This window comes from Pseudomonas sp. BP01, from assembly GCF_022760795.1.
GTDB lineage: Bacteria > Pseudomonadota > Gammaproteobacteria > Pseudomonadales > Pseudomonadaceae > Aquipseudomonas > Aquipseudomonas putida_Q.
This window is the reverse complement of the sequence record NZ_JAFBKA010000016.1, coordinates 56,028-153,218: the sequence shown is the minus strand read 5'-3', so window position 1 is coordinate 153,218 and position 97,191 is coordinate 56,028. Positions and strand designations below refer to the sequence as shown.

The 97,191-nt window shown below is 62.4% G+C and carries 76 protein-coding genes; 51 read left to right on the top strand and 25 right to left on the bottom strand.

Going from position 1 to position 97,191, the window contains the following annotated elements; genetic code table 11:
* Positions 1-42: 42 nt before the first annotated feature.
* The 5 genes from JOY50_RS16360 to minC all read right to left on the bottom strand — a co-directional run bounded on the left by JOY50_RS16360 (position 43) and on the right by minC (position 4,222).
* Entirely contained in the window at positions 43-1,332 is a 1,290-nt protein-coding gene (locus JOY50_RS16360) for a M18 family aminopeptidase (RefSeq protein WP_132844507.1), read from the bottom strand.
* Between the two features lie 169 nt (positions 1,333-1,501).
* The gene (locus tag JOY50_RS16355; RefSeq protein WP_019472567.1) at positions 1,502-2,137 is read right to left on the bottom strand and encodes an RluA family pseudouridine synthase; all 636 of its coding nucleotides are present in this window, start codon (positions 2,135-2,137) and stop codon (positions 1,502-1,504) included.
* A gap of 151 nt (positions 2,138-2,288) precedes the next feature.
* Positions 2,289-2,543, bottom strand: a complete 255-nt coding sequence (gene minE / locus JOY50_RS16350) for a cell division topological specificity factor MinE (protein ID WP_003252572.1) — start codon at positions 2,541-2,543, stop codon at positions 2,289-2,291.
* Between the two features lie 3 nt (positions 2,544-2,546).
* Positions 2,547-3,359, bottom strand: a complete 813-nt coding sequence (gene minD / locus JOY50_RS16345) for a septum site-determining protein MinD (RefSeq protein ID WP_016501049.1) — start codon at positions 3,357-3,359, stop codon at positions 2,547-2,549.
* A 101-nt stretch (positions 3,360-3,460) separates the two neighbouring features.
* The gene (gene minC, locus JOY50_RS16340) at positions 3,461-4,222 is read right to left on the bottom strand and encodes a septum site-determining protein MinC (protein ID WP_028614185.1); all 762 of its coding nucleotides are present in this window, start codon (positions 4,220-4,222) and stop codon (positions 3,461-3,463) included.
* Between the two features lie 111 nt (positions 4,223-4,333).
* Here minC and JOY50_RS16335 point away from each other — a divergent pair, with 111 nt between their 5' ends.
* Together JOY50_RS16335 and JOY50_RS16330 are read left to right on the top strand one after the other, a co-directional pair.
* Positions 4,334-5,269: a lipid A biosynthesis lauroyl acyltransferase gene (locus JOY50_RS16335; protein WP_016485325.1), complete on the top strand. Its 936-nt coding sequence runs from the start codon at positions 4,334-4,336 to the stop codon at positions 5,267-5,269.
* 27 nt (positions 5,270-5,296) lie between these two features.
* Positions 5,297-6,445: a patatin-like phospholipase family protein gene (locus JOY50_RS16330; protein WP_132844510.1), complete on the top strand. Its 1,149-nt coding sequence runs from the start codon at positions 5,297-5,299 to the stop codon at positions 6,443-6,445.
* Positions 6,446-6,559: 114 nt separating this feature from the next.
* Here JOY50_RS16330 and JOY50_RS16325 read toward each other — a convergent pair whose 3' ends face one another.
* Both JOY50_RS16325 and JOY50_RS16320 read right to left on the bottom strand, forming a co-directional pair.
* Positions 6,560-7,306, bottom strand: a complete 747-nt coding sequence (locus JOY50_RS16325; RefSeq protein WP_046811378.1) for a VacJ family lipoprotein — start codon at positions 7,304-7,306, stop codon at positions 6,560-6,562.
* A gap of 73 nt (positions 7,307-7,379) precedes the next feature.
* Positions 7,380-8,678, bottom strand: coding sequence for a serine/threonine protein kinase (locus JOY50_RS16320; RefSeq protein WP_132844513.1), 1,299 nt, complete (start codon positions 8,676-8,678; stop codon positions 7,380-7,382).
* Between the two features lie 190 nt (positions 8,679-8,868).
* Between JOY50_RS16320 and JOY50_RS16315 the strand changes: the two genes are divergently transcribed.
* Positions 8,869-9,237, top strand: a complete 369-nt coding sequence (locus JOY50_RS16315) for a hypothetical protein (protein ID WP_132844515.1) — start codon at positions 8,869-8,871, stop codon at positions 9,235-9,237.
* 176 nt (positions 9,238-9,413) lie between these two features.
* Here the strand turns inward: JOY50_RS16315 and JOY50_RS16310 are convergent, their stop codons facing one another.
* Positions 9,414-10,979 (bottom strand): beta (1-6) glucans synthase, encoded by a 1,566-nt coding sequence (locus JOY50_RS16310; RefSeq protein ID WP_243055535.1) that lies wholly within the window; start codon positions 10,977-10,979, stop codon positions 9,414-9,416.
* Positions 10,980-11,176: 197 nt separating this feature from the next.
* Here JOY50_RS16310 and JOY50_RS16305 point away from each other — a divergent pair, with 197 nt between their 5' ends.
* From JOY50_RS16305 to JOY50_RS16265, 9 genes are all read left to right on the top strand, one after another.
* Positions 11,177-12,037, top strand: coding sequence for a glycine betaine ABC transporter substrate-binding protein (locus tag JOY50_RS16305; RefSeq protein WP_132844519.1), 861 nt, complete (start codon positions 11,177-11,179; stop codon positions 12,035-12,037).
* Positions 12,038-12,279: 242 nt separating this feature from the next.
* A complete protein-coding gene (locus JOY50_RS16300) occupies positions 12,280-12,591 on the top strand; it encodes a DUF485 domain-containing protein (protein WP_019473848.1) in 312 nt (103 codons plus the stop codon).
* A complete protein-coding gene (locus JOY50_RS16295) occupies positions 12,588-14,252 on the top strand; it encodes a cation acetate symporter (RefSeq protein ID WP_016485333.1) in 1,665 nt (554 codons plus the stop codon). Before JOY50_RS16300 ends, JOY50_RS16295 begins: the two co-directional genes overlap by 4 nt.
* 195 nt (positions 14,253-14,447) lie before the next feature.
* The gene (locus JOY50_RS16290) at positions 14,448-14,927 is read left to right on the top strand and encodes a CS1 type fimbrial major subunit (RefSeq protein WP_132844525.1); all 480 of its coding nucleotides are present in this window, start codon (positions 14,448-14,450) and stop codon (positions 14,925-14,927) included.
* Positions 14,928-15,063: 136 nt separating this feature from the next.
* Positions 15,064-17,484: a CS1-pili formation C-terminal domain-containing protein gene (locus tag JOY50_RS16285; RefSeq protein ID WP_132844737.1), complete on the top strand. Its 2,421-nt coding sequence runs from the start codon at positions 15,064-15,066 to the stop codon at positions 17,482-17,484.
* 88 nt (positions 17,485-17,572) lie between these two features.
* A complete protein-coding gene (locus JOY50_RS16280; protein ID WP_132844528.1) occupies positions 17,573-18,304 on the top strand; it encodes a molecular chaperone in 732 nt (243 codons plus the stop codon).
* Entirely contained in the window at positions 18,301-19,509 is a 1,209-nt protein-coding gene (locus tag JOY50_RS16275) for a hypothetical protein (protein WP_243055534.1), read from the top strand. The genes JOY50_RS16280 and JOY50_RS16275 overlap by 4 nt, the downstream gene beginning before the upstream one ends.
* 29 nt (positions 19,510-19,538) lie before the next feature.
* Positions 19,539-20,165, top strand: a complete 627-nt coding sequence (locus JOY50_RS16270; protein ID WP_132844534.1) for a response regulator transcription factor — start codon at positions 19,539-19,541, stop codon at positions 20,163-20,165.
* A gap of 20 nt (positions 20,166-20,185) precedes the next feature.
* Positions 20,186-20,557 (top strand): Hpt domain-containing protein, encoded by a 372-nt coding sequence (locus tag JOY50_RS16265; RefSeq protein WP_243055533.1) that lies wholly within the window; start codon positions 20,186-20,188, stop codon positions 20,555-20,557.
* On the opposite strand, the gene JOY50_RS16260 is transcribed toward JOY50_RS16265, so the two are convergent.
* Positions 20,540-20,692, bottom strand: a complete 153-nt coding sequence (locus JOY50_RS16260) for a DUF3309 family protein (RefSeq protein ID WP_003252624.1) — start codon at positions 20,690-20,692, stop codon at positions 20,540-20,542. The two genes, JOY50_RS16265 and JOY50_RS16260, sit on opposite strands and share 18 nt — an antisense overlap.
* Before the next feature lie 250 nt (positions 20,693-20,942).
* Between JOY50_RS16260 and JOY50_RS16255 the strand changes: the two genes are divergently transcribed.
* Together JOY50_RS16255 and csrA are read left to right on the top strand one after the other, a co-directional pair.
* The gene (locus tag JOY50_RS16255; protein ID WP_243055532.1) at positions 20,943-21,752 is read left to right on the top strand and encodes an SDR family oxidoreductase; all 810 of its coding nucleotides are present in this window, start codon (positions 20,943-20,945) and stop codon (positions 21,750-21,752) included.
* A gap of 120 nt (positions 21,753-21,872) precedes the next feature.
* Complete coding sequence (gene csrA, locus JOY50_RS16250; protein ID WP_019473839.1) at positions 21,873-22,061, top strand: carbon storage regulator CsrA; 189 nt, start codon at positions 21,873-21,875, stop codon at positions 22,059-22,061.
* A gap of 31 nt (positions 22,062-22,092) precedes the next feature.
* Here csrA and JOY50_RS16245 read toward each other — a convergent pair whose 3' ends face one another.
* The 5 genes from JOY50_RS16245 to mnmC all read right to left on the bottom strand — a co-directional run bounded on the left by JOY50_RS16245 (position 22,093) and on the right by mnmC (position 29,529).
* Complete coding sequence (locus tag JOY50_RS16245) at positions 22,093-22,320, bottom strand: YheU family protein (protein ID WP_016501031.1); 228 nt, start codon at positions 22,318-22,320, stop codon at positions 22,093-22,095.
* 167 nt (positions 22,321-22,487) lie between these two features.
* Positions 22,488-23,672 (bottom strand): osmoprotectant NAGGN system M42 family peptidase, encoded by a 1,185-nt coding sequence (locus JOY50_RS16240; RefSeq protein WP_049272834.1) that lies wholly within the window; start codon positions 23,670-23,672, stop codon positions 22,488-22,490.
* Positions 23,673-23,799: 127 nt separating this feature from the next.
* On the bottom strand, positions 23,800-25,545 hold the full coding sequence (gene ngg / locus JOY50_RS16235; protein ID WP_243055531.1) for an N-acetylglutaminylglutamine synthetase: 1,746 nt from the start codon (positions 25,543-25,545) through the stop codon (positions 23,800-23,802).
* A 3-nt stretch (positions 25,546-25,548) separates the two neighbouring features.
* Positions 25,549-27,336 (bottom strand): N-acetylglutaminylglutamine amidotransferase, encoded by a 1,788-nt coding sequence (locus tag JOY50_RS16230; RefSeq protein WP_132844545.1) that lies wholly within the window; start codon positions 27,334-27,336, stop codon positions 25,549-25,551.
* Between the two features lie 228 nt (positions 27,337-27,564).
* Complete coding sequence (gene mnmC / locus JOY50_RS16225) at positions 27,565-29,529, bottom strand: bifunctional tRNA (5-methylaminomethyl-2-thiouridine)(34)-methyltransferase MnmD/FAD-dependent 5-carboxymethylaminomethyl-2-thiouridine(34) oxidoreductase MnmC (protein WP_243055530.1); 1,965 nt, start codon at positions 29,527-29,529, stop codon at positions 27,565-27,567.
* Between the two features lie 136 nt (positions 29,530-29,665).
* Here mnmC and pap point away from each other — a divergent pair, with 136 nt between their 5' ends.
* Positions 29,666-31,159, top strand: a complete 1,494-nt coding sequence (gene pap, locus JOY50_RS16220) for a polyphosphate:AMP phosphotransferase (RefSeq protein WP_132844551.1) — start codon at positions 29,666-29,668, stop codon at positions 31,157-31,159.
* Positions 31,160-31,413: 254 nt separating this feature from the next.
* Positions 31,414-32,376 (top strand): DMT family transporter, encoded by a 963-nt coding sequence (locus JOY50_RS16215; protein ID WP_132844554.1) that lies wholly within the window; start codon positions 31,414-31,416, stop codon positions 32,374-32,376.
* Between the two features lie 176 nt (positions 32,377-32,552).
* Here the strand turns inward: JOY50_RS16215 and JOY50_RS16210 are convergent, their stop codons facing one another.
* Positions 32,553-33,947 (bottom strand): class II fumarate hydratase, encoded by a 1,395-nt coding sequence (locus JOY50_RS16210; RefSeq protein ID WP_132844557.1) that lies wholly within the window; start codon positions 33,945-33,947, stop codon positions 32,553-32,555.
* A 154-nt stretch (positions 33,948-34,101) separates the two neighbouring features.
* On the opposite strand from JOY50_RS16210, the gene JOY50_RS16205 reads away from it, so the two are divergent.
* The 7 genes from JOY50_RS16205 (at position 34,102) to JOY50_RS16175 (ending at position 41,977) form a co-directional block, all read left to right on the top strand.
* The gene (locus JOY50_RS16205) at positions 34,102-34,626 is read left to right on the top strand and encodes a DUF2059 domain-containing protein (protein WP_016485344.1); all 525 of its coding nucleotides are present in this window, start codon (positions 34,102-34,104) and stop codon (positions 34,624-34,626) included.
* 10 nt (positions 34,627-34,636) lie between these two features.
* Positions 34,637-34,933, top strand: coding sequence for a BolA family transcriptional regulator (locus JOY50_RS16200; protein WP_132844560.1), 297 nt, complete (start codon positions 34,637-34,639; stop codon positions 34,931-34,933).
* Positions 34,934-35,042: 109 nt separating this feature from the next.
* Entirely contained in the window at positions 35,043-35,975 is a 933-nt protein-coding gene (locus tag JOY50_RS16195; protein WP_016501023.1) for a rhodanese-related sulfurtransferase, read from the top strand.
* A gap of 3 nt (positions 35,976-35,978) precedes the next feature.
* Positions 35,979-36,611 (top strand): DsbA family protein, encoded by a 633-nt coding sequence (locus tag JOY50_RS16190; protein WP_028614189.1) that lies wholly within the window; start codon positions 35,979-35,981, stop codon positions 36,609-36,611.
* On the top strand, positions 36,604-38,436 hold the full coding sequence (locus JOY50_RS16185; RefSeq protein ID WP_132844565.1) for an ABC transporter ATP-binding protein: 1,833 nt from the start codon (positions 36,604-36,606) through the stop codon (positions 38,434-38,436). Before JOY50_RS16190 ends, JOY50_RS16185 begins: the two co-directional genes overlap by 8 nt.
* 268 nt (positions 38,437-38,704) lie before the next feature.
* Positions 38,705-41,161, top strand: coding sequence for an EAL domain-containing protein (locus JOY50_RS16180; RefSeq protein WP_243055529.1), 2,457 nt, complete (start codon positions 38,705-38,707; stop codon positions 41,159-41,161).
* Between the two features lie 30 nt (positions 41,162-41,191).
* Positions 41,192-41,977: a TenA family transcriptional regulator gene (locus JOY50_RS16175; RefSeq protein ID WP_132844569.1), complete on the top strand. Its 786-nt coding sequence runs from the start codon at positions 41,192-41,194 to the stop codon at positions 41,975-41,977.
* Between the two features lie 124 nt (positions 41,978-42,101).
* Here JOY50_RS16175 and JOY50_RS16170 read toward each other — a convergent pair whose 3' ends face one another.
* From JOY50_RS16170 to ubiG, 3 genes are read right to left on the bottom strand one after another with little or no spacing between them, the layout of a single operon-like run.
* Positions 42,102-42,842, bottom strand: a complete 741-nt coding sequence (locus JOY50_RS16170) for a YciK family oxidoreductase (protein WP_012271032.1) — start codon at positions 42,840-42,842, stop codon at positions 42,102-42,104.
* A gap of 47 nt (positions 42,843-42,889) precedes the next feature.
* Positions 42,890-43,561, bottom strand: coding sequence for an N-acetylmuramic acid 6-phosphate phosphatase MupP (mupP, locus tag JOY50_RS16165; RefSeq protein ID WP_132844571.1), 672 nt, complete (start codon positions 43,559-43,561; stop codon positions 42,890-42,892).
* A gap of 2 nt (positions 43,562-43,563) precedes the next feature.
* Positions 43,564-44,262 (bottom strand): bifunctional 2-polyprenyl-6-hydroxyphenol methylase/3-demethylubiquinol 3-O-methyltransferase UbiG, encoded by a 699-nt coding sequence (gene ubiG, locus JOY50_RS16160; RefSeq protein ID WP_012271034.1) that lies wholly within the window; start codon positions 44,260-44,262, stop codon positions 43,564-43,566.
* A gap of 110 nt (positions 44,263-44,372) precedes the next feature.
* On the opposite strand from ubiG, the gene mtnA reads away from it, so the two are divergent.
* The 28 genes from mtnA to JOY50_RS16020 all read left to right on the top strand — a co-directional run bounded on the left by mtnA (position 44,373) and on the right by JOY50_RS16020 (position 87,304).
* Positions 44,373-45,449, top strand: coding sequence for an S-methyl-5-thioribose-1-phosphate isomerase (gene mtnA / locus JOY50_RS16155; RefSeq protein WP_243055528.1), 1,077 nt, complete (start codon positions 44,373-44,375; stop codon positions 45,447-45,449).
* A gap of 366 nt (positions 45,450-45,815) precedes the next feature.
* Positions 45,816-48,581, top strand: a complete 2,766-nt coding sequence (gyrA, locus tag JOY50_RS16150; RefSeq protein ID WP_132844575.1) for a DNA gyrase subunit A — start codon at positions 45,816-45,818, stop codon at positions 48,579-48,581.
* Positions 48,582-48,728: 147 nt separating this feature from the next.
* Positions 48,729-49,814 carry a 3-phosphoserine/phosphohydroxythreonine transaminase gene (serC, locus tag JOY50_RS16145; RefSeq protein WP_026034555.1) on the top strand — a complete coding sequence of 362 codons (1,086 nt, stop codon included), beginning with the start codon at positions 48,729-48,731 and terminating at the stop codon, positions 49,812-49,814.
* A complete protein-coding gene (gene pheA, locus JOY50_RS16140) occupies positions 49,814-50,908 on the top strand; it encodes a prephenate dehydratase (protein WP_016501012.1) in 1,095 nt (364 codons plus the stop codon). The genes serC and pheA overlap by 1 nt, the downstream gene beginning before the upstream one ends.
* A 208-nt stretch (positions 50,909-51,116) precedes the next feature.
* Positions 51,117-53,336 carry a bifunctional prephenate dehydrogenase/3-phosphoshikimate 1-carboxyvinyltransferase gene (locus JOY50_RS16135; RefSeq protein WP_243055537.1) on the top strand — a complete coding sequence of 740 codons (2,220 nt, stop codon included), beginning with the start codon at positions 51,117-51,119 and terminating at the stop codon, positions 53,334-53,336.
* Positions 53,333-54,019 carry a (d)CMP kinase gene (cmk, locus tag JOY50_RS16130; RefSeq protein ID WP_019472262.1) on the top strand — a complete coding sequence of 229 codons (687 nt, stop codon included), beginning with the start codon at positions 53,333-53,335 and terminating at the stop codon, positions 54,017-54,019. The genes JOY50_RS16135 and cmk overlap by 4 nt, the downstream gene beginning before the upstream one ends.
* A gap of 124 nt (positions 54,020-54,143) precedes the next feature.
* Positions 54,144-55,820, top strand: coding sequence for a 30S ribosomal protein S1 (gene rpsA / locus JOY50_RS16125; RefSeq protein ID WP_003252673.1), 1,677 nt, complete (start codon positions 54,144-54,146; stop codon positions 55,818-55,820).
* A gap of 408 nt (positions 55,821-56,228) precedes the next feature.
* Complete coding sequence (ihfB, locus tag JOY50_RS16120; RefSeq protein WP_019472263.1) at positions 56,229-56,525, top strand: integration host factor subunit beta; 297 nt, start codon at positions 56,229-56,231, stop codon at positions 56,523-56,525.
* A gap of 19 nt (positions 56,526-56,544) precedes the next feature.
* Complete coding sequence (locus tag JOY50_RS16115) at positions 56,545-56,808, top strand: lipopolysaccharide assembly protein LapA domain-containing protein (protein ID WP_019472264.1); 264 nt, start codon at positions 56,545-56,547, stop codon at positions 56,806-56,808.
* 102 nt (positions 56,809-56,910) lie between these two features.
* Positions 56,911-58,341: an MBL fold metallo-hydrolase RNA specificity domain-containing protein gene (locus tag JOY50_RS16110; protein WP_243055527.1), complete on the top strand. Its 1,431-nt coding sequence runs from the start codon at positions 56,911-56,913 to the stop codon at positions 58,339-58,341.
* A gap of 247 nt (positions 58,342-58,588) precedes the next feature.
* Positions 58,589-59,650 carry an LPS O-antigen chain length determinant protein WzzB gene (locus tag JOY50_RS16105; RefSeq protein WP_243055526.1) on the top strand — a complete coding sequence of 354 codons (1,062 nt, stop codon included), beginning with the start codon at positions 58,589-58,591 and terminating at the stop codon, positions 59,648-59,650.
* Positions 59,651-59,754: 104 nt separating this feature from the next.
* A complete protein-coding gene (gene tviB / locus JOY50_RS16100) occupies positions 59,755-61,032 on the top strand; it encodes a Vi polysaccharide biosynthesis UDP-N-acetylglucosamine C-6 dehydrogenase TviB (protein WP_243055525.1) in 1,278 nt (425 codons plus the stop codon).
* 47 nt (positions 61,033-61,079) lie between these two features.
* Positions 61,080-62,105, top strand: a complete 1,026-nt coding sequence (locus JOY50_RS16095; protein ID WP_243055524.1) for an NAD-dependent epimerase/dehydratase family protein — start codon at positions 61,080-61,082, stop codon at positions 62,103-62,105.
* Positions 62,106-62,202: 97 nt separating this feature from the next.
* Positions 62,203-63,489, top strand: coding sequence for an oligosaccharide flippase family protein (locus JOY50_RS29110; RefSeq protein ID WP_243055523.1), 1,287 nt, complete (start codon positions 62,203-62,205; stop codon positions 63,487-63,489).
* Positions 63,476-64,708, top strand: coding sequence for a hypothetical protein (locus JOY50_RS16085; RefSeq protein WP_243055522.1), 1,233 nt, complete (start codon positions 63,476-63,478; stop codon positions 64,706-64,708). Before JOY50_RS29110 ends, JOY50_RS16085 begins: the two co-directional genes overlap by 14 nt.
* Complete coding sequence (locus JOY50_RS16080; protein ID WP_243055521.1) at positions 64,698-65,615, top strand: glycosyltransferase family 2 protein; 918 nt, start codon at positions 64,698-64,700, stop codon at positions 65,613-65,615. The genes JOY50_RS16085 and JOY50_RS16080 overlap by 11 nt, the downstream gene beginning before the upstream one ends.
* A gap of 5 nt (positions 65,616-65,620) precedes the next feature.
* Entirely contained in the window at positions 65,621-66,718 is a 1,098-nt protein-coding gene (locus tag JOY50_RS16075; protein WP_243055520.1) for a glycosyltransferase family 4 protein, read from the top strand.
* A gap of 36 nt (positions 66,719-66,754) precedes the next feature.
* Positions 66,755-68,707 carry an asparagine synthase (glutamine-hydrolyzing) gene (gene asnB, locus JOY50_RS16070; RefSeq protein ID WP_243055519.1) on the top strand — a complete coding sequence of 651 codons (1,953 nt, stop codon included), beginning with the start codon at positions 66,755-66,757 and terminating at the stop codon, positions 68,705-68,707.
* Position 68,708: 1 nt separating this feature from the next.
* Positions 68,709-69,854, top strand: a complete 1,146-nt coding sequence (locus JOY50_RS16065) for a glycosyltransferase family 4 protein (RefSeq protein WP_243055518.1) — start codon at positions 68,709-68,711, stop codon at positions 69,852-69,854.
* A 242-nt stretch (positions 69,855-70,096) separates the two neighbouring features.
* Positions 70,097-71,062 (top strand): SDR family oxidoreductase, encoded by a 966-nt coding sequence (locus JOY50_RS16060; RefSeq protein WP_243055517.1) that lies wholly within the window; start codon positions 70,097-70,099, stop codon positions 71,060-71,062.
* A gap of 280 nt (positions 71,063-71,342) precedes the next feature.
* Positions 71,343-72,356 (top strand): glycosyltransferase family 4 protein, encoded by a 1,014-nt coding sequence (locus JOY50_RS16055; protein WP_243055516.1) that lies wholly within the window; start codon positions 71,343-71,345, stop codon positions 72,354-72,356.
* A 61-nt stretch (positions 72,357-72,417) separates the two neighbouring features.
* A complete protein-coding gene (locus JOY50_RS16050; protein ID WP_243055515.1) occupies positions 72,418-74,421 on the top strand; it encodes a nucleoside-diphosphate sugar epimerase/dehydratase in 2,004 nt (667 codons plus the stop codon).
* A gap of 193 nt (positions 74,422-74,614) precedes the next feature.
* Positions 74,615-75,157, top strand: a complete 543-nt coding sequence (rfbC, locus tag JOY50_RS16045) for a dTDP-4-dehydrorhamnose 3,5-epimerase (protein WP_243055514.1) — start codon at positions 74,615-74,617, stop codon at positions 75,155-75,157.
* Between the two features lie 124 nt (positions 75,158-75,281).
* Positions 75,282-76,352, top strand: a complete 1,071-nt coding sequence (gene rfbB, locus JOY50_RS16040; RefSeq protein ID WP_243055513.1) for a dTDP-glucose 4,6-dehydratase — start codon at positions 75,282-75,284, stop codon at positions 76,350-76,352.
* Positions 76,349-77,245: a dTDP-4-dehydrorhamnose reductase gene (rfbD, locus tag JOY50_RS16035; protein ID WP_243055512.1), complete on the top strand. Its 897-nt coding sequence runs from the start codon at positions 76,349-76,351 to the stop codon at positions 77,243-77,245. Before rfbB ends, rfbD begins: the two co-directional genes overlap by 4 nt.
* A gap of 5 nt (positions 77,246-77,250) precedes the next feature.
* Positions 77,251-78,132: a glucose-1-phosphate thymidylyltransferase RfbA gene (rfbA, locus tag JOY50_RS16030; protein ID WP_243055511.1), complete on the top strand. Its 882-nt coding sequence runs from the start codon at positions 77,251-77,253 to the stop codon at positions 78,130-78,132.
* Positions 78,133-78,439: 307 nt separating this feature from the next.
* Complete coding sequence (locus JOY50_RS16025; RefSeq protein WP_243055510.1) at positions 78,440-85,942, top strand: type I polyketide synthase; 7,503 nt, start codon at positions 78,440-78,442, stop codon at positions 85,940-85,942.
* A gap of 9 nt (positions 85,943-85,951) precedes the next feature.
* On the top strand, positions 85,952-87,304 hold the full coding sequence (locus JOY50_RS16020) for an aminotransferase class I/II-fold pyridoxal phosphate-dependent enzyme (RefSeq protein ID WP_019472291.1): 1,353 nt from the start codon (positions 85,952-85,954) through the stop codon (positions 87,302-87,304).
* A gap of 323 nt (positions 87,305-87,627) precedes the next feature.
* Here JOY50_RS16020 and JOY50_RS16015 read toward each other — a convergent pair whose 3' ends face one another.
* Genes JOY50_RS16015 through JOY50_RS15985 form a run of 7 tightly spaced genes read right to left on the bottom strand, consistent with a single transcriptional unit; the run spans position 87,628 to position 97,013 of the window.
* Positions 87,628-88,671 (bottom strand): phytanoyl-CoA dioxygenase family protein, encoded by a 1,044-nt coding sequence (locus tag JOY50_RS16015; protein ID WP_138736969.1) that lies wholly within the window; start codon positions 88,669-88,671, stop codon positions 87,628-87,630.
* 3 nt (positions 88,672-88,674) lie between these two features.
* Positions 88,675-90,819 carry a capsular polysaccharide biosynthesis protein gene (locus tag JOY50_RS16010; RefSeq protein ID WP_243055509.1) on the bottom strand — a complete coding sequence of 715 codons (2,145 nt, stop codon included), beginning with the start codon at positions 90,817-90,819 and terminating at the stop codon, positions 88,675-88,677.
* On the bottom strand, positions 90,819-91,385 hold the full coding sequence (locus JOY50_RS16005) for an N-acetyltransferase (RefSeq protein WP_132844620.1): 567 nt from the start codon (positions 91,383-91,385) through the stop codon (positions 90,819-90,821). Before JOY50_RS16005 ends, JOY50_RS16010 begins: the two co-directional genes overlap by 1 nt.
* Positions 91,386-91,389: 4 nt before the next feature.
* Entirely contained in the window at positions 91,390-92,952 is a 1,563-nt protein-coding gene (locus tag JOY50_RS16000) for a sulfatase-like hydrolase/transferase (RefSeq protein ID WP_243055508.1), read from the bottom strand.
* Between the two features lie 7 nt (positions 92,953-92,959).
* Positions 92,960-93,736 carry an SDR family oxidoreductase gene (locus JOY50_RS15995; RefSeq protein ID WP_019471912.1) on the bottom strand — a complete coding sequence of 259 codons (777 nt, stop codon included), beginning with the start codon at positions 93,734-93,736 and terminating at the stop codon, positions 92,960-92,962.
* Positions 93,733-95,052, bottom strand: a complete 1,320-nt coding sequence (locus tag JOY50_RS15990; protein ID WP_243055507.1) for a capsule biosynthesis protein — start codon at positions 95,050-95,052, stop codon at positions 93,733-93,735. The genes JOY50_RS15995 and JOY50_RS15990 overlap by 4 nt, the downstream gene beginning before the upstream one ends.
* Positions 94,992-97,013 carry a capsular polysaccharide biosynthesis protein gene (locus tag JOY50_RS15985; RefSeq protein ID WP_243055506.1) on the bottom strand — a complete coding sequence of 674 codons (2,022 nt, stop codon included), beginning with the start codon at positions 97,011-97,013 and terminating at the stop codon, positions 94,992-94,994. Before JOY50_RS15985 ends, JOY50_RS15990 begins: the two co-directional genes overlap by 61 nt.
* Positions 97,014-97,191 lie beyond the last annotated feature (178 nt).

The following is a 97,191-nucleotide window of genomic DNA, read 5'->3' as shown; positions in this document are numbered from 1 at the left end:
CTCTTCGCGGGCGAGCCCGCGAAGAGGCCGGGCCTGCTTACATCAAGGCAGCTCGCGGCTACGGTAGAAGGCAGTCAGCACCTTCACCAGGTGTGCCAGGTCATGGCTGCCGCACAGCTCACGAATGGAATGCATGGCAAAGGTCGGCAAACCGATATCCACCGTGCGCACGCCCAGGTGGCTGGCTGTGATCGGCCCGATGGTCGAGCCACAGCCCATGTCGCTGCGCACCACAAAGCTTTGCACCGGCACTTCCTCGGCCATGCACAGGTGGCGGAAGAAACCGGCGGTTTCGCTGTTGGTGGCGTAGCGCTGGTTGTTGTTCACCTTGATCACCGGCCCGGCGTTGAGCTTGGGCCCGTGGTTGCCATCGTGCCTGTCGGCGTAGTTGGGGTGCACGCCGTGGGCGTTGTCGGCCGACACCATCAGCGAGCGCTGGAGGGTGCGCACGTAAGCGTCGCCATCGGGCAGCAGGCGCTGCAGGGTCTGCTCCAGCATCGGGCCGTCGGCGCCGCAGGCTGAACTGCTGCCGACTTCCTCGTGGTCGTTGCACACCAGCACGCTGGTCTCGTCGCTGTCCGCGGCCAGCAGGGCTTGCAGGCCGGCGTAGCACGACAGCAGGTTGTCCAGGCGGGCCCCAGCGATGAAGTCGCCGTTCAGACCGACCAGCGCGGCGTCCTGGGTGTCGTAGAAGCTCAGTTCGTAATCCAGCACTACGTCGGCGATCAGCTCGTGCTCGCGGGCCAGTTGCTCAGTAAGCAGGGCGCGGAAGTCGATGCGTTCGTCACCCGCTACCTGGGCCAGGATGGGCGGCAGCTCGTGCTGCGGGTTGATCGCCCAGCCTTCATTGGCGGTGCGGTTCAGGTGGATGGCCAGGTTGGGGATGATCGCGATCGGCAGCTTGAAATCGATCAGCTGGCTTTCAACCTTGCCGTCACGGCGGTAGGTGACGCGGCCGGCCAGCGAAAGGTCGCGGTCGAACCACGGCGCCAGCAAGGCGCCGCCATACACTTCCACACCCAGTTGCAGGAAGCCCTGGCGCTGCAGCTCGGGCTGCGGCTTGACGCGCAGGCACGGGCTGTCGGTGTGGGCGCCGACCATGCGGATACCGTTCAGCAGCGGTGCCTGCTTGCCCAGTTTGATGGCGATGATCGACGAGTCGTTGCGTGTGACGTAGTAGCGGCCACCAGGCACGGTGGCCCAGCTGTCGCGCTCGTCCAGGCGCTGGTAGCCGGCAGCTTCCAGGCGCTGGGCCAGGCTGGCGGTGGCGTGGAAGGGCGTGGGGGAGGCCTTGAGGAAGTCGATAAGGCCGGTATTCAGTGCGTCGCGCATAGCTCACTCCAGACAGCAGTGGCGCGAGTTTAACGCACAATGTCGACAATTTGTGTCTGCCTCTTCGCGGGCTTGCCCGCTCCCACAGGTACCGCACACATTTCCGGTGCAGTGTCATCCCTGTGGGAGCGGGCGAGCCCGCGAAGAGGCTGGGGCGGCCAGCCGAAAATCAGAAGGGCGCAGGGCACTCGAACTTCAACCGCTCGCCGGACACCGGGTGGGTAAAGCTCAACATGGAGGCATGCAGGCACAGCCGCTCATGGGCTGCCAGCGCTTCGGGGTTGGCATACAGCCGATCACCCAGCAGCGGGTGGCCGATCGACAGCATGTGCACGCGCAACTGGTGCGAGCGCCCGGTAATCGGCGTCAGCTCAACCCGGCAGTGGTCACCGCAGCGCTCGACGATACGCCAGAACGTCAGCGCATGTTTGCCCTGCTCGTGGTCCACCACATGCCGTGGCTTGGTGGGTGGGTCGTAGCGCAGCGGCAGGTCGATGCTGCCGCTGTCCAGTGCCGGTTGGCCCCAGCACAGTGCGGTGTAGGCCTTTTCGGTTTCGCGGTCGTGGAACTGGCGCGACAGCTCGCGGTGGCTGTCGGCATCGCGGGCCAGCAGGATGATGCCGGAGGTTTCCCAGTCCAGGCGGTGCACGATCAGCGCGTCCGGGTAGCCGTTTTCCTGCAGTCGGGTGATCAGGCAGTCCTTGTTGTCCTCGGCGCGGCCAGGCACCGACAGCAGCAGGGTCGGTTTGTTGATCACCAGGATGGCGGCGTCTTCGTGCAGGATCTGGATATTGGACAGCGGCATTGCGTGGTCTCAGTTAAATCGGGAGAAAAAAGCGGGGCCGCTCTGCGGCCCATTCGCGGCACAAGGCCGCTCCTACAGGGGAACGCGATCCCTTGTAGGAGCGGCCTTGTGCCGCGAATGGGCTGCAAAGCAGCCCCAGCTTTCAGCCAGATCAGCGATCCGGCAGGGTAATGTTCAGCTCCAGAATCGAGCAGCTGCCCTGGTTTTCCAGCTCGATATGCACGTCATCGTTGCCGATGTTCACATACTTGCGGATTACTTCCAGCAGTTCTTTCTGCAGCGCCGGCAGGTAGTCCGGCTCGCTGCGTTGGCCGCGCTCGTGCGCCACGATGATCTGTAGACGCTCTTTCGCTACCGACGCGCTGGTCTGTTTCTGTCTGCCACGAAAGAAGTCAAAAAGGTTCATGGTTTACTTGCCTCCAAACAGGCGCGCGAAGAATCCTTGCTTCGGCACTTCAACAAAACGCAGGGGTTTGTCTTTCCCCAGCAGGCGGTCGACGGTGTCGCTGTACGCCTGGCCAGCATCGCTCTGGTCGTCGAGGATGACCGGGATACCTTGGTTGGAGGCCTTGAGCACAGCCTGGGACTCAGGGATTACGCCCTTGAGCTTGATCGCCAGGATGTCGGTGACGTCATCGATGCTCAGCATTTCGCCGTTGACGACGCGCTCTGGGTTGTAGCGAGTGATCAGCAGGTGTTCCTTGATCGGCTCTTCACCGTTTTCGGAGCGGCGCGATTTGCTCGACAGAATGCCCAGCATGCGGTCCGAGTCACGTACCGAAGAAACCTCAGGGTTGGTCACCACGATAGCTTCATCGGCGAAGTACATCGCCAGGTGGGCACCTTTCTCGATACCCGCCGGCGAGTCGCAGATCACGTATTCGAAATCTTCTTTCAACGCCATCAGCACCTTCTCGACGCCTTCCAGGGTCAGCGCGTCTTTATCGCGGGTCTGGCTGGCGGCAAGTACATACAGGTTCTCGAGGCGCTTGTCCTTGATCAGGGCCTGCTGCAGGTTGGCTTCTTCGTTGACTACGTTGACGAAGTCGTACACCACGCGGCGCTCGCAGCCCATGATCAGGTCGAGGTTACGCAGGCCCACGTCGAAGTCGACGATGACGGTCTTGTGGCCACGCAGTGCGAGGCCGGTACCAATGGCGGCGCTGGTGGTGGTCTTGCCCACACCCCCCTTGCCGGAAGTAACCACGAGAATCTTGGCCAAGGTGTTTCACCCCTAAAATAAGTCGGGACACGTGTCCCGGCAAAAAGCAAAAAAACGGCAACAGTTAAAAAAGTTGCTCTGAAAATGACGGCAAGTATCCGTTAAAGACGGGTGATGTTCAACACATCACCGGACAGGCTGACTTGCACACCCGTGCCCCACAGGGGGTCGCGGCGCAGGTCTTCGCAAACCTTGTACTGGCCGGCGATGGAGACCATTTCGGCGGTCATCTGCTGGCAGAAGATCCGCGCCTTGGTATTGCCTTTGATGCCGGCCAGGGCCCGGCCGCGCATGGCGCCGTACACATGGATGTTGCCATCGGCCAGAAGTTCCGCGCCCGGGCTGACCGAGGCGGTAACGATCAGGTCGCCACCTTGAGCATAGATCTGCTGGCCGCCGCGCACCGGCGCGGTAATGATTCGGGTCGGGCGCACCTCGGGCTCGGGGGCGGGTGGTGGCGCGGGGGCCGGCTCGGGCTTTCTGACCACCTCGGGCTCGGGCTCCAGCGGCCGCTCGCGGGCACCGGATGGCGGCAGCACCGGCAGGTCGATGGCGATGGCGGCGGCGATGTCCTCGATGCGGTTGGCGCGGATGGCCAGGGTACGCAGGCCATGGTGACGGCAGATGCGCATCAAGCCTGGCAGGTCGATTGCCCCTTCGCCGGCCGGCAGCTTGTCCAGCGCCAGCACCAGTGGCGTATTGCTGAAGAAGTTCGGTGCCTGGGCGACTTTGGCCGCCAGCTGGCGGTCGAGGGCTTCAAGGTCATTGCGCGCCAGCTCCAGCACTGTGATGGCGAGCATGCTGCCCTTGAGCTGGAACACGGAGGCGGTGTCGGGTGTGTGGTTTGGGCTCATGGTCTGCATAGACGACTTGTTGCGAGAAAAGTGCCCTGATTTATAACGAGAACACCGGTTGCCCGCAACATACGCTGATCCGTTGTAGAATGCGCAGCCTTTGTCTTTCCGGAAGCTTCAATGGAACGCCCGCGTTTTCGTCCCTATTTCCTTCACCCAAAGTTCTGGGGCCTGTGGCTGGGCCTGGGCCTGCTGTGGCTGGTGGTCCAGTTGCCGTACCGGGTCCTGTTGAAAGCCGGTGCCGCGTTGGGGGCCGTGATGTATTGCTTTGCCGGCGAACGTCGGCGCATTGCCGCACGCAACCTTGAGCTGTGCTTCCCGGAGCTGTCGGTCGACGAACGGCGGCGTTTGCTCAAGGCCAACTTCGCCTCTACCGGTATCGCCTTCTTCGAAATGGCCATGAGCTGGTGGTGGCCCAAGGCCAGGCTGGCGCGCCTGGCCCATATCGAGGGGCTGGAGCACCTGCAGGCCGCCCAGCAGGCGGGGCAGGGCGCCATCCTCATGGCGGTGCACTTCACCACCCTGGAAATCGGCGCCGCCCTGCTGGGCCAGCAGCACACCATCGACGGCATGTACCGCGAGCACGGCAATGCGCTGTTCGACTTCATTCAGCGCAGTGGCCGCGAGCGGCATAACCTCGACTCGCTGGCGGTGGAGCGCGAGGACGTGCGCGGTATGCTCAAGCTGCTGCGTTCGGGCCGGGCGATCTGGTACGCACCGGACCAGGACTACGGCGCCAAGCAGAGCATTTTCGTGCCGCTGTTCGGCATCCCGGCGGCAACGGTCACCGCAACCACCAAGTTCGCCCGGCTGGGCAAGGCGCAGGTGATTCCGTTCACCCAGAAGCGCCTGGAGGATGGCAGCGGCTATCGTCTGGTCATTCACCCGCCGCTGGCGGACTTCCCCGGCGAAAGCGAAGAGGCCGACTGCCTGCGCATCAACCAGTGGGTCGAGCGTGTGTTGCGCGAGTGCCCCGAGCAGTACCTGTGGGCGCACCGCCGGTTCAAGTCACGGCCCGAGGGTGCGCCGCGGCTGTATGACAAGAAAAAGCGCTGAAAGCACATCAACCCCAGGAAGGAAGCGATGGCCCCACCCCCGGTAACCGGTCTTATCCTTTCTGGCGGCGGCGCCCGCGCCGCCTATCAGGTCGGCGTATTGGCCGGCATCGCCGAGCTGCTGCCCGCTGGCGCACATAATCCGTTCCCGGTCATCGTCGGCACCTCTGCCGGTGCCATCAATGCCGTCACCCTGGCCAGCGGCGCCACTCACTTCAACGACGCCGTGCAGCGGCTTACCGCCTTCTGGCAGAACTTTCGCAGCCACCTGGTCATCCGCAGTGACTGGCCCGGGGTCGTCCGTCAGGCTAGCCGTTTCGTCGGCCACAGCCTGCTCGGGCTGGGCGGCCAGGCGCCGGTGGCGCTGCTGGACAGCAGCCCGTTGCGCAGCCTGCTGAAGGCACACCTGAATCTGGATGGCATCACCCATTCCCTGGCCGCCGAGCAGTTACACGCGGTGGCAGTCACCGCCTTTGGCTACGAGTCCGGCCAGGCGGTCACCTTCTACCAGGGGCGTGGCACCATCGAAGCCTGGCTGCGCCACCGCCGAATCGGCGTGCCCACGCCATTGACCATTGACCACCTGCTGGCCAGTGCGGCCATTCCGCTGCTGTTTGCGCCGGTACAGCTGGGCGACGAATTTTACGGTGACGGCGCGGTGCGCCAGTCGGCACCGATCAGCCCAGCCTTGCACCTGGGCGCCAGCCGGGTGCTGGTGGTCGGGGTCAGTGGCAACCCGCAGCGGCCAGCGCCGCCCTTGCCCACTCAGCGGGTGTTCAGCGGGCAGCAGCCGAGCCTGGCGCAGATCGGTGGGCACATGCTCAACAGCACGTTCATTGACAGCCTGGAAGACGACATCGAATTGCTGCAGCGGCTGAACCACTTGAGCCGGCTGTTGCCGGCGCACCTGGATGCCCGCCGCCTGGGGCTGGCGCCAGTCGAAGTGCTGGTGGTCGCCCCCAGCCAGCCGTTAGACGAGATCGCCGCGCGGCACCGGCGTGAGCTGCCGGCGGCGTTGCGCCTGTTCCTGCGTGGGCCGGGGGCGACGCGCACCAGCGGGGCGGGGGTGTTGAGCTATCTGCTGTTCGAGGCCAGCTATTGCAGTGAACTGATCGAACTGGGGCGCAAGGATGCCTTGGCCAAGAAGCGGGAGCTGTGCCAGTTCCTGGGCATTTGATGTTGCCTGTACCGGCCTCATCGCCGGCAAGCCAGCTCCCACAGGATTACCACAGCCTTGGGCATTGTGCGGACCTGTGGGAGCTGGCTTGCCGGCGATTGGGCCGAAGCAGGTTTACTCGGCTATCTGCAACTTGCGCGCCTGGGTATACACATACCGCACCTTCTCATACTCAAACGGCGAGTTCAGCTGGCCATAGCGGAAGTTGGTGGTATAGCGCTTGTCCACCACACGCAGGGCAAAGATTTCCGGGTGGTCGGTGCTGGCTTCGGCCACGTTCAGGTAGTTGACCGCCTGCTCGCCCGCATAGTCCACCACCAGCCCGGTGGTGTCGCGCAGGTTCGATGGCCCCAGCACCGGCAGCATCAGGTACGGCCCCTCCGGGACGCCATAGAAGCCCAGGGTCTGGCCAAAGTCCTCGCTCTGGCGCGGCAGGCCCATGCTGGTCGCCGGGTCCCATAGCCCACCCACGCCGATCAGGGTGTTGAACATCAGCCGCGCGGTGATCTCTGCCGAACGCTTGGCCTTGAGCTGCAACACGCTGTTGAACAGGTTTGGCACGTCGCCCAGGTTGTTGAAGAAGTTGCTCACCCCCGTGCGCACGAAGCGCGGGGTGACGTACTGGTAACCACTCACCAGCGGCAACAGCACCCATTGATCCAGCCGGTAGTTGAAGTGATAGACGCGCCGGTTGATCGACTCCAGCGGGTCATACACGTTCAGCGCTTCCAGGGTTGAGCGCTCGAACTCGCGCTGGTCCAGCCCCGGGTTGAATTTCAGCTCGCGCAGTGGGTCGATGAAGCCATCGGATTCAGGCACCAGCGGCGCGGTACCGGTCACCTGCGGATCGGCCTCGACCACGCTGGCCCGGGGGGCGGTTTCGGCGGCCAGGGTGTGGCCGGCAGCAAGCAGGGCAGTGGCGAAGAGGAGTTTGTTAACCACGGAAGAACTCCAGCATGGCGTCACTGTTGACGCGGTAGTTGAGGTTGCCGCAATGGCCGCCATGGGGGTATAGGGTAAGCCGCTCACCGAACACCTTGCGCAGGAAACCGATGTCGCCCGGTCCGAGAATGACGTCGTCGGCGTTGTGCATCACGGCGATTTTGTCACTGCCGCGCAGGTAGTCTTCCAGGGCATACAGGCTGACCTGGTTGACCAGCTGCAGGATGCTGTTGCCGTCGGTGCGGGCGCGCCACATCGGGATCACCTGTTCGGTCATGTAGCAGTCGAAGTCGCACTGCAGGGCGCGCTTGAAGAACGGCGTGAGGCTGCTGCCTTCGGTAATCGGGAACTTCGGCGGAATGATCAGGCCGCGGCGGTTGATCAGGTCTGAAGTGAAGGCAATGTCGGCTGCCGAGAAACGGAACGAAGTGCCGATCAGCATGGCCATCTGTTCGTTGGACAGGTGCTGCTTGGACTGCTGGAAGTCATACAGCAGGGCGTCGTTCAGGTCGATGTAGCCTTTGTCCTGGAAGTAGCGCGTCAACTTGGTCAGCATCAGCTCATAGAAGGTGGTGCTGCGGTCGATGCCCTTGACCTGGGTTTGCACCAGCTTGTCGAGGTTGTTGATCGAGGTGTACAGGTTGACCGGTGGGTTCAGCAGCAGCACACGCTTGAAGTTGAAGCTGCGGCGGGTTTCGTCCAGGTGGCTGACGAAAGCGGCGTCCAGCGCACCCAGGCTGTAGCCGGTGAGGTAGAACTCGCTGACCGGCAGACGTGGGTGTTGGGCGCGCACGGCCTGCATGACCCGGTACATGTCTTCGGCGTCTTCCTGGCTGACGCCGGGGGTGGCAAAGCGCGAGGCGGCACTCATGAAGTCGTAGCTGGTGGGCGATGACAGTTGCACCACGTGGAAGCCGCCCTGGTAGAACAGCTTCTTCAGGTATTCATTGATGCTGCTGCTGTACGGCGCACCAGTGCCGGCGATGATGAATATCAGCGGCGCCTCGTGATCCTGGCGGGCCAGGCGGTACTTGAGCTTTTTCACCGCCCAGAAATTGTCGGGCAAGGTGAATTCACGCTCCGGGCGCAGGTTCAGGCTGTAGTCCGACTGGTTGATGTCATCGTCGCTGGGCAGGGTCGGGCGCTGGTCGGGCGGCGTGGTGGCGATGGTCGCCTCGAACGGGTTGGTCAAGGGGTAGCCGTAGCTGGCAGCGTCGATATCCCGCGCTGAAGCGGCCACCGCCATGAGCAGGCTGCCGAGCAGGGCAGCGAGGCGCAAAGATCGAAGCATGTAATCCCCCAAAAGAACGCAAGGTCGAGCAGTGTGCAGGCTAGGACCACATGCAACCGGGCAAAGTTGCCAGTCGCGGTGGCCTTTGGTGTGCTTGTTATCTGCAACATAGCTGCAGGGTTGGGATTTTGCCTTACAACCGGGCATAAGCGATCATGGATGCTTTCGATTACCGCTATTGGAGAACAGGATGTCTCGTTCGCTGCCGGCTGCGCTGCTGGTGCTGTTTCTGGGGCTGTGGCTCGCTGCCAGCTATGGCGTGCGCTATGGGCTGATGGAGGATGGCCAGTGGGTTGGGCTGTGCACGGTGCCAGCGGCGTACTGGCAGTGCGAGGTGCGCTCGCTGCTGGGGCTGGGCATTCACCACCAGGTGCTGGCCTGGAGCGGGCTGGGCCTGGCGCTGCTGGCGCAGTTCCTGCCCGCGCGGGCCGGCTGGTGGCTGGCGGTGTTGGCATTGGTATTCGCGGTGCCGGCGCTGGTGCTGTATACCGCCAGCATTGCCGTGTTTGCGCTGGTGCTGGCGGGGCTGCGCCTGGTCAGGAGACCGCAGCAAGGCTGACAGGGGCCGCTTCGCGGCCCATCGCCGGCAAGCCAGCTCCCACAGGGACTGCGCAGGTCTCGAAGGCTGCACAACGCCTGTGCCAGCTCCCACAGGGACTGCGCAGGTCCCGAAGGCTGCACAACGCCTGTGGGAGCTGGCTTGCCGGCGATGGGGCGCGAAGCGGCCCCCGGGCATCAAGCCTGGCGCACCCGCAAGCTGCGCCACAGTGCCGCTGTCATCAACACAGTCACCACCGCCCAACCCCAGGCCTGCTGGTTCTCCAGCCCTTCCACGAACAACTGCGGCGCCACCCCGGCCCCGACAATGAACGCCAGCAACGCCACCTCCGCCCGCCGTGCCCGCACCGGCCACAGCACATAGACCAGCGCCGGCAAGGCCAGCGCGGCACTGGGGAAGCTGCGGTAGCGTGGGTCGAACACCATCGCCAGCATGCTCACTGCCGCAGCAAAGCCCGCCGCCAGCAACAGCCAGCCGGCACGCGCCTGCAGCCAGGCAAACCAACGCTCGCGCCAACCGGCCCGCTGCGCCAACGCCAGCAGCCCATGGGCCAGCACCAGCAGGTTCAGCCCGGCCAGCGCAACAGCCCACAGCCACTCCCCGGCAAAGCGTGCATGGGTGCGCATCAGCTCGCCCCACAAGCCCAGGCAACCCGCGCCAAAGGCCGCCAGCAATGGCAGCAACAATGCCGCCTGCGGGCTGGCGGGCCGCCCGGCGAGCAACAACATGGCCGCCATAAACAGTGCACTGGCCAGCAGCCACTGTGGCCAGTACTGCAGGTTGCTCACCGGCCCTTCCAGTACGCCCTTGTCTTGCCGGTCGGCATCGTAGAGCCCCCAGTAACCGCCTACCGCCCCTTCATTGGCGCGCTTCCACGGCTGGTCAAACGCTTCGATCAGGTTGTAGTGCCAACCGTTGCTCTCGGCCATGGCCACAAAGCCACGGATGAACCGCGCCTCGTTGACTCGGCTGGGCACCGCGGTCTCGCGTTGGCGGCCTTCGCTGGGCCAGCCGGTTTCGCCAATCAGGATGTCTTTGGGCGCAAAGCGCGTGCCGAATACCCGGCGCACATCGGCCACGTGGGCCAGTGCATCATCGATGCCGCGCGGGTCGTCTTCCCAGTAGGGCAGCAGGTGAATGGTCAAAAAGTCCACTGCTGGCGCCACCTGCGGGTGCTGCAGCCAGAACTCCCACACATCTGCGTAGGTCACCGGTACCTTCACCTGGCTTTTCACCCGGGCGATCAGCTTGGCCAGGTGCGCGCCGGTGACTTCCTTGCGCAGCAACGTCTCGTTGCCCACTATCACCGCGCTGACCACGTCGGGGTTGGCGTTGGCGGTGGCGATCAGCAGGTCGATTTCCCTGTCGGTGTCGGCCGGGTGAGCGTTGACCCAGGCGCCCAGCATCACTTTCAACCCATGCTTGCGGGCCAGCGCCGGGATTGCCTCAAGGCCGGTCATGGAATAGGTGCGGATGCACTGGAAACGCTCAGCCAGCAAGGCGAGGTCGGCGTCCATGCGTGCCGGGCGCAGGCGAAACGGCTGGTCGTAGGGCGACTGGTCCTTGTCGAACGGCGTGTACGACGCGCATTGCAACTTGTGCGTCGGGCTGGCCGCATCGGGCAGGTGCACCGGTTTGCCAAGCCCGTACCAGAGCCCGGCGAGCCCGAGCAGGGCCAACAGGCAGGCAAGCAGGTAAAGCGGCAGCAACAGGCGGGCAGAACTGGGCATCGGGCGGTCCATCGTCAGGCGCAAAAGGGTAGATAGTAGCCCGGCGCCAAAGCTTTGGCATGCAAGGATCGCGCAGGCGGGTGCAGGCCGATGACGTTAATGGCACAGTGCTGTCGCATATGGGGCGGGTGCAGGTCGCAGCTGGATCAGGTCGACCTGTGTTGCAGGAAGATGATGCAATCTCCAAGACCTGACGAGGGGATGCTTTGATGGCAACTTTGAAAAAAATGCGACGTTTCCTGGGTGTGGGCACCGCCCTGGTAATGGCCATGAGCGCTGCACAGGCAATGGCTAAAGAAGTAAGCATTGGTTACGTGGATGGTTGGGCCGACAGCGTGGCGACCACCAACGTGGCTGCCGAAGTGATCAAGCAAAAGCTCGGCTACGACGTGAAGTTGCAGGCTGTGGCCACGGGGATCATGTGGCAGGGTGTGGCAACCGGCAAGCTCGATGCCATGTTGTCGGCCTGGTTGCCGGTGACGCATGGTGAGTACTGGGCCAAGAACAAGGACAACGTGGTCGACTACGGCGCCAACTTCAAGGACGCCAAGATCGGCCTGATCGTCCCCGATTACGTCAAGGCGGCGAGCATTGCCGACCTCAAGACCGATACCACCTTCAAGCAGAAGATTGTCGGCATCGACGCAGGCTCTGGCGTGATGCTCAAGACCGACCAGGCGATCAAGGACTACGACCTGACCGGCTACAAGTTGCAGGCCAGTTCGGGCGCGGCGATGACGGCGGAGCTGGGCCGTGCCTACGCCAAGCAGCAGTCGATTGCAGTGACCGGCTGGGTCCCGCACTGGATGTTCGCCAAGTGGAAGCTCAAGTTCCTCGAAGACCCGAAAGGGGTGTATGGCGCGGCGGAAACCGTGAACAGCATCGGCAGCAAGGAACTGGCCACCAAGGCACCGGAAGTGGCGGAGTTCCTGAAAAAGTTCAGCTGGCAGTCCAAGGACGAGATTGGCGAGGTGATGCTGGCGATCCAGGAAGGGGCCAAGCCTGAAGCGGCGGCCAAGGATTGGGTAGCCAAGCACCCTGATCGCGTGAAGGAGTGGACTGGCAAGTAATCACTCTCAAGGGCCAGTTCAGCTTGTTCGCGGGCTCGCCCGCTCCCACAGGGATATCACTGCCCTCAGGCCTTGTGATGCCCCTGTGGGAGCGGGCGAGCCCGCGAATGGGCCCTAACTTTGTTACGCAATCGGTAAAACACCGTTGCATCTAAGACTAAGGTCGTCTGGTTGCCGTCCAACAGCCGCATAAAGTAAGGGTGTGGGTTTTATCCCCTACCTGTGCTGCTAGGACAAAAACAATGAACGACAGCATTTACCTCTCGATACAAAACAGCCCCCGTTTCAAGGAGCTGGTCACCAAACGCGAACGGTTCGCCTGGATTCTCTCGGCGATCATGCTCGGCCTGTATTGCGGCTTCATCCTCCTGATCGCCTACGGTCCTCATCTGCTGGGCGCCAAGCTCAGCCCTGAGTCGTCGATTACCTGGGGCATTCCCCTGGGCGTCGGCCTGATCGTTTCGGCATTTGTCCTGACCGCCATCTACGTACGCCGCGCCAACGGCGAATTCGATGAGCTGAACAAGGCCATCCTCAAGGAGGCGCAACAATGATTCGCCACGCCAAAGCCCTGGCCGTACTGGCCTGCGGAGCCTTTGCACCCGCCGTGTGGGCAGCTGATGCCCTGACCGGCGAGGTGCAGAAACAGCCGCTGAACGTTGCCGCGATCGCCATGTTCGTGGCCTTTGTCGCCTTCACCCTCGGAATCACCTACTGGGCCTCCAAACGCAACAAGTCGGCGGCGGACTACTACGCTGCCGGTGGCAAGATCACCGGCTTCCAGAACGGCCTGGCGATTGCCGGCGACTACATGTCGGCTGCCTCGTTCCTGGGTATTTCCGCCCTGGTGTTCACCTCTGGCTACGACGGCCTGATCTACTCGATCGGTTTTTTGGTCGGCTGGCCGATCATCCTCTTCCTGATCGCCGAACGCCTGCGCAACCTGGGCAAGTACACCTTTGCCGACGTGGCCTCGTACCGCCTCGGGCAGAAGGAAATCCGTACCCTGTCGGCCTCCGGTTCGCTGGTGGTGGTGGCGTTCTACCTGATCGCTCAGATGGTCGGTGCCGGTAAGCTGATCGAACTGCTGTTCGGCCTGGACTACCACGTTGCGGTGATCCTGGTGGGTATCCTGATGTGCCTGTATGTGCTGTTCGGCGGCATGCTGGCCACCACCTGGGTACAAATCATCAAGGCCGTGCTGCTGCTGTCTGGTGCCAGCTTCATGGCGCTGATGGTGATGAAGCACGTAGGCTTCGACTTCAATACCCTGTTCTCTGAAGCGATCAAGGTGCACAGCAAGGGTGAGGCGATCATGAGCCCGGGCGGCCTGGTCAAGGACCCGATCTCGGCCTTCTCGCTGGGCCTGGCACTGATGTTCGGTACCGCCGGCCTGCCTCACATCCTGATGCGCTTCTTCACCGTCAGTGACGCCAAGGAAGCGCGCAAGAGCGTGCTGTACGCCACCGGCTTCATCGGCTACTTCTACATCCTCACCTTCATCATCGGCTTTGGCGCGATCCTGTTGGTCAGCACCAACCCGGACTTCAAGGACGCCGCCGGCGCCCTGTTGGGCGGCAACAACATGGCAGCGGTGCACCTGGCCGATGCCGTGGGTGGCAGCATCTTCCTCGGTTTCATTTCGGCAGTGGCATTTGCCACCATCCTGGCGGTGGTTGCCGGCCTGACCCTGGCCGGTGCTTCGGCGGTGTCCCACGACCTGTACGCCAGCGTCTGGCGCAAGGGCAAGGCCAACGACAAGGACGAGATCCGCGTGTCGAAGATCACCACCATCGCCTTGGGCGTGCTGGCGATCGGCCTGGGCATCCTGTTCGAGAAGCAGAACATCGCCTTTATGGTCGGCCTGGCGTTCTCCATCGCCGCCAGCTGCAACTTCCCGGTGCTGCTGCTTTCGATGTACTGGAAGAAACTGACCACCCGCGGCGCCATGATCGGCGGCTGGCTGGGCCTGGTGAGCGCGGTGACGCTGATGATCCTCGGCCCGACCATCTGGGTGCAGATCCTCGGCCACGAGAAGCCGATCTACCCGTACGAGTACCCGGCGCTGTTCTCGATGGCCATTGCCTTCGTCAGCATCTGGTTCTTCTCGGTCACTGACAAGTCCAAGGCTGCCGACGACGAGCGTGCGCTGTTCTACCCGCAGTTCGTGCGCTCGCAGACTGGCCTGGGTGCCAGCGGGGCGGTTTCCCACTAACGCTTTGGCGCAGTAACACAACGCCCCGCCAGCCGGGGCGTTGTGCATTGTGCAGTGTCAATTTGCGTGCGCTCGGAAATTTCCGAAGCTCGCTCGGAAGCATCCTGGTTATCCCGTCGTACACTTCCCCAATACTTCTCCTCACCGGCCGGGCTCACCCCGGCAGGCCTGTTTACCTTCAAGGAGAATCTATTCGTGAAACGCACGTTACTTGCCCTTCCCCTGGCCCTGTTGTTCGTGGGCACCGCCCATGCCGCCGACCCGATCGAGAAACAGGTGCAAATCGTCGCCCAGGTGCCGACCGATGCCTTCTACGTCGAGCCGGTGGGTGGCAACTGGATGAACGATCCGCAGGAAATGGCCTGGAACTCCTTTCAAGGCAAGCTCGACCCGATCCGCAAGCAACTGCAGGTCAAGAGCACCATTGGCCCGATCAGTGCCTACCTGGTTTCTCCTGCAGTGATCGCCAGCGGCACCAACAACATCGACCTGAATGTCACGGTTGGCGACACCGTGCTGCAAACCACCCCGGAGGAGGTGGTCAGCGCCGCGCAGGCCGCACCCGGCGCGATCATCGGCTTCCACGTCGAAGCCCAGCCTGCACCCCCAGCGGGTTACGAGCCTGGCAACTACCAGGGCTTGGTCAGCATGATTTTCGAAACCGCCACCCCTTAATACTTCGTTCATCCACAGTGCCTGCCCCGGCCCTCGCCCGTAGCGAGGGGTGGGCAGGTCATGCCTGCAAGCGACCCCCATGTCCCGACATTCCTCCAACTCCGCCTTGCGCTGCTGGCTACCCTTGGCTGCCAGCATGGCCCTGTGGGCTGGCATGAGCCACGGCGCGGGCAGTGCCTTGGGGCCAGTCAAGGGCCTGCCTCGCGAGTTCGAGGCGCATTTCTTCGATGTACCCCTGGCCGTGCGGGTTGACCTGGACGGCCGCTACCTTGGTGATGCCATGGTTGTGCTCAGCCGCGACCAGCGGGTACAGCTGCTGGAGTTCACCGAGACCTTCGACAGCCGCGAACCCGAGAGCCTGCGCCGGCTCTGGCGCGAGCGCCTGGTCGATGGCCGTCCCCTCGGCGATTGTCAGGCAGACTGCCCGGAGGGCTTGCGGGCCATCCACTACAGCCTGGCGAACTCCCAGCTTTCGTTGCTGACCGACCGTGCCGAATCTGTGGCCACTGCCGAACGTTTTCATCGCCTGCCAGAGCAGGGCAGCCATGGCCTGTTGCTGCGCAACCAGCTCAACCTGGTCAATGATGGCGTGGCTACCAGTGGCCGCTATGCCTTGCAGGGGCAGGGCAGTGTCGGCCAGTGGACGGCGCTGGCGGACGGCCAGCTCGACCGCGGCAGCGACAGCCGCGAGGGTACCCGTTACCGGGTAGACCAGTTGTATGGCGAGCGCCTGGTCGAGGACCATTTCTACCGTCTCGGGTATTTCACCCCCAGTGCCCAAGGCCTTACCCGCCAACCCCGGTTGATGGGCGCCAGCCCCGACACCACCCTGGGCCTCATGTTCGGCAGCAGCGACAGCCTGCTCATCGACAACGCCGCGCCCAGTGCCACGCCCATTCATGTCACCCCCAACCGCCCAGCCGTGGCGGAGATCTACCGTAACGGCGTGCTGATCAACAGCCAGCCGGTGCAACCTGGGCTGCAGACCCTTGATACCAAGGTGCTGCCCGGCGGCATCTACGAGGTCGAGGTGCGTCTGGTCGAGGACGGCCAGGTGAGTTCGCGCAGCCAGGCGTTCGTGTACAAGCCCGGCAACTGGCGCAGCACTGACGCGCCTTGGCGCTACAACCTGTATGCGGGGCGCCAGAGCAGCCAGCTCAGCAACTGGCAAAATACCCACGACGACAGCCTGGCGGCCGGTGTGCTGGCCAACTACCTGTTGCACCCCAGGGCAATTGTCGGCTTGTCCGCCCAGCGTCTCGACGATGCCATGCAATACGGCACGTCACTGGACTGGGATGTGCGCGACCGGTTCAAACTGTATGGCAACCTGTTCCAGGCTCAAGGCCATGGCAGCGGCTATGACCTTCAGCTGATCCATGCCTACGAGCGCGGCTCGCTGGTCGCCAGCCACAGCCGCAGCTGGCTGACGCGCGCCTACCCGGACCGTCGCGACGACGCGTCGACACGGCCGTTCCAGGCGCGCCAGACGCAATCTGCGCTGTCGCTCAGCCACCGTCTCGACCCCCGCAACACCGCCAGCGTGCGCCTGTCCCACAGCAGCGGCAGCGACGCAGGCACCGGCGTCGACCTGGGTTGGGCCTATTACGGGCGCCTGCTTGGCTCCGATGCCAACTGGCGGCTTTCGCTGTTCGACCGGCCGGGCAACAGCGGCACAGGCGACGCGCGCAGCCGCGGCGTCAACCTGAGCCTGAGCATGAGCCTGGGTGGCGGTGGCCGCCGCTTGTCCGCCAGTATCGGCAGCCGCACTTCGCGTGATGGCGGGCGTGACCTCAACACTTCGCTGGGTTATCAACAGGACGTAGAGCTTGGGCCGTTGCGCAGTGTCGGCGCCACCCTCAGTGCCGACCGTTATGGTGCAGGGCTGAGTGGCGACACCCAGTTCGAGAACCAGGTAATGCACGGTGACGCCTATGTACAGCGCTCTTCCTACAACGGTGAGTTCACGGGCGGGCTGAACCTGGAAAGCGTGGTGGCGGTGGGCGCCGGCAAGGCGGCGATGAGCGGCCGGTACATGACGCACCAGGCGGCGCTGATCGTTGATGTGGATACCGACATCGAAGACCTGAAGCTGCGCGCCGACGATGCGCTGGGTGTCGACTTGCACCCGGGGCGCAACATCATCCCGGTCACGGCCTACAAGGCCGGCCACGTGCAGTTCGATTTCGAGGGGCACGCCGCCACTGCCGCGGTGATTCAGCCGTCGAGCCTGGACTACCACCTGAACCGCGGCGGCATCGATTACCGCCAGGTGCGCGTACTGCGCACGGTCACCGTGCTGGGGCGCCTGCTCGATGGCCAGGGCCAGCCGCTGCGCGGTGCCCAGGTGATCAACCATGCCAGCCGCAGTGTCAGCGAAGCCGATGGCTTTTTCGCGGTGGAAATGAGCGAAGGGACGCCGACCCTGGAAATTCGTCAGCGTGGCCAGCCACTGTGCCTGTTGCGGCTGGACCTGGACGGCCTGACGCGTGAGGGCGAGGTGCTGCTGGCCGGCGACCAGGCTTGCCTGCCCGAGGTTGCCGCGCGTTTTGAGTGATTTTCAGAAATTGCCTACTGCTTTAGTCGTGGCCGAATGGTTGCGCACAGCAATACCCTTAACCCAGTCATTCAGGGAGCTTTGCCGCATGAATATGCCCTCTCTTCTGGCCTTCGCCATGCTGTACCTTCCCCTGGCCGCAGTTGCCGCCCCAGAGCTCAACGTTGGCGGGTTGTACGATTACCTGGACGGCGACAAGAGCACGCTGCTCAAGCGCGTGCGCAACAGTGGTGACACTACGGCGTTCGTCAAGGTCAGCGTCGCGGAACTGGTCTATGACGAGGCCGGCGTGGCCCATGAAATCGACACCGATGGCCTGGCGCTGGAGCAGCGCGGCCTGGTCGCCAGCCCTGCGCGGTTGATTGTACCGGCCCAGGGCATGCAGGCCGTGCGCCTGTTGTACCGTGGGGCCCGGGACAAGGAGCGCTACTTCCGCCTGCGCTTCATGCCGGTGTTGCCGGAGCTGGGCGATGGTTTTGCCGTGGACGAACAGGAGGCGGCGCAGTACCGCGACAGCCTTACGGCGGGGGTCAACCTGCTGGCGGGTTATGGCACGCTGCTGTTCGTACGGCCCGCGCAGGCGCAATACCAGACACCCATGCAGCGCGAGGGCGGGCACCTGACGGTGGCCAACGAGGGCAACACCACCGTGGTGCTCGACCACTTCCGCCAGTGTCGCGCGCCAGGCGAAGGGTGTGAACCGGCCACCAAGCATCATCTGCTGCCAGGTCGCAGCCGGCAGTTTGCCGGCGACGCCAGCGGCGTGCATCAGTTCGAACTGCATGAAGGTGAGCAACGTAGCGCCAGGGTGATGCGATGAGGGGTGTGCTGACCCGGCAGTTGGGTGGCCAACTGCGTGGTTGTCTGGGGGCAGCGCTGTTGCTTGTCGCGCCCATGGTCAGTGCCCTTGATGTGACGATCACAGCCGAGTACCGGGGTGGAGGTACAGGGCGTTTTGACAACACCACGCCCCCGGGAGGGCTGTGCCGCAACTGGTCTGTCACCTGCAGGAACCGCACTACCGTGGAGTTGCCGATCACCTACGACAAGAAAACCACCAAGGGCGCTGCCGACCCGCGCGATGAGTTCTATTTCAGGGTGCCGGCCAGGCGCGAAATCGATGTCTACCACGATGGCACCGGCGAGTCGCGACGGCTGACCTTCGAATGGACGGCCATCAGCCAAAGGGTGCAGACAGCCAACAATATCATCTATCACCCGCTTTATCAGATGGACTACCAGGGGGGCTGCCGCCGGCTAGGCGCAGTAGAGCAATTCAGGCCTGCCGTCGTTACTTATCTGTTCGATATCACACAGCCCTCTGCGCCTTCGCCGTGTTGGGCCAAGGGGCGGAACTCGCCGGACGGCCGCGTAGAAATCGCATCAGTGGTCGATACCAGCGTCGCCTATACCATCGATATCACCCCGCCGTTTCGCATGCCCAGCGGCACCTGGCGGGGCAGTGTGACGTACAGCATCGGCCCGGGCGGCGATTTTGACTTCGGTAATGATGTCACCGCGCTCAGTGGCGACAGCCTGACGGTAAACTTTGTGCTTGATGTGGAACACGCTTTCATCTTCGAATTCCCTCCAGGTTCGGACCGGGCGGTACTGGAGCCCCCTGGGGGCTGGCAGGGCTGGTTGGCCGGTGGCAAGCCCCCTCAGCGGCTCGCTCGCGACCTGCCGTTCAGGGTCTGGTCGACGGGGCCATTCAAGGTCTACAAGCTCTGTGAGCACTATGCCGACACCCGCTGCGCGATTCGTAATCCCGCCGCCGACCAAGTGCCCGTCGAAGTCGCCATGAGCCTGCCGGCGGGCATCGAGCACGCTGGGGCGCCAGTACAGCGCCTTGCGCTACCCAGTGGGCGGCTGGCGGCGCTGCAGTTCGACGCGGCCATGGCCACCTTGAACCGGCCCGGTCAGTTGCATTTCCAGGTGGCCCAAGATGACATGGACGGCATGCTGAGGTACCCCGGTACCACCTACACCGGCCAGGTCACCGTAGTCTTCGATGCCGAGTTGTAGTCGGCAACCACAGCAAACGAGGAGGGGGCATGCACACAGCACTGGTGGTGGACGACCACCCTTTCATCCGGGCCACGGTCTGCATGCTGCTGCGCCAACAGCGTATACAGGTGGTCGGCCAGGCGGCGGACGGCATAGACGCCGTGCGCCAGGTACGCGAACTGGTGCCGGACCTGGTGATTCTCGACATTGCGATGCCGGGCCTGGACGGGTTGGAGGTGATCAGCCGGATCAAGGCCTGCGGCCTTTCCAGCAAGGTCGTGGTATTGACCTCGCAGCTGGCCGAAGCGTACTCGCTGCGTTGTCTTCAGGCCGGTGCCGCAGGCTATGTTGCCAAGACCGACGACCTGGGCGAACTGGGCAAGGCCGTTGCCGCCGTGTTGTCGGGCTTCACCTATTACCCCGAAATCGCCACCAGCTCGGTGCGCAGGCAGGATCTGTTCATCAGTGAAGCCCAGTGCATTGCCGGCCTCACCGACCGCGAACTGACGGTGCTGCAGTATCTGGCCCGTGGCCATGGCAATAAAGCCATTGGTGAAGCGATGCTGTTGAGCAACAAGACCATCAGTACCTACAAAACGCGCCTGCTGGAGAAGCTCAGGCTCAACTCAGTCATTGACCTGGCAGAGTTCGCTCGCCGCAATCACCTGATCTGAGTCTGAAATGTCTGCTACCTATGTTGGCGCAGATCAGCCCCGCAGTGTTCGACATTGACCATGTGCAACGCCTGGTAGGCAACGACAAGGCAGCTTTGCACGCATTACTGAGGGAATTGCGCACGAGCAATTTCCACGACCTTCAGCTGCTTCGCAGGCAAGATCAGGATGTTGAAGCCCTGGGGGAACTTGCCCATCGCATCAAAGGGGCCGCGCAAATCGTTCGAGCAGATGAGGTGGTCTACCGGTGCGAGCTTCTGGAGCGCCAGTGTAACGACAAGACGCTCGCACCTGTCGACCTGAAAATGGACGTGGAGGCACTCGTTCAGGCGATGCTGCACCTGGATCGGCAGCTGGCCTCGCACGCCCGGTGTTCAAATCATACCGAGTAGCAACAGCACCAGCAGAATCACCAGTACCACACCGATGATGCCCGATGGGCCATAGCCCCAACTGCGCGAGTGTGGGAAGACCGGTAAGCCACCAATCAGCAGAAGGATCAGGATGATGATGAGAATCGTGGTCATGGCGGAATCCTTGCGTGGTTGAGGGTCAAGGGCCTCGGACTGCCGGCCTCTTGTATGTTCGGACTGTTGCCGCTTGCGAAAGATTCCATTCGTGTGTCGCTTTCACAGACCCCCTGCAGCCTTGTGCTGCGAAGAGACCGGAACTGACCACACAGTCATGCCCGCCCATTCACTACCCTGATGAACCCTGCCTGCCCACTGGGCCTTGATTAGACTCGGTGCACTACCACCATGAACAAGGCCAGCCACCATGCAAAAACGCATCATGATCACTGGCGCCGGGTCCGGCCTCGGTCGCGAGATCGCCTTGCGCTGGGCGCACGAGGGCTGGCGCCTGGCGCTGGCCGATGTCAACGAAGCGGCCCTGCGCGAAACCCTGGAGCTGGCCCGCGCTGCCGGCGGTGACGGCTTCGTGCAGCGCTGCGATGTGCGCGACTACAGCCAGCTTACCGCCCTGGCCCAGGCCTGCACCGAGCAGCTTGGCGGCATCGACGTGATCGTCAACAACGCCGGTGTCGCCTCGGGCGGGTTCTTCGCCGAGCTGTCGCTGGAGGACTGGGACTGGCAGCTGGCGGTCAACCTGATGGGCGTGGTCAAGGGCTGCAAGGCCTTCCTGCCGCTGCTGGAGCGCAGCAAGGGGCGTATCATCAACATCGCGTCGATGGCCGCGCTGATGCAGGGGCCGGGCATGAGCAACTACAACGTGGCGAAGGCCGGTGTGCTGGCCTTGTCAGAGAGCCTGCTGGTGGAGCTGCGCCAGGTGGAGGTGGCGGTGCACGTGGTGTGCCCATCGTTCTTCCAGACCAACCTGCTGGACTCGTTCCGCGGGCCCAACCCGGCAATGAAGGCCCAGGTGGGCAAGCTGCTGGAAGGCTCGCCGATCAGTGCGGCGGACATTGCCGAGTACATGTTTCAGCAGGTGGCCGCTGGCGAGTTCCTCATCCTGCCCCACGAAGCTGGGCGCCAGGCTTGGGCCCTGAAGCGGCAGGCCCCCGAGCGGCTGTATGACGAAATGGCCGAAATGGCAGTAAAAATGCGCTCCAAGGGCCATTCGAAGTGAATGGTCTGTAGGGGAAGTTACCAGGGTATGTAGGGCGCTTCTGATTTGCCGCGGAACTATTGAGTAGGTAAATACCTACGATGCACGCTCCGGTTTTCCTTTTCGCTGGAGGAGCGGAACATGCTGGTAATAGGACGCGAAGTGGGGGAGATCATCGTGATTGGCGATGACATCCGAATCATGGTGGTACAGTCGCGAGACGGGGTGGTGCGCTTCGGGGTCGAGGCCCCGAGGGAGGTGACAGTGCATCGGGCCGAAGTGTACAAGCGCATCAAGGAGGCAGAGCAGGGCAAGGGCCGCAGGGCTTGATGTTGACTGTGCCGACCTCTTCGCGGGCTTGCTAATCGAGCAGCTCACGGGGCACGTCATGCTTGGCGAGCAACTGGCACTGCTGGCTTTCCGGGTCGAACAGGATGAACGCCTGGCCCTTGGCCAATGCCTGGCGCACCCGTAGTACGCGCGTCTCCAGCGGGGTATCGTCGCCATTGTCGGTGCCATCGCGGGTGACGAAGTCCTCGATCAGCAGGGTCAGGGTTTCGGCTTGCAGTTGGTCGTAGGGGATCAGCATGGTGGATAGTGTCTGAAGTAAGTGTGGGCAATGCTACGCGAAATATTCGGGATTTTGGCGCCGCTTTGCGGCCCATCGCGACACAAGGCCGCTCCTACAGGCGATAGGCGTGCCCCTGTAGGAGCGGCCTTGTGTCGCGATGGGCTGCAAAGCAGCCCCCAGGGCCATCAGCCTTTATTACCCACCAGGCTGTCCACCGCCGGCACCCGCGTGTCACTTTCCATCTGTGCATCGTGCTCCAACTGGTGGCTGAACCTTTCCAGCGAGGCATTGGCCGGCTGCGAATCGCTGGCAAACACGGGCGGGCTTAACAGGTACGCCGACAGCAACCGGCTCAACGCTGCAAGGCTGTCGATGTGCGTGCGTTCGTAGCCATGGGTGGCGTCGCAACCGAATGCCACCAGTGCGGTACGAATGTCATGCCCCGCCGTTACCGCCGAATGGGCATCGCTGAAGTAATAGCGGAACAGGTCGCGGCGCACCGGCAGGTCGTGGTCGCCGGCCAGTTTCAGCAAATGCCGGGACAGGTGGTAGTCATAAGGCCCCGATGAGTCCTGCATGGCCACGCTGACCGCATGCTCGCTGGAGGCCTGCCCGGGTGCCACCGGGGCAATGTCGATGCCGACGAATTCGCTGACGTCCCAAGGCAGGGCGCCCGCTGCACCCGAGCCTGTCTCTTCGGTGATGGTGAACAGCGGGTGGCAGTCGATCAGTGGCTGGCGGCCACTTTCCACCACGGCCTTCAGTGCTGCCAGCAGCGCTGCAACGCCGGCCTTGTCGTCCAGGTGGCGGGCGCTGATATGGCCGCTTTCGGTGAACTCGGGCAGTGGGTCGAAGGCGACGAAATCACCAATGCTCACGCCCAGCGCCTCGCAGTCGGCACGGGTGGCGCAGTAGGCGTCCAGGCGCAGCTCCACGTGGTCCCAGCTGACAGGCATCTGGTCGATGGCGGTGTTGAATGCATGCCCGCTGGCCATCAACGGCAGCACGCTGCCCCGCACCACCCCCGTGTCGGTGAACACGCTGACACGGCTGCCCTCGGCGAAACGGCTGGACCAGCAGCCCACCGGCGCCAGGGCCAGGCGGCCGTTGTCCTGCAATTGGCGCACGCTGGCGCCGATGGTGTCCAGGTGGGCCGACACGGCGCGGTCGGGGGATGTCTGGCGGCCCTTGAGGGTGGCGCGAATGGTGCCGCGGCGGGTCAGCTCGAAGGGGATGCCCAGTTCATCCAGGCGTTCGGCCACGTAGCGCACGATGGTGTCGGTGAAACCGGTGGGGCTGGGGATGGCCAGCATCTCCAGCAGCACACGTTTGAGGTAGTCGAGATCGGGCTCGGGGAGTCGTTCGGACATGAGTACTCCTTGGAGTTGCGTTGACTTCTTCTTCGCGGGCACGCCCGCTCCCACAGGGGCCCCACAAGCCTCAGGAACTGTGGCGGACCTGTGGGAGCGGGCGTGCCCGCGAAGAGGCCATCAGCGGTTACGCCAACGGCCGGCTATGCGGAAACAGCAGGTCGATAAAGCGCTCGGCCGTTGGCTGCGGTTCATGGTTGGCCAGGCCAGCACGTTCGTTGGCCTCGATGATCACGTACTCCGGCTGCCCGGCATCACGCACCATGAAGTCCAGCCCCACCACCGGAATCTCCAGCGCCCGCGCAGCGCGCACGGCAGCGTCGGCCAGCACCGGGTGCAGGCGTTCGGTCACGTCTTCCAGGGTGCCACCGGTGTGCAGGTTGGCGGTGCGCCGCACAGCCAGGCGCTGCCCGGCTGGCAATATGTCGTCATAGCCAAAACCCGCCGCGCGCAGGGTGCGCTCGGTTTCGTCGTCCAGCGGTATGCGGCTTTCGCCGCCGGTGGCAGCCTGGCGCCGACGGCTCTGGGCTTCGATCAACTGGCGCACGCTGTGCTTGCCATCGCCCAGCACCTGCGCCGGGTGACGGATGGCAGCGGCCACCACGTCGTAGCCGATCACCACGATGCGCAGGTCGAGCCCGGCATGGAAGCTTTCCAGCAGCACGCGGCTGTCGAACTGGCGAGCGTGCGCCACGGCGCGGGTGATGTCGTCGATACAAGTCAGGTTCACCGCCACGCCCTGGCCTTGCTCGCCATCGACCGGCTTGACCACCACCGCGCCATGCTCGTCGAGAAACGCCAGGTTGTCGTCGGCATTACCCGCCAGCTGCTGCGCCGGCACCTGCAGCCCGGCATTGCCCAGGGCGTGCTGGGTCAGGCGCTTGTCCTGGCACAGGGTCATGGTCACGGCACTGGTCAGGTCGCTGAGCGATTCACGGCAGCGAATGCGCCGCCCGCCCAGGCTTAAGGTGAACAGACCGCCAGCGGCGTCATCCACCTGCACCTCGATGCCGCGGCGCCGGGCCTCATCGACGATGATGCGGGCGTAGGGGTTGAGGTCTGCTTGCGGCCCGGGCCCGAGAAACAGCTGCTCGTTGATGCCGTTCTTGCGCTTGACTGCAAAGGTGGGCAGGTTGCGAAAACCCAGCTTTTCGTACAGGCGCTTGGCCTGGCGGTTGTCGTGCAGCACCGACAGGTCTAGGTAAGCCAGGCCACGGCTCATGAAGTGCTCGATCAGGTGGCGCACCAGCACCTCGCCCACGCCAGGGCGGGTGCAGTGCGGGTCCACTGCCAGGCACCACAGGCTGCTGCCATGCTCGGGGTCATCGAACGCCTTGGCGTGGTTCAGGCCCATGACGCTGCCGATCACCGCGCCGCTGTCTTCGTCCTCGGCTAGCCAGTACACCGGTCCGCCCAAGTGCCGGGGCGTAAGCAGTTCGGCGTCGACCGGCAGCATGCCGCGCGCCTGGTACAGGGTGTTGATCGCCTGCCAGTCGGCACCGTTCTGCGCACGGCGCACGCGGAAGCCGCGGAACACACGCTGCGCCGGGCGGTAGTCGGTGAACCACAGGCGCAAGGTGTCAGAAGGGTCAAGGAACAGCTGCTGCGGGGCCTGGGCCAGCAATTGCTGTGGCGCGGCCACGTACAGGGCGATGTCCCGTTCGCCGGGGCGCTCGTCGAGCAAGTCCTCGGCCAGGGAAGCCGGGTCTGGGTAAGTGTGACCGATCAGCAGCCGGCCCCAACCGCAGTGCACGGCGCGCGGCTGGTCGTGTGGCTGGCTGCCGTCGCCGGCCAGGCGCGCCTGCAGGCGCTCGTAGGACGGCGGCTGGCCGCGCAGCAGGCGCTGACCGTAAGCGATTTCATGGGGTTTCATTGATCAGATTCCTTGTTCGCTCAACCACAGGTTCAGCGCCGCCAGCTGCCACAGTTTGGAGCCGCGAAGTGGGGTGAGCTGGCCGTGCGGGTTGCTCAGCAGGCGGTCAAGCATGGCCGGGTTGAACAGCCCACGGTCCTGGCTGGGGTCGGTCAGCAGCTCACGCACCCAGCCCAGGGTGGCGCCTTCCAGGTGCTTCAGGCCCGGCACCGGGAAGTAGCCCTTCTTGCGGTCGATCACTTCATGCGGGATCACCCGCCGCGCCGCCTGCTTCAGCACCTGCTTGCCGCCGTCGGGCAGCTTGAAGCGTGCCGGGATACGCGCCGACAGCTCTACCAGGCGGTAGTCGAGGAACGGCGTGCGCGCCTCCAGGCCCCAGGCCATGGTCATGTTGTCCACCCGCTTGACCGGGTCGTCCACCAGCATCACCGTGCTGTCCAGGCGCAGGGCCTTGTCCACCGCATCGCGGGCACCGGGGCGGGCGAAGTGCTCGCGCACAAATTCGCCGGCGGCGTCGGTTTCCAGCAGCCAGGGCGCCTGCACGGTGTCGCGGTACTCGGCGTGGCTGCGGTCGAAGAACGCGTCGCGGTAGGCCGCAAAGGCATCTTCGGCGCCGTCCACCTGCGGGTACCAGTGGTACCCGGCGAACAGCTCGTCGGCGCCCTGGCCGCTTTGCACGCCCTTGCAGTGCTTGGCCACTTCGCGCGACAGCAGGTAGAAGGCGATGCAGTCATGGCTGACCATCGGCTCGCTCATGGCGCGGAATGCTGCCGGCAGCTGGTCGATGATTTCGTGTTCGGCGATGCGCAGCTGGTGGTGGCGGGTGCCGTAGTGTTTGGCGATCAGGTCGGAATACTGGAACTCGTCGCCACGTTCGCCACCGGCATCTTCAAAGCCAATGGAGAACGTCGACAGGTCGTCCACGCCCGCTTCGCGCAGCAGGCCGACCAGCAGGCTGGAGTCGACGCCACCGGACAACAACACGCCCACGTCGACGGCGGCACGTTGGCGGATGGCCACGGCGTCGCGGGTGGCGTCGAGCACGCGGGTGGTCCAGCCTTCCAGGTCCAGCTCACGTTCATCCGGGTTGGCACCGTATTTCAGCTGCCACCAGGTCTGGCGTTCTACTTCGCCATGGCGGTCGATGCGCATCCAGGTGCCGGGTTCGAGCTTCTGCACGTTGGCCAGCAGGGTACGTGGCGCCGGCACCACAGCGTGGAAGTTCAGGTAATGGTTGAGCGCCACCGGGTCGAGCATCGGGTCGATGTCGCCGCCCTTGAGCAGCGCTGGCAGGGTGGAGGCAAAACGCAGGCGCTCGCCATTGCGCGACAGGTACAGGGGCTTTACGCCCAGGCGGTCACGGGCCAGGAACAGGCGCTGGTTGTCGCGCTCCCAGATGGCCAGGGCGAACATGCCGTTGAGCTTGGGCAGCATGGCTGCGCCCCAGGCGTGATAGCCCTTGAGCAGCACCTCGGTGTCGCCGTCGGACCAGAAGCTGTAGCCCAGGTCCTGCAGTTCTTGGCGCAGTTCGGGGAAGTTGTAGATGGCACCGTTGAACGCCAGTGACAGGCCCAAGGTGTTGTCGACCATCGGCTGCGCCGAGCCGTCGGACAAGTCCATGATTTTCAGGCGTCGATGGCCAAGGGCGATAGGGCCCTGACTATGGAAGCCCCACGCATCCGGGCCGCGAGGCGCCAGGTGATGCGTGATGCGCTCTACCGCAGCCAGGTCGGCTGGGCGAGGGGCCTGGTCGATGGGGGTGAAACGCAACTCTCCTGCTAATCCGCACATAAGTCCTTACCGGTTTTTCCGTTGGGGAGGGGGTGCCCAGGATTAGGGCACCTTAAGGAACTGACCGGTGTGCTTTTTGAGAGTTTTAGAACGATTTGTTATATGAGGCCGCTGTGCGGCCCAATCGCCGGCAAGCCAGCTCCCACGGGTCACCTCAGGCCTGATGCCTTGCGCGGTCCCTGTGCGAGCTGGCTTGCCGGCGATTGGCTGCGCAGCAGCCCCGGCCGATTACTTCCCCCGAATCAGCTTACGCAACGCAAACCGGTTCGGGTGACACGCCTCTGCCACTGCCCGCGGCAACGGCAGCGGTTCCCCACACACCCAGGCCGCCACCAGCTCGCCACTGAGCGGCGCCGTGATCAACCCGCGCGACCCATGCCCGCTATTAACATACAACCCATCCAGCCAAGGGCAGGCTACATCCGGCACCTGCCGCGCATCCCGGCTTAGCACTGCATAAGCCTCGGCAAACGCCTGTACATCAGCTACCGGCCCCACGATCGGCAGGTAATCCGGGCTGGTGCAACGGAACGCCGCGCGCCCCTGCAACTGCTCAGGGGCCAACCCGGCTGTGCCCAGGCGCTGCGCCAGGTCGAGGGAGATCTCGGCCAGCAACGCCAGGTTGCCCCTATGTTCGGCTGCCGTCGGCGCCAAGTCTTCGCTGTGGAAATCAAAACTCGCGCCCAGGGTATGTTCATCCCCGCGCGGCGGCGCTACGTAGCCCTCTGCGCACACCACGGTACGCAGCGCCCGGCTGCTGGCGGTGGCCGGCAAGCGGGTGATCTGCCCCCGGATGCGCTTGAGCGGCAGCTGCCCGCAAGGCTCGAAGCGCTTTACCTCGGCGGCCCCGGCCAGAATCACCACGGGCGCGCTGGCAACCAGGCGGTCACCCGCCCAGGCCTGCCACTGCTGGTCGACCTTGCGCAGCTCCAGCACTTCCTGATGGGTGACCAGGCGAATCCCAGGGTGCTGCAGCTGTTGCTGGCACAACGCAGGGGGGTGCACCCAGCCGCCTTCGGGGTAAAACAACCCGCCGGCCGGCAAGGCCACGCCGGCGACCGCTTCGGCCTCTGTGCGCTCCAGCGCGTGCAGCAGGTTGTGGTCGAAAGCGGCGGCCAGCTTGCCCTGGCGCTCAGCTTCCTTGCTGTCGAAGGCCAGTTGCAGCACGCCGCAGGCATCCCAGTCGCGGCCACGCTGCAGGCGTTCCAGCTGGCGCCGGGTGTAGCCGAAACCGGACAGGATCATCTGCGAAAGTGCGGTGCCATGGGCGGACAGCTTGAGGTACAGCACCCCTTGTGGGTTGCCTGAAGCTTCCTGTGCCGGGGCATGGTGGCGCTCCAGCACAGTCACCTGCCAGCCACGCCGGGCCAGGCTGGCGGCGGTTGTGCTGCCGGCGAGCCCGGCACCGATCACCAGCGCCTCGCGCGGCCCCGGCGTAACGGCGGGGCGCGCGTACCAAGGTGCGCCTGGGCTGGGCAGCGGGCCTACATAGGCGCCGCTCATCACCTCCCACTTCTTGCCGATGCCTGGCACCTTCTTCATGGCGAAACCGGCTTCGACCAGGCTGCGGCGTACCCAGCCGGTGGTGGTAAAAGTGCCCAACACCGTGCCCGGGTGCGATAACCGCGCCAGCTGCGCGAACAGCTCCGGGGTCCACATGTCGGGGTTCTTGGCGGGGGCGAAGCCATCGAGGAACCACACATCGATCTGCGCATCGAGTTGTGGCAGCTGCTCGAGCACGTCGCCGATCAGCAGGGTCAGGGTGACCCGGCCATCGGCGAAGGTGAATTGCTGAAAGCCCGGGTGCACCGCCACATATTGCGCCAGCAGTGGCTCGGTGTAGGCAGCAAGTTCCGGCCACAGGCGTACTGCGCGGGCCATGTCAGCGTGGCCAAGGGGGTATTTTTCGACACTGACGAAGTGCAGGCGCGCGTCGCTGTGGGCGTGCTGGTCAAACAGCTGCCAGGCGCAGAAAAAATTCATGCCGGTGCCAAAACCGGTTTCGCCGATCACCCTGCAGCTGTGCGGCGCCAGGTTGGCAAAGCGTTCGGCCAGGCGGGTCTGGCCGAGGAACACGTGCTTGGTTTCTTCGATGCCTTCGTTGACCGCAAAGTAGACGTCGTCATATTGCCGCGAATGGGGGCGGCCCTGGTCGTCCCAGTCGATCTGGGCGTGCTGGAGGAGGGTGGACATGGTTGGCTCGGTTGCAGCGGATGGCAGGATTTTATGCCATCGCGCCCACCTGTGGGAGCGAGTTCACTCGCCAAGAGGTCAGTACAGGCAGAAATGAAATCCGCTAGTCTTGCTTATCCATTGAAGGAGCCAGTGCATGTTCGAATCCGCCGAAATCGGCCACAGCATCGACAAGGAGGCTTACGACGCCGAGGTACCCGCATTACGCGAGGCCCTGCTCGAAGCCCAGTACGAACTCAAGCAGCAGGCGCGCTTCCCGGTGATCGTGCTGATCAACGGCATCGAAGGCGCTGGCAAGGGTGAGACGGTAAAGCTGCTCAACGAGTGGATGGACCCGCGCATGATCGATGTGCTCACCTTCGACCAGCAGACCGACGAAGAGCTGGCCCGGCCGCCCGCCTGGCGTTACTGGCGGGCTTTGCCACCCAAGGGGCGGATGGGCGTGTTCTTTGGCAACTGGTATAGCCAGATGCTGCAGGGGCGGGTGCACGGGGTGTTCAAGGATGCCGTGCTCGATCAGGCGATCATGGGCGCCGAGCGCCTGGAGCAGATGCTGTGCGATGAAGGTGCGCTGATCATCAAGTTCTGGTTCCACTTGTCCAAGAAGCAGATGAAGGCACGGCTGAAGTCGCTCAAGGACGACCCGCTGCACAGCTGGAAGATCAGCCCGCTGGACTGGCAGCAGTCGGAAACCTACGACCGTTTCGTGCGCTTTGGCGAGCGCGTGCTGCGCCGCACCAGCCGTGACTATGCGCCGTGGCACATCGTCGAAGGGGTAGACCCGAATTACCGCAGCCTGGCGGTGGGGCGCATCCTGCTGGACAGCCTGCAAGCCGCGCTGGCCAACAACCCCAAGGGCAAGCACCAGGGCAACGTGGCCCCGCTGGGCCGCAGCATTGACCAGCGCAGCCTGCTCGGCGCCCTGGACATGACGTTGCGCCTGGACAAGGCCGACTATCAGGAACAACTGGTTACCGAACAGGCCCGCCTGGCCGGCCTGCTGCGCGACAAGCGCATGCGCCGGCACGCCTTGGTGGCCGTGTTCGAAGGCAACGATGCTGCCGGCAAGGGCAGTGCCATCCGCCGCGTGGCGGCGGCGCTGGACCCGCGCCAGTACCGCATCGTGCCGATTGCCGCGCCCACCGAGGAAGAGCGCGCGCAGCCCTACTTGTGGCGGTTCTGGCGGCATATCCCGGCACGCGGCAAGTTCACCATCTTCGACCGCTCCTGGTATGGCCGGGTGCTGGTGGAGCGGGTGGAAGGTTTTTGCAGCCCGGCCGACTGGATGCGTGCCTACAGCGAGATCAACGACTTTGAAGAGCAGTTGGTGAACGCCGGGGTGGTAGTGGTGAAGTTCTGGCTGGCGATCGACCAGCAGACCCAGCTGGAGCGTTTTCAGGAGCGTGAGCAGATCCCGTTCAAGCGCTACAAGATTACCGAGGACGACTGGCGCAACCGCGACAAGTGGGACGACTATGTCCAGGCGGTGGGCGACATGGTCGACCGCACCAGCAGCGAGATTGCACCCTGGACGCTGGTGGAGGCCAACGACAAGCGCTGGGCGCGGGTGAAGGTGCTGCGCACCATCAACCAGGCGCTAGAGGCGGCGTTTGCCAAGCACAAGAAATAGCCAGGGGTTTTGGTTGCCTGTTCTGGCCTCTTCGCGGGTGAACCCGCTCCCACAGGGACTGCACAATGGCCAATCCTGTGATCATCCTGTAGGAGCGGGTTCACCCGCGAAGAGGCCAGAACAGGCTGCACACCTGCCAAGCCATGCCCCACAAGAATGACCTGATGAATTCTTTTCTCGGCACTCTTCTCCGTCACTGCCCTCCAAGCCCGTAGAATTCAGTCACCCCCACCACGGGCTTGAACGAGGACGCTATGCACACCACTTCCGGCCGCTGGAGCTATGGCCTGTTCCTGGCACTTCTGACTGCCTTGCTCTGGGGCATCTTGCCGATCAAGCTCAAGCAGGTACTGCAAGTGGTCGACCCGATCACCGTCACCTGGTACCGCCTGCTGGTTTCCGGTGGCCTGCTGTTCGCCTGGCTGGCAGCCAAGCGACGCCTGCCGTCGTTCACCCGGCTGGCACCCAGGGGCAAAGGTCTGGTAGTGGTGGCCGTGCTGGGCCTGATGGGCAACTACGTGCTGTACCTGATCGGCCTCAACCTGCTCAGCCCCGGTACCGCGCAACTGGTGGTGCAGGTCGGCCCGGTGCTGTTGCTGGTGGCCAGCGTGTTCGTGTTCCGCGAGCGCTTCAGCCTGGGGCAGGGCGTGGGCCTGCTGATACTGCTGGCGGGTTTTGGCCTGTTCTTCAACCAGCGCCTCGAAGAGCTGCTGACCTCCCTGGGTACCTACACCACCGGCGTGCTGACCATTCTGCTGGCCACCAGCATCTGGGTGTTCTACGCCCTCAGCCAGAAACAACTGTTGACGGTGTGGAATTCACAGCAGGTGATGATGGTGATCTACCTCGGTTGCGCTGCGCTGCTCACGCCTTGGGTACACCCCCTGGAGGCGTTGCAACTGAGCCCGGTGCAGGGCTGGCTGTTGCTGGCCTGCTGCCTGAATACCCTGGTGGCCTACGGCGCGTTTGCCGAGGCGCTGGCGCACTGGGAGGCGTCGCGGGTGAGTGCCACCCTGGCGTTGACACCGCTGGTGACCTTTGTCGCGGTGGCGCTGGCGGCACTGGTGTGGCCGGAGTATGTGCACGCCGAGGACATCAATGCCCTGGGTTATGTAGGGGCGGTGACCGTGGTGTTGGGCTCGGCGCTGGTGGCGCTGGGGCCATCCCTGGTGGCCAGTTGGCGTGCGAGGCGGGCGCGGTTGGCCCAGGTTCATTGATCGGCTGCTTCGGCCCTATCGCCGGCAAGCCAGCTCCCACAGGATCACCACAGGCCTGAAAGATGTGGGGCCCCTGTGGAAATTGCTTCCCACAGGATCACCACAGGCCTGAATGTTGTGCGATCCCTGTGGGAGCTGGCTTGCCGGCGATAGGGCCGGGGCAGGCAATAAAGAGCTCAGCCTTTACCACCCGGTGCCAGCATGTTCTCCGGCCGCACCCACTGGTCGAACTGCTCATTGGTCAGGTACTTCAGCTCCAATGCAGCCTCGCGCAAGGTCTTGCCCTCGCTGTAAGCCTTCTTGGCAATTTCCGCCGCCTTGTCATAACCGATATGCGGGTTCAACGCCGTCACCAGCATCAAGCCCCGTTCCAGGTGCGCGGCCATCTGCTCGGCATCAGGCTCGATGCCCGCCACGCAGTGCAGCTGGAAGTTGCGGCAGCCATCGGCCAGCAGTTCGATCGACTGCAACAGGTTGTGGATGATCACCGGCTTGAACACGTTCAGCTGCAAATGCCCCTGGCTGGCGGCAAAACCGATGGCCGCATCGTTGCCCAGCACCTGGCAGGCCAGCATCGACAGCGCCTCGCACTGGGTCGGGTTGACCTTGCCCGGCATGATCGAGCTGCCCGGTTCGTTGGCCGGCAGGCGCACTTCGGCCAAGCCGGCGCGTGGGCCCGAGCCCAGCAAACGCAGGTCGTTGGCGATTTTCATCAGCGCCACGGCCAGGGTTTTCAGGGCGCCCGCCAGGCTGGTGAGCGGTTCGTGGCCGGCGAGGGCGGCGAACTTGTTTGGCGCCGTGACAAATGGCAGGCCGGACAGCGCCGCCAGCTCGGCGGCGATTGCTTCGGCAAAACCATGCGGGGCGTTAAGCCCGGTACCTACGGCGGTGCCGCCCTGGGCCAGTTCGCACACCGCCGGGAGGGTGGCGCGGATGGCGCGCTGGGCATAGTCGAGCTGGGCAACGAATGCGGATACCTCCTGGCCAAAGGTAATCGGCGTAGCGTCCATCATGTGCGTGCGGCCGGTCTTCACCAGCTTTTGGTGGCGCGCCGAGAGCTCGGCAAGCCCCGACGACAGCTCGACGATGGCCGGCAGCAGTTGCTCGTGCACCGCCTGCGCAGCTGCAATGTGCATGGCAGTTGGGAAGCAATCGTTGGAACTTTGCGAGCGGTTGACGTGGTCGTTGGGGTGTACTGGCGCTTTGCCTCCGCGGCCTTTGCCGGCCAGTTCGTTGGCGCGCCCGGCGATCACTTCGTTGACGTTCATGTTGCTTTGCGTGCCGCTGCCGGTCTGCCAGACGACCAACGGAAACTGGTCGTCGTGCTTGCCATCCAGCACTTCGTCGGCGGCTTGTTCGATCAGCCGGGCGATGTCGGCCGGCAGGTCGCCGTTGCGGTCGTTGACGCGTGCCGCGGCCTTCTTGATCAGCGCCAGGGCGTGCAGCACCGCGAGGGGCATGCGTTCCTTGCCGATGGCGAAGTTGATCAGCGAACGCTGGGTTTGCGCACCCCAGTAAGCGCCTTCAGGAACTTCGACCGGGCCCAGGCTGTCTGTCTCGATACGGCTCATTCTGTACTCACTCCTGTGTAGTTCGAAATCGCAGTTTAGGCCCTGATTCGACCGAGCGGTTCCGTCGCTCGTCGTGCCACTTGAGCACATCGCCACCACGGCGCAGAATGCTCTACTCTGAGGTACCCGCCTCCCTCTCCTTGAAGGAAATGCAATGACCCGTCTCCGTGTCCTTTGTGCCGCCGTTGCCCTGGCTTGCGCCAGCGGCCAGGTACTCGCTGCCACCGCCAGCCACAACGCTGCTGCCGAGAAATTCCTGACCCTGGCCAACGCCGACAAGCTGGGCACCCCGGTGTACATGCAGGTCCAGCAGATGTTCGCCCAGCGCTTCGCCCAGACCAAGGCCCCGGCCGCCAAGCAGCCGGTGCTGGAAAGCTACCAGGCCAAAGCCAACGCCGCGCTGGACAACGCCATTGGCTGGAACAAGCTGAAGCCGAAGATGGTCGACCTGTACACCCAGACCTTCACCGAACAGGAGCTCAAAGACCTGGTCAAGTTCTACGAGTCGCCGCTGGGCAAGAAAGTGCTGCGTGAAATGCCCAAGGTTACCCAGCAGTCGGCCCAGCTGACCCAGCAGAGCCTGGAGCCTGCGGTGCCGGTGGTGAACAAGCTGCTGGAAGACATGACCAAGGAACTGGACCCTAACGCTGGCAAGGCCGCCGTCCCTGCCAAGAAGTGAGCACGCCGCGATGACCATGCAACAGCGCATTGAACAACAGCTGGGCGCCCTGGCGCCGCAGCACCTGCAAGTGCTCGACGAAAGCCACATGCACAGTCGTGGTCAGGAGACCCACTACAAGGCAGTGATCGTCAGCGAGCAGTTTGCCGGGTTGAACAGCGTCAAGCGCCACCAGAAGGTGTACGCCACCATGGGTGAGCTGATGGGCCAGATCCATGCCCTGGCCATTCATACCTACACCGCAGAAGAGTGGGCCAAGGTCGGCGCTGCTCCGGCCTCGCCGGTATGTGCCGGCGGGGGGCACTGAAACCTTTCTGTCGTTCTGGTAGAATTCGCAACGCGCCGCTTGTCGGCGCGTTTTTATTTGTCAATCCGGTCCGCCCCTTACGAGGGCAACCACCTGGAGAATCTGTTACATGTCCCAACCCATCGTCGTCGCGGCGCTGTACAAGTTCGTCACCCTGCAAGACTACGTAGAACTGCGCGAGCCGCTGCTCAAGGCCATGCTCGACAACGACGTCAAAGGCACCCTGCTGCTGGCCCACGAAGGCATCAACGGCACCGTGTCGGCCACCCGCGAAGGCATCGACGGCCTGCTGGCCTGGCTGCGCAACGACCCGCGCCTGGCCGATGTCGACCATAAAGAGTCGTACTGCGACGAGCAGCCGTTCTACCGCACCAAGGTCAAGCTCAAGAAAGAGATCGTCACCCTCGGCGTGCCAGGCGTGGACCCCAACCAGGCGGTCGGCACCTATGTCGAGCCCAAGGACTGGAACGCGCTGATCAGCGACCCGGAAGTGCTGCTGATCGACACCCGCAACGACTACGAAGTGGCCATCGGCACCTTCAAGGGCGCGATGGACCCGAAGACCGAAACCTTCCGCGAGTTCCCGGAGTACATCAAGGCCAACTTCGACCCCAGCAAGCACAAGAAAGTGGCCATGTTCTGCACTGGCGGCATTCGTTGCGAAAAAGCCTCCAGCTACATGCTCGGTGAAGGCTTCGAGGCGGTCTATCATCTTAAGGGTGGCGTCCTGAAATACTTCGAGGAAGTGCCTCAGGAAGAAAGCCTGTGGGACGGCGACTGCTTCGTGTTCGACAACCGCGTCACGGTGCGCCATGACCTGAGCGAAGGCGAGTACGACCAGTGCCACGCCTGCCGCCACCCGATCAATGCAGAGGAGCGCGCGTCCGAGCACTATTCGCCAGGTGTCAGCTGCCCGCACTGCTGGGACACCCTGAGCGAGAAGACCCGGCGCAGTGCCATCGACCGGCAGAAGCAGATCGAGCTGGCCAAGGCCCGCAACCTGCCGCACCCGATCGGTTACAACTACAAAGCCGAGGCTTGATGCATGTCTGCACGCCTGATCTATGTGATGGACCCGATGTGCTCCTGGTGCTGGGGTTTCGCGCCGGTAGCCGCTGCCCTGATCGCCCAGGCGCGTGAGGCGGGCGTTGCCACCCGCGTGGTGCCGGGCGGGCTGCGCACCGGTGGCAGCGCCTTGGACAGCTCCACCCGCAAGTACATCCTCGAACATTGGCAGGCGGTGGCTGAAGCCACCGGCCAGCCGTTTCGTTTCGAGGGGGCCATGCCTGACGGCTTCGTCTACGACACCGAGCCGGCCTGCCGCGCCCTGGTCACTGCCCGCGAGCTGGACGCCGAGCGCGTCTGGCCGCTGCTGGCGCTGATCCAGCGTTCGTTCTACGAACAGGGCGTGGACGTGACCACCGCGCCACAGCTGGTCGAGCTGGCCTCGCAGTGCGGCTTCGACCGCGCCGTGTTTGCCGAAACCTTCGCTCGTGCCGATACCCGCGCTGCCACCGCAGCCGATTTCAGCTGGGCACAGGACCTGGGTATCGCCGGCTTTCCGACCCTGCTGGCCGAACGCAATGGCCAGCTGGCCCTGCTGACCAACGGCTACCAGCCGCTGGAGCGCCTGCAACCCTTGCTCGGCCGCTGGCTGCAGCAGGCCGTCTGTGCTTGATGTGCCTGGGTCACCCGACCCGGTGCCGGGCAAGCCTCACGCTGCGGGCGATCGGCTGAGCTGGGCGGAAATCCGCCGCCTGGCCCTGCATCACAAGAAAAACCTCTGGTCTGCCAACCTCATCGCCGTGCTGGCGGCTTGCTGCAGTGTGCCCATTCCGTTGCTGCTGCCCCTGCTGGTGGACGAAGTGCTGCTCGGCCATGGCGATGCTGCACTGAAGTGGATGAACCACCTGCTGCCCTCCAACTGGCAGGTGGCAGCCGGTTATATCGGGCTGATGCTGGCGCTCACCTTGTGCCTGCGTCTGGCTGCCCTGGCGTTCAACGTGATCCAGGCCAAGCTGTTTGCCGGCTTGGCCAAGGATATCGTCTACCGCCTGCGCATCCGCCTGATCGAGCGGCTCAAGCGCATTTCGCTGAAGGAATACGAAAGCCTGGGCAGTGGCACCGTAACTACCCACCTGGTCACCGACCTGGACACCCTCGACAAGTTCGTGGGCGAAACCCTCAGCCGCTTCCTGGTGGCCATGCTGACCCTGACCGGCACAGCGGCGATCCTGATCTGGATGCACTGGCAGCTGGCCTTGCTGATCTTGCTGTTCAACCCGTTGGTGATCTACTTCACCGTGCAGTTGGGCAAGCGCGTCAAACACCTGAAAAAGCTTGAAAACGACAGCACCGCGCGTTTTACCCAGGCGCTGACGGAAACCCTCGATGCCATCCAGGAAATCCGTGCAAGCAACCGCCAGGGCTATTTCCTTGGCCGTTTGGGCCTGCGCGCCCGCGAGGTGCGTGACTACGCCGTGGATTCCCAGTGGAAGAGCGATGCCAGTGGCCGTGCCAGTGGCCTGTTGTTCCAGTTTGGTATCGACATCTTCCGCGCCGCAGCCATGCTGACCGTGTTGTTCTCCGACCTTTCCATCGGCCAGATGCTGGCGGTGTTCAGCTACCTGTGGTTCATGATCGGCCCGGTCGAGCAGCTGCTCAACCTGCAATATGCCTACTACGCCGCGGGCGGGGCGCTAAGCCGCCTCAACGAGCTGCTGGCGCGCGATGACGAACCGCAGTACCCGGCCGCCAGTGACCCGTTCGCCGGCCGCGAGACGGTGGGCATCGAAGTGCGCGACTTGCGCTTTGCCTATGCCGACGAGCCGGTGCTGGAAAACCTCGACCTGTCCATTGCTCCGGGCGAAAAGGTGGCGATTGTCGGTGCTAGTGGCGGCGGCAAGAGCACCCTGGTGCAACTGCTGCTGGGCCTCTACAGCGCCCAGGCCGGGACCATCCGCTTTGGCGGTGCCAGCCTGCAGGAAATCGGCCTGGAAACCCTGCGCGAAAACGTCGCGGTGGTGTTGCAGCACCCGTCGCTGTTCAACGACACCGTGCGCGCCAACCTGGCCATGGGTCGCGACTGCAGCGACGAGGCCTGTTGGCAGGCGCTGCATATTGCCCAGCTGGATGCCACGATCGCCGCCTTGCCGCAGGGCCTTGACAGTGTGGTGGGGCGTTCGGGTGTGCGCTTGTCTGGCGGGCAGCGGCAGCGCCTGGCCATTGCCCGCATGGTGCTGGCCGAGCCCAAGGTGGTCATCCTCGACGAAGCCACCTCGGCCCTGGACGCCGCCACCGAGTACAACCTGCACCAGGCCCTGGCGCGCTTCCTCAGCGGCCGCACCACGCTGATCATCGCCCATCGGCTGTCGGCGGTGAAGCAGGCCGACCGGGTGCTGGTGTTCGATGGTGGCCATGTGGCCGAAGATGGCGACCACCAGCAGCTGATTGCCGAGGGTGGGTTGTATGCCAAGCTTTATGGGCACCTGCAGCAAAGCTGATCCTGAAACGCCACCTCGGTCGGTGTAGGAGCGGCCTTGTGTCGCGATGGGCCGCAAAGCGGCCCCAGATCTCTACTTCACCGCTGATATCCCGGGGCCGCTTTGCGGCTCTTTCGCGACACAAGGCCGCTCCTACAAAAAGCGCGGCGACAGAATCGGAAACAGAGGGATCCCTGTCATAAAAAACCCCGTCACGTTGATGGCAGATGGCCTACGCTGTGCTTGTCTGGGTTGATTTGCGCCTTATCCGCTCTGTGACAGGGACTCCATGAAGGGACATCGCACACTCGAAGCGCCAAAGTTGCTCGGCATTACCTGGCCCTTCATCGCCGTTGTGGTCTTCCAGGTGGCGCTGGGCAGCCTGAGCCTTTATACGCTTTCGGCCGTGCGCGCCTATGTCGCGGGCGAAAGCCTGTGGTCCAAGGCGCAGAAAGACGCCATCTACTACCTCAACCTGTACGCCGATACCCGCGACGACAGCACCTACCAGCGTTATCGCCAGGCCATTACCGTGCCCCAGGGCGACCACCAGCTGCGCGAGGTGCTCGACCAGCCCAGCCCCAACCTGGATGCCGCGCGCCAGGCTGTACTGCAAGGCGGCAACCACCCCGACGATGTCGAGCGGATCATCTGGTTCTACCGTAATTTTCGCAACATCAGCTACATGCAGACGGCCATCGACTACTGGGACATCGGCGACGACTACCTGGCCAAGCTGGATGTGCTGGCCGGGGAGATGCGCCACAGCTTTGCCAGTGGCCCGGTCGACGCCCAGGCAGTCAACGCCTGGAAGGCCCGCATCGTCACCATCAACGAAGGGGTCACGCCCGCTGCCAAAGCGTTCAGCGATGCGTTGGGCGAAGGCTCGCGCATGTTGTTGCGGGTACTGCTGATCACCAACCTGCTGACAGCGATGTTTCTCATTGCCATCGCCTGGCGCCGCTCGAGCAAGCTGCTGGCCCAGCGCCAGGCCTTCGCCACCGCCCTGCAGGAAGAGAAAGAGCGAGCGCAGACCACCTTGCAGGCCATTGGCGATGCGGTCATTACTACCGACGTGGATGGCTGCATCGGCTACATGAACCCGGCCGCCGAGCAACTGACCCACTGGCAGTCTGGCCAGGCCCAGGGCCTGCCGCTGTCGGCGCTGTTCAGCCTGGTGGACGAGCAGGCCGAAGAAGATGGCCGCAGCCTGGTCGAGCAGGTGCTAAGCGGCAGCCTCAAGGGCGGCGCCGAGCATGCCCGGCTGATCCAGCGCCTGGACGGCAGCACCGTGTCGATCAACCTGGTGGGTTCGCCGATCGTCAGTGACGGCCAGCTCAGCGGCATCGTGCTGGTGCTGCATGACATGACCCAGGAGCGCCAGTACATCGCCAACCTGTCCTGGCAGGCCACCCATGACGCCCTGACGGGGCTGGCCAACCGCCGTGAGTTCGAATACCGCCTGGAGCAGGCGCTGAACGGCTTGGCGCGCCAGGCGGGGCGGCATTCACTGATGTTCCTTGACCTCGACCAGTTCAAGCTGGTGAACGACACCTGCGGGCATGCCGCTGGCGACGAATTGCTGCGGCACATTTGCGCCGTGCTGCAATCGGGCCTGCGCGAAGGGGACACGCTGGCCCGGCTGGGTGGCGACGAGTTTGGCGTGTTGCTGGAAAGCTGCCCGCCCGACCAGGCCGAGCGCATTGCCGAGCAGCTGCGCCAGATGGTGCAGAGCTTGCACTTCGTGTGGAAGGGGAGGCCGTTCGTGACCACGGTCAGTGTCGGCCTGGTGCACATCGCCCAGGCCCCCGGCACCTTGGAAACCTCGCTGCGTGCCGCCGACATGGCTTGCTACATGGCCAAGGAGAAGGGGCGCAACCGCGTGCAGGTGTACCACGCCGACGACAGCGAGCTGTCCATGCGTTTTGGCGAAATGGCCTGGATCCAGCGCTTGCATGTGGCCCTGGAAGAAAACCGCTTCTGCCTGTACGCACAGGAAATCGCCCCGCTGAAAGCATTTGAAGGCCCAGGCCATATCGAAATTCTGCTGCGCCTGTACGACGAAAGTGGCCGCACCATCCTGCCCAGCAGCTTCATCCCTGCGGCCGAGCGCTACGGCCTGATGACTGCGCTGGACCGCTGGGTGGTGCGCAATGTGTTCCAGGTGGTGCGCCAATGCCTGGACGAAGGCCGCGAAGGGCCGCTGTCGATCTGCGCGATCAACCTGTCGGGGTCGAGCATCGGCGATGACAAGTTCCTCGAATACCTGCAGCGGTTGTTTGTCGAGTACGCCATCCCGCCACGGATGATCTGTTTTGAAATTACCGAAACCAGTGCGATCGCCAACCTGGGCAGTGCCATTCGCTTCATCAACGAGTTGAAAGGGCTGGGCTGCCGCTTTTCGCTTGATGACTTTTGCGCCGGGATGTCGTCGTTCGCCTACCTCAAGCATTTGCCCGTGGATTACTTGAAAATCGACGGCAGTTTCGTCAAGGACATGCTAGACGACCCGATCAACAGGGCCATGGTCGAGGTCATCAATCACATCGGCCACGTCATGGGCAAGCGCACTATCGCCGAGTTTGTCGAAACACCCTTGATCGAGCAGGCCCTGCAGGAAATAGGCGTGGATTACGCCCAGGGTTACCTGATCGAACGCCCCCAGGTGTTCACCTGTGACAGTCTGCAGCGCCAACGGATCGCCGCCCGGCCTCTGTTGCAGCGGGCGCCTGGCACGTTTCGCTAGCGAGAAATCACAAGGATCAAGGAGCTGAAAGTGATTGATGCATTCGTTCGTATCGGGCCTTTGATGGACCCCGCCAGCTATCCCCAATGGGCCCAGCAACTGATTGAAGACTGCCGCGAGAGCAAGCGCCGGGTGGTGGAGCATGAGTTCTACGCACGCCTGCGCGACGGCCAGCTCAAGCAGTCGACCATTCGTCAGTACCTGATCGGTGGCTGGCCGGTGGTGGAGCAGTTCTCGCTGTACATGGCCCACAACCTGACCAAGACCCGCTATGGCCGCCATCAGGGCGAAGACATGGCGCGGCGCTGGCTGATGCGCAATATCCGGGTGGAGCTCAACCATGCCGACTACTGGGTGAACTGGTGCCAGGCCCATGGCGTGCACCTGCATGAGCTGCAGGCCCAGGAGGTGCCACCCGAGCTGAACGGCCTGAACGACTGGTGCTGGCGCGTGTGTGCCACCGAGAACCTGGCTATTTCCATGGCGGCGACCAACTACGCCATCGAGGGTGCGACCGGGGAATGGTCGGCGGTGGTGTGCTCGACCGATACCTACGCCCAGGGCTTCCCGGAAGACCAGCGCAAACGGGCGATGAAGTGGCTGAAGATGCATGCCCAGTATGATGATGCACACCCTTGGGAGGCGCTGGAAATCATCTGTACGCTGGCCGGCGAGAACCCGAGCCTGGGGCTGCGTACCGAGTTGCGCAGGGCGATTTGCAAGAGTTACGACTGCATGTACCTGTTCCTGGAGCGGTGCATGCAGCTGGAAGGGCGCCAGCAAGGCCGTTTGCGCCCGGCGTTGGCGGCGGGCTGATCATCCGCCTGTACCGGCCCTATCGCCGGCAAGCCAGCTCCCACAGGATCACCACAGGCCAGGGCAATGTGGAATCCCTGTGGGAGCTGGCTTGCCGGCGATAGGGCCAGCACAGGCAAAAATCTTATTGGGCGTTGAGCGCCTGCCCGTTCACTGCTTTGCTGTCCGGCCCCATCAGGTACAGGTACACCGGCATGATCTCTTCAGGCAGCGGGTTGTTCTGCGGGTTTTCGCTGGGGTAGGCCTGGGCCCGCATCGCCGTGCGCGTGGCGCCCGGGTTGATGCTGTTGGAGCGCACTGGCGCCACGCCTTCCAGTTCGTCGGCCAGGGTCTGCATCAGGCCCTCGGTGGCGAACTTGGACACGCCATAAGCGCCCCAGTAGGCCCGGCCTTTGCGCCCGACGCTGCTGCTGGTGAACACCACCGAGGCGTCTTCCGACAGCTTCAGCAGCGGCAGCAGCGTGCTGGTAAGCATGAAGGTGGCATCGACGTTGATGTGCATCACGCGCATGAAGTTGTCGCCCGACAACTGCTCCAGTGGGGTGCGCGGGCCAATGATCGAGGCATTGTTCAGCAGGCCGTCCAGGCGGCCGAACTGGTCTTCGATCATCACAGCCAGCTCGTCGTACTGGTGGGGCAGGGCGGTTTCCAGGTTGAACGGGATGACCACCGGTTGTGGGTGCCCGGCGGCTTCGATCTGGTCGTAGACCTCGTTCAGGTTGGCCTCGGTCTTGCCCAGCAGCAGCACGGTGGCGCCCAGTGCAGCGTAAGCCTTGGCGGCCGCAGCACCAATGCCGCGGCCGGCGCCGGTAACCAGGATGACCCGGCCTTGCAGCAGGTCGGGACGGGCGGTGTAGTCGAACATCAGCATTTTCCCTTGTTCATTCAGGGTCAGTCGTCAGCCATTGCAACTCAGCAGCCACACAGTGCGCTGTCGATCACTTTGCGCAGTTCCAGCGGGTGGTCCACCACCACGTCGGCGCCCCAGTTGTTGGGGTTGTCCTCTGGATGAATATAGCCGTAGCGCACGGCTGCCGTGCGGGTGCCGGCGTCGCGACCAGACTCGATGTCGCGCAGGTCGTCGCCAACGAACAGCACAGTGGCAGGGTCCAGGCCCAGCGTCGTGCAGGCCAGGATCAGCGGCTCGGGGTCAGGCTTGCTGTTTTTCACGTGGTCCGGGCAGATCAGCAGTGCCGAGCGCTCGGCCAGGCCCAGGCGCTGCATGATCGGCTCGGCGAAGCGCACCGGCTTGTTGGTGACCACGCCCCACAGCAGGTTGCCTTTCTCGATGTCGGCCAGCAGCTCGGCCATGCCGTCGAACAGCTTGCTGTGTACCGCGCAGTCGCGCTGGTAGCGCTCCAGAAACTCCAGGCGCAGGGCCTCGAAGCCTTCGGCTTCCGGGTCCATGGCAAACGTGGTGGCAACCATGGCGCGGGCGCCGCCAGAGATCACGCCACGGATCAGGTTGTCGTCAATGGCCGGCAGGCCGCGCTCGGCGAGCATGGCCTGGCAGATGGCGATGAAGTCCGGCGCCGTGTCGAGCAAGGTGCCGTCCATGTCGAAGAGTACTGCTCGCAAACGCATGCTTATTCCTCGCGCAGGGTCTGGATCATGTAGTTGACGTCGACGTCGCTGTTGAGCTTGTAGTGCTTGGTCAGCGGGTTGTAGGTGAGGCCGATGATGTCCTTCACCTGCAGGCCGGCATCACGGCTCCACGCGCCTAGCTCGGACGGGCGGATGAACTTCTTGAAGTCGTGGGTGCCGCGCGGCAGCATCTTCAAGATGTACTCGGCGCCGACGATGGCCAGCAGGTAGGCCTTGGGGTTGCGGTTGATGGTGGAGAAGAACACCTGGCCGCCAGGCTTGACCATGCGGTAGCAGGCGCGAATCACCGAGGACGGGTCGGGTACGTGTTCGAGCATTTCCAGGCAGGTGACCACGTCGAACTGTTCAGGCATTTCTTCGGCCAGGGCTTCGGCGGTGATCTGCCGGTATTCCACCTGTACGCCCGACTCCAGCTGGTGCAGCTGGGCCACGGCCAGGGGTGCCTCGCCCATATCGATACCGGTTACCGTGGCGCCGCGCAGGGCCATGGCTTCGCTGAGGATGCCGCCGCCGCAGCCTACGTCCAGCACTTTCTTGCCGGCCAGGCTGGCCCGCTCGTCGATCCAGTTGACGCGCAGCGGGTTGATTTCGTGCAGCGGCTTGAACTCGCTTTCGCGGTCCCACCAGCGGTGGGCCAGCGCTTCGAACTTGGCGATTTCGGCGCGGTCGACGTTGCTCATTGAACAGTCCTCTGAAACTTCGCAAAATTGCGCCGGAGTATACCCGAGCGCTCGGCCCTCAGGCTCGCTATAATCGCCGGCTTTTGACATGCGAACCACGGGGAGAGGCGATGCGCGAGCGACTTTTGGCGGCGGAGAAGGTGACCGGGATCCGCTGGCAGGGCGGCATCTTGCACCTGCTCGACCAGCGCCTGCTGCCGTCGGAAGAACGCTGGCTGGCCTGCGACAATGTTGCGCAGGTGGCGGCGGCAATCCGCGACATGGCGGTGCGCGGCGCCTCGGCCATTGGTATTGCCGCAGCCTATGGCCTGGTACTGGCCCTGGAAGAACGGCTGGCCGAGGGTGGCGACTGGGAAATGGACCTGGAAGAGGACTTTCTCACCCTTGCCGAAGCGCGCCCCACGGCGGCCAACCTGTTCTGGGCGCTGAACCGCATGCGCGAGCGCCTGCTGCGCCTGCGCCCTGACGAAGACGTGCTGGCCGTGCTGGAGGCCGAGGCCGTGGCCATCCACGAAAGCGACCGTGAAGCCAACCTGACCATGGCCCAGCAAGGCATCGAGCTGATCCGGCGTCATCAGGGCAATGCCCAGACCCTGCTCACCTATGGCAATGCCGGTGCCCTGGCCAGCGGCGGTTTCGGCACCGCGCTGGGGGTAATTCGCGCCGGCTACCTGGAAGGCATGGTCGAGCGGGTGTACGCCGGCGAGACCCGCCCCTGGCTGCAAGGCTCGCGCCTGACCGCCTGGGAGCTGGCCAACGAAGGCATCCCGGTAACCCTGTGCGCCGACTCGGCGTTGGCGCACCTGATGAAGACCAAGGGCATCACCTGGGTGGTGGTGGGCGCGGACTGCATCGCAGCCAATGGCGACGTGGCCAGCAAGATCGGCACCTACCAGTTGGCGGTCAGCGCCATGCACCATGGTGTGCGCTTCATGGTGGTGGCGCCGAGCACCAGCATCGACCTGAACCTGCCCACCGGCGAGGATATCCCGCTGGAGGAGCGTGACGCCGACGAGTGGCTGGACTTTGGCGGTGCCCCGGCGGTACGGGATGTGGAGGTGTTCAACCCGGTATTCGACGTGACCCCGGCCGACCTGATCGACGTGATCGTGACCGAGCGGGGCATTGTCGAGCGCCCGGATACCGCCAAGCTGGCCCAGTTGATTTGCCGCAAGCGCCTGCACTGATTTCGTGCTGCCTGCACCGGCCTCTTCGCGGGCTTGCCCGCTCCCACAGAGATAACGCATGGCCTTAGGGCAGTGGTGAATCTGTGGGAGCGGGCGAGCCCGCGAAGAGGCCGGTGCAGGCAATAAAAAAACCAGGAGTCAAACCCGGCTCAGACTAGCTGCCACCTCTCCCCACCGCCCCCGCGTTTGTGATAACATCCGGCAGTTTCCAAGACCGCCCATCACGGCGGCCTTCATTGCGCAGATCCATGGCACAACTCATTGATTTGTCGTAAGTCGTCGCACCCTTATGCGCTGCGGCGGCGAGCTTCGTTCGGCCCTTGATGGAGCTGCGAAGTTTCACCAGAAAAAGGAATCAGGCTTCTCATGGGCGAACTGGCCAAAGAAATCCTCCCGGTCAATATCGAAGACGAACTGAGACAGTCTTACCTCGACTACGCGATGAGCGTGATTGTCGGGCGAGCGCTGCCCGATGCGCGTGACGGCTTGAAGCCCGTGCATCGTCGCGTTCTCTATGCGATGAGCGAACTGGGCAACGACTGGAACAAGCCGTACAAGAAATCCGCCCGTGTGGTCGGTGACGTGATCGGTAAGTACCACCCGCACGGCGACACTGCGGTCTACGACACCATCGTGCGTATGGCCCAGCCGTTCTCGCTGCGCTACCTGCTGGTCGACGGCCAGGGCAACTTCGGTTCGGTGGACGGCGACAACGCCGCAGCCATGCGATACACCGAAGTGCGCATGACCAAGCTGGCGCACGAGCTGCTGGCCGACCTGCACAAGGAAACCGTCGACTGGGTGCCCAACTACGACGGCACCGAGCAGATCCCTGCGGTCATGCCGACCCGTATTCCCAACCTGCTGGTCAACGGTTCCAGCGGTATCGCCGTGGGCATGGCGACCAATATTCCGCCACACAACCTCGGTGAAGTCATCGACGGCTGCCTGGCGCTGATCGACAATCCGGAAGTCACCATCGATGAACTGATGCAGTTCATCCCTGGGCCAGACTTCCCGACTGCCGGCATCATCAACGGTCGCCAAGGCATCATCGAGGCCTATCGCACCGGTCGTGGCCGCATCTACATGCGAGCCCGTTCCGAGATCGAAGACATCGACAAGGTGGGCGGCCGTCAGCAGATCGTCGTGACCGAGCTGCCGTACCAGCTGAACAAGGCACGCCTGATCGAAAAGATCGCCGAGCTGGTAAAAGAGAAAAAGATCGAAGGCATCACTGAGCTGCGTGACGAGTCCGACAAGGACGGCATGCGCATCGTCATCGAGCTGCGCCGCGGCGAGGTGCCGGAGGTGGTGCTCAACAACCTCTACCAGCAAACCCAGCTGCAGAGCGTGTTCGGCATCAACGTGGTGGCCCTGATCGACGGCCGTCCGCGCCTGCTCAACCTCAAGGACCTGCTTGAAGCGTTCGTTCGTCACCGCCGTGAAGTGGTGACCCGCCGCACCGTATTCGAGTTGCGCAAGGCCCGTGAGCGTGGCCACATCCTTGAGGGCCAGGCGGTTGCGCTGTCCAACATCGACCCGGTCATCGCCCTGATCAAGGCTTCGCCAACCCCGTCCGAGGCCAAGGAAGCCCTGGTTTCCACGCCGTGGGAATCCAGTGCCGTGCAGGTCATGGTCGAGCGCGCTGGCGCCGATTCCTGCCGCCCTGAAGACCTGCCGGAGCAGTACGGCCTGCATGACGGCAAGTACTTCCTGTCGCCGGAGCAGGCCCAGGCCATTCTTGACCTGCGCCTGCATCGCCTGACCGGCCTGGAGCACGAGAAGCTGCTGGCCGAATACCAGGAAATTCTCGAGCAGATCGGCGAGCTGATCCGCATCCTCAGCAGCGCCGAGCGCCTGATGGAAGTGATCCGCGAAGAGCTGGAAGCCATCCGTGCCGAATACGGCGATGTGCGCCGCACCGAAATTCTCAATGCCAGCCACGACCTTAACTACGGCGACATGATCCCGGAAGAAGAGCGCGTGGTGACCATCTCCCACGGTGGTTATGCCAAGACCCAGCCATTGTCCGCTTACCAGGCCCAGCGCCGTGGCGGCAAAGGCAAGTCGGCGACCGGCGTGAAGGACGAGGACTACATCGAGCACCTGTTGGTCGCCAACAGCCATGCCACCCTGTTGCTGTTCTCCAGCAAGGGCAAGGTGTACTGGAAGAAGACCTACGAAATCCCCGAAGCGTCCCGCGCTGCCCGCGGTCGCCCGCTGGTCAACCTGCTGCCGCTGGAGGAGGGTGAGCGCATCACCGCCATGCTGCAGATCGACCTCGAAGCGCTGCAGCAGAACGCCGACCTCGACGAAGAGCTGGAAGACGCTGATGACACCGTGCTCGAGGGTGAGCTGGTAGAGGCCGAGGAAGTCGACGAGGAAGATGGCGACACCGCCGAGTGGGTGGCCGAGCCTACTGGCGCCTACATCTTCATGGCCACTGCCTCCGGTACCGTCAAGAAGACCCCGCTGGTGCAGTTCGCCCGTCCGCGCTCCAACGGCCTGATCGCCTTGAAGCTCAAGGAAGGCGACACCCTGATTGCGGCGGCCATCACCGACGGCGCCAAAGAAGTCATGATGTTCTCCGACGCCGGCAAGGTCATCCGCTTCGCCGAGAGCGTAGTGCGTGAAATGGGCCGTACTGCCCGTGGTGTTCGCGGCATGAAGCTGGGCAAAGGTCAGCAGATCATTTCGATGCTGATCCCGGAGTCCGGTTCGCAGATTCTTACCGCCTCCGAGCGTGGCTTCGGCAAGCGCACCCCGCTGTCCAAGTTCCCGCGTCGCGGCCGTGGTGGCCAGGGCGTGATTGCCATGGGTACCAAAGGGCGCAACGGCCTGCTGATCGGTGCTATCCAGGTGCAGGAAGGCGAGGAGATCATGCTGATTTCCGACCAGGGCACGCTGGTGCGTACCCGGGTTGGCGAGGTGTCCAGCCTGAGCCGTAACACCCAGGGTGTTACGCTGATCAAGTTGGCGGCCGACGAAACGCTGGTGGGTCTGGAGCGTATCCAGGAGCCGTCCGAGGACGAACTCGATGAAGTGATCGAGACGGACGAGGAGGGCGTCGAGGCTGAAGCGCCAGACAATGAAGACGCTGCGGGTGCCGAAGAGGCACCGCAGGAGTAAGCAGGCGTAAACCCGAACGGGGCGACCAAGGTCGCCCCGTTTGACTGTGTAGGAGCGGGCTTGCCCGCGATGCAGGCGCCACCGATCCTGCATGGAATGTGGCCACCGAATTACGATTTTGTTCTATTTGGCAGAGCGAGAGTGGATGTGAGCAAACGAGCCTTTAACTTCTGCGCAGGCCCTGCCGCGCTTCCTGATGCTGTGTTGCAGCGTGCCCAGGCAGAGATGCTGGACTGGCGCGGCAAGGGCTTGTCGGTGATGGAAATGAGCCATCGCAGCGACGATTACGTGGCCATCGCCGAAAAGGCCGAGCAGGACCTGCGTGACCTGCTGTCCGTCCCCTCCAACTACAAAGTGTTGTTCCTGCAGGGCGGCGCCAGCCAGCAGTTTGCCGAAATTCCGCTGAACCTGCTGCCGGAAAACGGCACTGCCGATTACATCGAAACCGGCATCTGGTCGAAAAAAGCCATCGAGGAAGCGCGCCGCTTCGGCAACATCAACGTTGCCGCCAGTGCCAAGCCCTACGACTACCTGAGCATTCCGGGCCAGAACGACTGGAACCTGACCAAGAACGCTGCCTACGTGCACTATGCGTCCAACGAGACCATCGGTGGCCTGCAGTTTGACTGGGTGCCGCAGACTGGCGATGTGCCGCTGGTGGTCGACATGTCTTCCGACATCCTCTCGCGCCCCATCGACGTGTCGCAGTTCGGCCTGATCTACGCCGGCGCGCAGAAAAACATCGGCCCCAGCGGCCTGGTGGTGGTCATCGTGCGCGAAGACCTGCTGGGCCGTGCCCGTAGCAGCTGCCCGACCATGCTCGACTACAAGGTTTCGGCTGACAACGGCTCGATGTACAACACCCCGGCCACGTACTCCTGGTACCTGTCGGGCCTGGTCTTCGAGTGGTTGAAAGAGCAAGGTGGCGTCGACGCCATGGAGCAGCGCAACCGCGCCAAGAAAGAGCGCCTGTACGGCTTCATCGACAACAGCGATTTCTACACCAACCCGATCAGCGTCAACGCCCGTTCGTGGATGAACGTGCCGTTCCGCCTGGCTGACGAGCGCCTGGACAAGGCCTTCCTTGCCGGCGCCGATGCCCGTGGCCTGCTCAACCTCAAGGGCCACCGTTCGGTGGGCGGCATGCGCGCTTCCATCTACAACGCCCTGGGCCTTGAGGCTGTGGAGGCCTTGGTGGGCTACATGGCCGAATTCGAGAAGGAGCACGGCTGATGTCCGAACAGGAACTCAAGGCGCTGCGCGTGCGTATCGACAGCCTCGACGAGAAGATTCTCGAGCTGATAAGCGACCGCGCCCGTTGCGCCGAAGAAGTAGCCCGGGTCAAGACCGCCTCGCTCAAAGAGGGCGAGAAGCCGGTGTTCTACCGTCCCGAGCGTGAGGCCGCAGTGCTCAAGCGCGTGATGGAGCGCAACAAGGGCCCGCTGGGCAACGAAGAGATGGCGCGGTTGTTCCGCGAAATCATGTCGTCGTGCCTGGCCCTTGAAGAGCCGTTGAAAATTGCCTATCTCGGCCCTGAGGGTACCTTCACCCAGGCCGCGGCCATGAAGCACTTCGGCCACGCGGTGATCAGCCGGCCGATGGCGGCTATCGACGAAGTGTTCCGCGAAGTGGCGGCCGGTGCCGTCAACTTCGGCGTGGTGCCGGTGGAAAACTCCACCGAAGGTGCGGTCAGTCACACCCTGGACAGCTTCCTCGAGCACGACATGGTGATTTGCGGCGAAGTCGAGCTGCGCATACACCATCACCTGCTGGTAGGTGAGAGTACCAAGACCGACAGCATCACCCGCATCTACTCCCACGCCCAGTCGCTGGCCCAGTGCCGCAAGTGGCTGGACGCGCACTACCCGAATGTGGAGCGCGTGGCGGTGTCGAGCAATGCCGAGGCGGCCAAGCGGGTCAAGGGCGAGTGGAACTCGGCGGCGATCGCCGGCGACATGGCGGCCAACCTGTATGGTTTGACCCGCCTGGCCGAAAAGATCGAAGACCGCCCGGACAACTCCACGCGCTTTTTGATGATCGGTAGCCAGGAAGTGCCGCCGACCGGCGACGACAAGACCTCGATCATTGTCTCGATGAGCAACAAGCCAGGTGCCTTGCACGAGTTGCTGGTGCCGTTCCACCAGAACGGCATCGACCTGACCCGCATCGAGACCCGCCCGTCGCGCAGCGGCAAGTGGACCTACGTGTTCTTCATCGATTTTGTTGGCCACCACCGCGACCCGCTGATCAAGGCGGTGCTCGAGCAGATCAGTCAAGAGGCTGTGGCGCTGAAGGTGCTGGGCTCTTATCCAAAGGCGGTGCTTTGATCGAAGATTGCCGGGGCCGCTGCGCGGCCCATCGCCGGCAAGCCAGCTCCCACAGGTACAGCGGCAGTCTCCAGATTTGCGCGGTCCCTGTAGGAGCTGGCTTGCCGGCGATGGGCTGCAAGGCAGCCCCTGCAGTCTCACAGGCTGTCCAGATTTCAGAACAGGGTTCGCACCAGTGGTAAAAGCAGCAAAAACCAAACCTGAGCCGATCATCAACCGCCTGGTCGTGGTCGGCCTCGGCCTGATCGGTGGCTCGTTCGCCAAGGGCCTGCGTGAAAGCGGCCTGTGCCGCGAAGTGGTCGGTGTCGACCTCGACGCCCCTTCGCGCAAGCAGGCCGTGGCCCTGGGCGTGGTCGACCGCTGCGAAGAAGACCTCGCCGCAGCCTGTGTCGGTGCCGATGTCATCCAGCTGGCCGTGCCCATCCTGGCCATGGAGAAAGTCCTGGCCCTGCTGGCCCGGCTCGATCTGGGCGATGCGATCATTACCGATGTTGGCAGTGCCAAGGGTAATGTCGTCCGTGAGGCGCGTTCTGTTTTTGTGAACGAGAGCGGTCAGCGCCTGCCGCGCTTCGTCCCCGGCCACCCAATCGCCGGTTCCGAGCAGAGCGGGGTAGAGGCCTCCAACGCCACCCTGTTCCGTCGGCACAAGGTGATTCTCACGCCGCTGGCCGAAACCGACCCGGCCGCGCTGGCCCTGGTCGACTGCCTGTGGCGTGCGCTGGGTGCCGATGTGGAGCACATGTCGGTCGAACGCCATGACGAAGTGCTGGCAGCTACCAGCCACTTGCCGCACCTGCTGGCCTTTGGCTTGGTCGATTCGCTGGCCAAACGCAATGAAAACCTCGAGATCTTCCGGTACGCTGCGGGAGGCTTTCGCGATTTCACAAGAATCGCCGGCAGCGACCCGACCATGTGGCACGACATCTTCCTCGCCAACCGCGACGCTGTCCTGCGCACACTCGATACATATCGCAGCGATCTCGACGCCTTGCGTGACGCGATCGCTGAAGGGGACGGGCACCAGTTGCTGGGTGTATTCACCCGCGCACGGGTTGCCCGCGAGCATTTCAGTAAAATCCTGGCCCGCCGGGCCTATGTGGACGCTATGAACGCCAACGATCTTATTTTCCTGGCCCAACCCGGTGGCCGCCTGTCCGGGCGAATCCGCGTACCGGGCGACAAGTCGATTTCCCACCGCTCGATCATGCTCGGCTCGCTGGCCGAAGGCACCACCGAAGTCGAAGGCTTCCTCGAAGGTGAAGACGCACTGGCGACCCTGCAGGCATTCCGCGACATGGGGGTGGTCATCGAAGGCCCCAACCACGGTCGCGTGACCATTCACGGTGTTGGCCTGCACGGCCTCAAGCCGCCGCCCGGGCCGCTGTACGTGGGTAACTCCGGTACCTCGATGCGCCTGCTGTCGGGCCTGTTGGCCGGCCAGTCGTTCGACGTGACCATGACGGGCGACGCTTCGCTGTCCAAGCGCCCAATGAACCGGGTGGCCAACCCGCTGCGCGAAATGGGTGCTGTGGTCGAGACCGGCCCGGAAGGCCGCCCGCCGCTGACCATCCGCGGTGGCAGCAAGCTCAAGGCGTTGACCTACACGCTGCCGATGGCCAGCGCCCAGGTCAAATCCTGCCTGCTGCTGGCCGGCCTGTACGCCGAAGGCAAGACCACCGTTACCGAGCCTGCGCCTACCCGTGACCACACCGAGCGCATGCTGCGCGGCTTTGGCTATGCGGTCGAGTCGAATGGCCCGGTGGCCTCGTTGCAGTCCGGTGGCAAGCTGACGGCTACCCGCATCGAAGTGCCGGCCGACATTTCCTCGGCAGCCTTCTTCCTGGTGGCCGCCTCCATCGCCGAAGGTTCCGAACTGGTGCTGGAGCACGTTGGCATCAACCCGACCCGCACCGGTGTAATCGACATCCTGCGCTTGATGGGTGGCGACATCACCCTGGAAAACCAGCATGAAGTCGGCGGCGAGCCCGTGGCCGACCTGCGCGTGCGCGGTGCCAGGCTGAAAGGTATCGACATCCCTGAAGCGTTGGTGCCGCTGGCCATCGACGAATTCCCGGTTCTGTTCGTGGCCGCCGCCTGTGCCGAAGGGCGCACCGTGCTGCGTGGCGCCGAAGAGCTGCGGGTGAAGGAGTCCGACCGCATCCAGGTGATGGCCGACGGCCTGATCACCCTGGGCATCAAGTGCGAACCGACCCCGGACGGCATCATCATCGATGGCGGCCAGTTGGGCGGTGGCGAAGTGCATGGCCACGGTGACCACCGTATTGCCATGGCCTTCAGTGTCGCTTCGCTGCGCGCCAGCGCGCCGATCCGCATCCATGACTGTGCCAACGTCGCCACCTCGTTCCCCAACTTCCTGGCGCTGTGCGCCGAAGTCGGCATCCGCGTGGCAGAAGAGGGCAAGTCGTGAATTCGCAGGCATCAGTCATCACCATCGACGGGCCAAGCGGCTCGGGCAAGGGTACGGTAGCCGGGCTGCTGGCCCGCGAGCTGGGTTGGAAGCTGCTGGATTCCGGCGCGCTTTACCGGTTGCTGGCATTCAATGCCAGCAACCACGGCGTCGACCTGACCAACGAAGAGCTGCTGGCCAGGCTTGCCGCTCATCTGGACGTGCAGTTCATCGCCGCTGAGCCCGGTAAGCTGCAACAGATCATCCTTGAGGGTGAGGACGTCAGCAACGTCATCCGCACCGAGACCGTCGGCGCCGGTGCGTCGATGGTGGCCTCGCTGCCAGCAGTGCGTGATGCGCTGCTGGTGCGTCAGCGCGAATTCCGCGAAGTGCCGGGGTTGATCGCCGACGGCCGCGACATGGGTACCGTCGTGTTCCCCGACGCTCCGTTGAAGGTCTTCCTGACCGCCAGCGCGGAGGAGCGGGCACGTCGCCGTTACCTGCAGTTGAAGGGCAAGGGTGAAGATGTTAGTCTGTCGAGTCTGCTGGATGAGATTCGTGCGCGTGATGAGCGCGACACCCAACGTGCAGTGGCCCCGCTGAAGCCAGCGGCCGATGCCATTCAGTTGGACTCTACCGAGTTGTCCATCGAGCAGGTGTTGCAACGTATCAGAAGTGAGATCGCCCAGCGCGACCTTATCTGATCGCCAGGAAAGCAGGCAGGGGCACCAGTCAACGTCCTGCCGGCTTTCCTTTACTTAAAACGAACCCACATTGTCTGGAATGTGGTTATGGGCGTTTGTTTCGCCCGAATCTACAGGAATTAAAATGAGCGAAAGCTTTGCAGAACTCTTTGAAGAAAGCCTGAAAACCCTCAATCTTCAGCCGGGTGCCATCATCACCGGTATCGTTGTCGACATCGACGGCGACTGGGTTACCGTACACGCTGGCCTGAAGTCCGAGGGCGTCATCCCGCTCGAGCAGTTCTACAACGAAGCTGGCGAGCTGACCATCAAGGTCGGTGACGAAGTTCACGTTGCGCTGGACGCGGTCGAAGACGGCTTTGGCGAAACCAAACTGTCCCGTGAAAAAGCCAAGCGCGCCGAGTGCTGGATTGTTCTGGAAGCAGCTTTCGCCGCCGAAGAAGTGGTCAAGGGCGTTATCAACGGTAAGGTTAAGGGCGGCTTCACTGTCGACGTTAACGGCATCCGTGCGTTCCTGCCGGGCTCCCTGGTTGATGTCCGCCCTGTGCGCGACACCACCCACCTCGAAGGCAAAGAGCTGGAATTCAAGGTCATCAAGCTGGACCAGAAGCGCAACAACGTTGTTGTTTCGCGTCGCAGCGTGCTGGAAGCCGAGAACAGCGCCGAGCGCGAAGCCCTGCTGGAAACCCTGCAGGAAGGCCAGCAAGTCAAAGGTATCGTCAAGAACCTCACCGACTACGGCGCATTCGTGGACCTGGGCGGTATCGACGGCCTGCTGCACATCACCGACATGGCCTGGAAGCGCATCAAGCATCCTTCGGAAATCGTTAACGTTGGCGACGAAGTCGACGTACGCGTTCTGAAGTTCGACCGCGAGCGCAACCGCGTTTCGCTGGGTCTGAAGCAGATGGGCGAAGATCCGTGGGTAGCTATCACTGCCCGCTACCCAGAAGGTACTCGCGTACAAGCTCGCGTTACCAACCTGACCGACTACGGCTGCTTCGCTGAGCTGGAAGAAGGCGTTGAAGGTCTGGTACACGTTTCCGAAATGGACTGGACCAACAAGAACATCCACCCGTCGAAAGTCGTTCAGGTTGGCGACGAAGTGGAAGTCATGGTTCTGGACATCGACGAAGAGCGTCGTCGTATCTCCCTGGGCATCAAGCAGTGCAAGTCCAACCCATGGGAAGACTTCTCCGGCCAGTTCAACAAGGGTGACAAGATCACCGGTACCATCAAGTCGATCACCGACTTCGGTATCTTCATTGGCCTGGACGGCGGCATCGACGGTCTGGTTCACCTGTCCGACATCTCCTGGAACGAAACCGGCGAAGAAGCCGTACGTCGTTTCAAGAAGGGCGACGAGCTGGAAACCGTCATCCTGTCGGTCGACCCAGAGCGCGAGCGCATCTCCCTGGGCATCAAGCAGCTGGAAGACGATCCGTTCTCCAACTTCGTTGCTGTCAATGACAAGGGCGCTATCGTCAAGGGCATCGTGAAAGAAGTTGACGCCAAAGGCGCCATCGTCACCCTGGCCGACGACATCGAAGCCACTCTGAAAGCTTCCGAAATCAGCCGTGACCGCGTTGAAGACGCGCGTAACGTTCTGAAGGAAGGCGAAGAGATCGAAGCCAAGATCATCAGCGTTGACCGCAAGTCCCGCGTTATCAGCCTGTCGATCAAGTCGAAAGACGACGCTGAAGAGCGCGAAGCCATCCAGAGCCTGAAAAACGCTCCGGAAGCGGCTGCCGACACCACCATGGCTGCGCTGCTGCGCGAAGCAATGGCCAAGCAGAACTGAGTTCTGTTTGATCGGTAAAAAAGGGCGACCCTCGGGTCGCCCTTTTTTTTGCCTGTATGAAGCCAGCTCGGCGTACTAGGCGTTGCTTGCAAAGTTCCACCAGGTGGCCCGGTCCCGCTACTGGTAATTAAATGCTAGCGCGATCACTGTGGGAGCGGGCGCGCCCGCGAACACGGGCGAAGCCCGTGCCATCCACCGCGCCGCCTGCTTCGCGGGCATGCCCGCTCCCACAGGGGGCGTGCTGGCCAGAATAAAGAGGCCTGCTTGCCCCGGCCGGCTAGACCATTCTTGCAAAACTTCAATCTTGAATTTTTTTATTAAGTCAAGAACCACCCTGTTCAAATCCCTCCCAGCGTGCTACAAACTGGTTAAGCAATGATCTAGCTGCTTGATAACGAAGGGAAAAATATGACGAAGTCGGAGCTGATCGAACGTATTGTCACCCATCAGGGGCTGCTCTCGCCCAAGGACGTGGAGCTGGCCATCAAGACCATGCTTGAGCAGATGTCACAGTGCCTTGCCACTGGTGATCGCATCGAGATTCGCGGTTTTGGCAGCTTCTCGCTGCACTATCGCGCCCCGCGCGTGGGCCGTAACCCCAAGACCGGCCAGTCGGTCAGCCTCGAGGGCAAGTTTGTGCCGCACTTCAAGCCCGGCAAAGAGCTGCGAGACCGGGTCAACGAAGAAGACGAGGCTGAAGCCTGATCAATCAAGGAGCATTCTGATGCGTAACCTCAAGCGCGCCCTGGCGGCGGTGTTCGTGCTGCTGTTGGCGGCTGTGGTTTTGTTCTTCGTGCTGGAAAACCAGCAAGCCGTTTCGTTGGTCTTGTTCGGCTGGGCCGCGCCGGCCATGCCGGTTGCCGTGCTGGTATTGGCCGCCTTGGTCATTGGCCTGGCAGTCGGGCCGTTGCTGGGTGCCTATGGCGTGCAGCGCAGCAAGCGCAAGATCAGGGAGTCTGCCCGTAAGGCGGCACTCAGCAGCAACTAAGGAAATTTCCTACACCCTCGTAGGAAAGTCTCACCTATGCATACACCGGCCGTCATGGAGTAATAGCCCACTTCATTTTCGGCCCCGGCGAGTGTGCGCAGCATGGAATATCCCAGCCTTTCCCACCACGGTGGTACCCGGGGCGTCACCGGGTCTTGCCACCAGTTGCACCTTGATGCGGCCACCAGTCTGCTGATCGATTGCGGGCTTGAGCAGGGGAGCGAAGCTGCGCCAGGTGCGGAAAGCGCGGCACTCGGCTTCGACATACAGGGCATCCACGCCCTGGTCATCACCCATGTTCATCTCGACCACGTGGGTCGCATCCCTGCACTGCTAGCCGCTGGCTTCCGCGGCCCCATCCTGTGCAGCGAGCCCTCTGCCCGGCTGCTGCCGCTGGTGCTGGAAGACGCCTACAGGCTGAGCATCAGCCGCGAGCCTGCGCAAGTGGCGCGGTACATCGATTTGATCCGTGACCTTATTGTGCCGCTGCCTTTCGAGCAGTGGCACGCGGTGGTCGAGGGCCCGGGTGTTGCTTGCCGCATCCGCCTGCAGCGCGCAGGGCATCTGCTGGGGTCAGCCTATGTGGAGTGCGACATTCAGCAGGGGCAGGCCAATACCCGGTACGTGTTCTCCGGTGACCTGGGCGCTTGTGGCAACCCATTGCTGCGCCCGGTGCAGCCCCCGGAGCGTGCTGACGTACTGGTGCTGGAAAGCACCTATGGTGACCGCCTGCATTCGCATGGCGGCGACCGCAGGCAGCGTCTGGAAGATGCCATCGATCGTGCCTTGGCAGACAAGGGCACCATCCTCATCCCGGCATTCAGCCTGGGCCGCACCCAGGAATTGCTCTACGAGCTCGAGGACATACTGCATCGCAAGGCTTTGCTAGGCAAAGCCGGCCCAGGGCCCGATGGCGATCCGCTCGACTGGTCGCAGCTGCCCATCATCCTCGACTCGCCATTGGCTCAACGCATCACCAGCGCGTACCGAGAACTGCACGATTACTGGAATGCCGAGGCCAGGGCGCGCCTTGCACAGGGGCGCGACCCGCTCGGCTTCAGCCAGCTGATCAACGTGGACACCCATGCCCGACACCAGCAGGTGGTCAATTACCTGCAAAGCACCGGGCGGCCGGCGATCGTGATTGCCGGCAATGGCATGTGCTCGGGTGGGCGGATTGTCAATTACCTCAAGACCATGCTGGGGGATCCGCGGCATGAGGTGATGTTTGTGGGGTACCAGGCCAAGGGTACTCCGGGGGCGGTGATACAGGCCAGTGAGGGGGCCGAGCGTTTTGTGCAGATTGATCTGGATGGAGAAATGTATGAGGTGCGTCTCAAGGTGATTACGCTCGGAGGGTTTTCGGGACATGCAGATCAGCGCGAGCTCGTAAGTTTTGCGCTGCAGTGTGAGGCACCTGCCCGTCGTATAGTATTGGTGCATGGCGAAGCCAAGGCAAAGCATGCACTTGCTGTGGCGCTGGCTAATGAAGCCGCCCGGTTGGGGCGGTGCGTCGATGTTACGGTGGCGTAGGCCGGCACCTGACCAGCTGTCGTTGCTTGCAGGAACATTTCAGCATTTTCCAGCTCTATTCCTTCTTGGCGGTCATCGATGCGCTACGCTAAAAAACCTTGAGTGGGGTGCTGATTCACCTTACCCTCAATGACACGTGAGGTCGCGCTGCCTGGCGTGAATACGTTCAGGCATGTTGGTATTCGCCAGTTGGGTGATGCGTCGATGATGTCGGAAAGCAGTATGGGCTAAGGAAAAAATAGAATAAATGCACAATGACCGTGAGCGTTTAAACGGCAAGTCTGTAGTCGATTTGGTGGAATTGATCGAAGGGCTATGGAAGCAAAAATGGATTGTGATGTTGACTGCGACGGTCGTTACGGTGATAGGTATAGCCTATGCGCTGCTGGCGACTCCTATATATGAGGCGAGGGTTTTCGTCCAGTCGCCTTCTCAGAAAGACATTGCGCAACTCAATTATGGAAGAGGCGGTGACAGCGGGTTACCTGACTTATCGGTAAAAACCGTCTATGAAAGCTATGTGCGTTATCTTCAGTCAGAGGCGGTGCGCCGGCAATTCTATCGTGAGGTCTATTTGAAGTCGCTACCCGAAGCAGATCGGCGTGGCGCTCAGGATGATCTGTATGCGAAGTTCAATAAAGTTGTCTCGGTGCCCGTCGCGGTTAAAGACATGCCCGGTCGTTTCGAGATTGTTGCGACGTCCCGTGACCCACAGCAAGCTGCTGACTGGATCGTCCAGTATGCGAAACTTGCCGGGGAGCAGGCCAAAAATGAAGTAACTGCCGATGTGCGTGCCGATGCGTTGGTCAAGGCAAGTAATCTGAAAGAGCGTGTTCGTTCCGCCAGGGAGGAGGCACGTAAAGCCCGCGAGGACCGTATTGCTCGTCTTTCTGAGGCACTGGCTGTAGCGCAATCAATCGGCTTGGAAAAGCCGCCCATCATTTCGGGAAATGGCAGTTCGGAGCTGTCGGCGAACATGGAGGGCTCGCTGGTGTACATGAGGGGGAGTCGTGCGATCGAGGCAGAGCTAAAAAACCTGCGCGCCCGTACTTCCGATGACCCGTTCGTGGATCATTTACGGCGCGATCAGGAAACCATCGCCTTCTACGAAGGGCTTGAGGTAGACCCTGCGGTTATTGAGGTCTATCGCCAGGATGGAGGCTTGTATGCTTCCGATAAGCCGGTCCATCCACGGAAGGCACTCATTGTGGTGCTGAGTGCGTTCCTGGGGCTGTTGCTCGGCGTTCTTATTGCTCTTTATCGGGCCTTTTTCCTCACGCGCCGGTTTGCGCGCAGTGCCCGGGAGTAAATGTGTTGTTGCTTGGGTAGGGGCGCACCCCTGGTTTTAGATCAGTATCCTGCGGTGTCGCCAGGCTGGATTCCCGCCGGCGATGACCTCGTTTAACTTTACAGATGAACGTCCCCATGAATATTAAGCTGGCGGTTATTGGTTTAGGCTATGTAGGTCTGCCCTTGGCAGTCGAGTTCGGCAAGCGTCGTGAAGTCGTTGGGTTCGATATCAATGCATCGCGAATTGATGCATTGAAGGCAGGTCACGATGCGACTCAAGAGGTCAGCGCTGACGAGCTGGCGAGCGCACAGTTGCTGAGTTACAGCGCGGAAACTGAAGATCTGCGCCGTTGCAATGTATTTATTGTTACCGTTCCTACACCTATCGACGAATACAAACAGCCGGATCTGACTCCGCTGGTGAAGGCTTCTGAAACCATCGGCCGAATCTTGAAAGCCGGTGACATCGTGATTTATGAGTCTACGGTCTACCCGGGGGCGACCGAAGAAGTCTGTGTCCCAGTCCTTCAGCGTGTGTCCGGGCTGGTATTCAACCAGGATTTTTTCGCAGGTTATAGCCCTGAGCGTATAAATCCGGGTGACAAGGAACATCGAGTAACGACGATCAAAAAGGTTACATCGGGTTCGACCGAGGCCATTGCTGATGTGGTCGATTCGCTGTACCGGGAAATCATCACGGCGGGTACGCACAAGGCGGCAAGTATCAAAATTGCCGAGGCAGCCAAGGTCATTGAAAATACCCAGCGCGATTTGAATATCGCATTGATCAACGAACTGGCGATTATTTTCAATCGGCTGGGTATCGATACCCAGGCGGTGCTGGATGCTGCAGGCACAAAGTGGAACTTCTTGCCGTTTCGCCCTGGCCTTGTGGGCGGGCACTGTATTGGCGTCGACCCTTATTACCTCACGCACAAAGCCCAGGCCATTGGGTACCATCCAGAGATCATCCTTGCTGGTCGGCGGTTGAATGACTCGATGGGGCGCTACGTTGCCTCACAATTGGTCAAGGCGATGCTCAAGCGGCGTCTTCAGGTGGAAGGGGCGCGCGTGCTGGTTATGGGCTTGACGTTCAAGGAAAACTGCCCGGATCTGCGCAACACACGCATTGTTGATGTTATTGCCGAGTTGAGTGAGTACGGTATTGGCGTCGACGTATTTGACCCTTGGGTTGATGCGGCCGAGTCTCAGCATGAGTATGGCATCACGCCCGTGGCTACCCCGCCTGCGGGCGCCTATGACGGCATCGTTGTGGCCGTTGCGCATCAGGAGTTCAAGGCGCTCGGCGAGGCTGCCATTCGTGCCTATGGCAAGCCCGGCCACGTACTCTACGACTTGAAGTATCTGCTGGATGCTGCAAGTTCCGATATACGCCTTTAGTTGGCAACGATGACAGCTTTGTTAAAGATTAAAGGTAGGCTTGAAAAATGACAGCATACGAGTCGGTTCAACAACTGCTTGCCCAAAGCCCTAAAAGATGGCTGATTACCGGGGTGGCAGGGTTTATCGGGTCCAACCTGCTTGAGCATCTGCTTTTGCTCGATCAGGAAGTAGTGGGCCTGGATAACTTCGCAACGGGCCACCAGCGTAATCTCGACGAGGTCAGGGCCAATGTCAGTGCCCAGCAATGGAGTCGCTTCACCTTCATGCAAGGTGATATCCGCAATCTGGATGATTGCCATGCGGCCTGTCGCGGTGTGGATTATGTGCTGCATCAGGCGGCTCTGGGGTCAGTGCCGCGCTCGCTGAACGACCCCATTGCTACCAATGCAACCAATATCGACGGCTTCTTGAACATGTTGGTTGCTGCACGTGATGCGGCGGTCAAAAGTTTTACCTATGCGGCGAGTAGCTCGACGTATGGTGATCACCCAGGTTTGCCAAAGGTAGAAGACGTGATTGGCAAGCCGTTATCGCCGTATGCGGTGACAAAGTATGTGAACGAACTGTATGCCGAGGTCTTCTTCAGGTCTTACAATTTCAACAGCGTCGGCTTGCGCTACTTCAATGTGTTCGGCCGTCGGCAAGACCCGCAAGGTGCTTACGCGGCGGTCATTCCTAAGTGGCTTGCTTCGATGATCAGCGCGGACGACCTGTTTATCAATGGTGACGGTGAGACCAGTCGTGATTTCTGCTTCATTGAAAACGTGGTGCAGATGAACCTTCTGGCTGCAACTAGCGGCGACCCTGCGGCTGTCAACCAAGTCTACAACGTGGCAGTCAGTGGCCGAACTTCCCTCAATCAATTGTTCGAGGCATTGCGTAAGGGCCTGGAAGAGAACGGTGTGGTCTATTCAAAAGCCCCCGTATACCGTGATTTTCGTGCTGGCGATGTGAGGCACTCGCAAGCGGATATTTCAAAGGCGCAGAAGCTATTGGGTTACGAACCGGCTTATGACGTGATGAGTGGTATTTCCAAGGCCATGCCCTGGTACATTAATTTCCTTGCCTGAGAAAGCGCCTTTGTAGCTGCTTGAAATTGCAATGGCTCGAGCCAGCGGGTGCCTTGACGCTGGCCCAGTTTGGCTGACATAGGTGTGAGGAGATTCGGTGCATTACAGAAATATCATTTGGAATCTGCTGGGCCTGGGCTTGCCGCTCATTATCGCTGCACTGACAGTGCCAGGTTTGATTTCAATCGTAGGTACTGAGCGTTTTGGTCTTCTCGCACTCGCTTGGGGCCTGATCGGGTATGCCGGTGCGCTCGATCTGGGAATTGGTCGTGCATTGACACAGCGTATTGCCTCCTTGCGAGGCGATTCGGAGGTCGCGGTCATCAGCGATGCCGTTGCAACAGCGGTTACTTTGACCTCGGTGGTTGGTGTCGTAGGCTTGGTGGTGATTGCATTGGGCTCGCTTTCAGGCGTGCAGCAGTTCATTCCGCGCCAGAGTATTCCTGCGACAGAGATCACGTTGTCCATGCTGCTATTGGCCTTTGCCCTGCCAATGCAAGCGGTGAGTGCAACCTACCGGGGGGTAAATGAGGCATACCTGAATTTCAAAGGCATCAGCCTGCTAAGAATTGGATTGGGTGTTGCCAATTTTGGAGGGCCGTACCTGGTTGCACAATTCACGCATGAACTGCCATGGCTGGTGTCGACCTTGGTTGTTTCGCGTGCGGTTGCGCTGCTTATTTATCGGTACAGCGCAAAAGGTTGTTTAGTTGGGCAGCAGCACGGTCGCTATGTAAAAGAAGAAGCTATCAAGTTGCTGCACTTTGGAGGGTGGGTAACGGTCAGCAGTATCGTTAGCCCGTTTTTGGTGCAGGCGGACCGGTTCTTTGTAGGTTTCCTGTTATCCGCTGCTGCGGTGACAGCCTATGTGATCCCTTACGAAATTACCGTTCAGTCGATGATTGTGGTAGGCGCTGTTAGCACAGTCGCGTTTCCTGCGATCGCTGCGCTGATGCGGGAAGGTGTGGGTAAGGCGTGGGCATTGTTCCGTACCTGGACACTTCGTGTGGCTGTGATGATGCTGATCATCATGAGTGCCATGGCGCTGTTGATGCCGGTGGTTCTCAACTTGTGGGTAGGTGAGTACGTTACTTCTGAATCGGTCACGGTGGGGCGGATTTTGTGCGTAGGTGTATTCTTGAATGGTATTGGCGCCATGCTCTATGCCTTTTTGCATGCCCAAGGTCGGACTAAAATCACCGCTATTTTTCACCTGATAGAATTGCCGCTGTTCGTCGGCGCTCTTTACTGGCTGATTCAGGATTTGGGCGTCATAGGTGCGGCGATTGCCTGGATGCTGCGAACGTTGCTCGATACGCTATTACTAGGCTGGGCTGTATCGCGTGCAAAAGGCCATAGTGAGGTGGTCGATGCCATTGAATAACTTCGCCCGGCAGGTAGCAGGCTTGATACTGCTGCTGTCTCTGGTATTTCCAACAAGCTTCACTGCGTTCAAAACCGTAGCGCTTTTGCTACCGCTAGGCTGCCTGGTATTGGGTGGTGGAGTTGTAGGCAGGGTTGATACACGCCTGATGTGTGCTGCGATCCTGTTTTCTTTTATCGGGCTTGGTTGGTCCTTGTATGGCATGTTGGTGGGTAACCTTGGTGCACTGCGTGTGCTCACCGTGATGGTTGTGTACCCGATATTGTTCACGATACTCGCGATGCTTTATCGAGGAGACAGTCAAGGCCTGGACCGCCTGTTGGTATTGGCCGGGATGCTGATTGTGCTGATTGATCTGGGCTTCGTATTGGGTGAAATCGTGCTGCCTGGCAACCCGTTAGGCGTGACTCTGCGAGCGCTTTATGGCGACGAGGCGGTCGTCGATTATGGCGCAGGATACTTGAAGTTTACTTTGCCTAACGTCTCCACTGTAATTTTCTTGCTGTCCTTCATGTTGTGCCGGATCATTTGCCAGCGAATTACTCTGGCTGGGCTGGTAACGTTCCTGGGCCTGGTGCTGGTGGTCCTGCTTTCCGGGCGGCGAGTCATATTGGTTACGGCGTTGTTCGGTCCCGTTATTGCCTACTGCATGAGTTGGGGTGCCCCTGGTGGTAGAGGGTTGGCGGTATTCAAAGTCGGCAGTTTTGCCGGTGCAGCCATTTTGCTTGCAGTATTCATATATTCACTGTGGCCTGACTACATCTATGAGCGGGTAACGTCAATTTTCGAGTTTGGTGCGGGTGCGAGCAATCTTGAGCGGACGTATCAATTTATTGCGTTGATGGATGGTATTTATGCTCATCCCTTCTGGGGAGCGGGTGCGGGTGCGGTGGCTGACTACATTCGCTCGGAAGAAATGCCCTGGGCCTATGAGTTGTTTTATGTTGCACTGGTTTTCCAGTATGGTCTCTTGGGTTTCTCGATTTACGCAGTGGGCGTGTTTTTCCTGATGATGTTCCTGGCCCGGGAGGTGCGACGTAAAGGGCGCGACAGCTTTGAGTTCTATTACCTGTGCGGGCTTATTTCGTTTTTGTTGGCTACCGCCACCAATCCGTACCTGGCAAAGTTTGATTATATGTGGGTTTTGTTCGTGCCTGTGGCCTTGTTGAATCACCGGCTGATAGAACGCGTTGACAGGAACTTGGTTCATGGACATTGATGTAGTTATCGTTAACTGGAATTCGGGCACGCAGATTCGCGACTGCATCAACTCGTTGAAAGCGAGTATCACCATGGGTCAGGCCCGGGTTATTGTGGTCGACAATGGCTCAACCGATGGTTCCGATCAGGGTTTGGAGCAAGAGGGTGTTCGTGTGTTGCGCACCGGCGCCAATCTTGGTTTCGCACGAGCCTGCAACTTGGGTGCTGCCGAAGGGGATGCTCCTTTCGTATTATTCCTCAACCCTGATGCTGCTGTGTACCCGGGTACCCTCGATTACGTCTTGTCGTTCATCCGTAGTCCACGTAATGCCAAGGTTGGCGTATGCGGCGTGCAACTGGAAGAAGAAAACGGCCATATTGCACGCAGTTGTACGCGCTTGCCAACAACGGCCAGTTTCATTACTCATGCTCTTGGCCTGGACCGTTTCGTTCCGCGTCTGGGCTTTTTCATGGCCGAGTGGGCTCATGATACTGATCGCTCAGTCGATCACGTGATCGGTGCGTTCTACCTCATTCGTCGCGAGCTTTTTGATCAACTGGGCGGCTTCGATGAGCGATTCTTTGTTTATCTCGAAGACTTGGATTTGTCTAAACGAGTCAAAGATGAAGGATACAGCATCGAGTATCTGACCGAGGTGAAGGCGTTTCATAAAGGCGGGGGGACGTCAGACCAAGTCAAGGCGCGCAGACTCTTCTACTCATTAAGAAGCCGGATAATCTATGCCTTCAAGCATTTCGGGCGGGTATCTGCCACTGCCGTGCTGCTTGCGACCCTATTGCCCGAACCTATCCTGCGTGTCGGCCTGGCGCTGCTGAAGCGCAAGGGGGGCATGGAGACGCTACAGGCCTACCGTATGTTGTTCGTCTGGCTGGGTGAATGGTTGAAAACGGGCAAGACACGATGAGCAGCTTGAAGACTGATTCCGGCAATACCCCAAAGAAAATCCTCGTCCTCAGCCGCTACACACGCATGGGCGCGAGCAGCCGCTTGAGGATGTTGCAGTACATCCCTGCGCTGCAGGATAGCGAGCTGGTGTTTGAAGTTAGCGCTTTCTTTGGTGAGGACTACCTGAGCGATCTTTATGCCTCGTCCAGGCGTTCGCCATTAAAGTTGCTGCGCTATTACCTCAAGCGCGTAGCCGTCTTGCTGCGTGCTGGCCGTTATGATGCGGTGTGGATAGAAAAGGAGCTCTTTCCCTTCGTCCCCGCCATATTCGAGCGCTGGCTGCGAGTCACAGGTGCTCGATATCTCGTCGATTACGATGATGCTGTGTTCCATAATTATGACCTCTCTCCTCGGGCGTGGGTACGCCGATTACTGGGCAACAAGATTGACCACGTGATGCGAGCGTCGAATGTAGTCGTGGCTGGCAATGATTATTTGGCGGATCGGGCAAGGCAAGCAGGTGCCGAGTGTGTCGAGATCATTCCGACCGTGGTCGATCATCGCCGCTATCGGGTCAGTCCCCGAACCACCGATCAACCGCTGACAATTGGCTGGATTGGCTCGCCCTCGACCCAGAAATATGTCGTCAGCATTCATACCGCGCTGCTTGAGGTTTGTACGCGTTACGGTGCCAGGCTTATGCTGGTTGGTGCCAATGCGAATATCGCTGCTCAATTACAAGGGATCGAAGTTGAAGTCCTTCCCTGGAGCGAGGATAGCGAGGCTGTACTGATCGAGCGCATGGATATCGGTATCATGCCGCTGATTGATGGCCCGTGGGAAAAGGGCAAATGCGGCTACAAACTGATCCAGTACATGGCCTGTGGTGTACCTGTAGTCGCTTCGCCGGTTGGGGTGAACGTCGAGATCGTTGGCGACAACCGCTGCGGTTTGCTCGCCCAAGATCAGGCCGAGTGGCTGGCTGCACTGTCCCAATTGCTGGCTTCTGATGAAGAGCGTAGACGCCTGGGTTTAGCTGGCAGGCATGCGGTCGAGTCACGTTACTCGATACAGGCACAGGCACCTGTACTCGAAAAACTCCTGAAAAGACTGACAGATTGATCAGCTTGCAAAGTCGAATTCACAAGGTGCGCCCCAATGTGTGGAATTGCTGGATTTTTTAGCCCGGGCTTGCCGAATGCATCGGTGCTGATCGGGCGAATGACAACTGAAATTATCCATCGCGGGCCTGATGATAGCGGTCACTGGATGGATGAGTCGACTGGCCTGGTTTTAGGTCACCGACGGCTGGCCATTCTCGACTTGTCGCCGGCCGGCCACCAGCCCATGGCATCGGCTTGCGACCGGTTCATCATGGTCTACAACGGCGAAGTCTATAACCATCTGGAGTTACGTACCCAGCTTGAGGCGCAAGGGTGCGCACCTGCCTGGCGGGGACATTCCGATACCGAGACTCTGCTTGCAGGTATCGCTGCCTGGGGGCTCGAGAAGACGCTGCAGCGAGCGGTTGGCATGTTCGCTATCGCGCTTTGGGACCGACTTGAGCGGACGCTTAGCCTGGCGCGTGACAGGTTTGGCGAAAAGCCGTTGTATTACGGATGGCAGGGCAGCAGCTTGCTGTTCGGCTCCGAGTTGAAAGCGCTGAGATGCCACCCGGCAGCGACGAATGAGATCGACCGGGATGCACTGGCGCTGCTACTGCGGCACAACTGCATTCCCGCGCCGTACAGTATCTATAAGGGCATCCATAAGCTGCGGGCTGGTCACTGGATCAAGTTTCCACTCGCACAGCCCGAGGCTGCCGGTCATGCCCAGCCCACCGCATACTGGTCGCTCAACGAGGTGGTAGAGCAGGGGCTGCGCAACCCGTTCCAAGGTTCGTTCACAGAAGCTGCCGACCTGCTTGAGCGGCGGTTGTCAGCCACCGTAGGTCAGCAAATGCTGTCTGACGTTCCTTTGGGGGCGTTTCTTAGCGGCGGGGTAGACAGCAGTACCGTTGTCGCCCTGATGCAGGCGCAGAGCCGCCAGCCGGTACGTACCTTCACGATTGGTTTTGGCGAGTCTGCCTATAACGAGGCTGCATTTGCCAAGGAGGTTGCGCATCATCTGGGTACTGATCACACCGAGCTTTATGTGACGCCCAGCGATGCCCAGGCGGTTATTCCGCGGCTGGCTTCCATTTACTGCGAACCGTTCAGTGACAGCTCTCAAATCCCTACCTTTTTGGTCAGCCAGTTGGCGAGCGCGCATGTCAGGGTTGCATTGAGCGGTGATGGTGGTGACGAACTGTTTGGGGGATACAACCGTTACCTGATGGGTAACAAGGTCTGGAGCAGGTTGGCACGGTTGCCGGCGTTCGCCCGCAAAGGTGCTTCGTTCGCTTTACGTTCGTTGTCGTCTGCGCAGTGGGACCAGGTTTACGGGCTGCTCAAGCCGGTTATTCCATCCAGCTTGCAGATATCTACGCCGGGCGACAAAGCACACAAACTGGCAGGCCTGCTGGGTTTGGCAGATCAGCGCGAGTTCTACCGTACCTTGACAAGTCATTGGCAGGACCCAGCCAGTTTGATTATCGATGCCGTAGAGCCCGAAACGTTGCTGAGTGCCAGCGCACAGTGGCCAGCTACCGATCATTTCGCGCATACGATGATGGCGATGGATGCCCAGACGTACATGACCGATGACATTCTGGTCAAGGTTGACCGCGCTGCCATGGCCGTAAGCCTTGAAAGCCGGGTGCCAATGCTGGACCCGAGGGTTGTTGAGCTGGCCTGGACCCTGCCGCTTGGCCACAAGATTCATGAGGGGCAGGGTAAGCGAGTGCTGCGCGAGGTGCTTTACCGGCATGTGCCGCGGGAGCTGATCGAGCGTCCCAAGCAGGGCTTTTCACTGCCTCTGGACAGCTGGCTGAGAGGCCCTCTGCGTGAGTGGGCGCAGGCGCAGCTCGACCCCTCTCGATTGCGCCAAGAGGGAATCTTCCATCCTGAGCCGATTACTCGGATGTGGAATGAGCATTTAAGTGGTCGACGTAACTGGCAGCATCATCTGTGGAACGTCCTCATGTTCCAAGCTTGGTATTCAGAGCAATAGAATGCAAAAATTTCTCATGATCTCGAGTCATCCAGACTCGCTGCTGAACTTGCGTGGTGCACTGCTCGAAGCGGTGCGTGACAGAGGAATGCAGGTGCACGTGGCCTCACCCGACCTGAATGCCGACAGCCCTGTGCGCGCCGCGTTCGAGGCCAAGGGCATCATTGTGCACAACATCGATTTGCAACGCGTGGGCTTGAACCCCGTAGCGGATGTTTGCTCACTGTTGAAACTTTGGCGCCTCATGCACCAAATCCGGCCAACCTATCTGATGACGTATACAGTTAAGCCTGTGGTGTACGGCTCGATAGCGGGCTGGCTCGCACGAGTTCCTCGGCGTTTTGCGTTAATCCCCGGGCTGGGCTACGCCTTCCAGCAGCCGGAGCAAGAGGGCAAGCGGGGTATCGTACGCAGGGTGGTGCAACGGCTTTACAGTGCAGCCTTGCGTTGTACTCATAAAGTGTTTTTCCAGAATCCGGACGATGAAGCGTTGTTTCGCTCATTGAATCTTCTACCGGAACGTGTGCCATCCTGCGTGGTCAACGGGTCTGGCGTAGACGTGTCGTCGTTTGCAGTGGTTCCCCTGCCAGAGTTGCCGCGTTTCCTGTTAATCGCTCGGCTATTGGGTGACAAGGGCGTGCGTGAATACGCCGCTGCTGCACAGCGCATGCGCCAGCGCTATCCACAGGCGAGTTTTGCTTTGGTCGGCTGGATTGACGACAACCCGGATGCCATTACCCAGCGTGAACTGGACCGATGGATTGCGGAGGGTACCTTGCAGTATCTGGGGCGCATGAGCGATGTTCGCCCGGCGATCGAAGCCTGCAGTGTGTACGTCTTGCCTTCCTATCGGGAAGGCACCCCGCGGACGGTGCTGGAAGCCATGGCAATGGGGCGGCCGATCATAACCACCGATGCACCTGGTTGCCGCGAAACGGTGGTGCCGGAGGACAACGGTATGTTGGTCGCGGTGAAGAACGTGGAGCAATTGGTCGAGGCGATGGAGCGATTTGTGACAGAACCCGATCTGGCTACGCGCATGGGGCGGCGATCCAGGGAAATTGCAGAGCAGCGTTATGATGTCCACTCAGTGAATGCGGTCATGCTCGCTGAAATGGGAATTGCCCCCCAGGGCAGAGCCGGTTGATTTGCCGGGCATACGCACAAGCCTGTGTCCGATAAATCGGGCCAGCTGTTGAGCGACCCGGCCATCCTCTTTTTTGATAGCGCCATTGACGGCCCGTCGGCTCCATGCAGCGTAATCCCGTCAGCATGAAACTCACGGGCCTTTGATGGCCATCGGTAATTGCCAGGTAGCGGCAATTAGCACGCGGGCGAAAGATTACTGGTTTCGCTATTCAAAATTCATCATTTAGTGGGGGCAGTGATATGAAGGTATTGGTCACCGGTGCCGGGGGCTTTGTAGGTCAGGCACTTTGTACGCGACTCGAAAGTGCGGATGACATTGAAGTCGTTGGTGCTGTTCGTGCGCTGCCTGCGCAAGCCGAGGGTTCTTCATCGCTGGTCGCGGTAGGTGATATTGGCGGGCACACTGACTGGTCCCAAGCCCTCAGCGGCGTGAACGTGGTCGTTCATCTGGCGGCCCGCGCTCATGTGCTGAATGAACAGTCGAAAGACCCGCGCGAAGCGTTTCGACGGGTGAACGTGGAGGGCGCACTGGCATTGTTCCAGCAATCTATCGATGCTGGCTTGAAACGCTTCGTGTTCATCAGTTCCATTGGCGTGGTGGGCGGGAGCACAGAGGGTAAGCCGTTTACGGAAAGCATGCCGTCTGCACCACACGCCGATTATGCCCATTCCAAGTATGAGGCCGAAGAGGCATTGAAAGCCTTGTCGCAATCCAGTGGTGTCGAGCTGGTGATCATTCGCCCGCCGCTGGTTTACGCGGCGCACGCCCCGGGTAACTTTGCCCGGCTGTTAAAGCTGGTCGCACTTGGGGTACCGCTGCCATTTGGCAGCGTGATTAATCAGCGCAGCATGGTCGCGCTGGAAAATCTGGTCGATTTTATAGCCTTGTGCATTCGTCACCCGGCGGCGGCCGGTGAAACATTTCATGTTAGCGATGATGACGATGTTTCGTTACCACAAATGCTCAAACTGCTGGGCCGTGGAATGGGGCGGAATGTGATTTTGCTTCCGGTTCCAACGGGGTTGATGGCCTTAGGCGCGCAATTGCTGGGAAAGAAAAATCTTTACACGCAGTTGTGCGGCTCTCTACAGGTTGATGCAACGAAATCCAGGTCGCTATTGGGGTGGCAGCCCCCGGTCAGCGCAGAGCTCGCCCTGATGCAGGCGGGTAAAAATTTCAGGCGCTCGCACAAGCAGGGTGGCTAGGGTATTACAGCCGCGATGGAAACGGTCTGCGCTAAGTTACCGGCAGGGCGCGCCGAACCTTTTTTGTCAGAAATATCCGTATGTTGCGTGTGTGTTTTCTGTTGTCATGCAATGTGTCGATAGTATTAAACTCGCCGGCCAGCCTCCATCGCGCTGGTTTGCATGCGCCGCGTGTGGCTAAGGCAGGCCATAAGCTGATTGCGGTGTAATCGGCACTGCCGGCAAACGTGAATGCGGCTTTACTGGCTGTGGCCAGGCACTAACAGGAAAATAACAACTGATGATGCTTTTGTGGGCTTTACCTGCTGTACTGCTGCTGTCCCTGCTGATGACCGCTTGCTTGCGCCGCTATGCGCTGGCGCGCAGTGTCATCGACGTGCCTAACGCCCGCAGTTCGCACACTGTGCCTACACCGCGGGGAGGCGGCGTTGCCATTGTGGTGACGTTCCTGCTGGCTATTGTTGGCACGATGCTGTCCGGGGCAGTAGACAGCCGCTCACTGGTCGCCTTGGGCGGGGGAGGGGCGCTGATTGCCATCATCGGGTTCATGGACGATCACGGCCACATCGCCGCTCGTTGGCGGCTGCTGGGGCACTTCATCGCCGCCGTCTGGATGCTGGTCTGGATGGGTGGGCTGCCACCGCTGACGTTGTTTGGTTGGCAAGTCGATCTGGGTTGGCTGGGGGGCGTGCTGGCTGCGGTTTACCTGGTGTGGTTGCTCAACCTGTACAACTTCATGGACGGTATCGATGGCATTGCCAGTGTCGAAGCTATAACGGTGTGCCTGGGGACTGCGTCGCTATACTCATTGTCGGGTATGCTCAGCCATGCCGTGTTACCCCTGCTGCTGGCTGCAGCAGTGGCAGGTTTTCTGTTCTGGAACTTCCCCCCTGCCAAGATCTTCATGGGTGACGCTGGCAGCGGCTTCCTCGGCATTGTACTTGGCGGAATGTCGTTGCAGGCAGCCTGGGTGTCGCCTGACATGTTCTGGTGCTGGCTGATCCTGCTCGGCGTGTTCATCGTCGATGCGACTTACACATTGGTGCGCCGCCTGCTGCGTGGCGACAAGGTTTACGAGGCACACCGCAGCCATGCCTACCAGTTTGCCTCAAGGAAGTTTGGCAGGCACTTGCCGGTGACTTTGGCGGTTGTCGTACTGAACCTGTGCTGGTTGTTGCCCATCGCTTTCTGCGTTAGCCGACTTGGCCTGGATGGCGCCGTGGGCGTGGTTCTAGCCTATATCCCGCTGGTGTGGTTGGCTGTGCATTTTCGCGCGGGGCAAATTGAAGAGTGAAGCAAAGGGATCAGGAGCGACTCGATGTCAGGGAATTTCTGGAAATCGTTTAAGAGGAGCAATGGAAAAGGTGCGCGCTAAACTGCTTGCTCTACCTCGTAGACATAAACGCTTGCTGCAGGTGTTGACCGATATCGTACTGATCTGGGCTGCGCTCTGGATGGCGTTTCTCGTGCGTCTGGGGATCGACGATTTGGTCAACCCCTTCATCGACCACGGCTGGCTGTTCCTGACAGCGCCGGTGGTAGGTATCCCGCTATTCATCCGTTTCGGCCTGTACCGCGCCGTCATGCGCTATTTCGGTACCGATGCGCTCATTGCCATTGCCAAGGCCATTACCCTTTCCTCGCTTATTCTCGGTTTCATCATCTACTGGGCCGGTGACCATCAGCATGTGGTGCCACGTTCCATCACATTCAACTACTGGTGGCTGAGCCTGATCATGATCGGTGGCCTGCGCCTGGCCATGCGTCAGTACTTCCTGGGCGACTGGTTTGCCGCTGCCGTGCAGCACGTACCCTTTACCAGTACCAACCGCACTGACGGCTTGCCGCGGGTGGCCATCTATGGCGCCGGTGGTGCTGGCAACCAACTGGTTGCCGCCTTGCGCGCTGACAAGGCACTGCGGCCAGTAGCGTTCATTGATGATGATCCCAGCATTACCGACCGGGTGATTGCCGGTCTGCAAGTTTATCGTCCCGAGCAACTGCAAGACATGATCAACGCCACGGGTGCTCAGGAGATCCTGCTTGCCATACCATCTTCCACTCGCACCCGTCGCCGTGAAATTCTCAATTTCCTTGAAGGCTACCCACTGCATGTGCGCAGTATCCCCAGCTTCATGGACCTGGCCAGCGGCAGGGTAAAGGTGGACGATATTCAGGAGGTTGACATTGCCGACCTTCTGGGGCGCGATGCAGTGCCTGCCCAGGCCGATCTGCTGGAGCGCTGTATTGTCGCGCAGACCGTGCTGGTGACGGGCGCGGGCGGTTCGATTGGTTCGGAACTGTGTCGGCAGATTCTAGGCCAGGCCCCCAAAACCCTGCTGCTGTTCGATCATAGCGAATTCAATCTTTACAGCATTGTCTCCGAGCTGGAGCAACGTATTTCCCGCGAGTCGTTGTCGGTGCGGCTGCTACCTATGCTGGGGTCGGTACGCAACCAGTCTCAGTTGCTGGAGATCATGAAAGCCTGGCGCGTCGACACGGTGTATCACGCTGCCGCCTACAAGCATGTGCCAATGGTGGAGCACAACATTGCAGAAGGCCTGTTGAACAATGTCATTGGCACCCTGCACACCGCCCAGGCTGCGCTACAGGCCGGGGTTGCCAACTTCGTGCTTATCTCCACCGACAAAGCCGTGCGCCCGACCAACGTCATGGGCAGTACCAAGCGCCTTGCCGAAATGACCCTGCAGGCATTGAGCCGCGAAGTGGCGCCGGTTTTGTTCGGCGACAGTGGCAGGGTCTCGCAAGTGAACAAGACCCGTTTCACCATGGTCCGCTTCGGTAACGTGCTGGGGTCCTCAGGCTCAGTAATTCCTCTGTTCCACAAACAGATCAAAGCCGGCGGCCCGCTGACAGTCACACACCCTAAGATCACCCGCTACTTCATGACCATTCCGGAAGCCGCCCAGCTGGTTATTCAGGCTGGCTCGATGGGTAAGGGTGGCGATGTCTTCGTGCTCGACATGGGTGAGCCGGTCAAGATTGTGGAATTGGCCGAGAAAATGATTCACTTGTCGGGCTTTAGCGTACGTTCCGAGCGTAACCCGATGGGGGATATATCAATCCAGTTCACCGGGCTTCGGCCTGGGGAAAAGCTGTATGAGGAGTTGCTGATTGGCGATAACGTAATCGCCACCCGCCACCCAATGATCATGAGTGCCACTGAAGACTTCCTGGCGTGGGATACCCTGAAGGACACCTTGCGCCAACTGTTGGCAGCCGTGGAGGTGGATGACTTTACTCGGGTACGGCAGTTACTGCGCGAAACCGTGAGCGGTTATTCGCCGGAAGGGGAGATTGTCGACTGGATTTACCAGCAGCGACGCCTGGAACCCTGATAGCGGTGGTTGGTATTCAAGGGCGCCAGTTCCTGTGGGCATCGTGCAGGCCTCTGTGCTGCGGACTACAGCATGTGGCAAACCTGCCCCACCGGAATGGCGTACCCCTGCTGTTTCACTTATGTCCTTATCAAGCAGTGTGCGGCGCATCCTGGATAGCAGCCTGCATGCTTTTACCTTTCAAGGCAGTCCAATGAAAGCAACACCCCTTGCAATACCTGAAGTGATCTTGCTCGAACCCAAGGTCTTCGGCGATGACCGCGGATTCTTCTTCGAAAGCTTCAACCACGACGCTTTCGAAACCGCTATTGGGCGCTCCGTCAACTTCGTTCAGGACAACCACTCCAGCTCGCGTCAGAATGTCTTGCGAGGCATGCATTACCAGCTGCACCAGCCTCAGGGAAAACTGGTCAGGGTGGTGGTCGGTGAAGTGTTCGATGTCGCGGTGGATATGCGCCGTTCGTCCCGCACCTTCGGCCAGTGGGTCGGTGCCCGGCTCTCGGCGCAAAACAAACGCCAGCTCTGGGTGCCCGAAGGTTTCGCCCACGGGTTCATCGTATTGTCCGAACAGGCGGAGTTCTTGTACAAGACAACCGCCTACTACGCCCCTCAGTTTGAACGTTGCCTGGCCTGGGATGATCCTGCAGTCGGTATTCAATGGCCCATCGATAAGCCGCAACTGTCGGATAAGGACCGTCTTGGCAAAGCATTGGAAGACATGGAGTGTTTTGACTAAGCGGGAGGGGCGCTTGCCGCTCTGACTGGTTTTCACGCTGACAACTTTTTCGCCGCTTGGTCGACCTGCCCAGCGGCTAAAATCCAGAGGCCGGACAAGAAGTCCGTAAAGCGGAAGCAAACACATGACTATTCTGGTAACCGGCGGCGCCGGCTTCATCGGCGCCAACTTCGTCCTGGACTGGCTGGCTGGCTCTGACGAGCCCGTGGTCAACCTCGACAAACTCACTTACGCAGGCAACCTGCAGACCCTGAGCAGCCTGCAGGGCGACAAACGCCACATCTTCGTGCACGGCGATATCGGCGACAGCGAGCTGGTAGCCCGCCTGCTGCAAGAGCATCAGCCCCGCGCCATCGTCAACTTCGCCGCCGAGTCGCATGTCGACCGCTCGATCCATGGCCCGGAAGACTTCATCGAAACCAACATCGTCGGCACCTTCCGCCTGCTAGAAGCCGTACGTGCCTACTGGGGTGGGCTGGCTGAGCCGGCCCGCCAGGCGTTCCGCTTCCTGCACGTGTCCACCGACGAAGTGTACGGCTCGCTGGCAGCCGGCGAACCCGCCTTCACCGAAACCCACCAATACCAGCCCAACAGCCCGTACTCCGCCAGCAAGGCCGCCAGCGACCACCTGGTGCGCTCGTACCACCATACCTACGGCCTGCCGGTGCTGACCACCAATTGCTCGAACAACTACGGCCCGTACCACTTCCCGGAAAAGCTCATCCCGCTGATGATCGTCAATGCCCTGGCCGGTAAACCGCTGCCGGTGTATGGCGACGGCCAGCAGATCCGCGACTGGCTGTACGTGAAAGACCACTGCAGCGCCATCCGCCGCGTGCTGGATGCCGGCACCCTTGGCGAGGTGTACAACGTTGGCGGCTGGAACGAAAAGCCCAACCTGGAAATCGTCAACCGTGTGTGCGCCTTGCTGGACGAACTGCGCCCCCGTGATGACGGCAAGCCTTACGCCGAACAGATTGCCTACGTCACCGACCGCCCTGGGCATGACCGCCGCTATGCCATCGACGCACGCAAGCTGGAGCGTGAGCTGGGCTGGAAACCGGCCGAAACCTTCGAAACCGGCATTCGCAAGACTGTGGCTTGGTACCTGGACAACCAGGAGTGGGTGCTGAATGTGCAGTCTGGCAGCTACCGCGACTGGGTAGAGAAAAACTACGCAGGGCGTTCGGAATGAAGATTCTGCTGCTGGGCAAGGACGGCCAGGTGGGCTGGGAGTTGCAACGTAGCCTGGCACCACTGGGCCACGTGCTGGCGCTGAATTCGCGCAGCCAGAGCCACTGTGGCGATTTGGCCAACCTGTCGGGGTTGGCCGAGACCGTAAGCGCCTTCGCCCCTGACGTCATCGTCAATGCGGCTGCCTACACTGCCGTGGACAAGGCTGAAAGCGAGCGCGAACAAGCCTTCAAGGTAAACGCCCAAGCGGTTGAGGTGCTGGCCCGCGCTGCTGCCGAGTGCGGCGCGCTGCTGGTGCATTATTCCACCGACTACGTGTTCCCGGGGCAGGGCACCAGGCCTTGGCGCGAAGACGACGCTGTTGGCCCCCTGAACGCCTACGGCGAAAGCAAGCTGGCTGGCGAACAGGCCATTTTGGCTGCCGGCTGCCTCCATCTGGTTTTCCGCACCTGCTGGGTGTATGCCGCACGCGGCAACAACTTCGCCAAGACCATGCTACGGCTGGCGGGCGAGAGCGAAAGCCTGGGCGTGATCGACGACCAGTACGGTGCTCCGACCGGCGCCGAGCTGATTGCCGACATTACTGCCCACGCCATTACCCTCACCCTGGCCAAGCCGTCGCTCGGTGGGGTTTATCACCTGGCGGCCGGCGGTGAAACCACCTGGTGCCGATTCGCCCGGTTTGTGCTGGAGCAGGCCGCGGCACAGGGTGTACCACTGAAAGCCCACGCCGCACAGGTCAACCCGTTGTCCACCGATGCCTACCCTACGCCTGCCAAGCGGCCGGCCAACTCGCGCCTGGACACCACCAAATTGCAGCAGGCCTTTGCCCTGACCCTGCCAGACTGGCGCGAGGGAGTGGCCCGCATGCTCACCGAAATTCACGAGAAATGACAACTATGAAGCGTAAAGGCATCATTCTGGCGGGCGGCTCGGGTACCCGACTGCATCCTGCAACCCTGGCGATTTCCAAGCAGCTGTTGCCGGTATACGACAAGCCGATGATCTACTACCCGCTAACCACGCTGATGCTGGCGGGCATTCGCGACATCCTGATCATCTCCACCCCGCAGGACACCCCGCGTTTCGAGCAGTTGCTGGGCGATGGTCAGCGCTGGGGCATCAACATCACTTATGCGGTACAAGCCTCCCCTGATGGCCTGGCGCAGGCGTTCCTCATCGGCGAGTCGTTCATCGGCAATGACCTGTCGGCGTTGGTGCTGGGTGACAACATCTATTACGGCCACGACTTCCAGGCCTTGCTGGGCAACGCCATGCAGCGCACCGACGGGGCCAGCGTGTTCGCTTACCACGTGCAGGACCCAGAGCGTTACGGGGTAGTGGAGTTCGACGGCCAGGGCAAAGCGATCAGCCTGGAAGAGAAGCCGGCCAACCCAAAATCCAGCTACGCCGTTACCGGTTTGTATTTCTACGACAAGGACGTGGTCGAAATTGCCAAGGGCATCAAGCCGTCGGCGCGTGGCGAACTGGAAATCACTGACCTCAACCGTGTGTATCTCGAACAGAGCCGTTTGTCGGTTGAAATCATGGGGCGGGGCTATGCATGGCTGGACACCGGCACCCATGACTCGCTGCTCGAGGCTAGTGGTTACATTGCCACCATCGAGCGCCGGCAGGGCTTGAAAGTCGCGTGCCCGGAAGAAGTGGCGTTCCGCCAGGGCTGGATTGATGCCCAGCAGCTAGAGATGCTTGCGGCACCGTTGGCCAAGAATGGGTATGGCCAGTACCTTCAGCGCCTGCTCCGCGATACGGTTTACTGACTGCAGTAACGGCAGCAGGCTTTGTCTGCTGGCCACGAAACAGACGGGGTGCGCAGATTGCCAGGCGCCCCGTCGCTCCCCCAGGGTTTTCCCACCCCCGCAACCCGCGTATCATCCGCACACACAAATCTGAAGTTTCCTACAGGGACCCGGACCAAAAGTCTCACGCCTCCTGCGTAAACAGCGGCTTCAGATAACCAGACAATCATCAATGTCATACAACGACCGGCCAGATTCATGGCAAGGCCAGGCATGCCGGCTGTCCGACGGATGGGACGGTGCCCGATGAGATTTGAAGGAATAGGTTTTGATCAAGCGTAAAAAGGTTGCAATCGTTGGTTGTGCGTATCGCTTTCCGGGCTCTTCCAATGCAGGCTTCTGGCAAAACCTGATGGAAGGGCGCGATCTGGTGACCCAGGTCGACCCGTCACGCTGGGACAAAAACGAGTTCCTGCACCCCGACAAGGCCAGCCCGGCAACCAGCTATACCTTCGCGTCTGGCACCCTAGGCGATATCAGCGCGTTCGATGCGGGCTTTTTCAGCATCTCGCCGCGTGAAGCCGCGATGATGGACCCGCAGCAGCGCATGCTGCTGGAAATGTGCTGGGAAACCTTCGAAAACGCCGGGGTCAAGCCGTCCAGCCTGCGAGGCAGCAACTGCGGCGTGTACCTGGGCATTGCCGGTGTGGAGCAGTCCTACCGCCTGGTCGAAGACCTGTCGTCCATTGATGGTGCAACAGCCACCGGCAATACCATGAGCATTGCTGCCAACCGCCTGTCGTTCTTCTACGACCTGCGCGGGCCAAGCATGGCCATCGACACCGCGTGCTCCTCGTCGCTGGTGGCTTTCCACCAGGCATGTCAGGCGATTCTCAGCGGTGATGTGGACCAGGCCGTCACCGGCGGCATCAGCCTGCACATGCACCCGTTCGGTTTCATGATTTTCGCCAAGGCAACCATGCTGTCGCGTACCGGGCGCTGTCAGTCCTTCGACGAAAACGGCGACGGTTACGCACGTTCCGAAGGCGGCGGGTTGCTCCTGCTCAAGGACTACGACCAGGCAGTGGCCGATGGGAATCCCATTTTGGCGGTGGTGGCGGCCAGCGCGGTGAACACCGACGGGCGCAAGTCCAGCCTGACCTTGCCCAATGCCGAGGCCCAGGCCGCGCTGCTCAAACGTGCCTATGCCCAGGCTGGCATTGCCCCTGAGCAACTGGACTACCTGGAAGCCCATGGCACCGGTACTGCCGTGGGTGACCCGATCGAAACCCGCGCCATCGGCGAAGCGCTGGGCCAGGCGCGCGGCGCCGGCAACCCGCTGCCAATCGGCTCGGTGAAGAGCAACCTTGGGCACCTTGAAGCCGCCTCTGGCGTGGCCGGCCTGATCAAGGCACTGAACTGCCTTGCCGAGCGCACCGTGCCCGCCACCATTGGCGTGCAGGCGCTAAACCCGAATATCGCTTTTGGCGACCTCAACCTGCAGGTGGTCACCGAGCCCCTGCCGCTGAAAGCCGACGGCCAGCTGACGGTAGGTGTGAACTCGTTCGGCTTTGGCGGGGCCAACGCCCACGTCATCCTGCAGAGCCCCGAGCCGCAGGCAGATGTGCCGGCTCCGGCCAATGCACGGCGCGTGCCGCTGCTGCTCAGTGCCAAGACCGAAGAGGGCCTGCGGGCAATGGCCGAGCGGTTTGCCGCCTACCTGGCCGAGCACACCGACGTTGACTACTACGATGTGGCCTACCAGGCGATGTACCGTCGGGATGCGCACAGCCACCGCCTGCTGCTGGTTTGCGACAATGCGGCCGAAGCCGCCCAGGCACTGGACGACTATGCCCAGGACCCAACCCTCAGCGAGCTGAGCGCGGTGCTGGAGGCCGGCCAGGCGCTGGACGGCGCCTCGGCGCCAGTGTTCGTCTACTCGGGCAACGGTTCGCAATGGCAGGGCATGGGCCGGGCGATGCTCGACCAGCCGCTGTTCGCCGCCGCCGTGGATGAAGTGGACGCGTTGTTCCAGCCCTTGGCGGGCTACTCGCTGCGCGCCGAGCTGTTGGGTGACAACGGCGAAGGCCGCTATGCCCGTACCGAAATCGCCCAGCCGGCCCTGTTTGCCCTGCAAGTGGCGGTTACCCGGGTGTTGGCTGCCGAAGGGATCCACCCGGTGGCGGTCATCGGCCACAGCGTCGGCGAGGTGGCGGCTGCCTGGGCCAGCGGCGCGCTTAGCCTGGAGGATGCCACCCAGGTCATCTATCACCGCAGCCGCCTGCAAGGCCTTACCCGCGGCACTGGGCAGATGACTGCGGTCGGCTTGTCGGGTGAAGCCACAGCGCAACTGATTACTGAACTGAAGCTGGATGGCCGCCTGGTGGTGGCCGGTGAAAACAGCGGCCGTGGTGCCACCGTTGCGGGTGAAGTCGATGCGCTCACGCTGCTGGAAGAGGCCCTGGCCGAGCGCCAGGTGTTCGCCCGCCGCCTCGACCTGGACTACGCCTTCCATTCACCAGCGATGAACCCCATCGAACAGGCGGTGATTGCCGACCTGAGCCACATCCGCCCGCGCGCCACGCAGATTCCGTTTTATTCCACCGTGGTGGGTGGGCAACTGGACGGCGAGCGCCTGGACAGCCACTACTGGTGGCAGAACATTCGCTTCCCGGTACTGTTCCAGGGGGCGCTGGCCGCCCTTATGCGCAGCGGCCTGAGCCTGTTCGTGGAGGTGGGCCCGCACGCGATCTTGCGCAGCTACGTCAATGACGTACTGGCCGAATGCGAACAAGCAGGGCAGGTGATTGGCACCCTCAAGCGCAACGACCACAGCCCACTGCTGCTGGAGCGCACGGTGGCTCGCCTGCTGATTGCCGGTGCCGAGCCCCAGTGGCAGGCCCGCTTCCCGGTGGCCGGGCGCCAGGTGCGCCTGCCCAACTATACCTGGCAGCGTGACCATTTCAGCTTGCCGGTAAGCGCCGAGTTCAACGGCCCGTTGGGGCGTGAGCGTGTGCACCCGCTGCTGGGCTACCCTGTACACGACCAGGCACTGACCTGGGAAAACCGCCTGGATACGCAGCAGTACCCGACCCTTGCCGACCACAAGGTGGGCGAGTCAGTGCTGTTCCCGGGGGCTGGCTTTACCGAGCTGGCGCTGGCCGTGGCGCAACTGCACCAGCCCGGTGAGTTTGTAGACATCGAGGAGCTCGAAATCCACAACCCGCTGCTGCTGAGCAGTGAGGCCAGCAAGAAAGTGCGCGTGCAGGTCGAAGGGGCCGACGGCACCCTGCGCATCATTTCGCGCACCCTGGCGCAGCGCGAAGAGTGGGTGCAGCACGTGGTCGCGCGCCTGCCGGGCGAAGCCCGCGGTGTGCTGCTCGAAGCCCGTGCCCCAGCGCTGCCAGCGCGCCCTGCAGACTTTACCGGCGAGCAGCACCTGGCGCTGACCTGCGCGGTGGGCCTGAACTACGGCCCGGCCTACCAGACCGTGGCCGCAGCCTGGGTGGATGCGGAGTGTGTGCTGGCCCAGTTGGCCGTCCCGGCTGCCATCGAGCACGAACTGGCAGGCTTGCACCTGCACCCTGCGTTGCTGGACGGTGCGTTCCAGCTGATTACCGAACTGCTGGCCAGCCGCCCAGGCCGCAATGACGGCCTGGCGTTCATCCCGGTCAAGCTGGGGCGTATTGCCTTCACCAGCGCCGGTGGTGTGCCGGTGCTGGCCGAGGTGCGCCAGCGCAAACGCACCGCGCATTCGCTGTTGGTTGACTTCACCCTGTTCGATGCCAGCGGCGCTGCCGTGCTGGCGATCAAGGACGCGCGCATGCGTGCCGTGCGGCTGCAGTACGACCGCAGCGGCGATATCAAGCGCATGGGCCATGTGGGCCTGGCGGCCCCGGGCAAGGTGGTGCCACTGCAGCGCCACGCTGTGGCCCGTGCGCCGTTGGCAGAGGCCGTGCAGCGCTTGGCCGACGAGCCGGCGCAGGTGCGTTACCTGAATGAAGTGGAGCCTCTGCTGGACGTGCTGTGCAGCAGCTTCATGCTGGATGCCGTCGAACAGGCCGGTGGCCGCCTGAGTTCAGAGCAGGTGGCACAGTGGTCGCAGGCCCAAGGCGATTTCCTGGCCACCCTGCTGCGTCACGCCGAGCGTGATGGCAGCCTGCAGCGCAGCGCCGACGGTGGCTGGCAGTTGGCCGACCCGGGCGAGCGCCCGGCGTCGGAGGCTATCTGGCAAGAGCTGTTCCAGAGCTACCCCGAGTACTTCCAGATTATCCATTCGGTGGGCCGAATGGGCCGCTACCTGCCGGCATTGCTGGATGGCAGCCAGGCGTTCGACGCGCTGCAACCGCGGGAAACCAGTGGTGCCAGCCTGGCCCGCCTGGTGCTGGGGGCGGCGGGGCAGCAGCACCTGCTGAGCGGCATTGAACAGACCTTGGCCCAACGCCTGGCGCAACTGCCGGCCGGGCAGCGCCTGCGCGTACTGGAGCTTGGCTTTGGTGGCACCTCGTTTGCGGAGCTGTTGTACGCCGGGCTGGATTTCGACCGCATCGACTATGCCTACTGCGTCACTGAACCTGAACTTGAGCAACGTCTGCGCGACGATTGCCCGGCGCTGAACGTGCTCGGCCTGGAGCAACTGGCCGAAGCGGGTACGTTCGACTGGGTGCTGGTACCGACCGACCTGGGCGCGCTGGGCACCGTGGGCGACGCCCTGCGCCAGGCCAGCGGCCAGCTCAACCCCCATGGCCAGGTGGCGCTGCTGGGGCAGTACCCGGCACGCTGGGTCGATTTTGTCTTCGGTGCCCAGCCCGGCTGGTGGCTGGCAGGCCCGCAGCAGGCGTTGTCGCGCCAACAGGGCCCGGCGTTCTGGCAGCATGAGCTGCAGCGCCATGGCCTTACTGCGCTGCGCACCCTCGAAGCCTTGCCGGGTAACGCCTGTGGCAGCTACCTGCTGCTGGCCGACAAGCCCGCTGGCATTGATGCTGGCGCCCCCGAGGCCGTGCAGCAGCGCTGGGCCGTGCTGGCCGAAGCGGGGCAGGGCGCTGCGTTGCGGCTGGCCGAGCAATTGCGTGCCCAGGGCCAGCAGGTAGACCTGCTGCAACCGGGTGCTGCAGAGGCGCTGGCCAAGCAGCTGGGCGCCCTGGCCCAGCCGCCGGAGCACGTGCTGCACCTGGCCGGCTTCGACAGCAATGCAGGCCTGGATGCCCAGGCCGAGCGCTGCCTGCAGGCGGCCGCACTGGTACAGGCGTGTGAGTCGCTGGGCATTGCCCCGCAGTGCTGGCTGTTCAGCCGCGGTGCTGCCGAGCACCTGTATGGTACCGACACCGCCGCCGATGTCTCGGCCATTGCCGACGCAGCGTTCTGGGGTTTTGGCCGCACCCTGGCCAACGAGTCGCCCAGCTGCCGCATACGCCAGCTTGACCTGGCGCACACTGCACCCGTCGAGCTGGCGCTGCCGGCGTTGCTGCATGCCGACAGCGAAACCGAACTGGCGCTTGATGCCGAAGGCCGCCGTTATGTGCCGCGCCTGCGCGTACTGGCTGGCCAGCCGGGCAGTGTGGATGCTGCTGCGCAGTGGGTATGCCTGGGCTTCGACCTGCCCGGCCAGTTGCGCAACCTGCGTTGGGAAGTGCGCGAGCCCCGGCAACCGGCGGCGGACGAGCTGGACATTGCCGTACGCGCTACCGGCCTCAACTTCCGTGATGTGATGTTCGCCCTTGGCCTGCTGTCGGACGAAGCCATCGAAAACGGTTTCTCCGGCCCCACCCTGGGCTTTGAATTTGCCGGTGTGGTAGAAGGCAAAGGCGCCGAAGTGGTCGGCGATTTCGCCCCGGGTGACCGCGTGGTGGGCTTTGGCCCGTGCAGCTTCGCCAACCGCCTGGTAACCAACGCCAACGCCGTGGCCCGTATTCCCGAAGGGATGTCGTTCGAAGCGGCGGCGACCATTCCAAGTACCTTCTTCACCGTGTACTACGCGCTGCATCACCTGGCGCGCCTGGAGCCGGGCGAGAAGGTGCTGATCCATGGTGCTGCCGGTGGCGTGGGCATTGCCGCCATCCAGATTGCCAAGTGGCTGGGGGCGGAAATCCATGCCACCGCGGGCAGCGACGAGAAGCGCGACTTCCTGCGCCTGCTGGGCGTGGACAACGTCTACGACTCGCGTTCGCTGGCCTATGCCGACCAGGTGCTGGCGGCCACCGGCGGGCGTGGCGTAGACGTGGTGCTCAACTCGCTGGCCGGTGAAGCCATCAACCGCAACTTCCAGGTGCTCAAGCCGTTTGGCCGCTTCCTGGAGCTGGGCAAGCGCGACTTCTACCAGAACACCCGCATCGGCCTGCGCCCGTTCCGCAACAACATCAGCTACTTCGGTATCGATGCCGACCAGCTGATGAGCGAACGCCCCGCGCTCACCCGCCGGCTGTTTGCCGAAATGATGGAGCTGTTTGCCCAAGGTATCCTGCACCCGTTGCCGTTCCGCGAGTTCGACGCCAACCAGGTGGTCGAGGCCTACCGCTACATGCAGCAGGCGCGGCAGATTGGCAAGGTGGTGGTGACCTATGCCAACCCCATTCAGCAGACAGTAGACACCCGTGCCCAGCCGGTGCGGGCACTGCAGCTCGCCGCCGATGCCAGCTACCTGGTCACCGGTGGCCTGGGCGGCTTTGGCTTGCGCACGGCACAGTGGCTGATCGACAAAGGCGCCCGTCACCTGGTGTTGCTGGGCCGTCGCGGCCCGGCCAGTGCCGAAGCCCAGCCGCAGCTGGCGCTGTGGCACGCCCAGGGTATCGATGTGCAGGCCGTGGCGTGCGACATCACTGACTGCGGGCAACTGCGCGCAGTGTTCGAGCGTATTGCCGCCAGCCCGTGGCCGCTGCGTGGCCTGGTGCATGCGGCGACGGTGATCGACGACGGCCTGATCCGCAACCTTGATGCCGAGCAGTTGCACCGCGTGCTGGAGCCCAAGGCCAAAGGCGCGCAGTACCTGCACGAGCTGACCAAGGCCCAGGCGCTGGACTTCTTCGTCATGTTCTCGTCGGCCACTACCCTGTTCGGCAACCCCGGCCAGGCCAACTATGTGGCGGCCAACCATTGGCTGGAAGCGCTGGCGCGGCACCGCCGCGCCCAGGGGCTGGCGGCCACGGCCGTGCTGTGGGGGGCCATTGACGATGTTGGCTTCCTGGCCCGCAACAGCCAGATCAAGGACGCTTTGCAAAGCCGCATGGGGGGTGCGCCCCTGCGCGCCGAGGTGGCCCTGGCGCAACTGGAGGCCATGCTGCTGGAGGGCGACAACGGCCACGGCGTGCTGGAGCTGGATTTCAAGGCGCTGTCGCGTTTCCTGCCCAGTGCTGCCACGCCGCGCTTTGTCGAGTTGGCCCGTGCCTATGGCAGTGACCAGGAAGATGAAGGCGGCGGTGAAGACATCCAGCGCATGCTGGCAGAACTTGACGATGGCGAGCTGCTCGAGCGCTTCGCGGAAATGCTCAAGCACGAGGTGTGCGAGATTCTGCGCCTGCCGCCGGCCCGCCTGGATGCACAGCGCCCGCTGCAAGAACTGGGGCTCGACTCGTTGATGAGTGTGGAGCTGGTGGTGGCATTGGAGGAGCGTTTCGGTATTCGCCTGCCGGTGATGGAGCTGAGCGACAGTTCCAGCATCGACAAGCTTGCCGCGCGCTTGCTGGAGCTGTTGCGTGGTGAGGCGGGAAGTGGCGAAGGGCAGCTGGCGCAGAATGTGCTGGCCCGTCATGGCAGCGAACACAGTGCCGAAGCATTGGCGCAGATGAACGCAGCCCTGGCCGACACCAGTGCAGCACCCAACCGATTGATTGATTAAGAGCGTTAGATGACAGCCAAAACCCCGACCGGCCTTGGTGGCGATGCCAAGCAACGCTTGATCCAGCAAGCCCTCGCACGGCGCCGCCATGCGGCTGCCGAGGGCGAGCCGGGCACTACCCTGGAGCAGGTGCAACAGGCTGCCCTGAAAGTGCCCGAGAGCTACTATCGCTTTGATCAGCACCCGGGGTACCAGCAGTTGCGCGTGATTGAACAGGGCGCGAAGCAATTGGGGCTGAGCAACCCGTTCTTCCGCCTGCATCAGGGCACCGCCGGTGCACAGACGCAGATTGGCGAGCGCGAGTACCTCAACTTTGCCAGTTACAACTACCTGGGTTACTCCGGCCACCCGAGGGTGGCCGAAGCGGCGAAGGCCGCGATCGACCGCTATGGCACTTCGGTGTCGGCCAGCCGCCCGGTTTCTGGCGACCGCCCGCTGCACCGTGAGCTTGAGCGTGAACTGGCCCGCCTTTACGACGTGGACGATGCCGTTGTCATGGTTAGCGGCCACGCGACCAACGTCACCACCATCGGCTACCTGTTCGGGCCGCGCGACCTGGTGGTGCATGACGAGCTCATCCATAACAGCGTCGTGCAGGGGGTTCAGCTTTCGGGTGCTCGCCGCCTGAGTTTTGCGCACAACGACTGGGAAGCGCTGGACCGTCTGCTGGCTGAGCAGCGCCAGCACTTCGAGCGGGTGCTGGTGGTGGTGGAAGGCGTGTACAGCATGGATGGCGACTACCCGGACCTGCCCCGATTCGTTGAACTCAGGAACAAGTACAAGGTGTTTCTGATGGTGGACGAAGCGCATTCGCTGGGGGTGATGGGTGCTACGGGCAAAGGTATTCGCGAGCATTTTGGCCTGGCGGGTAATGACGTTGATATCTGGATGGGGACGCTGAGCAAGACCCTGGCCAGTTGCGGTGGTTATATCGCCGGCAGTACGGCATTGATCGAGCACCTGAAGTTTCTGGCGCCGGGCTTTTTGTACAGCGTGGGCATGCCACCGGCGGTCACGGCTGCTGCGCTGGCGGCGTTGCAGCTGCTGGCGGATGACCAAGAGCGGGTAGCGCGGGTGCAGGCGCGTGGCGAGTTGTTTCTGCGTTTGGCGCGTGAGGCGGGGCTGGATACGGCAACCAGTACCGGGCTGGCGGTGATACCAGTGATTACTGGCAGTTCGTTCAAGGCCGGGCGTTTGTCCAGTGCCTTGTTCGAGCGCGGCATCAATGCCCAGCCGATCCTGTACCCGGCAGTGCCGGAGCATTCGGCGCGGGTGCGGTTTTTTGTGTCTTGTGAGCATACCGAAGCGCAGGTTCGGCATACCGTGGCGGTGGTGGCAGAGGAAATGGCCCGCCTGGGCTGAAGGCGGGTGTGGTCGGCTCGGGGTGTGTGCTGTCGCCGAAATCGAGCGCCGCCCTTGCGGCGCTTCGCGGCACAAGGCCGCTCCTACAGGTACCGCGCAGGCTTCAGGCTTATGCGCTACCTGTGTGAGAGCAACTGCCTTGCTCAAACTTTGAAGGTTTGCGCGATCACTGTGGGAGCGGGCATGCCCGCGAACACGGGCGAAGCCCGTGCCATCCGCTGCGGGGGTGGCGCTCTATAAAGCAGGCCCCCACAAGCCAAGCCTTACCATCCAGCCCCAAGAAAACCAGAGCCAGGCCCAGCTAGAGCCTCACACCAGCCCCCTCAGATATGCGGCGCCTCATACGCATTCAACTGCTCCACAAACCGCCAATGGCTCTTCTTGTCAAACCCCATCAACCGCTTCAAGCGTATATCCCAACGCATGTGGTGATTGGCAATCCACGGCAGCGCAAACAGGTGCGCGCCACGCCAGGGAATGAACGGGTTGCGTCGCAGGCTGGCGTATATCTCTACCCGGTGGCTGGCCTGGTGGCTTGCACAGCGGGCATGGAAGCCAGACGTGTCCGCCACCACCAGGGTGTTGGCCGGTACGGCAAAGCGGCGCGGTGGGGGCAGGCCGAGGGCGGCCAGGTCGGGTTCGTCGATGCGGAACGAACCCTCACGGTGCATCTGCTCGCTCGAACGCGCCGCCCCCAGGCTTTGACGGTACTCCCAGGCCAGGCGCTCTGGCGTCAGACGGTGCGAGCCCGGTACATAACTGAACGGCCCTTGGTCATCCTGCACGTCATCCAGAAACAACCATGCCTTGGCCGTCGGGTGGAAAGTGTCGGCATGCAAGCGGGTCTGCGGGTCTTGGTCGGCATTGGCAGCGTCAATCACGATCGACTGCAACTGGTAGGTAATGCCACCGGTATTGGACGACGCATAGGCGATCAGGTCGCGCACCCCGCGGTCCATCACAAACGCCGCACTGGCCGGGTTTTGCGCCAGCACGTCCTGATCAAGGCTGACCCGGCGGGTAACCGCGCGGCCCTGGCGCATTTCCCAACCGGTGCTGCGCAAGGCACCCAGCTCGGCGCGCAAGGCCGCAAACTGCTCGGCTGGCAGGGCGTTTTCGCGAATGAAAAAACCGTTCTGCTCAAAATGCTCGCGCTCACCGGCATCCAGCCGCGGTGCCAACGCATTACGGCGGTAGCCGGCCATGGCCATCGCCAACTGGCGGCGCTGCACATGCAGGCCCAGGGCGTTGAGCCGGGCACTGCCCAGCACTGGGTTGTTCTCGAACGACTTGGCATGGGTAGCCAACTGCATGCAATGCCAGGGAAGTGCCGCGTAACGGCCGATGTCCTTGATCGAAACAGGCATGATCTAGTCCTTTGATGGGGCCAGTGGCCGGCCGCAGCCGAGCATGGTCCGGGTATAGTTGAGCAACGGCGCCACTCGCCGACAGGCCACGCGGGCCGGGTGCGGCGCGCTGAGGCAGGCGAGGGCGTGCCAGGCATCGCAGGGCAGGTCTTGCTGGACGTCGGCATAGCGCGCATAGCGCAACAGGGCGCCGGCTACCAACTGGTCCAGGGTTAAACGCCGGGTGCGCCGCGGCAAGGGCTGATGGTCCTCGGTCAAACCCCAGCCGGCATAGAACGGCGTGCCGTAGGTGACCACCGGCAGCCCGCGCAGCAAGGCCTCAAAGCCCGCAGTGGAACTTAGCGTATGCAGCGCATCGACCTGGCCATACAGGCCGGCGATGTCCACACCTGCCAGCACCTGGTCGGCCAGCCCCACCAACTGTGCCGGGGCGATCTGCCCGCGGCGCTTGCCGGCTTCCACGTCGGGGTGCGGCTTGTACACAATCCACGCATCGGGCAACCGCGCGCGCACCTGTTGCAGCAGGCGCAGGTTGCACCCGGCACCGCCACCGCTGCACAGCGCCGAGGCATCATCCTCGACTTGGCCCACCACCAGTACCCGCAGTTGGCCCGGCTGCCCCAGCAGGGCCGGGCGCAGCTTGCTGCGCAGGTTGAACTTGCTGGTACCGCTGGCAACGATCTGCGCCCGCAAGCGCGCCGCCTCGGCCAGGCTTGGGGCATCATAGTCGCCATGCTGCAACAGCTGCTCCAGGTCGCTGGCAGACTGCGCATCGTAATGAATGCCACCCCGGTCCAGTACCAGCGACAGCGCCGGGCTGTTGGTAGCACCCAGCCCAGTGGAGCGCAGGAAACCATCCTCGACCCGCCACAGTGGCACCCCCGCCTGGCGCGCACGCTCAGCCAGGCCGGCCGGCTCGCGCGCAGCCCATACCAGCAGCCGCCCCTGTTCGGCAGCCACCTGGTTTACCAGTTGCGGGCCGTCCACGCTGAAGCGCAACTGCCCCCAACGGCTTGCAAAAAAACGCCTTATGTTGTGCTGCTTGTGCCGCTTCACGCCCAATACCGTAGTGGGACCGGCAAACGCCGCATCGCGGGCTTTTGTGCTGGCCAGCTGGCGGGCAACGGTCAAGGCATCGGTCAGTTGGCCGTTCAGCGGGTTGACGTAGCGGCAGTAGCGCACATAGGCCGCCGCCACCAGTTGCACCAGGTCTGGCCGGGCCTGCCGGCGAGGAATGGCCATGCGGTCATCGGTCAGCCCCCAGCCCGCGTAAAACGGCAGGCCAAAGCAGGTGACCGGCACGCCCTGGATCAACGCCTCCAGCCCGGCCTGGCTGGTACCCACGTACACCCGCCGGGCACGCCGGGCCAGTGACGCCCAGGCTACCGGCCGCGCCTCCAGCGTTACCCCACGGGCCCGCGCGGCATCCAGCAGGCAACTGGGCTTTTGCCCGCCCAGGCAGTCCGGGTGAATGCGCACGCGTACCTCGGCATCCGGGTTTTCCGCCAGGGCCTGATCCAGCATGCGCACGTAGTCGGCTTCGCACAGCCCGCCCCCCGGGATCGAATAATCCCCGGCAGTCTGGTCCACCACCAGCACCAACGGCCGCTCGCGCCCCAGCGGGTCGTCGGCGGGCAGGTCCTGGGCGTTGTTGTACTTGCCGATGCCGCTGCTGCGCATCAAGGCAATCAGTTCGCGGGCGCAATCCAACTCGTATGCGCTAAGCGCTTCGGGCCGCTGCAGGATGTTTTCCAGCAGCGAAGGGCGGTCGGCCAGGTAGTGGATGCCCACCGGGTCGACCACCATGGACATTGGCGTATCGCCCTCGATGCCCAGCGAAGACGAACGCAAAAAGCCGTCTTCCAGCGCGATATACGGCAGGCCCCAGCGCTGGCACAGCACCCGGGCATGGGCCGACGATTGCTTGTAGCCGATACCGGCAATGGCCTTGAGCCCCTTGGGCGCCTTGCGGCCACGGCGCCACAGCCAGAAGGGCGGGCCTTCCGGGCCGAGGAACTGTGGCAGGTGCAGGACCTTCCAGGCTACCCATTGCGACATGATGCCCACCCAGCCAGTGCCGTCTACCAGGGTTTCGGGTGGCAGGTAACCTTCGGGCGGGTGGGGTACAACGGGCGGCGTGTTGTGCATTACACGGCCCGCCACATATTGCGCACCGGGGGGAACGGTACCCAGCGCTTGCGGCGCAGCGCAAAGCCATTGTGCAGGTACAGGTGCTGTGCCCGATGATTACTCAGCGGCACTTCCAGCTCGACCTGGGCAAAGCCCTGCCCGGCGGCATGCGCGCAGCACGCCTGCACCAGCGCCGAGCCAACGCCCTGCTGGCGCGCGGGCTTGCTGACCCGCAGCCCGTACAGCAAGAACGGGTAGCGCCATTCGCGCAGCTCGCTCAGGCAGAAGCCGATAAACCGCACCCAGCCACTGAGCACGCCAAATTCACGAATGAACGGCCGCCAGTGCAAGGCAAACGGCCCGCGCCGGCCATGCTTGAACGCGGCAAAGCCCAGCGCCTGCTCGCCGTCGAAGGCCAGCAGCACACGGTCCCAGTGGATAGCGGCCCCCAGCAGGCGATAGCGGCAGGCGTTATCGCCAATCAGAAACGCCAGCGACCCCCGCCCCTCGGCCAGCAAGCGGGCCAGGGCCGGGTCTGCGGCGCGCTGTGGTGGCAGGTCCGATCCCAAAACGATATGCACCACGCTATCAGGCTACCCCTGCGCTGGCCGCAGGCATGTGCTGGCTGGCTGCCGGCGCCTGGGCATGGGCCAGCAAGGCACTGGACAACTGCTGCACCGGCATTGGCCTGGCCCCGCAGCCAGGCTGGCGGCGGTTGGACCACACCAGGTAGTCAGTATCACCCGCGGGTGCACCAACGGCCTGGTACACCTCGGGCAAGATCGGCACATGGTCACCGAAGAAACACAGCAGCGCCTCGTTCGGCTGGGCCATCAGCGTTTCGCGCAGCATGCCCAGCATGCGGTCGGCATTGCAGATATGGCGCAGGTAGGGGGCCAGGTCCTGCATGCCCGGTTGCAGCGGGCGGTCGAACCAGGCAGGCAGTTCGTGTGCCGCCACGCTCTCCAGGTGCAGTGGGCCGTGGTTCTCCATGGTGACTGCATGGATGAACAGCGGCTGGGTGCGGCCAGGTGCCTGCAGCAGCTCGCGGATTTTTTCTGCCACGGCGCAATCACCAATGAACGGCCCGGCCTTTTGCGAAGCGTTGAACGCCTTTACATCGATGAACTCATCGAAGCCCAGCGCCGGCAGCACCTTGTTGCGCCCATAGAAACCCCCGTCATAAGGGTGGATGCAGATGGTGCGATACCCCTGCGCCTTGAGCCTGGAGGCGATGCTGGGCAACCCCTGGCGCGCAAGCACGCGGTACGGGTTGAAGCGGTGCACCCCAAGCCGATCAGCCGGGATACCGGTCAGGTAGGCAAACTCGGTGCGCACCGTGTTCGCCCCCCACGCCGCAACTTGCAGCTTGCCACGGGCCAAGGCCTGGCTGGCCAGCAGGTCGTACTGGCCGAGTACTTGCGGCCGCACGCCGGGCCACAGGCCGCGCACATCGAAAAACGATTCGCTCTGCACCGAGACCAGGTCTGGCAGCGGGCTTGCCGCAGGTACCGTTTGCTGTGCCGACGCATTCGCAGGCTTGCCCCGCGAAGGGGCCGCCGCCGGTTCCCCGCCAAACGGCGACCCCAGCGCGTTGCGATCAACCGGCGCCCGCGCCGCCCAGAAGTACCGCCACAAACTGGCCGCCAGCCCCCAGCCACGCACATCCCGCTCGGCATCGAAGCTTGGCTGCACAGGCCGGTGCCCCAGGCGCAACAACCCCAGGCCTACCGCCAACGGCAGCCACGCCTCAAGCCGCGCGCCCGGCACCTCGAAGCTCAACCCCGCCCAGAGGTAAACCAGAAACCCCACCGCCAGTAGCGCTGCCTTGCCAAAACCGAAGAACGGCAAGTACAACCGCGGAAACTTCACTGCATCGCTGAAATATTCGAAGTCTGCGCACACAAACGGCTCGCGCAGCGAGTGATACTTGGCGTTGCTCACCAGCACGATCAACAGCCACAGCAGCAACACATTCACGCCACTGAACAATGGCCGCGCCGTGAGCGCATACAACAGCCCGAACGCCACACACCACAGCCCTGCATGCAGCAGCCAGCAATCGGCCGGGCGGCGCAGGGCAGGGCGTGGAACCAGCAGTCGCTCGACCGCTACGGTCAAGCCAAGGCCGATCAAGGCAACCGGCAACATGGAAACATCAATCACTGTACTTCAGCCCACGCAGGATCATCGAAGAAAGCCACTGCGGGATAAGCCCCAGCAGCCAGGTGCCCAGGTTGAGCGGGAACGGAAAACTGATACGCGCCTGGTTCGCCGCCAGCCCGCGCTTGATACGCCGGGCCGCTTTTTCGGCGGTCCACAAAAACGGTTTGGGCCCGGGCATTTCGAAGCACATCTTCGACTCCACATACCCCGGCACAATCACATTCACTTTAACCCCTTCCGGCGCCAGCCAGTCGCGGATAGCCTCGCCGTACACGCGGATGGCGGCCTTGCTGGCGCTGTAGGTAGGCGTGACCGGCAAGCCACGCCAGCCCGCCAGCGAGCTGAACAGCGCGATTTGCCCGTTGCCACGGCTGCGCATGGCCGGCAGAGCCGCCTCGACGGTGGCCAGGGCGGCCATCACGTTCACTTCCATCAGGGCGCGGCTGTCGTCCCAGTCTTCTGCCTCGCCATTGGCGCCAACGGCCGTGTTCAGCCCGGCGCCGACCAGCACCAGGTCGGGCTGATGGGCTTCGCTCACCCGCCGTACCATGGCGCGCAGGGCGTCCAGGTCGCGCACGTCGAGGGCTTCAAGCAGCACCTGGGCACCCAGGGCGCGGCATTGTTCGGCCATTTCGGCCAGGCGGTCCTGGCGCCGGCCTTGCAGGATCAGCGTCACCCCCGGGGCGGCGTAGGCAGGCGCCAACGCGCCACCGATACCGCCCGTGGCGCCGGTGATGAGGATGCAGCGGGGTGAAGCGTGCGAACTCATAGGTATTTTTCGATTCTTGAGGTTTTCGCCATCAGCACTTCCAGGCAGTTGGCCACGGCCATGTCCATGCCGCAGGCGGTGTAGAAGCCGCCGTTGACCTGGGTGGTATGGATGACGGTGTTGCGGAAGCGTTGAAACAGCGTGTTGTCGGGCGCTTCGGGCTGCTGCCAGAAATCATCCAGCCCGCCCTGGTGGGTTAGCCCCGGCATAGCGTAGATCGGCTCTGCCAGTGTGCAGGTAGGGCGGTGGTGCAGCAATGCTGAAGCCCCGGCGGTACTGTTGACGGTAATCATGCCGGTGATGTGCGAGAGCAGCGTAGGCATGTGCCCGCTTTCCATGAAGTCGACACGCTCGGCCACGTCGTACTTGCGCGCCAACTGCTCGGTGACCTTGCGGTAGTTGACCAGCCCGGGCGTCAACGGGTGGTTTTTCACCAGCAGGCGCGCATCGAACGGCGCGTTGAGCGCGAACGATTCGATCACATGCTCGATTACCTGGGTCATGGTCTGGAACGGCGAGTGGTCGCGGATTTGCGAGTCGCTGTCCAGCTGCAATGGCAGCAGGAACGTGGGGTGCCGCTCGCGGGCTACTTCGGCCACCAGCGCGTCGTCATGCACCCGGGCGCGCAGCAGGCGCAAGCCCTGGCGGATAAAGCCGGCATACTCCGTGGCCGCGTTGAACGGCGCATGAGTGCGGTACCGCGGGAAGCACAGCCGGTTGAGCGCGCCACCGGCGTGGTACAGCACGTCGTGCGTGGCACGTGCGGCAAACGACAGCTTGAACGGGTTGCCATTCTGATAGCGCGGAATGTGCTTGCCCACATCGCGGTACCACTGCGGGTCACGTGGCAAGCGCGAGTTGTTGTTGACACCGTCGCGCTCCAGCGTCACCCAGTAGGGCCGGAAGTAGCCTTCCTCGAACACATGCACGCGCACACCCGACAGACGCGCCAGGATCACGGCCGGGCGGTGTACCGGGCGGCAGTCGCCGAACAGCACCAGGTCGGTGATATCCAGTTGGCGGAACACCTGCGAATACCAGGCCTCCATGTCTTCCGGGCGATGCGGGCAGGTCAGCCGCGCGCCACCGGGGCCATAAAGGGCGTCGCCCACATTGAAGCGCACGCTGTGCACCCGCTGGCCGATATCCCGCAGCCCCTTGGCAAGGCGACTGAAGAAGGGCGAACTGACCCCCTGAAGAAGCAGAAAATTGTGTGACGGGATACGCAGCAGCGGACCACGCGTCGCCCTTGCATTCAGTTGGTCGGGCGCTTCATGCCCAACAAACTGCTCAAGCGTCGTTTCAAGTCCTGCCATCGGGAGGGAGCTCCAGGCTGCGGTAAGGCGTGCCAATTTTGTAGTTCGTATAAGGTTTGTTCGGCGGTCGTGAAGCGGTTGGTGACCAGGCTTACGTACGTGGGGTAAAGCAGCAGGGTGCCCGCTACCAACTGATCCAGCGTCAGTTGTCGGCTGCGCCGCGCCTGCACCGGTGCTTGAAGGTCCAGGTCGCGTGTCAGCCCCCAGCCTGCGTAGAACGGCTGGCCATAGGTCGTCACCGGCACACCGCGCAGCAGGGCCTCGAAGCCCGACTGCGAGGTCAGCACATGCAATTCGTCGACCACTTCCAGCAATTGCTGCAGCGGCGCATCGCCGATCACTTCATCGCACCAGTGCACGGTTTGCGCTTCGTCGTCACCGCGGGCGCGGGTGCCGGCCAGCACCTCAGGGTGGGGTTTGTACAATACCCACGCATCAGGGTTTTGCTCGCGCACTGCGCGCAGCAGTTGCAGGTTGCTGCGGATACGGTTGCCGCCAAAGCGGATGGACGCATCGCCTTCCACCTGGCCAGGCACCAGGATTACCCGTTGCGCATGCGCCGGGCGCTGCCAACTGGCGCCGGGCAAGTTGTACTTGGTCAGCCCCGCCGCGCAGATGGCCAGGCGCAACGCATGGGCGCGGGCCAGCAGCTGCGGGTTGAATGGTTCGTCGGCCAGGATGCGCTCCAGGCGCGAAGGCCGGGTGGCGTCGTAGTAGATGCCCAGGTCATCGACCACCCACGACAACGGCCGCGCTTTGCCGGCGCCCAGGCCGACCGAGCGCAGAAAGCCGTCTTCCACCCGGTTGACGGGCAGTGGGTGGGCGCAAAGGCTGGTGTCGTGCTTGCAGCCCCAGGACACCACGGCCACGTCTTGCGCCAGCGGTTGCTCGGGCTTGACGAAGCGAATGGCCGCGCCATTGAAAAATAGGTTTGCCAGTGGCTCTTTCCAGCGGCTAAAGCCCAGCATCTGTACGGCGCTTGGCAGTACGCTGCGGTGCCGCCGTTGCAGGCCCAGCCAGTTGATCAGCACCTCTGGCGTGCACGGTTGACCACGCTCCGGGCATACATAGCGCGGGTAAGCCACCAGGCTGGCATGAATCAGTTGCGCCAACGGCACGGGCATGCGGCGCGAAGGCGCCGGCAAGCGGTCGTCGGTCAGGCCCCAGCCGGCATAGAACGGCATGCCCCAGGTGTGCACCGGCACGTCCCATAGCAGGGCATCGAAGCCCAGTTGCGACGTCATCACGAACACTGCACGCATGCGCGGCAGCAAGTCGGCTGGATGAATATTGCGTGCCAGCACCTGCACCCGCGGGTTGTTGGCCAGCGCCGCCAGGTCGAAGTGCCCGGCCTTGCGCCCGGCCACCACGTCAGGGTGTACCTTGAGCACGATGGTGCTATGCGGGTAACGGGCCAACGCGGCATCGAGCATGGCCCGGAAGTCGTCGGCGCCTGCACCTTGCAACGAGGCATCGCCGCAAGTCTGGTCGGCCACCAGCACGCAGTCCGCCGGCAGTGCTGGCAGCTCTATGCGTGCGTCGTTGTACTTGGACACCCGTTGCTGCTGCCACAAGGTACGTAGCGCCAAGGCACGTTGGGTTTGGTCGGTGTCGAGGGGCGTGGCGATCAGCTGCTCGAGGCGGGACGGCTGGGAGGCGTCGTAGTACACGCCCACGTCATCGACGATCAGCGACAAGGGCGGCTCGTCGGCGCCCAGGCCTACGGAGCGGATAAAACCGTCTTCCAGCGTGAGTACGGGCTTGCCGGCCTTGACCGCCTGGGCCATTGCCTTGATGGCACTTGGCTTGCGGCCCCAAGCCATTACCCAGTCAGCGAGCTCGACATCGCGTACGGCACCGTTTTGCAGCGCGAATTCGGGCAGCAATGCAGGCAACGTGCTAATGCGCTGGGCACCTTTTGACAGGACCAGCAGGCGAGGGCGGGGCGAAGCGTCGTCCATAAACGTGGAGCGGCATCCATTCAACAAAGTGGCGGCAGGGGCTGATAGCCCTGCGGGTCCATTGAAAACAAAGGGGTGGCGAATCTTAATACAAATTCACAATTGTAGGCGCGCCGTTGGGCAAAAATCGCAAAAAGAAATTAGACGATCTGTGCAAATGATGACCTATGGCATCAAA

Excerpts from the sequence above, each read along its gene's own strand:
- JOY50_RS16360 (WP_132844507.1), bottom strand. The coding sequence starts at position 1,332 with ATGCGCGACGCACTGAATACCGGCCTTATCGACTTCCTCAAGGCCTCC.
- JOY50_RS16355 (WP_019472567.1), bottom strand. The coding sequence starts at position 2,137 with ATGCCGCTGTCCAATATCCAGATCCTGCACGAAGACGCCGCCATCCTG.
- minE (WP_003252572.1), bottom strand. The coding sequence starts at position 2,543 with ATGAACCTTTTTGACTTCTTTCGTGGCAGACAGAAACAGACCAGCGCG.
- minC (WP_028614185.1), bottom strand. The coding sequence starts at position 4,222 with ATGCAGACCATGAGCCCAAACCACACACCCGACACCGCCTCCGTGTTC.
- JOY50_RS16335 (WP_016485325.1), top strand. The coding sequence starts at position 4,334 with ATGGAACGCCCGCGTTTTCGTCCCTATTTCCTTCACCCAAAGTTCTGG.
- JOY50_RS16330 (WP_132844510.1), top strand. The coding sequence starts at position 5,297 with ATGGCCCCACCCCCGGTAACCGGTCTTATCCTTTCTGGCGGCGGCGCC.
- JOY50_RS16320 (WP_132844513.1), bottom strand. The coding sequence starts at position 8,678 with ATGCTTCGATCTTTGCGCCTCGCTGCCCTGCTCGGCAGCCTGCTCATG.
- JOY50_RS16315 (WP_132844515.1), top strand. The coding sequence starts at position 8,869 with ATGTCTCGTTCGCTGCCGGCTGCGCTGCTGGTGCTGTTTCTGGGGCTG.
- JOY50_RS16310 (WP_243055535.1), bottom strand. The coding sequence starts at position 10,979 with ATGGACCGCCCGATGCCCAGTTCTGCCCGCCTGTTGCTGCCGCTTTAC.
- JOY50_RS16305 (WP_132844519.1), top strand. The coding sequence starts at position 11,177 with ATGGCAACTTTGAAAAAAATGCGACGTTTCCTGGGTGTGGGCACCGCC.
- JOY50_RS16300 (WP_019473848.1), top strand. The coding sequence starts at position 12,280 with ATGAACGACAGCATTTACCTCTCGATACAAAACAGCCCCCGTTTCAAG.
- JOY50_RS16295 (WP_016485333.1), top strand. The coding sequence starts at position 12,588 with ATGATTCGCCACGCCAAAGCCCTGGCCGTACTGGCCTGCGGAGCCTTT.
- JOY50_RS16285 (WP_132844737.1), top strand. The coding sequence starts at position 15,064 with ATGGCCCTGTGGGCTGGCATGAGCCACGGCGCGGGCAGTGCCTTGGGG.
- JOY50_RS16280 (WP_132844528.1), top strand. The coding sequence starts at position 17,573 with ATGAATATGCCCTCTCTTCTGGCCTTCGCCATGCTGTACCTTCCCCTG.
- JOY50_RS16275 (WP_243055534.1), top strand. The coding sequence starts at position 18,301 with ATGAGGGGTGTGCTGACCCGGCAGTTGGGTGGCCAACTGCGTGGTTGT.
- JOY50_RS16270 (WP_132844534.1), top strand. The coding sequence starts at position 19,539 with ATGCACACAGCACTGGTGGTGGACGACCACCCTTTCATCCGGGCCACG.
- JOY50_RS16265 (WP_243055533.1), top strand. The coding sequence starts at position 20,186 with ATGTTGGCGCAGATCAGCCCCGCAGTGTTCGACATTGACCATGTGCAA.
- JOY50_RS16260 (WP_003252624.1), bottom strand. The coding sequence starts at position 20,692 with ATGACCACGATTCTCATCATCATCCTGATCCTTCTGCTGATTGGTGGC.
- JOY50_RS16255 (WP_243055532.1), top strand. The coding sequence starts at position 20,943 with ATGCAAAAACGCATCATGATCACTGGCGCCGGGTCCGGCCTCGGTCGC.
- csrA (WP_019473839.1), top strand. The coding sequence starts at position 21,873 with ATGCTGGTAATAGGACGCGAAGTGGGGGAGATCATCGTGATTGGCGAT.
- JOY50_RS16245 (WP_016501031.1), bottom strand. The coding sequence starts at position 22,320 with ATGCTGATCCCCTACGACCAACTGCAAGCCGAAACCCTGACCCTGCTG.
- JOY50_RS16240 (WP_049272834.1), bottom strand. The coding sequence starts at position 23,672 with ATGTCCGAACGACTCCCCGAGCCCGATCTCGACTACCTCAAACGTGTG.
- ngg (WP_243055531.1), bottom strand. The coding sequence starts at position 25,545 with ATGAAACCCCATGAAATCGCTTACGGTCAGCGCCTGCTGCGCGGCCAG.
- JOY50_RS16230 (WP_132844545.1), bottom strand. The coding sequence starts at position 27,336 with ATGTGCGGATTAGCAGGAGAGTTGCGTTTCACCCCCATCGACCAGGCC.
- mnmC (WP_243055530.1), bottom strand. The coding sequence starts at position 29,529 with ATGTCCACCCTCCTCCAGCACGCCCAGATCGACTGGGACGACCAGGGC.
- pap (WP_132844551.1), top strand. The coding sequence starts at position 29,666 with ATGTTCGAATCCGCCGAAATCGGCCACAGCATCGACAAGGAGGCTTAC.
- JOY50_RS16215 (WP_132844554.1), top strand. The coding sequence starts at position 31,414 with ATGCACACCACTTCCGGCCGCTGGAGCTATGGCCTGTTCCTGGCACTT.
- JOY50_RS16210 (WP_132844557.1), bottom strand. The coding sequence starts at position 33,947 with ATGAGCCGTATCGAGACAGACAGCCTGGGCCCGGTCGAAGTTCCTGAA.
- JOY50_RS16205 (WP_016485344.1), top strand. The coding sequence starts at position 34,102 with ATGACCCGTCTCCGTGTCCTTTGTGCCGCCGTTGCCCTGGCTTGCGCC.
- JOY50_RS16200 (WP_132844560.1), top strand. The coding sequence starts at position 34,637 with ATGACCATGCAACAGCGCATTGAACAACAGCTGGGCGCCCTGGCGCCG.
- JOY50_RS16195 (WP_016501023.1), top strand. The coding sequence starts at position 35,043 with ATGTCCCAACCCATCGTCGTCGCGGCGCTGTACAAGTTCGTCACCCTG.
- JOY50_RS16190 (WP_028614189.1), top strand. The coding sequence starts at position 35,979 with ATGTCTGCACGCCTGATCTATGTGATGGACCCGATGTGCTCCTGGTGC.
- JOY50_RS16180 (WP_243055529.1), top strand. The coding sequence starts at position 38,705 with ATGAAGGGACATCGCACACTCGAAGCGCCAAAGTTGCTCGGCATTACC.
- JOY50_RS16170 (WP_012271032.1), bottom strand. The coding sequence starts at position 42,842 with ATGTTCGACTACACCGCCCGTCCCGACCTGCTGCAAGGCCGGGTCATC.
- mupP (WP_132844571.1), bottom strand. The coding sequence starts at position 43,561 with ATGCGTTTGCGAGCAGTACTCTTCGACATGGACGGCACCTTGCTCGAC.
- ubiG (WP_012271034.1), bottom strand. The coding sequence starts at position 44,262 with ATGAGCAACGTCGACCGCGCCGAAATCGCCAAGTTCGAAGCGCTGGCC.
- mtnA (WP_243055528.1), top strand. The coding sequence starts at position 44,373 with ATGCGCGAGCGACTTTTGGCGGCGGAGAAGGTGACCGGGATCCGCTGG.
- gyrA (WP_132844575.1), top strand. The coding sequence starts at position 45,816 with ATGGGCGAACTGGCCAAAGAAATCCTCCCGGTCAATATCGAAGACGAA.
- pheA (WP_016501012.1), top strand. The coding sequence starts at position 49,814 with ATGTCCGAACAGGAACTCAAGGCGCTGCGCGTGCGTATCGACAGCCTC.
- rpsA (WP_003252673.1), top strand. The coding sequence starts at position 54,144 with ATGAGCGAAAGCTTTGCAGAACTCTTTGAAGAAAGCCTGAAAACCCTC.
- ihfB (WP_019472263.1), top strand. The coding sequence starts at position 56,229 with ATGACGAAGTCGGAGCTGATCGAACGTATTGTCACCCATCAGGGGCTG.
- JOY50_RS16115 (WP_019472264.1), top strand. The coding sequence starts at position 56,545 with ATGCGTAACCTCAAGCGCGCCCTGGCGGCGGTGTTCGTGCTGCTGTTG.
- JOY50_RS16110 (WP_243055527.1), top strand. The coding sequence starts at position 56,911 with ATGGAATATCCCAGCCTTTCCCACCACGGTGGTACCCGGGGCGTCACC.
- JOY50_RS16105 (WP_243055526.1), top strand. The coding sequence starts at position 58,589 with ATGCACAATGACCGTGAGCGTTTAAACGGCAAGTCTGTAGTCGATTTG.
- tviB (WP_243055525.1), top strand. The coding sequence starts at position 59,755 with ATGAACGTCCCCATGAATATTAAGCTGGCGGTTATTGGTTTAGGCTAT.
- JOY50_RS16095 (WP_243055524.1), top strand. The coding sequence starts at position 61,080 with ATGACAGCATACGAGTCGGTTCAACAACTGCTTGCCCAAAGCCCTAAA.
- JOY50_RS16085 (WP_243055522.1), top strand. The coding sequence starts at position 63,476 with ATGCCATTGAATAACTTCGCCCGGCAGGTAGCAGGCTTGATACTGCTG.
- JOY50_RS16080 (WP_243055521.1), top strand. The coding sequence starts at position 64,698 with ATGGACATTGATGTAGTTATCGTTAACTGGAATTCGGGCACGCAGATT.
- asnB (WP_243055519.1), top strand. The coding sequence starts at position 66,755 with ATGTGTGGAATTGCTGGATTTTTTAGCCCGGGCTTGCCGAATGCATCG.
- JOY50_RS16065 (WP_243055518.1), top strand. The coding sequence starts at position 68,709 with ATGCAAAAATTTCTCATGATCTCGAGTCATCCAGACTCGCTGCTGAAC.
- JOY50_RS16060 (WP_243055517.1), top strand. The coding sequence starts at position 70,097 with ATGAAGGTATTGGTCACCGGTGCCGGGGGCTTTGTAGGTCAGGCACTT.
- JOY50_RS16055 (WP_243055516.1), top strand. The coding sequence starts at position 71,343 with ATGATGCTTTTGTGGGCTTTACCTGCTGTACTGCTGCTGTCCCTGCTG.
- JOY50_RS16050 (WP_243055515.1), top strand. The coding sequence starts at position 72,418 with ATGGAAAAGGTGCGCGCTAAACTGCTTGCTCTACCTCGTAGACATAAA.
- rfbC (WP_243055514.1), top strand. The coding sequence starts at position 74,615 with ATGAAAGCAACACCCCTTGCAATACCTGAAGTGATCTTGCTCGAACCC.
- rfbB (WP_243055513.1), top strand. The coding sequence starts at position 75,282 with ATGACTATTCTGGTAACCGGCGGCGCCGGCTTCATCGGCGCCAACTTC.
- rfbD (WP_243055512.1), top strand. The coding sequence starts at position 76,349 with ATGAAGATTCTGCTGCTGGGCAAGGACGGCCAGGTGGGCTGGGAGTTG.
- rfbA (WP_243055511.1), top strand. The coding sequence starts at position 77,251 with ATGAAGCGTAAAGGCATCATTCTGGCGGGCGGCTCGGGTACCCGACTG.
- JOY50_RS16020 (WP_019472291.1), top strand. The coding sequence starts at position 85,952 with ATGACAGCCAAAACCCCGACCGGCCTTGGTGGCGATGCCAAGCAACGC.
- JOY50_RS16015 (WP_138736969.1), bottom strand. The coding sequence starts at position 88,671 with ATGCCTGTTTCGATCAAGGACATCGGCCGTTACGCGGCACTTCCCTGG.
- JOY50_RS16010 (WP_243055509.1), bottom strand. The coding sequence starts at position 90,819 with ATGCACAACACGCCGCCCGTTGTACCCCACCCGCCCGAAGGTTACCTG.
- JOY50_RS16000 (WP_243055508.1), bottom strand. The coding sequence starts at position 92,952 with ATGTTGCCGGTTGCCTTGATCGGCCTTGGCTTGACCGTAGCGGTCGAG.
- JOY50_RS15995 (WP_019471912.1), bottom strand. The coding sequence starts at position 93,736 with ATGAGTTCGCACGCTTCACCCCGCTGCATCCTCATCACCGGCGCCACG.
- JOY50_RS15990 (WP_243055507.1), bottom strand. The coding sequence starts at position 95,052 with ATGGCAGGACTTGAAACGACGCTTGAGCAGTTTGTTGGGCATGAAGCG.
- JOY50_RS15985 (WP_243055506.1), bottom strand. The coding sequence starts at position 97,013 with ATGGACGACGCTTCGCCCCGCCCTCGCCTGCTGGTCCTGTCAAAAGGT.